115 protein-coding genes, 1 tRNA gene, 1 other RNA gene, 4 pseudogenes, 1 riboswitch and 1 other annotated feature (1 of these 123 running past the window's edge) are annotated in these 115,343 nt (G+C 36.6%); of the genes and pseudogenes, 88 read left to right on the top strand and 33 right to left on the bottom strand.

The genetic code is table 11. The annotated features are described in order from the left end of the window. The 9 genes from secA to MHH59_RS25825 form a co-directional block, all read left to right on the top strand. Positions 1-1,552: the 3' portion of a preprotein translocase subunit SecA gene (secA, locus tag MHH59_RS25865; RefSeq protein WP_193652141.1), read on the top strand. Its footprint begins 956 nt before the window's first position; only the last 1,552 of its 2,508 coding nucleotides appear in the window; its start codon lies beyond the left edge, outside the window; it ends in the stop codon at positions 1,550-1,552. Between the two features lie 144 nt (positions 1,553-1,696). Next, positions 1,697-2,795, top strand: a protein-coding gene (gene prfB, locus MHH59_RS25860; protein WP_100248371.1) for a peptide chain release factor 2 whose coding sequence is annotated in 2 segments (ribosomal slippage) — positions 1,697-1,768 and positions 1,770-2,795 — 1,098 coding nt in all. Because the reading frame shifts where the segments join, the coding sequence is not laid out codon by codon here. A gap of 456 nt (positions 2,796-3,251) precedes the next feature. Beyond that, a complete protein-coding gene (cccB, locus tag MHH59_RS25855) occupies positions 3,252-3,575 on the top strand; it encodes a cytochrome c551 (protein WP_002016129.1) in 324 nt (107 codons plus the stop codon). 323 nt (positions 3,576-3,898) lie between these two features. Continuing rightward, positions 3,899-4,585: a cell division ATP-binding protein FtsE gene (gene ftsE / locus MHH59_RS25850; protein ID WP_003192357.1), complete on the top strand. Its 687-nt coding sequence runs from the start codon at positions 3,899-3,901 to the stop codon at positions 4,583-4,585. Then, positions 4,575-5,468, top strand: coding sequence for a permease-like cell division protein FtsX (gene ftsX, locus MHH59_RS25845; protein ID WP_002089596.1), 894 nt, complete (start codon positions 4,575-4,577; stop codon positions 5,466-5,468). Before ftsE ends, ftsX begins: the two co-directional genes overlap by 11 nt. A gap of 118 nt (positions 5,469-5,586) precedes the next feature. Then, positions 5,587-7,023 (top strand): S41 family peptidase, encoded by a 1,437-nt coding sequence (locus MHH59_RS25840; protein ID WP_012261984.1) that lies wholly within the window; start codon positions 5,587-5,589, stop codon positions 7,021-7,023. A 95-nt stretch (positions 7,024-7,118) separates the two neighbouring features. After that, positions 7,119-8,303: a PDZ domain-containing protein gene (locus tag MHH59_RS25835; protein ID WP_016121049.1), complete on the top strand. Its 1,185-nt coding sequence runs from the start codon at positions 7,119-7,121 to the stop codon at positions 8,301-8,303. Positions 8,304-8,429: 126 nt separating this feature from the next. After that, positions 8,430-10,145, top strand: a complete 1,716-nt coding sequence (locus MHH59_RS25830) for an ABC transporter ATP-binding protein (RefSeq protein ID WP_340852706.1) — start codon at positions 8,430-8,432, stop codon at positions 10,143-10,145. 65 nt (positions 10,146-10,210) lie between these two features. Continuing rightward, complete coding sequence (locus MHH59_RS25825) at positions 10,211-10,522, top strand: YbjQ family protein (protein WP_002112849.1); 312 nt, start codon at positions 10,211-10,213, stop codon at positions 10,520-10,522. Between the two features lie 281 nt (positions 10,523-10,803). On the opposite strand, the gene abc-f is transcribed toward MHH59_RS25825, so the two are convergent. From abc-f to MHH59_RS25805, 4 genes are all read right to left on the bottom strand, one after another. Continuing rightward, positions 10,804-12,438 carry a ribosomal protection-like ABC-F family protein gene (gene abc-f, locus MHH59_RS25820; protein WP_340852702.1) on the bottom strand — a complete coding sequence of 545 codons (1,635 nt, stop codon included), beginning with the start codon at positions 12,436-12,438 and terminating at the stop codon, positions 10,804-10,806. Positions 12,439-12,702: 264 nt separating this feature from the next. Beyond that, positions 12,703-13,248, bottom strand: a complete 546-nt coding sequence (locus tag MHH59_RS25815; RefSeq protein WP_002016115.1) for a flavodoxin family protein — start codon at positions 13,246-13,248, stop codon at positions 12,703-12,705. Between the two features lie 4 nt (positions 13,249-13,252). Beyond that, a complete protein-coding gene (locus MHH59_RS25810) occupies positions 13,253-13,621 on the bottom strand; it encodes a MerR family transcriptional regulator (protein ID WP_002016114.1) in 369 nt (122 codons plus the stop codon). Positions 13,622-13,672: 51 nt separating this feature from the next. Further along, positions 13,673-14,566 carry a LysR family transcriptional regulator gene (locus tag MHH59_RS25805; RefSeq protein ID WP_002129909.1) on the bottom strand — a complete coding sequence of 298 codons (894 nt, stop codon included), beginning with the start codon at positions 14,564-14,566 and terminating at the stop codon, positions 13,673-13,675. 152 nt (positions 14,567-14,718) lie between these two features. Between MHH59_RS25805 and MHH59_RS25800 the strand changes: the two genes are divergently transcribed. From MHH59_RS25800 to MHH59_RS25685, 24 genes and pseudogenes are all read left to right on the top strand, one after another. Further along, positions 14,719-15,741: a YeiH family protein gene (locus tag MHH59_RS25800; protein WP_002167391.1), complete on the top strand. Its 1,023-nt coding sequence runs from the start codon at positions 14,719-14,721 to the stop codon at positions 15,739-15,741. A 124-nt stretch (positions 15,742-15,865) separates the two neighbouring features. Continuing rightward, positions 15,866-16,063, top strand: coding sequence for a helix-turn-helix transcriptional regulator (locus MHH59_RS25795; protein ID WP_002016109.1), 198 nt, complete (start codon positions 15,866-15,868; stop codon positions 16,061-16,063). An 11-nt stretch (positions 16,064-16,074) separates the two neighbouring features. After that, positions 16,075-16,465, top strand: a pseudogene (locus MHH59_RS25790) (hypothetical protein). A 17-nt stretch (positions 16,466-16,482) separates the two neighbouring features. Further along, entirely contained in the window at positions 16,483-16,704 is a 222-nt protein-coding gene (locus MHH59_RS25785) for a hypothetical protein (protein WP_002089582.1), read from the top strand. After that, positions 16,701-17,094 (top strand): annotated as a pseudogene (locus tag MHH59_RS25780) (ATPase). Before MHH59_RS25785 ends, MHH59_RS25780 begins: the two are co-directional and overlap by 4 nt. Positions 17,095-17,110: 16 nt before the next feature. Continuing rightward, positions 17,111-17,338 carry a hypothetical protein gene (locus MHH59_RS25775; protein ID WP_002034710.1) on the top strand — a complete coding sequence of 76 codons (228 nt, stop codon included), beginning with the start codon at positions 17,111-17,113 and terminating at the stop codon, positions 17,336-17,338. A 100-nt stretch (positions 17,339-17,438) separates the two neighbouring features. Further along, the gene (locus MHH59_RS25770) at positions 17,439-18,200 is read left to right on the top strand and encodes a MerR family transcriptional regulator (protein ID WP_002129901.1); all 762 of its coding nucleotides are present in this window, start codon (positions 17,439-17,441) and stop codon (positions 18,198-18,200) included. Beyond that, on the top strand, positions 18,197-18,817 hold the full coding sequence (locus tag MHH59_RS25765) for a hypothetical protein (RefSeq protein ID WP_078213833.1): 621 nt from the start codon (positions 18,197-18,199) through the stop codon (positions 18,815-18,817). The genes MHH59_RS25770 and MHH59_RS25765 overlap by 4 nt, the downstream gene beginning before the upstream one ends. A 47-nt stretch (positions 18,818-18,864) precedes the next feature. Beyond that, a pseudogene (locus MHH59_RS25760) lies at positions 18,865-19,297 on the top strand (DUF4362 domain-containing protein). A 151-nt stretch (positions 19,298-19,448) separates the two neighbouring features. Continuing rightward, a complete protein-coding gene (gene uvrB / locus MHH59_RS25755; protein WP_002016097.1) occupies positions 19,449-21,425 on the top strand; it encodes an excinuclease ABC subunit B in 1,977 nt (658 codons plus the stop codon). 5 nt (positions 21,426-21,430) lie between these two features. Beyond that, positions 21,431-24,301 (top strand): excinuclease ABC subunit UvrA, encoded by a 2,871-nt coding sequence (uvrA, locus tag MHH59_RS25750; RefSeq protein ID WP_147739986.1) that lies wholly within the window; start codon positions 21,431-21,433, stop codon positions 24,299-24,301. 186 nt (positions 24,302-24,487) lie between these two features. Next, positions 24,488-24,868, top strand: coding sequence for a phage holin family protein (locus MHH59_RS25745; protein ID WP_002089574.1), 381 nt, complete (start codon positions 24,488-24,490; stop codon positions 24,866-24,868). A gap of 156 nt (positions 24,869-25,024) precedes the next feature. Continuing rightward, the gene (gene hprK / locus MHH59_RS25740; RefSeq protein ID WP_002198873.1) at positions 25,025-25,954 is read left to right on the top strand and encodes an HPr(Ser) kinase/phosphatase; all 930 of its coding nucleotides are present in this window, start codon (positions 25,025-25,027) and stop codon (positions 25,952-25,954) included. Between the two features lie 24 nt (positions 25,955-25,978). Next, complete coding sequence (lgt, locus tag MHH59_RS25735; RefSeq protein ID WP_002034719.1) at positions 25,979-26,791, top strand: prolipoprotein diacylglyceryl transferase; 813 nt, start codon at positions 25,979-25,981, stop codon at positions 26,789-26,791. Positions 26,792-26,857: 66 nt separating this feature from the next. After that, entirely contained in the window at positions 26,858-27,505 is a 648-nt protein-coding gene (gene ppaX, locus MHH59_RS25730) for a pyrophosphatase PpaX (RefSeq protein WP_002089567.1), read from the top strand. A 54-nt stretch (positions 27,506-27,559) separates the two neighbouring features. Continuing rightward, the gene (locus MHH59_RS25725) at positions 27,560-28,066 is read left to right on the top strand and encodes an acyltransferase (protein WP_002129892.1); all 507 of its coding nucleotides are present in this window, start codon (positions 27,560-27,562) and stop codon (positions 28,064-28,066) included. A gap of 145 nt (positions 28,067-28,211) precedes the next feature. Beyond that, on the top strand, positions 28,212-29,723 hold the full coding sequence (locus MHH59_RS25720) for a tetratricopeptide repeat protein (protein WP_002129890.1): 1,512 nt from the start codon (positions 28,212-28,214) through the stop codon (positions 29,721-29,723). A gap of 84 nt (positions 29,724-29,807) precedes the next feature. Beyond that, a complete protein-coding gene (gene trxB, locus MHH59_RS25715; RefSeq protein WP_002089563.1) occupies positions 29,808-30,764 on the top strand; it encodes a thioredoxin-disulfide reductase in 957 nt (318 codons plus the stop codon). 161 nt (positions 30,765-30,925) lie between these two features. After that, positions 30,926-31,732, top strand: coding sequence for a DUF368 domain-containing protein (locus MHH59_RS25710; RefSeq protein WP_002016085.1), 807 nt, complete (start codon positions 30,926-30,928; stop codon positions 31,730-31,732). Between the two features lie 215 nt (positions 31,733-31,947). After that, on the top strand, positions 31,948-32,406 hold the full coding sequence (locus tag MHH59_RS25705; RefSeq protein ID WP_001190080.1) for an NUDIX hydrolase: 459 nt from the start codon (positions 31,948-31,950) through the stop codon (positions 32,404-32,406). Between the two features lie 20 nt (positions 32,407-32,426). Next, positions 32,427-33,308, top strand: coding sequence for an RNase adapter RapZ (gene rapZ, locus MHH59_RS25700; RefSeq protein ID WP_002016084.1), 882 nt, complete (start codon positions 32,427-32,429; stop codon positions 33,306-33,308). A gap of 3 nt (positions 33,309-33,311) precedes the next feature. Next, entirely contained in the window at positions 33,312-34,265 is a 954-nt protein-coding gene (locus MHH59_RS25695) for a gluconeogenesis factor YvcK family protein (RefSeq protein ID WP_002016083.1), read from the top strand. A gap of 88 nt (positions 34,266-34,353) precedes the next feature. Then, positions 34,354-35,304, top strand: a complete 951-nt coding sequence (gene whiA, locus MHH59_RS25690) for a DNA-binding protein WhiA (protein WP_002016082.1) — start codon at positions 34,354-34,356, stop codon at positions 35,302-35,304. A 23-nt stretch (positions 35,305-35,327) separates the two neighbouring features. After that, positions 35,328-35,576, top strand: coding sequence for an HPr family phosphocarrier protein (locus MHH59_RS25685; RefSeq protein WP_002016081.1), 249 nt, complete (start codon positions 35,328-35,330; stop codon positions 35,574-35,576). A 269-nt stretch (positions 35,577-35,845) separates the two neighbouring features. Here MHH59_RS25685 and clpP read toward each other — a convergent pair whose 3' ends face one another. From clpP to MHH59_RS25645, 8 genes are all read right to left on the bottom strand, one after another. Continuing rightward, positions 35,846-36,427, bottom strand: coding sequence for an ATP-dependent Clp endopeptidase proteolytic subunit ClpP (gene clpP, locus MHH59_RS25680; RefSeq protein ID WP_001049163.1), 582 nt, complete (start codon positions 36,425-36,427; stop codon positions 35,846-35,848). A gap of 240 nt (positions 36,428-36,667) precedes the next feature. Beyond that, positions 36,668-37,537 (bottom strand): DUF421 domain-containing protein, encoded by an 870-nt coding sequence (locus tag MHH59_RS25675; protein ID WP_002016080.1) that lies wholly within the window; start codon positions 37,535-37,537, stop codon positions 36,668-36,670. Between the two features lie 20 nt (positions 37,538-37,557). Beyond that, positions 37,558-37,764, bottom strand: coding sequence for a DUF1657 domain-containing protein (locus MHH59_RS25670; RefSeq protein ID WP_002167398.1), 207 nt, complete (start codon positions 37,762-37,764; stop codon positions 37,558-37,560). A gap of 9 nt (positions 37,765-37,773) precedes the next feature. Next, positions 37,774-38,124, bottom strand: coding sequence for a stage V sporulation protein AE (gene spoVAE / locus MHH59_RS25665; protein ID WP_000575919.1), 351 nt, complete (start codon positions 38,122-38,124; stop codon positions 37,774-37,776). Then, complete coding sequence (spoVAD, locus tag MHH59_RS25660) at positions 38,121-39,137, bottom strand: stage V sporulation protein AD (protein ID WP_000938981.1); 1,017 nt, start codon at positions 39,135-39,137, stop codon at positions 38,121-38,123. The genes spoVAE and spoVAD overlap by 4 nt, the downstream gene beginning before the upstream one ends. Further along, on the bottom strand, positions 39,138-39,614 hold the full coding sequence (gene spoVAC / locus MHH59_RS25655) for a stage V sporulation protein AC (protein ID WP_002129887.1): 477 nt from the start codon (positions 39,612-39,614) through the stop codon (positions 39,138-39,140). Between the two features lie 28 nt (positions 39,615-39,642). Then, positions 39,643-40,131 carry a YhcN/YlaJ family sporulation lipoprotein gene (locus MHH59_RS25650; protein WP_002167400.1) on the bottom strand — a complete coding sequence of 163 codons (489 nt, stop codon included), beginning with the start codon at positions 40,129-40,131 and terminating at the stop codon, positions 39,643-39,645. A gap of 106 nt (positions 40,132-40,237) precedes the next feature. Further along, a complete protein-coding gene (locus MHH59_RS25645) occupies positions 40,238-40,444 on the bottom strand; it encodes a DUF1657 domain-containing protein (protein WP_000216167.1) in 207 nt (68 codons plus the stop codon). A gap of 910 nt (positions 40,445-41,354) precedes the next feature. Here MHH59_RS25645 and MHH59_RS25640 point away from each other — a divergent pair. From MHH59_RS25640 to eno, 11 genes are all read left to right on the top strand, one after another. Further along, positions 41,355-41,555: a hypothetical protein gene (locus tag MHH59_RS25640; protein WP_002129884.1), complete on the top strand. Its 201-nt coding sequence runs from the start codon at positions 41,355-41,357 to the stop codon at positions 41,553-41,555. Between the two features lie 356 nt (positions 41,556-41,911). Then, positions 41,912-41,987 (top strand) — tRNA-Arg (locus tag MHH59_RS25635). Between the two features lie 400 nt (positions 41,988-42,387). Continuing rightward, the gene (locus MHH59_RS25630; RefSeq protein WP_201057044.1) at positions 42,388-42,654 is read left to right on the top strand and encodes a hypothetical protein; all 267 of its coding nucleotides are present in this window, start codon (positions 42,388-42,390) and stop codon (positions 42,652-42,654) included. Between the two features lie 510 nt (positions 42,655-43,164). Next, the gene (gene rpoN, locus MHH59_RS25625) at positions 43,165-44,472 is read left to right on the top strand and encodes an RNA polymerase factor sigma-54 (RefSeq protein ID WP_002129881.1); all 1,308 of its coding nucleotides are present in this window, start codon (positions 43,165-43,167) and stop codon (positions 44,470-44,472) included. A 9-nt stretch (positions 44,473-44,481) separates the two neighbouring features. Beyond that, the gene (locus MHH59_RS25620; protein ID WP_002089547.1) at positions 44,482-44,727 is read left to right on the top strand and encodes a glutaredoxin family protein; all 246 of its coding nucleotides are present in this window, start codon (positions 44,482-44,484) and stop codon (positions 44,725-44,727) included. Between the two features lie 135 nt (positions 44,728-44,862). Beyond that, a complete protein-coding gene (gene cggR / locus MHH59_RS25615) occupies positions 44,863-45,891 on the top strand; it encodes a gapA transcriptional regulator CggR (RefSeq protein WP_002089545.1) in 1,029 nt (342 codons plus the stop codon). A 26-nt stretch (positions 45,892-45,917) separates the two neighbouring features. Continuing rightward, the gene (gene gap / locus MHH59_RS25610; protein WP_002016071.1) at positions 45,918-46,922 is read left to right on the top strand and encodes a type I glyceraldehyde-3-phosphate dehydrogenase; all 1,005 of its coding nucleotides are present in this window, start codon (positions 45,918-45,920) and stop codon (positions 46,920-46,922) included. A 139-nt stretch (positions 46,923-47,061) separates the two neighbouring features. Then, positions 47,062-48,246, top strand: a complete 1,185-nt coding sequence (locus MHH59_RS25605; RefSeq protein ID WP_002016070.1) for a phosphoglycerate kinase — start codon at positions 47,062-47,064, stop codon at positions 48,244-48,246. A gap of 32 nt (positions 48,247-48,278) precedes the next feature. Then, complete coding sequence (gene tpiA / locus MHH59_RS25600) at positions 48,279-49,034, top strand: triose-phosphate isomerase (protein ID WP_002016069.1); 756 nt, start codon at positions 48,279-48,281, stop codon at positions 49,032-49,034. Beyond that, positions 49,031-50,560, top strand: a complete 1,530-nt coding sequence (gene gpmI / locus MHH59_RS25595) for a 2,3-bisphosphoglycerate-independent phosphoglycerate mutase (protein WP_002129880.1) — start codon at positions 49,031-49,033, stop codon at positions 50,558-50,560. The genes tpiA and gpmI overlap by 4 nt, the downstream gene beginning before the upstream one ends. A gap of 30 nt (positions 50,561-50,590) precedes the next feature. Further along, complete coding sequence (gene eno, locus MHH59_RS25590; RefSeq protein WP_002034740.1) at positions 50,591-51,886, top strand: phosphopyruvate hydratase; 1,296 nt, start codon at positions 50,591-50,593, stop codon at positions 51,884-51,886. A 50-nt stretch (positions 51,887-51,936) separates the two neighbouring features. Here eno and MHH59_RS25585 read toward each other — a convergent pair whose 3' ends face one another. Then, on the bottom strand, positions 51,937-52,887 hold the full coding sequence (locus tag MHH59_RS25585; RefSeq protein ID WP_002129879.1) for a nucleoside hydrolase: 951 nt from the start codon (positions 52,885-52,887) through the stop codon (positions 51,937-51,939). 286 nt (positions 52,888-53,173) lie between these two features. Between MHH59_RS25585 and MHH59_RS25580 the strand changes: the two genes are divergently transcribed. From MHH59_RS25580 to alo, 14 genes are all read left to right on the top strand, one after another. Next, positions 53,174-53,551 (top strand): CidA/LrgA family holin-like protein, encoded by a 378-nt coding sequence (locus tag MHH59_RS25580; protein WP_170935229.1) that lies wholly within the window; start codon positions 53,174-53,176, stop codon positions 53,549-53,551. Continuing rightward, positions 53,548-54,240 (top strand): LrgB family protein, encoded by a 693-nt coding sequence (locus tag MHH59_RS25575; RefSeq protein WP_002129877.1) that lies wholly within the window; start codon positions 53,548-53,550, stop codon positions 54,238-54,240. Before MHH59_RS25580 ends, MHH59_RS25575 begins: the two co-directional genes overlap by 4 nt. A gap of 94 nt (positions 54,241-54,334) precedes the next feature. Beyond that, positions 54,335-54,568, top strand: a complete 234-nt coding sequence (gene secG / locus MHH59_RS25570) for a preprotein translocase subunit SecG (protein ID WP_002016062.1) — start codon at positions 54,335-54,337, stop codon at positions 54,566-54,568. A 161-nt stretch (positions 54,569-54,729) separates the two neighbouring features. Continuing rightward, positions 54,730-55,470: an alpha/beta hydrolase gene (locus MHH59_RS25565; RefSeq protein ID WP_162836430.1), complete on the top strand. Its 741-nt coding sequence runs from the start codon at positions 54,730-54,732 to the stop codon at positions 55,468-55,470. 222 nt (positions 55,471-55,692) lie between these two features. Then, a complete protein-coding gene (rnr, locus tag MHH59_RS25560; RefSeq protein ID WP_370458377.1) occupies positions 55,693-58,113 on the top strand; it encodes a ribonuclease R in 2,421 nt (806 codons plus the stop codon). Positions 58,114-58,205: 92 nt separating this feature from the next. Beyond that, a complete protein-coding gene (gene smpB / locus MHH59_RS25555) occupies positions 58,206-58,673 on the top strand; it encodes an SsrA-binding protein (RefSeq protein ID WP_002034685.1) in 468 nt (155 codons plus the stop codon). Positions 58,674-58,798: 125 nt separating this feature from the next. Beyond that, positions 58,799-59,153: a transfer-messenger RNA gene (gene ssrA, locus MHH59_RS25550) on the top strand. A gap of 457 nt (positions 59,154-59,610) precedes the next feature. Then, positions 59,611-60,111 (top strand): GNAT family N-acetyltransferase, encoded by a 501-nt coding sequence (locus MHH59_RS25545; protein ID WP_201057041.1) that lies wholly within the window; start codon positions 59,611-59,613, stop codon positions 60,109-60,111. A gap of 879 nt (positions 60,112-60,990) precedes the next feature. Then, on the top strand, positions 60,991-61,668 hold the full coding sequence (locus MHH59_RS25540; protein ID WP_003192297.1) for a response regulator transcription factor: 678 nt from the start codon (positions 60,991-60,993) through the stop codon (positions 61,666-61,668). 384 nt (positions 61,669-62,052) lie between these two features. Then, positions 62,053-63,066 (top strand): siderophore ABC transporter substrate-binding protein, encoded by a 1,014-nt coding sequence (locus MHH59_RS25535; protein WP_002139176.1) that lies wholly within the window; start codon positions 62,053-62,055, stop codon positions 63,064-63,066. 19 nt (positions 63,067-63,085) lie between these two features. Continuing rightward, on the top strand, positions 63,086-64,102 hold the full coding sequence (locus MHH59_RS25530) for an ABC transporter permease (RefSeq protein ID WP_201057040.1): 1,017 nt from the start codon (positions 63,086-63,088) through the stop codon (positions 64,100-64,102). Continuing rightward, positions 64,099-65,163: an iron chelate uptake ABC transporter family permease subunit gene (locus MHH59_RS25525; protein WP_002089519.1), complete on the top strand. Its 1,065-nt coding sequence runs from the start codon at positions 64,099-64,101 to the stop codon at positions 65,161-65,163. Before MHH59_RS25530 ends, MHH59_RS25525 begins: the two co-directional genes overlap by 4 nt. Next, positions 65,160-65,912, top strand: a complete 753-nt coding sequence (locus tag MHH59_RS25520; RefSeq protein ID WP_002139178.1) for an iron ABC transporter ATP-binding protein — start codon at positions 65,160-65,162, stop codon at positions 65,910-65,912. Before MHH59_RS25525 ends, MHH59_RS25520 begins: the two co-directional genes overlap by 4 nt. A 578-nt stretch (positions 65,913-66,490) precedes the next feature. Continuing rightward, a complete protein-coding gene (alo, locus tag MHH59_RS25515; protein WP_206771721.1) occupies positions 66,491-68,020 on the top strand; it encodes a thiol-activated cytolysin family protein in 1,530 nt (509 codons plus the stop codon). A 51-nt stretch (positions 68,021-68,071) separates the two neighbouring features. Here the strand turns inward: alo and MHH59_RS25510 are convergent, their stop codons facing one another. From MHH59_RS25510 to MHH59_RS25500, 3 genes are all read right to left on the bottom strand, one after another. Then, a complete protein-coding gene (locus tag MHH59_RS25510) occupies positions 68,072-69,352 on the bottom strand; it encodes a purine/pyrimidine permease (RefSeq protein WP_201057039.1) in 1,281 nt (426 codons plus the stop codon). A 127-nt stretch (positions 69,353-69,479) separates the two neighbouring features. Continuing rightward, a complete protein-coding gene (gene cynS, locus MHH59_RS25505) occupies positions 69,480-69,929 on the bottom strand; it encodes a cyanase (RefSeq protein WP_001081567.1) in 450 nt (149 codons plus the stop codon). Between the two features lie 31 nt (positions 69,930-69,960). After that, entirely contained in the window at positions 69,961-70,542 is a 582-nt protein-coding gene (locus MHH59_RS25500; RefSeq protein ID WP_002129867.1) for a beta-class carbonic anhydrase, read from the bottom strand. Between the two features lie 167 nt (positions 70,543-70,709). Here MHH59_RS25500 and MHH59_RS25495 point away from each other — a divergent pair, with 167 nt between their 5' ends. Beyond that, entirely contained in the window at positions 70,710-71,141 is a 432-nt protein-coding gene (locus MHH59_RS25495) for an Lrp/AsnC family transcriptional regulator (RefSeq protein ID WP_201057038.1), read from the top strand. 269 nt (positions 71,142-71,410) lie between these two features. Here MHH59_RS25495 and MHH59_RS25490 read toward each other — a convergent pair whose 3' ends face one another. After that, positions 71,411-72,376 carry a DUF4822 domain-containing protein gene (locus MHH59_RS25490; protein ID WP_201057037.1) on the bottom strand — a complete coding sequence of 322 codons (966 nt, stop codon included), beginning with the start codon at positions 72,374-72,376 and terminating at the stop codon, positions 71,411-71,413. A gap of 429 nt (positions 72,377-72,805) precedes the next feature. Here MHH59_RS25490 and MHH59_RS25485 point away from each other — a divergent pair, with 429 nt between their 5' ends. Further along, positions 72,806-73,240 carry an Lrp/AsnC family transcriptional regulator gene (locus tag MHH59_RS25485; protein WP_201057036.1) on the top strand — a complete coding sequence of 145 codons (435 nt, stop codon included), beginning with the start codon at positions 72,806-72,808 and terminating at the stop codon, positions 73,238-73,240. Between the two features lie 40 nt (positions 73,241-73,280). Here MHH59_RS25485 and MHH59_RS25480 read toward each other — a convergent pair whose 3' ends face one another. The 3 genes and pseudogenes from MHH59_RS25480 to MHH59_RS25470 form a co-directional block, all read right to left on the bottom strand. Continuing rightward, complete coding sequence (locus MHH59_RS25480; RefSeq protein ID WP_078177985.1) at positions 73,281-73,838, bottom strand: cysteine hydrolase family protein; 558 nt, start codon at positions 73,836-73,838, stop codon at positions 73,281-73,283. Positions 73,839-74,120: 282 nt separating this feature from the next. Then, positions 74,121-74,360 (bottom strand): DUF896 domain-containing protein, encoded by a 240-nt coding sequence (locus MHH59_RS25475; RefSeq protein WP_033729536.1) that lies wholly within the window; start codon positions 74,358-74,360, stop codon positions 74,121-74,123. A gap of 134 nt (positions 74,361-74,494) precedes the next feature. Beyond that, positions 74,495-75,142, bottom strand: a pseudogene (locus tag MHH59_RS25470) (nitroreductase family protein). 164 nt (positions 75,143-75,306) lie between these two features. On the opposite strand from MHH59_RS25470, the gene MHH59_RS25465 reads away from it, so the two are divergent. The 6 genes from MHH59_RS25465 to MHH59_RS25440 all read left to right on the top strand — a co-directional run bounded on the left by MHH59_RS25465 (position 75,307) and on the right by MHH59_RS25440 (position 80,392). After that, positions 75,307-75,663: a winged helix-turn-helix transcriptional regulator gene (locus MHH59_RS25465; RefSeq protein WP_016121030.1), complete on the top strand. Its 357-nt coding sequence runs from the start codon at positions 75,307-75,309 to the stop codon at positions 75,661-75,663. 71 nt (positions 75,664-75,734) lie between these two features. Continuing rightward, positions 75,735-76,139, top strand: coding sequence for a phosphate-starvation-inducible protein PsiE (gene psiE, locus MHH59_RS25460; protein WP_002129862.1), 405 nt, complete (start codon positions 75,735-75,737; stop codon positions 76,137-76,139). Positions 76,140-76,276: 137 nt separating this feature from the next. Continuing rightward, positions 76,277-76,792: a spermidine N1-acetyltransferase gene (speG, locus tag MHH59_RS25455; RefSeq protein WP_016096564.1), complete on the top strand. Its 516-nt coding sequence runs from the start codon at positions 76,277-76,279 to the stop codon at positions 76,790-76,792. A 437-nt stretch (positions 76,793-77,229) separates the two neighbouring features. Further along, positions 77,230-78,792 (top strand): ABC-F family ATP-binding cassette domain-containing protein, encoded by a 1,563-nt coding sequence (locus tag MHH59_RS25450; RefSeq protein WP_201057035.1) that lies wholly within the window; start codon positions 77,230-77,232, stop codon positions 78,790-78,792. Then, entirely contained in the window at positions 78,785-79,978 is a 1,194-nt protein-coding gene (locus MHH59_RS25445; protein ID WP_078177989.1) for an MFS transporter, read from the top strand. The genes MHH59_RS25450 and MHH59_RS25445 overlap by 8 nt, the downstream gene beginning before the upstream one ends. A gap of 198 nt (positions 79,979-80,176) precedes the next feature. Then, positions 80,177-80,392 carry a DUF3955 domain-containing protein gene (locus tag MHH59_RS25440; RefSeq protein ID WP_078175877.1) on the top strand — a complete coding sequence of 72 codons (216 nt, stop codon included), beginning with the start codon at positions 80,177-80,179 and terminating at the stop codon, positions 80,390-80,392. Positions 80,393-80,426: 34 nt separating this feature from the next. Here the strand turns inward: MHH59_RS25440 and MHH59_RS25435 are convergent, their stop codons facing one another. Continuing rightward, on the bottom strand, positions 80,427-80,705 hold the full coding sequence (locus MHH59_RS25435; protein WP_002144954.1) for a hypothetical protein: 279 nt from the start codon (positions 80,703-80,705) through the stop codon (positions 80,427-80,429). Positions 80,706-80,870: 165 nt separating this feature from the next. Between MHH59_RS25435 and MHH59_RS25430 the strand changes: the two genes are divergently transcribed. Next, on the top strand, positions 80,871-81,110 hold the full coding sequence (locus MHH59_RS25430) for a DUF3947 family protein (protein WP_078175878.1): 240 nt from the start codon (positions 80,871-80,873) through the stop codon (positions 81,108-81,110). A gap of 32 nt (positions 81,111-81,142) precedes the next feature. Here the strand turns inward: MHH59_RS25430 and crcB (MHH59_RS25425) are convergent, their stop codons facing one another. Continuing rightward, positions 81,143-81,499 carry a fluoride efflux transporter CrcB gene (crcB, locus tag MHH59_RS25425; protein ID WP_002144957.1) on the bottom strand — a complete coding sequence of 119 codons (357 nt, stop codon included), beginning with the start codon at positions 81,497-81,499 and terminating at the stop codon, positions 81,143-81,145. Further along, positions 81,496-81,900: a fluoride efflux transporter CrcB gene (crcB, locus tag MHH59_RS25420; protein ID WP_078175879.1), complete on the bottom strand. Its 405-nt coding sequence runs from the start codon at positions 81,898-81,900 to the stop codon at positions 81,496-81,498. Before crcB (MHH59_RS25420) ends, crcB (MHH59_RS25425) begins: the two co-directional genes overlap by 4 nt. Positions 81,901-81,953: 53 nt before the next feature. Continuing rightward, positions 81,954-82,013, bottom strand: a riboswitch (Fluoride riboswitch). Between the two features lie 298 nt (positions 82,014-82,311). On the opposite strand from crcB (MHH59_RS25420), the gene MHH59_RS25415 reads away from it, so the two are divergent. From MHH59_RS25415 to tyrS, 5 genes are all read left to right on the top strand, one after another. Further along, positions 82,312-83,370 (top strand): endonuclease/exonuclease/phosphatase family protein, encoded by a 1,059-nt coding sequence (locus MHH59_RS25415; RefSeq protein WP_201057033.1) that lies wholly within the window; start codon positions 82,312-82,314, stop codon positions 83,368-83,370. Between the two features lie 34 nt (positions 83,371-83,404). Beyond that, positions 83,405-84,907, top strand: a complete 1,503-nt coding sequence (locus MHH59_RS25410) for a DUF4077 domain-containing protein (protein ID WP_340852668.1) — start codon at positions 83,405-83,407, stop codon at positions 84,905-84,907. Between the two features lie 211 nt (positions 84,908-85,118). Further along, positions 85,119-85,514, top strand: coding sequence for an SET domain-containing protein (locus MHH59_RS25405; RefSeq protein WP_000573650.1), 396 nt, complete (start codon positions 85,119-85,121; stop codon positions 85,512-85,514). A gap of 387 nt (positions 85,515-85,901) precedes the next feature. Further along, entirely contained in the window at positions 85,902-86,819 is a 918-nt protein-coding gene (gene murB, locus MHH59_RS25400) for a UDP-N-acetylmuramate dehydrogenase (RefSeq protein WP_002143700.1), read from the top strand. Between the two features lie 107 nt (positions 86,820-86,926). After that, positions 86,927-87,143, top strand: a binding site (T-box leader). 57 nt (positions 87,144-87,200) lie between these two features. Next, a complete protein-coding gene (gene tyrS, locus MHH59_RS25395; RefSeq protein WP_002129849.1) occupies positions 87,201-88,463 on the top strand; it encodes a tyrosine--tRNA ligase in 1,263 nt (420 codons plus the stop codon). A gap of 264 nt (positions 88,464-88,727) precedes the next feature. Here the strand turns inward: tyrS and MHH59_RS25390 are convergent, their stop codons facing one another. The 3 genes from MHH59_RS25390 to MHH59_RS25380 all read right to left on the bottom strand — a co-directional run bounded on the left by MHH59_RS25390 (position 88,728) and on the right by MHH59_RS25380 (position 91,169). Continuing rightward, a complete protein-coding gene (locus MHH59_RS25390; RefSeq protein ID WP_088044960.1) occupies positions 88,728-89,906 on the bottom strand; it encodes an NAD(P)/FAD-dependent oxidoreductase in 1,179 nt (392 codons plus the stop codon). 44 nt (positions 89,907-89,950) lie between these two features. Continuing rightward, positions 89,951-90,391 (bottom strand): DUF1641 domain-containing protein, encoded by a 441-nt coding sequence (locus MHH59_RS25385; protein ID WP_002016003.1) that lies wholly within the window; start codon positions 90,389-90,391, stop codon positions 89,951-89,953. Between the two features lie 430 nt (positions 90,392-90,821). Continuing rightward, positions 90,822-91,169, bottom strand: a complete 348-nt coding sequence (locus tag MHH59_RS25380; RefSeq protein ID WP_000760478.1) for a winged helix-turn-helix transcriptional regulator — start codon at positions 91,167-91,169, stop codon at positions 90,822-90,824. 394 nt (positions 91,170-91,563) lie between these two features. Here MHH59_RS25380 and MHH59_RS25375 point away from each other — a divergent pair, with 394 nt between their 5' ends. From MHH59_RS25375 to MHH59_RS25365, 3 genes are all read left to right on the top strand, one after another. Then, positions 91,564-92,727 (top strand): MFS transporter, encoded by a 1,164-nt coding sequence (locus MHH59_RS25375; RefSeq protein WP_161939635.1) that lies wholly within the window; start codon positions 91,564-91,566, stop codon positions 92,725-92,727. Between the two features lie 16 nt (positions 92,728-92,743). Continuing rightward, positions 92,744-93,583 carry an aldo/keto reductase gene (locus tag MHH59_RS25370; RefSeq protein ID WP_445290621.1) on the top strand — a complete coding sequence of 280 codons (840 nt, stop codon included), beginning with the start codon at positions 92,744-92,746 and terminating at the stop codon, positions 93,581-93,583. Positions 93,584-93,706: 123 nt separating this feature from the next. Next, positions 93,707-94,645 carry a thioester domain-containing protein gene (locus MHH59_RS25365; RefSeq protein WP_002184692.1) on the top strand — a complete coding sequence of 313 codons (939 nt, stop codon included), beginning with the start codon at positions 93,707-93,709 and terminating at the stop codon, positions 94,643-94,645. A 42-nt stretch (positions 94,646-94,687) separates the two neighbouring features. Here the strand turns inward: MHH59_RS25365 and MHH59_RS25360 are convergent, their stop codons facing one another. Continuing rightward, a complete protein-coding gene (locus tag MHH59_RS25360; protein WP_002129841.1) occupies positions 94,688-95,326 on the bottom strand; it encodes an NAD(P)-dependent oxidoreductase in 639 nt (212 codons plus the stop codon). Positions 95,327-95,626: 300 nt separating this feature from the next. Between MHH59_RS25360 and MHH59_RS25355 the strand changes: the two genes are divergently transcribed. From MHH59_RS25355 to MHH59_RS25340, 4 genes are all read left to right on the top strand, one after another. Beyond that, a complete protein-coding gene (locus MHH59_RS25355; protein ID WP_002167417.1) occupies positions 95,627-97,057 on the top strand; it encodes an alanine/glycine:cation symporter family protein in 1,431 nt (476 codons plus the stop codon). Between the two features lie 333 nt (positions 97,058-97,390). Beyond that, the gene (locus tag MHH59_RS25350) at positions 97,391-98,833 is read left to right on the top strand and encodes an alanine/glycine:cation symporter family protein (protein ID WP_016093527.1); all 1,443 of its coding nucleotides are present in this window, start codon (positions 97,391-97,393) and stop codon (positions 98,831-98,833) included. 299 nt (positions 98,834-99,132) lie between these two features. After that, positions 99,133-100,314 (top strand): NupC/NupG family nucleoside CNT transporter, encoded by a 1,182-nt coding sequence (locus tag MHH59_RS25345; RefSeq protein WP_002184694.1) that lies wholly within the window; start codon positions 99,133-99,135, stop codon positions 100,312-100,314. 502 nt (positions 100,315-100,816) lie between these two features. Continuing rightward, positions 100,817-101,998, top strand: a complete 1,182-nt coding sequence (locus MHH59_RS25340) for a NupC/NupG family nucleoside CNT transporter (protein WP_016121019.1) — start codon at positions 100,817-100,819, stop codon at positions 101,996-101,998. A gap of 43 nt (positions 101,999-102,041) precedes the next feature. On the opposite strand, the gene MHH59_RS25335 is transcribed toward MHH59_RS25340, so the two are convergent. The 3 genes from MHH59_RS25335 to MHH59_RS25325 all read right to left on the bottom strand — a co-directional run bounded on the left by MHH59_RS25335 (position 102,042) and on the right by MHH59_RS25325 (position 104,246). Continuing rightward, positions 102,042-103,214, bottom strand: a complete 1,173-nt coding sequence (locus tag MHH59_RS25335) for a DUF418 domain-containing protein (protein ID WP_147739977.1) — start codon at positions 103,212-103,214, stop codon at positions 102,042-102,044. 148 nt (positions 103,215-103,362) lie between these two features. Then, a complete protein-coding gene (locus MHH59_RS25330; RefSeq protein WP_002015996.1) occupies positions 103,363-103,869 on the bottom strand; it encodes a ferritin in 507 nt (168 codons plus the stop codon). Between the two features lie 53 nt (positions 103,870-103,922). Beyond that, entirely contained in the window at positions 103,923-104,246 is a 324-nt protein-coding gene (locus tag MHH59_RS25325; RefSeq protein WP_002089472.1) for a MazG nucleotide pyrophosphohydrolase domain-containing protein, read from the bottom strand. A gap of 73 nt (positions 104,247-104,319) precedes the next feature. Here MHH59_RS25325 and MHH59_RS25320 point away from each other — a divergent pair, with 73 nt between their 5' ends. Both MHH59_RS25320 and MHH59_RS25315 read left to right on the top strand, forming a co-directional pair. Next, positions 104,320-104,898 (top strand): LOG family protein, encoded by a 579-nt coding sequence (locus MHH59_RS25320; RefSeq protein WP_033707925.1) that lies wholly within the window; start codon positions 104,320-104,322, stop codon positions 104,896-104,898. Between the two features lie 367 nt (positions 104,899-105,265). Beyond that, positions 105,266-105,769, top strand: coding sequence for a DinB family protein (locus MHH59_RS25315; protein WP_000533787.1), 504 nt, complete (start codon positions 105,266-105,268; stop codon positions 105,767-105,769). Positions 105,770-105,874: 105 nt separating this feature from the next. Here the strand turns inward: MHH59_RS25315 and MHH59_RS25310 are convergent, their stop codons facing one another. The 3 genes from MHH59_RS25310 to MHH59_RS25300 all read right to left on the bottom strand — a co-directional run bounded on the left by MHH59_RS25310 (position 105,875) and on the right by MHH59_RS25300 (position 108,842). Next, positions 105,875-106,072, bottom strand: a complete 198-nt coding sequence (locus MHH59_RS25310) for a hypothetical protein (RefSeq protein ID WP_000656312.1) — start codon at positions 106,070-106,072, stop codon at positions 105,875-105,877. A 656-nt stretch (positions 106,073-106,728) separates the two neighbouring features. After that, positions 106,729-107,169, bottom strand: coding sequence for a Dps family protein (locus tag MHH59_RS25305; RefSeq protein WP_002034654.1), 441 nt, complete (start codon positions 107,167-107,169; stop codon positions 106,729-106,731). 239 nt (positions 107,170-107,408) lie between these two features. Then, positions 107,409-108,842, bottom strand: a complete 1,434-nt coding sequence (locus tag MHH59_RS25300) for an alanine/glycine:cation symporter family protein (protein WP_002129834.1) — start codon at positions 108,840-108,842, stop codon at positions 107,409-107,411. Positions 108,843-109,251: 409 nt separating this feature from the next. On the opposite strand from MHH59_RS25300, the gene MHH59_RS25295 reads away from it, so the two are divergent. The 7 genes from MHH59_RS25295 (at position 109,252) to MHH59_RS25265 (ending at position 115,327) form a co-directional block, all read left to right on the top strand. After that, positions 109,252-109,749: a cation:proton antiporter regulatory subunit gene (locus tag MHH59_RS25295; RefSeq protein WP_001026068.1), complete on the top strand. Its 498-nt coding sequence runs from the start codon at positions 109,252-109,254 to the stop codon at positions 109,747-109,749. After that, the gene (locus tag MHH59_RS25290) at positions 109,750-110,949 is read left to right on the top strand and encodes a cation:proton antiporter (RefSeq protein ID WP_002129832.1); all 1,200 of its coding nucleotides are present in this window, start codon (positions 109,750-109,752) and stop codon (positions 110,947-110,949) included. It abuts the gene before it with no gap. 81 nt (positions 110,950-111,030) lie between these two features. Further along, a complete protein-coding gene (locus MHH59_RS25285; RefSeq protein ID WP_000900199.1) occupies positions 111,031-111,624 on the top strand; it encodes a DedA family protein in 594 nt (197 codons plus the stop codon). 136 nt (positions 111,625-111,760) lie between these two features. Further along, entirely contained in the window at positions 111,761-112,195 is a 435-nt protein-coding gene (locus tag MHH59_RS25280) for a DUF3920 family protein (protein WP_002129830.1), read from the top strand. A 113-nt stretch (positions 112,196-112,308) separates the two neighbouring features. Then, positions 112,309-112,719: a MarR family winged helix-turn-helix transcriptional regulator gene (locus tag MHH59_RS25275; RefSeq protein WP_002129828.1), complete on the top strand. Its 411-nt coding sequence runs from the start codon at positions 112,309-112,311 to the stop codon at positions 112,717-112,719. A 50-nt stretch (positions 112,720-112,769) separates the two neighbouring features. Further along, positions 112,770-113,468: a pirin family protein gene (locus MHH59_RS25270; RefSeq protein WP_033730855.1), complete on the top strand. Its 699-nt coding sequence runs from the start codon at positions 112,770-112,772 to the stop codon at positions 113,466-113,468. Between the two features lie 209 nt (positions 113,469-113,677). Beyond that, positions 113,678-115,327: a M4 family metallopeptidase gene (locus tag MHH59_RS25265; RefSeq protein WP_002143675.1), complete on the top strand. Its 1,650-nt coding sequence runs from the start codon at positions 113,678-113,680 to the stop codon at positions 115,325-115,327. Positions 115,328-115,343: the final 16 nt, after the last annotated feature.

Genomic DNA, 115,343 nt, shown 5'->3' with positions numbered 1-115,343 from the left:
CACTGGTCGTCTTATGAAAGGTCGTCGTTATAGCGAAGGTTTACATCAAGCTATTGAAGCAAAAGAAGGCGTAGAAATTCAAAATGAAAGTATGACGCTTGCAACAATTACGTTCCAAAACTACTTCCGTATGTACGGAAAATTATCTGGTATGACTGGTACAGCGAAAACGGAAGAAGAAGAATTCCGTAGTATTTACAATATGAATGTTATCGTAATTCCAACGAATAAAGATATTATTCGTGATGATCGTGCTGATTTAATCTTCAAATCAATGGAAGGTAAATTCAATGCAGTTGTTGAGGATATTGTAAATCGTCATAAGCAAGGGCAACCTATTCTTGTTGGTACAGTTGCAATTGAAACGTCAGAACTTATTTCAAAAATGTTAACACGTAAAGGTGTACGTCATAATATCTTAAATGCAAAAAACCATGCGCGTGAAGCAGATATCATTGCAGAAGCTGGTATGAAAGGCGCTGTAACAATTGCGACGAATATGGCTGGTCGTGGTACGGATATTAAGTTAGGCGAGGATATTAGAAACGTCGGTCTAGCAGTTATCGGTACAGAGCGTCACGAAAGCCGTCGTATTGATAATCAGTTACGTGGTCGTTCTGGTCGTCAAGGGGACCCTGGTGTAACACAGTTCTACTTATCAATGGAAGATGAACTAATGCGCCGCTTCGGTTCTGACAATATGAAAGCGATGATGGATCGTCTTGGTATGGATGATTCACAGCCAATCGAAAGTAAAATGGTTTCTCGTGCTGTAGAATCTGCACAAAAACGTGTGGAAGGAAATAACTATGATGCACGTAAGCAGCTATTGCAATACGACGATGTACTTCGTCAACAACGTGAAGTAATTTATAAACAGCGTCAAGAAGTAATGGATTCAGAGAACTTACGCAGTATTATTGAAGGTATGATGAAATCTACGATAGAACGTGCTGTTGCACTTCATACGCAAGAAGAAATCGAAGAAGATTGGAGCATTAAAGGTCTTGTCGATTACTTAAATACAAACCTTCTTGAAGAAGGAGATGTAAAAGAAGAAGAGTTACGTCGCCTTGCTCCAGAAGAAATGAGCGAATCAATTATCGCGAAATTATTAGAGCGTTATAACGAAAGAGAGAAGCTTCTACCTGAAGAGCAGACGCGTGAATTCGAAAAGGTTGTTGTATTCCGTGTTGTAGATACGAAATGGACAGATCATATCGATGCAATGGATCACCTTCGTGAAGGTATTCATTTACGTGCTTACGGACAAATCGATCCACTTCGTGAATACCAAATGGAAGGGTTCGCAATGTTCGAGTCGATGATCGCTTCTATTGAAGAGGAAATCTCTCGTTACATTATGAAAGCTGAAATTGAGCAAAACTTAGAGCGTCAAGAAGTTGTTCAAGGTGAAGCTGTTCATCCATCAAGCGATGGCGAAGACGCGAAGAAAAAACCGGTTGTAAAAGGTGACCAAATGGGACGCAACGATTTATGTAAATGTGGTAGTGGCAAGAAATATAAAAACTGTTGTGGCATTGGGCAGTAATAAGAAACTGTAGTTTTAGACTGCTTTGCAAATTTTTACATCAAAAATGTATAATGAAAAGGATTAAACTCTCTCCGTAATAAGCGGAGAGAGTTTCCCTTGTTTTCATATGAAAGTAACAGCAATTACATAGAGGTGAAGGAAATGGAATTAGTAGAAATTAGGCAAGAATTAGAAAAAATGGCTAAGAGATTAGCGGCTTTTAGGGGGTCTCTTTGACCTTCCTACTAAGGAAAAACAAATTGCAGAATTAGAAGAAACGATGATGGGCGCAGGATTTTGGGATGACCAACAAGGCGCACAAGCTGTAATTAATGAAGCGAATGCGCTGAAAGATATGGTTGGAAGGTTCCGTCAGTTAGATGAGACGTTCGAAAACTTAGAAATGACGCATGACTTACTTAAAGAAGAGTATGATGAAGATTTACATGAGGAACTAGAATCTGAAGTGAAAACTTTAATTCAAGAAATGAATGAGTACGAGCTGCAGTTACTATTAAGCGATCCTTATGATAAAAATAACGCTATTTTAGAATTACACCCAGGTGCAGGTGGAACAGAGTCACAAGACTGGGGTTCTATGTTATTACGTATGTACACGCGCTGGGCTGAAAAACGTAGGTTTAAAGTAGAAACGGTTGACTACTTACCGGGCGATGAAGCTGGTATTAAGAGTGTTACATTATTAATTAAAGGTCATAACGCTTACGGTTACTTGAAAGCGGAGAAAGGTGTACATCGTCTTGTACGTATTTCACCGTTCGATTCTTCAGGTCGTCGTCATACATCGTTCGTATCTTGTGAAGTTGTACCTGAATTCAATGATGAAGTTGAAATTGAAGTGCGTACAGAAGATTTGAAAATAGATACGTATCGTGCAAGTGGTGCAGGTGGACAGCACGTTAATACGACAGATTCAGCAGTTCGTATAACTCATCTACCGACAAACACGGTTGTAACATGTCAGTCAGAGCGTTCTCAAATTAAAAACCGTGAGCATGCGATGAAAATGCTAAAAGCGAAATTATATCAAAAGAAATTAGAAGAACAACAAGCACAATTAGATGAGATTCGCGGAGAGCAAAAAGAAATTGGATGGGGCAGCCAAATCCGTTCTTACGTATTCCACCCGTATTCTCTTGTGAAAGACCATCGTACAAATACAGAAGTTGGTAACGTACAAGCAGTTATGGATGGAGAAATTAATCCGTTTATTGATGCGTATTTACGTTCTCGTATTTAATAAGAGAAAAAGCCAACAGAATTGTTGGCACATGCTGAGGTCCAAGAGGATATAAAGAGGCTTATCTTATTTATATTGATGAAATAAAGAGGAAGAGAAGTTGGAAACGACAACTTCTCTTTTTGATGAGATTATATGTAGAATACAATGCCGTATATTGTTTTGTAAAAGGTAGAGAATAGTAAAACAAAGTGGTAATAGAGTAGGACTTTATATAGAATTTCTCAGTTTTGATTGGAGAAAAAGGCTCTTTATAGAACTTTCTAAGGTGTTCACAGAATTGAAACAATTTATGAAAGCTTATTTTATTAGGCTTCTCACTATATTTGTGAAAAATATGAAATACACCTTAGTTTTTCTATATAAAGATAATGCTTATAATGAATATTGAATGTGTTATGAAAACTATTGCCTAGTTATGAATGAAAAGAATATCAACAATGGGGAGCGATAGAAGTGAAAAAGAAATTGTTGGCTATTACGCTGGGGACGTCAGTCGTTTTTGCTTTAGGAGCATGTGGAAATAAAGAAGAGAGTAAACCATCAAAACAATCTGCAAGCACAGATAGCGCAGAGCAAATTTACCAAAAAAGTTGTATAGGTTGTCACGCTAAAGATTTATCAGGAGCAACTGGACCAGATTTACGAAAAGTAGGACAGAAATATGACGCAGCAGAGATTGAAAAGATTATTGAAAAAGGCCGCGGTTCAATGTCACCAGGAATTATTCAAGGTGAAGATGCAAAAAAAGTAGCTGAATGGTTAGCGGAGCATAAATAAGAAACGTAATTAATAAACGAGCTGATTGTATAACTTGACCGAAAAGTGCTTCGAGTTAAGTAATTACATGAGCTCGTTTACCTTTTATTGGGATGTAACATAACTGTAACAAAATTGTATCCGAATTGGAAACCGATTGATGTTACAATGGGGTTTGTAGAATTTTGATGAAATATATTACATAGAGTAGCATTGCTAATAAAAAGTATGTATGGAAGCTACCTTCAACAAGAATGGTCGAATGAAAATAAAGGTTTTTCTTTTATTTTCAAATGTACAGAAAAGTATTTCTAAAAAAATCATTAAGTATTGGGTGATAAATAATGATAAAAATGACGAATGTTTATAAGGAGTACCCAAATGGTATGAAAGCCATTGCTGGTCTCACAGTTAACATTAAACAAGGTGAATTCGTATACGTAGTTGGACCGAGTGGAGCCGGAAAATCTACATTTATTAAAATGATGTATCGTGAAGAGAAGCCATCTACAGGATCAATTAATGTAAATGGACTTGTAATTGAAACATTAGCAGAAAGAGATGTTCCATATTTCCGTCGTCAATTAGGCGTGATTTTCCAAGATTTTAAATTGCTACCTAAATTAACGGTATATGAGAATGTTGCGTTTGCTTTAGAAGTAATTGAAGAAGAGAAGGAAGCGATTCGTGAGCGCGTTACAGAAGTGTTAGGTCTTGTTGGTCTTGAAGAGCGTGCCGATGCACTTCCAAATGAGCTTTCGGGCGGAGAGCAACAACGTGTGGCGATTGCAAGAGCGATTGTAAATAAGCCAAAGGTTGTAATTGCCGATGAGCCAACAGGTAACTTAGATATTGAAACAGCTCTTGATATTATGAAGATTTTTAAACGTATTAATGAGCGTGGTACAACGATTGTTATGGCGACACATAACGCAGATATCGTAAATACAATTCGTCATCGTGTAATTGCAATTGAAGGCGGAAAAATTGTTCGAGACGAGATTGAGGGAGGATACGGATATGAAGGCTAAAACCCTTAGTCGACATTTGCGAGAAGGTGTGAAAAATCTATCCCGTAACGGATGGATGACATTTGCTTCTGTAAGTGCAGTAACAGTTACATTATTACTTGTAGGTGTCTTTTTGACAGCGATTATGAATATGAACCATTTTGCGACGAAAGTAGAGCAAGATGTAGAAATTCGTGTGCATGTTGATCCAGCAGCAAAAGAAGCTGATCAAAAGAAATTAGAAGAAGATATGAGTAAAATTGCGAAAGTAGATTCTATTAAATATTCTTCTAAAGAAGAAGAGTTGAAACGTTTAATTAAAAGCTTAGGCGATAGTGGAAAAACGTTCGAGTTATTTGAGCAAGATAACCCACTGAAAAACGTATTTGTTGTAAAGGCGAAAGAACCAACAGATACGGCAACAATTGCGAAAAAGATTGAGAAAATGCAGTTTGTAAGTAATGTTCAATACGGTAAAGGTCAAGTTGAAAAATTATTTGATACTGTAAAAACTGGTCGTAACATCGGGATTGCGTTAATTGCGGGTCTTCTATTCACAGCGATGTTCTTAATCTCTAACACAATTAAAATTACAATTTATGCTCGTAGTACTGAGATTGAAATTATGAAACTTGTTGGTGCAACAAACTGGTTTATTCGTTGGCCGTTCTTGTTAGAGGGATTATTCCTAGGAGTATTAGGATCAATTATTCCAATTGGCCTAATTTTAGTTATGTATAATTCGTTGCAAGGTGTGTTTAATGAAAAACTTGGCGGAACAATTTTCGAGCTTCTACCATACAACCCATTCGTATTCCAATTAGCTGGTTTATTAATGTTAATCGGTGCATTAATCGGTATGTGGGGAAGTGTAATGTCAATTCGTCGCTTCTTAAAAGTATAAAAAGTTGCAAACATAATTCGTACAAGCTTATCATATAGTAGAAATAGGTAAAGGCATCACACATCGTGTGATGCCTTTTGCTACACCACCTGTGTGTTCTGGAAAGGGGAATTCCGCATTGAAACGTAGAGTTGCAATTATTGGAATGGTTGTTGCATTTTTAATTGGTGCTGGCGGGATGTTTGGTGGTATGTACTGGTTTGGGATAAACCCAGCGTATGTAACGCAAACAGTATCGAATGGTAATGCTGGCACAGCGCAAGGGAATTTGGTAAAGATTAATGAGGCGTATGCACTAATTGATTCACGTTATGTGGAAGACGTGAAAGACGACAAATTAGTCGAAGGTGCGATACAGGGAATGTTGTCTACGCTGAAGGACCCTTATTCCACGTATATGGATAAAGAAACGGCAAAACAGTTTAGTCAGTCATTGGATCCTGAACTTGAAGGGATTGGAGCTGAAGTGAACAAGACGGACGGTAAGCTTATTATCGTATCGCCAATTAAAGGTTCACCAGCAGAAAAGATAGGAATTAAACCGAATGACCAAATTTTATCTGTAGATGGAAATAGTGTGAAAGATTTATCACGTGAAGAAGCAGTATTAAAAATTCGTGGTAAAAAAGGAACGACTGTTGCAATTGAAATTAAGCGCGCAGGAGTGGCTGATCCGATAGAATTTAAAATTAAGCGTGAAAAGATTCCGATTTTCACTGTATTTAGTTCCGTAAAGCAAGATAGCGGAAAAGATATCGGTTATATGCAAATTACTTCTTTCGCTGAAAATACTGCGAAAGAATTTAAGGATCAGTTAAAAGAGCTAGAGAAGAAAAACATAAAGGGCTTAGTTATTGACGTGCGTGGTAATCCTGGCGGTTATTTAAATAGTGTAGAAGATATACTAGGAGACATCATGACAGATAAAAAGCCAATGCTACAAGTAGAACAGCGAAATGGTGAGAAGAAGAAATTCTCTACGGAACTGAAAGAGAGAAAGTCATATCCAATTTCAGTATTAATTGATAACGGAAGTGCTTCTGCTTCAGAGATTTTAGCTGGTGCGCTAAAAGAAGGAGAAGGATACGATTTAATTGGTGAAAAAACGTTTGGTAAAGGTACTGTTCAACAGGCTGTTCCATTTAAAGATGGCAGCAACATTAAATTAACAATGTTTAAATGGTTAACACCAGATGGCAATTGGATTCATAAAAAAGGAATCGCGCCAACTGTAGAAGTGAAGCAACCAGATTATTATCATGCGACACCAATTCAAATTGAAAAGACACTTTCATACAATTCAAATGATGTACAAGTAAAACACGCGCAAGAAATGCTTAAGAGCTTAGGATATGTACCAGGACGTGAAGATGGATACTTTAGCAAAGAGACAGAATCAGCACTAAAAGCATTCCAAAATGCGAATGAGATGGAAGCAACAGGACAACTTGATAAAAAGACAGCTGAAGCGATTCAAACTAAAATCATTGAAAAAATCCGTTCTGGAGAAAATGATTTACAATTACAGACGGCATTGAAATTAATAGCGAAATAAGAAAGAATACAGGCACTTTGATGCCTGTATTTTTTTATGTGTTAAATATGATAAGATAAAAAGAAAGAATGATATAAATGGTGGTGAATGAATTCGTGGAGGCATGGCTTTTTGAAATACTACGAGCAGTTGGACGTTTTTTCTTACACCCTGCTGTCTATGTATTTTTAATTAGTAGTATCTTCGTTGGATACTTACGTATATTACGAGAACGAAAAGATTTTTCTTTTAAAGTATATGATATTTGGTTTGAACTACGAACAACTCTATTTGCAGGTATTGGGTACGGATTAATCGTATCTATTATTACGATTGGGCTTGGGCTTGTTGTTTCAAAAGCGAGTTTATGGGCAATTTTACTTTGGACGTTATTATTCGGATTAACTGCTATGTATCGATATTTATCTGTAGCTTATACTTTCGGAATCGCGATTGCACTCGTGTTGTTATCGTCTAAGATGCCAGTTTCCTTCTTACAGCTTGGAGAAGGTGAAGAGGGTACGATTGTATCCCTTGCTATTTTACTAGGCGTTATGCTCGTTGTAGAGGGTTTATTAATCTCTAAAAATGCAGTTCGTTATTCTACGCCGAAAATTAACAAAGGTAAGCGTGGGCTACGAATTGGACTACATGAATCCAATCGTTTATGGCTTGTACCAGTATTTATTCTTATACCAGGAGACGCGGTGACAGGATTTATTTCTTGGTGGCCTGTCGTTTCAATAGGTTCGACTACATACTCTTTATTCCTCGTTCCATTTTTAATTGGATTTATGAGAAAGGTTAGAAGTTATGAGCCGACGGAAGCTTTATTATTTACAGGAAGACGTGTCTATGGTTTAGCGGGGCTCGTACTCGTTTTAGGTATCGCAAGTTACTGGTGGCACGTATTCGCAATTATCGCGATGGGAGTCGCAATGCTTGGGCGCTTTACAATCTCGATGCAAGAGAAAATTGCAGACGAGAAAAGACCAGCATACTTTGCCGCACGTAATGATGGACTTGTTGTGTTAGATACAATTCCTAATACAATTGGGGCAGAGATGAATTTAAAGCCTGGAGAAGTTATTACGAAAGTAAATGGAATCATTCCAAGAAGTACCGAAGAGTTTTATGACGCGCTTCAAACGAAGACGACAGGAGCGTTTTGTAAATTAGAAGTAGTAGATACAAATGGTGAGCTTCGTCTTGCTCAAACGGCATTATACGCCGGGGGACATCATGAATTAGGTGTTGTATTTGTTCAGCAAGAGCACGAGTGGGATTCGGAAGCTATATGAAACTAAAAAAACCTTCATCAAATATAGATGAAGGTTTTTTTAGTTTCATAGACGGATAACTTGAATAATTATTTGATAATGGTTATCATTTAGAGAGTCTTTTAATTTGGAAAAGGGAGGAAAGATATGCTACGTAAATTTTTTTCTTACTATAAACCGTACAAAGGTTTATTCGTACTCGATTTTTCCTGTGCAGTTATCGCAGGTTTACTCGAACTTGGTTTCCCGCTTATCGTAAATCAATTTATTGATAAGTTATTACCAGGACAAAACTGGACGCTTATTTTATGGGCTTGTTTCGGTTTGTTCGTAGTTTATGTGTTAAATGCAGGTTTGCAATATGTCGTTACATATTGGGGACATATGCTTGGGGTTAACATTGAAACAGATATGAGGCAGAAATTGTTTGATCACATTCAAAAGCTATCATTCAGATTTTTTGATAATAATAAAACAGGTCATTTAATTTCACGTCTTACAAACGATTTAATGGAAATTGGGGAAATTGCTCACCATGGACCAGAAGATTTATTCATTGCCATTATGACTTTAGTTGGAGCATTTTCATTTATGATGATGATTAACTGGAAGTTAGCACTTCTAACATTCTTCGTAATCCCGTTCTTATTATGGTTGGCACTTTACTTCAATAAAAAAATGACAGGTACGTTTAGACGTTTATTCTCAGACGTTGCTGATTTCAATGCATGTATCGAGAACAATGTAGGTGGTATCCGCGTTGTACAAGCATTCGGAAATGAAAAGTTTGAGAAAGAGCAATTTGCTGTAAATAATGCTCGTTTCCGTACAACAAAATTAATGGCGTATAAAATTATGGCGTTAAATTCATCGATTAGTTATATGCTGATGCGTCTTGTAACACTCTTTGTATTAATATGTGGTACATGGTTTGTTCTGCAAGGTGAATTAACGTACGGTGGATTTATTGGATTCGTTTTATTAACGAATATTTTCTTCCGCCCAATTGAAAAAATTAATGCGGTTATTGAAAGTTATCCGAAAGGAATCGCTGGTTTTAAAAGATATGTAGAACTTCTGGAAACAGATCCGGATATTGTAGATTCTAAAGATGCAATAGAAGTTAAACATGTACACGGCGATATTCAATACAATAACATCACGTTCGGATATGAAAATAAAGAGCCGATTTTAAACGATATTAGTTTGAAAATACATGCAGGTGAAACAGTTGCTTTCGTTGGACCATCAGGGGCAGGGAAAACAACACTATGTAGTTTATTACCTCGTTTTTATGAACAAGCATCTGGATCAATTCAAATTGATGGCATTGACACCAAAGAGATGACGTTATCTTCACTTCGTAAGCAAATCGGAATTGTACAGCAAGATGTTTTCTTATTCTCAGGAACAATTCGTGAAAATATCGCTTACGGAAACTTAAAAGCTTCAGAATCTGAAATTTGGCAGGCGGTAAAACGTGCTCAGCTAGAGGACTTAATTTACTCGCAACCAGACGGTTTAGATACAGTTATTGGTGAGCGTGGTGTGAAACTTTCAGGAGGACAAAAGCAGCGCTTAGCAATTGCCCGTATGTTCTTGAAGAACCCGCCAATTTTAATTTTAGATGAAGCAACTTCTGCGCTAGATACAGAGACAGAACTTGCTATCCAAAAATCACTTGCAGAACTATCTGTTGGCCGTACAACATTAGTTATCGCTCACAGGCTTGCAACTATTAAAAATGCAGATCGCATCGTCGTTGTAAATAAAGACGGTATTGCAGAACAAGGTTCACATGAGGAACTAATTAAACGAGGCGAGGGTTACAGCCGATTGTATGAGGCGCAGTTTAGTTCGTAAATATAATTTCTGCTGAATTAGTGCACCATAAGTAAGTGGAAATCTTATACGGGAGGCTATCAATCATGATTGTAACAACAACTTCTACAATTCAAGGAAAAGAGATTATTGATTATATCGATATCGTCAATGGCGAAGCAATTATGGGGGCGAATATCGTGCGTGACCTTTTCGCTTCTGTCCGCGACGTTGTCGGTGGTCGCGCAGGCGCTTACGAAAGTAAATTAAAAGAAGCGCGCGACATTGCAATGGAAGAGATGAAAACTCTCGCAAGACAAAAAAATGCGAACGCCATTGTTGGTATCGACGTGGACTACGAAGTAGTTCGCGAAGGAATGCTAATGGTTGCGGTGAGTGGGACTGCTGTCCGTATATAAAGTGAAACTTTAATCAGTGGGGGGTTCATCCCCCACTGATTATTAGTTGAACCAATCGGGCGTTTACGGGCAGTTGATCTCCCACCTAATTTCTTTGCTCAAGCCGAATTTTGAGGTGGGAGTCTTACTGCCCGTTAATGCGGGATAAAGTGAAAAGCCGTGCTGGTGCACGGCTTTTTGTTGTTATTGTGTCTAACATGATAGGTAGGGTGATATTCTATGTCGAAGCCTCGATATTTCTTGGGAAATGTGGAAGGTCCCGTCGATATATGGGGAAGACATTAGAGCGCTTCTTTACACTGCCGAATTCGAACTAATAATTTTTCGTATTCTTGTTCGAGAAATGTGATGTCATCATGCTGATTTGGGATAGAAATCCGGCTGATGATTTCTGTTAATTTTGTTTGTAATCGTAATAATTCTTGTTCAGTAACGTTTACAGAAGCTTGGGTGGTTCTTTTTGTGTATTGCTCGTAATTGCCGTGGAATATTCTTGGTTCGCTCTCATCTACTTGTAGAATATGGTTTGCAACAGAACGAATAAAGGCACGGTCATGGCTAATGAAAAGTATTGTACCAGGATACTCCTGTAACATGCTTTCTAATTCTTCTTGCGTTGCCAAGTCTAAATAGTTTGTCGGTTCGTCGAGCAGAAGCATATTATAGTTTCCTAAAAATACTTTTGCGAGTGCAACCTTCATGCGTTCTCCACCACTTAAGATGTGCACAGGTTTATGAACATCTTCACGGCGGAATAGGAGCCGTGCAAGTATTGTTCGAACGAACGATTCTGTATAGTTTGTTTCTTCTAGAACGTTTTCTAAAATTGTTTTATCTGTTTTTAAAATAGATAATGTTTGTTCAAAGTATCCAATTTTACAACTTTTCGAAAGCTGAATGCCACGCTCGTTCGCGAGAAGCATTTTGAACAAAGTTGTTTTTCCGCTTCCGTTTGCCCCTAAAATAGCAAGCTTTGCCCCAGGGACAATTGTTCCATTCATATTTTTAAATAATGTGCGATCCCCTATTTTCTTCGTTGTTTTATTAAACTGAACAACTGCTTTACTATGAATTGGTGTGTGGTATTGTACGTCAAACTGAGCTTGAGAATAGTCCTTCGGTTTTTCTTTCTGTTCCAACTTTTCAAGGCGTGTTTCTAGTGCTTGCGCTACTTTGCTAACATTTTCTTGCCCATGAGCCCCGCTGCACTTATAAAGTTTAGATTCAGATGAACTGAACCGTGTTGGGATTTTTGTCATGCTAGAAGCACGTTGCTTTCTTTGTGAAATTGACTGTTCTAACCGATTTTTTTCTTGTATATATTGATCATATTCTGCCTGCTTTTGTATTCGCTCACGTTCTTTTTGCTTTCGATAGTTTGAATAATTACCTTTATATTCTTGAATAGTACCGTCTTCAACTTCGATGATTTTTGTACATATGGCATCTAAAAGATCACGATCATGCGATATTAAAACAAGTGCACCTTTATAAGATAAAAGTGCCTTTTCTAATTGCTCTGTACCGAACATATCTAAGTGACTTGTTGGCTCATCAGCAAATAGAATGCCTGCATTTTGTTCGAGGGCATGGGCGATCTTTAGGCGCATTCGTTCACCGCCGCTCATTGAATTTGCGACGTTTGAAATATTCCATTTGCCCTTAGCGAGGGAAGAAGCGGTTTCTGGTATCCCCTCGCTAAGCTGTGGAATGATGGCGATAGAACTATGATGAGTTACTGTGCCTTTGTCAGCTTCTATTTCTTTACTTAATATTTGTAATAACGTAGATTTTCCAGCTCCGTTGACTCCGACAATTCCTATACGATCGTTTGCTTGAATTTCTAGTGATGGTAACGTAAATATGGTGCGATCACCAAAGCTCTTTTCGATATTACGTGCGATTAAAATAGTCATAAAAAAACCTCCCTAGTTTCACTAGAGAGGATAAATGTCGCCCTTCAATGTAAAAATCGTACATAAATAAACGATTTTTTACATGATCGTATCGAAAGAAAGTATCGACAAATGGACAGACTAATCCTCTGCTAGTTTTCATCATTTTTGTTCACTATTTGTGATGGATGAAATAAATAAGAGAATTAGAACTTCATTGGTCAAAGTACCTTCCTTTCATAATATTACTTTTATTGTATGCGCATACAAATGGATTTGTCAAACTTATTTCTGTGTGCTATTTTTGAATTTATTATTATACAATTGTGCTTTTGCCAGTGCCTCAGCATCGTTCTTGATTTCATCTAGTCCATTCGCATCCCCAATAATATACCCTTCAAATGATGAACCAACAAAATCAAAGATATATTGAAACTGGGCGATAAGCGGCAATGCTTTCAGTTTTGGACTGTCTCCGCCAACGATGACAACGTACATTTTTTTGCCTTTCATTTTTTCTTTGAAATGAAGAGATTTATTACGCAAGCTTTGTGACCAGCGATCAACGAAGTTCTTCATGTGGCCGCTCATTCCGTACCAGTATAGCGGTGTAGCGAAGATAATCGTGTCGTGCTCTAGCATGCGTTTGGTTAACTGCTCGTAGTCATCATTTACAGGTTGAAATCCTTCTACATCATGGCGCTGATCTATGATTGGGTGGACGATATGATCACGCAAGTAAATTTGTTCTGTTTCAATCCCATCAATCACCATATGTGTTAAAGCTTCCGTATTTCCGTTTTGTCTTGAACTGCCATGTATAACAAACATGTAATCATCCCTTTTCTTTTGCTTGTTTTAGGAGTGAAACGTGTTTTTGTAAATTCGTTTGAATGTTGGAAAGTAATGTGATTTGCTTCGTTACCTCATCAAGTTTGTCTTCGTAAAGTGCAAGGATACTACTACACGGATTTTCGTAAAGATGTGGCTCGATTTCAAGGCAACGTAGCATTCGTTCTGTTTCTTCTAAATTTAAGCCGATTTGCAAGTACATTTGAATCAGCTCTACTTTTTCGATTGCACTTTCATCAAAATCACGGTAGCCATTTGCTAGGCGTTTCGAAGGGAGTAATCCCTTTTCTTCATAATGTCTTAGTGCCCTTTCGCTAACCCCAGTTTCTTTTGATAACTCTCCAATTCGCAATGTGTTTCACTCCTTTTACATGTATTGTAAACCTTCACACTAATGTGAAGGTCAACTCTGTTTTTTCGCAAAAGAATCTACGTGTTTTAAAAAGACTTGAATAGCTTTAGACGGGATAAAATATTTGCCGCGCACGATGGAGAATGGACGGATTAGCTCTTCGTTCGGAACAGGGATGTGGAATAGTTCTTTTGCTAATAGTTCTTTTCGAACAGTCCAATCTGAAAGGATGGCGATGCCAAGACCGGCTGCAACGGCTTCCTTCACGCTTTGAATACTGCTAAATGTAAAGAAGCGCTTCATTTTTAAATGATGTTGGTGTATAAAGCGATCGCTATAGGCACGTGTGCCAGAGCCGCTCTCCCTTAATACCCAGACTTGATCTTGCAATGTATTTTCGTTAATCCCCTTGATATGGAGCAATGGGTGGTTTGGCGGGACGACGAGTTTCATTTCATCTTGCATAAAAGTTTCAACATCTACGTCAGCGTATACGACTTGGCCTTCCACTAAGCCGATATCAATTTGATTAGAGCGGAGGCTTTGCAAAACTTCTTCCGTATTGGAGATAAATGTATGAACTTCGACGTGTGCATTTTCATTGGCAAAGCGCGCAAGTATTTTTGGAAGTAAGTATTCGCCAATTGTAAAGCTAGCGCCGATGCGAAGTGTCCCTGTTACGACGTTATGCAGCGCATTAATTTCCTGTTTTGCATCTTCATAAAGTGAGAGCATCTGCTTTGCGTGTATGTATAATATGTTTCCAGCTTCCGTAACTTGGACGTGCTTTGGGGAGCGCTGAATAAGTGTAGTCCCAAGTTCATTTTCCAGGTTGCGAATGTGCATACTAACGCCAGGTTGTGAAAGGTTTAATAGTTCCGCAGCACGCGAAAAATGTTTTTGTTCAACGACAGTAACAAAGATCTTTAAAATGTCGACGTTCATTTGTTAGGCCCCTTTATTTTTGCTTTTATTTTATCATAAGTATTTCTGATGATAGGTATTCAATATTGATATTAAACTTATTATTAAAACTCTCTTATAATGTAACTAGAAAGAACATGCATGTTCCAATACGATTATTGGGGTGGTACAAAGTGGAACAAACACTTGTTATACAAAAGAAGAAGGGCTTTGGATTTTCGCAAGGTATTGGGATTACGTTATTAATCGCCATTGCCGCGAAATATTTAGCAGAGCTTCCATTTTTAAATATTATGGGACAATTAGTAATCGCTATTCTAATCGGGATGGTTTGGCGCGCCGCAATCGGGATTCCTCAAGAAGCGATAGCGGGAACGAACTTTGCGAGTAAGAAGTTGCTACGCTTTGGGATCATCTTACTCGGAATGAGGTTAAATCTTGTAGATATTGCGAAGGCGGGGCCGAAAGTATTGGTCATCGCAGCGGTTGTTATTACATTTACAATTTTCGTTGTATATGGACTAACGAAAGTATTTAAAGTAGAACAGAAACTTGGAATTTTAACAGCATGTGGGACGGCAATTTGCGGAGCTGCAGCGGTCGTGGCAATTGCACCGCAAGTGAAAGCGAAAGATGAAGAAACAGCAGTCGGGGCAGCGATTATTGCAATTTTAGGTACAATATTTACACTTATTTATACGCTATTATACCCAGTGCTTGGCTTCTCACCCTACGGTTACGGGGTGTTCTCAGGGGCGACGCTGCACGAAATCGCTCACGTTATCGCGGCTGCGGCGCCAGGCGGTAGCACGGCTGTAGACATCGCGGTTATTGTGAAGTTAACGCGCGTAGCGATGCTTGTGCCAGTAGCGATTTTAATTGGATTATGGTTTGGTAAGAGCGAGGACAGCAAGGAAAAAAGATCGTGGCGCGACCTTCCGATTCCTTGGTTCATCTTCGGATTTTTAGCAATGAGTGCGGTGCATTCGATTGGGATTATCCCAGAAGTTGTTGCCGGATATATTGTAGTAATTGCGTACATGCTTATTGCAATGGCAATGGCAGGGCTCGGTTTAAATGTAGAGTTTAAAACGTTCCGCAAATTAGGAAGCAGAGCATTTGTGGCAGGGTTGATTGGCTCGGTTTGTTTATCTGTTCTTGGGTACGTTCTTGTGTATGCGTTAGGATTTATGTAGCAAAAAAAGAGGCATCTTATAGATGTCTCTTTTTTTTACCTTTTTTTGTAAAGATATCTTTACTTGGATTTGGAAAATATTTATAATTAAAGTAAAGATATCTTTACTTTCGAAGGTGGAGCCTATGGGTGTGAAAAATAAAATTAAAGAATTGCGAAAACAACATCATATAACGCAAATTGAAATGGCAAAGGCGATGCAAGTGACCCGCCAGACAATCGTGGCGATTGAGAACCACCACTATAACCCAAGTCTAGAGTTATCCCTAAAAATCGCCAAATATTTTGGAATGAAGGTAGAGGAAATATTTACGCTGGAGTAAGGGGAGAGAAAATGAACGATACTAAAAAATTGTATATCGCTACGGTCTTAGGATTATGTGGAGGGGGACGTTTTAGTTCGGATTATGGACCCATCCATACCGATGTTATCGCTTATAGTTAGTAACATTTTAGCAATTGTATTTCTGATATTGTATACGAATTACAAAAAGCGGAAGTACAAAAAAGAAGGACTTCCAGATATAGATGAGCGGGTAAATGAAAATATAAAAAAGTATGTAAATGCCTCATTTATATTCGCATTTCTTTTGCTTATTGTTTATATTGTTGCAAGCAAAGCGATAGGGCGAATTACTATACCGACTCCAGAAATATTCATTGTATGTAGTTTCTTATTTGCTGGTAGTCTCATCATAGGAGTAATGGCGGGAAAACGAGCATAACGATAGGAGGAATGAAAATGCAAGATGAGTTTGAGAGATTTCAGTCGGATAAAGCGTTTAAATATTTAGGGTTGTTTTTAACAATGAGTTTAGCGGTATGGAGTTTGTATAATTTAATTGTTTATGGAAATGCGGGCATGCCGTTTGTTTTATTTGTATTAGGACAGTTTGTTTATTTCTTTGTGAACTATTGGCCGAAATGGAAATATAGAAATCAAAAAGAGGCTGATCATGTATGAGTAAGCAAGATATTATACGGTTCATAGGAAGTTTGTTTTTAGCGGGTCTTGTTTTAAATGTGAGTTTAATGATTTTAAGTATTTCGTGGGGAACGATCTTCATATCGAATGTAGCACTAGTCATTTTATATGGCATTTCGGAATATAGAGAACAGAAGCGTTTGAAAGAAGAGAGAGTACCGTCAATTGATGAGCGAGTTGTGAACAATATGAAGTCATATTTTACGATTTGTATTACAAGCTGCGTTTTTTTTGTTCATTATGTATCTTTGTGTAAATAAGTATTTAGATAGGCAAGTAGTACATGTAAATGAGTTATTATATATTGCTATTTTTGGTTTATTAATAAGTATGGCATCGACGAGTGTGTTAGCAACAAGGAATAGATAGAAAAAGGGGAACTGGGATGGGATTACCGGTATTATGTGTCGCTACGGCTATTTTTGCTTTGTTTTGGGGAATACAAAACTTCTCTCGTAATCCAGTGCCAAGTGTATGTATTATGATTGGTGCTGTAGGTTTATCATACTATTTATTAATTTTAGCGCATTATCATAAAACAGCAACAAGTGTTGTTGTAGGGGCAATTATTTTATTTTGTGGTCGTGCTATACAAAAGGGGTTATTTCCATAAAAGCTGTTTATACAAAAGGTATAAACAGCTTTTTGTATTTTTTTTACAAACTACTTGAAAGTTACGTTACGTCATCTTTTATAATGAAGGAGAAGAGGTGATGGAGTTGATTTCAATTCAAGAACTAACGAGGGAAACAGGGGTTACAGTAAGGACGTTACGTTATTATGATCAAATTGATTTATTAAAGCCGAGTGGGAAAACTGATGGAGGACATCGGTTATATAGCGAGAGAGATGTTGTTCGTTTGCAGCAAATTTTATTTTTAAAAGAAATGGGTTTTTCATTAAAAGAGATTACGAATATGTTAATAACGGATGAGCTCAATTTAAAAGTATCGCTTGAAAAGCAACTTAGATTTGTACAGGAAGAACAGAAAAAATTTAATCGAATGGAACGTATTTTACAGGCAGTTGTTTATTCAGTAGATGTGGAGGGAGAACTGGATTGGAAAGTTATGTTTGAACTCATTCAGCTTTCGAAACAGTCTCCGCGAATACGTGAGATGTTTCAAAATGAAGTTTTTTCTAAGGGAGAACAAAAGTTGCTTCATAATTTGCCGAACATGAGTGAAGAAGATCCGAATGTTTTAGAATGGGTAAATTTATTAAAGCAACTACGTAACTTTATGAAAGACGGTAAGGAAGCATCATGTGATGAAGTACAAGGCGCAACAAAGAAATTAATGCAGAAGTGTTTAGAGATGGCAAATGGTGATGAAGCATTTTTAGATAAACTGTGGGAAGTAAGAAAGTCAAAAGAAGATTCACAGAAAATGAGTATGTATCCAATTGAGGAAGAGCTTCTAGTATATATGGATGAGGCTTTTCGTATATATGATGAAAGGGAGAGGGATAAATGAGTATACTCGCAGAATATCGTTGGTATTTTTTAATTGGGGCAGAGATTGTATTTTGGTTATCAGCTATTGGATTCTTTTTACTAAGGTATGGATTTCGCTTGAAAAAGGCGAGCTTTATTATGGGGATTGTGCTACTCATAAATGAAGTGTTTATTTTAACTTTAGGGGTATTGGACTATTATCAAACAGGGAAGTTCTCTAATTTTCAAATCATTACGGTAATCATTTTATTATATGCAGTTTTTTATGGGAAAAAGGATTTGAAAAAATTAGACATATATGCACAAAAATTAGTTGCGAAGTGGCGGAATGAACCGGCGCCTATTATCGAAGAACCACTTGAAGTAACAGGGATGGCGCATGCGAAGCAGGAAATAAAAAATTGGATTTTACATCTTATTTTGTTTATTGCGGTTCATATATTCTTTTTCTTCATGTATGGGCTTATTCCAATAGAACAGTGGGGGAATTGGTTAGAGTCAGGAATTGTTTTAAATAAAACAGCAAGCCGTGTAAGCCAAGTATGGGCTATTATTCTTTTAGTGGATACTGCGATTTCATTTTCATATATTATTTTTCCGAAGAAGGAGAAAGGAAACAAGAAGCTACTTTCATAGAGGAAAGTAGCTTTTTTCTAGTATACCAATAGTTTGTATAGGAGAGGATAACAATAGGGAAAAGAACAGGTTTTATATGCTTATTTCTCTTTAGTTTAGTAGCATGTTCACAACCTAACAGTGCAATTGATAAGAAGAATGATGTCGTTGCAAAGGGGGGTAGAAATTTCTAATCTAGATAAATTCGAGAAGTTCATTTGGAATGTGGAACAAGGGAAAGTTGATAAAATAAGAATTGTACAGTATACACATGAAGGTGATCCTGTTTTTCAAACGTTAGAGCATAGTAAGAAAGATATACTTTATGTGTTAGATAATAGACAAGATCAATTTGCTGGTGACCATAAAGGGTTACATAAAGATAGTTGTAAAAGGATTGTTAAAGAGCAACGTGGATCAGAAACGGCATATAGGTTAATAGATTGTACGAATGAAAATGGGCGCAATGGATATGACTTATTATATGTACTTGAAAAATAGAGTTAGTAGAGGAAGGAAGTATTTATTCCTTCCTTTTTCTATATATAACTTGTCGAAAACTTTACCGAATATCTGTTCGTTTTTTTAGGTTTTTTATGGGCATTCGTGGTAAAATAATAATACAGATTTTTATGAGGAGGTCGGTTTTTAGTTGGAACATCCATTTGAAATTATCTCAGAGTACTCCCCGCAAGGTGATCAGCCGGGAGCGATAGAGAAGCTTGTAGAGGGAATTAATAGTGGAAAGAAAAAGCAAGTGTTGCTTGGAGCGACAGGAACGGGTAAGACATTTACGATTTCAAATGTCATTAAAGAAGTGCAGAAACCAACACTTGTAATGGCTCATAATAAAACGTTAGCAGGACAGTTATATAGTGAGCTGAAAGATTTCTTTCCTAACAATTCTGTGGAGTATTTTGTTAGTTATTACGATTATTATCAGCCGGAAGCGTACGTACCACATACGGATACGTTTATTGAAAAAGATGCGCAAATTAACGATGAAATTGATAAATTACGCCACTCGGCAACGTCTTCTTTATTTGAAAGAGATGATGTTATTATCGTTGCGAGTGTTTCGTGCATATACGGTTTAGGTTCTCCGGAAGAATACCGCGAGTTAGTTGTTTCGCTTCGAGTTGGTATGGAAAAGGACCGCAATCAATTGCTTCGTGAACTTGTTGATGTACAGTATGGACGTAATGATATTGATTTTAAGCGTGGTACATTCCGTGTGCGCGGAGATGTAGTTGAAATCTTCCCCGCATCACTTGATGAGCATTGTATTCGAATTGAATTTTTTGGGGATGAAATAGATCGTATTCGAGAAGTAAATGCATTAACGGGTGAAGTATTAGCAGAACGTGATCATGTAGCAATCTTCCCGGCATCTCACTTCGTTACACGTGAAGAAAAGCTGAAGGTCGCTATTGAAAATATTGAAAAAGAATTAGAAGAGCGTTTAAAAGAATTAAATGATAACGGTAAGTTGTTAGAGGCGCAGCGCATAGAACAGCGAACGCGTTATGATTTAGAAATGATGCGCGAGATGGGCTTTTGTTCAGGGATTGAAAACTATTCCCGTCATTTAACACTTCGTCCAGCAGGCTCAACGCCGTATACGCTTTTAGATTATTTTCCAGAGGATTTCTTAATCGTTATGGATGAGTCGCACGTATCGGTTCCGCAAGTAAGAGCGATGTATAACGGGGACCAAGCACGTAAGCAAGTGCTTGTTGATCATGGATTCCGTCTGCCATCAGCTTTAGATAATAGACCGCTCACGTTTGATGAGTTTGAAGAGAAAACGAATCAAGTTATTTACGTTTCGGCAACGCCAGGACCGTACGAGTTAGAGCAGTCACCGAAAGCAATAGAACAAATTATTCGTCCAACAGGGCTTTTAGATCCACCAATTGATATACGACCAATTGAAGGACAAATAGATGATTTATTAGGAGAAATCCATGACCGGATTGCGAAAAATGAACGTGTATTAATTACGACTTTAACGAAGAAAATGTCAGAGGATTTAACGGACTATTTAAAAGATGTAGGAATTAAAGTGAATTATCTTCACTCTGAAATTAAAACATTAGAGCGTATTGAAATTATCCGTGATCTTCGCCTTGGTAAGTTTGATGTACTTGTCGGTATTAACTTATTACGAGAAGGATTAGATATTCCAGAAGTATCACTTGTAGCTATTTTAGATGCTGATAAGGAAGGGTTCCTACGTTCAGAGCGTTCATTAATTCAAACAATTGGTCGTGCGGCGCGTAATGCAAACGGCCGCGTTATTATGTACGCAGATCGCATAACGAGATCGATGGGAATTGCAATTGAAGAAACACAGCGTCGTCGTAGTATACAAGAAGCTTACAATGAAAAGCATGGTATTACGCCGAAAACGATTCAAAAAGGAGTACGTGACGTTATTCGTGCGACAACAGCAGCTGAGGATACGGAAATATATGAAGCAACACCAGCTAAGAAGATGACGAAAAAAGAACGTGAAAATACAATTGCGAAGATGGAAGCAGAGATGAAAGAAGCAGCAAAGGCATTAGATTTCGAGCGTGCAGCTGAATTAAGAGATTTACTATTAGAATTAAAAGCGGAAGGGTGAAAAGAGTGAGTAAAGATTTTATTGTTGTAAAAGGTGCTAGAGCGCATAATTTAAAAAATATTGACGTAACCATTCCGAGAAATCAGCTTGTTGTTGTGACGGGATTGTCTGGTTCGGGGAAATCATCGTTAGCATTCGATACGATTTATGCAGAAGGGCAGCGTAGATACGTGGAATCTTTATCTGCGTATGCGCGCCAGTTTTTAGGGCAAATGGATAAGCCGGATGTTGATATGATTGAAGGTTTATCTCCAGCGATTTCAATTGATCAAAAAACGACGAGTCGTAATCCTCGTTCAACGGTTGGAACGGTAACGGAGATTTATGATTATTTACGTTTATTATTTGCACGAATTGGTACGCCGATTTGTCCGAATCATGGAATTGAAATTACATCACAAACAGTGGAACAGATGGTAGACCGTGTTCTTGAATATCCTGAACGTACGAAGTTGCAAGTGCTAGCGCCTATCGTGTCAGGGCGTAAAGGTGCGCATGCGAAAGTATTAGAAGATATTAAGAAGCAAGGTTATGTTCGTGTGCGCGTTGATGGAGAGATGCTGGATGTATCGGAAGAGATTACTTTAGAAAAAAATAAGAAGCATTCAATTGAAGTTGTTATTGACCGTATTGTTGTGAAAGAAGGAATTGCAAGCCGACTTGCAGATTCACTAGAAAGTGCTTTAAAGCTTGGCGGGGGCCGAGTTTTAATCGATGTAATGGGAGAGGAAGAACTTCTATTTAGTGAACATCATGCTTGTCCACATTGTGGTTTTTCAATCGGAGAATTAGAGCCGCGTATGTTCTCGTTTAATAGTCCGTTCGGCGCGTGTCCTTCTTGTGATGGACTTGGATCGAAGTTAGAGGTAGATTTAGAACTTGTTATTCCGAACTGGGATGTATCATTAAATGAACATGCGATTGCTCCTTGGGAACCGACAAGTTCACAATATTACCCGCAATTATTAAAATCCGTGTGTAATCATTACGGCATCGATATGGATATGCCGGTGAAAGATATACCGAAGGATTTATTTGATAAAGTGTTGTACGGAAGCAGGGAAGAGAAGCTTTATTTCCGCTATGTGAATGAATTTGGTCAAGTAAAGGAAAATGAGATTTTATTTGAAGGTGTTATTCCGAATATTGAGCGTCGTTATCGTGAGACGAGTTCTGATTATATTCGTGAGCAAATGGAGAAATATATGGCAGAGCAAGCTTGTCCGAAGTGTAAAGGTGGACGCTTAAAGCCTGAGAGTTTAGCTGTTTTCGTTGGTGATAAAACGATTGCCGATGTAACGAAATATTCTGTTCAAGAAGTACAGGAGTTCTTCTCAACTGTTGAGTTAACGGAGAAACAACAAAAAATTGCTCATTTAATTTTAAGAGAAATTCAGGAACGTGTCGGGTTCTTAGTGAACGTCGGTTTAGATTATTTAACGTTAAGTCGTGCCGCAGGAACTTTATCAGGTGGTGAGGCGCAGCGTATTCGTTTAGCGACACAAATTGGTTCTCGCCTTACTGGCGTACTTTACATTCTTGATGAGCCTTCTATCGGTTTGCATCAGCGTGATAATGATCGTCTTATTCGTACATTGCAGGAAATGCGTGATTTAGGAAATACGTTAATTGTTGTTGAGCATGATGAAGATACAATGATGGCTGCTGATTATTTACTTGATATCGGACCTGGTGCAGGTATTCATGGTGGTCAAGTTGTATCAGCAGGTACACCAGCTGAAGTTATGCAAGACGAGAATTCATTAACTGGGAAATATTTAAGCGGTAAAGAGTTTATTCCGGTACCACTTGAAAGACGTAAAGGTGACGGACGTAAAGTGGAGATTGTCGGTGCGAAAGAAAATAACTTAAAGAATGCGAAAATGTCATTCCCCCTAGGAACATTTGTAGCAGTAACAGGCGTATCTGGCTCTGGAAAAAGTACGATAATTAATGAAGTACTATACAAATCATTAGCTCAAAAGCTATATAAAGCGAAAGCAAAGCCAGGGGCTCATAAAGAAATTAAAGGTCTTGAGCAGTTAGATAAAGTTATTGATATTGATCAATCACCAATCGGGCGTACACCACGTTCAAATCCGGCGACATACACTGGCGTATTTGATGATATTCGTGATGTATTTGCGCACACGAATGAAGCGAAAGTACGTGGTTATCAAAAAGGACGTTTCAGCTTTAACGTAAAAGGCGGCCGTTGTGAAGCGTGCCGCGGTGATGGAATTATTAAAATCGAAATGCATTTCTTACCAGACGTGTATGTTCCATGTGAAGTTTGTCACGGTAAACGTTACAACCGTGAAACGTTAGAAGTGAAATATAAAGATAAGAATATTTCTGAAGTGTTAGGGATGACAATTGAAGATGGGGTAGAGTTCTTTGCTAATATCCCGAAAATTAAGCGTAAACTTCAAACGCTTGTAGATGTAGGGCTTGGTTATATGAAATTAGGACAACCAGCTACGACGTTATCAGGTGGTGAGGCGCAGCGTGTGAAATTAGCTTCTGAATTACATCGTCGTTCTACAGGGCGTACGTTATACATTTTAGATGAGCCAACGACTGGCTTACATGCACATGATATTGCACGCCTTCTAGAAGTGTTGCAACGTCTTGTTGAGAGTGGTGAGACGGTACTTGTAATTGAGCATAATTTAGATGTTATTAAAACAGCTGATTATATTATTGACCTTGGACCAGAAGGCGGAGACAAAGGCGGACAAATTGTTGCTTCGGGAACGCCAGAGCAAGTGGTGAAAGAAGAGCGCTCTTATACAGGTAAGTATTTAAAAGAGATTTTAGATCGTGATAAAGCAAGAATGAAAGAGAAAATAAAAGAAGTAGAGTTATCACAATAAGTTGTTAATAAAAACCGAGTGGGAATTGCACTCGGTTTTTATTTCACTAAGGGAAACTGGTAAGAATGTTAGTAGGTATACAAGTATAAAGAATAGAATAAATTGGTATAAGTGTTTGCATGTTACTTGCGTTTATTATCTATTAGCGTATGATGAAATATATATATTAAAAGGATGTGTAAGGAAATGAGATGGATTGTATCACTTCTTGTAAATAGCGTTGTGTTAATCGCTGTATCCGGACTTTTAAAAGGGGTTGCACCAGACGCATTTTACATAGCAAATATACAAACTGCAATTATTGCGAGTATTATATTGGCGATTTTAAACGTATTTGTAAAGCCGCTTTTAATTTTAATTACGCTACCGATTACTCTTGTAACTTTCGGTTTCTTCTTAATTGTTATTAATGCGATTACGTTAAAGATGACGGATTCGTTATTAGGGGACGCCTTTAATATATCTGGATTTGGTGTAGCGATTGTTGCGGCAATTTGTATTTCTATTTTTAATATGATAATTGAAAAAGTAATTGTTGAACCATTACATGAAAAAAAGAGGAAATGACAAAAAGAAAAACATTTCATGACTCATATGAAATGTTTTTTTCTATTTATTAGAAACCGAGTTTCTTGTTTCCAGAAAAAAATGGTACAATATCCGATAGAATGGAATTTTACATCAAATGAGACTGAACCCGCAGCGGAGTGGAGGTTTATACATATGCCGAAAGTAAGGACAAAAGATTTAATTGAACAATTTCAATTGGAGTTAGTAAGTGGTGAAGAAGGGATTCATCGTCCGATTGATACGAGTGATTTATCGCGACCTGGAATTGAAATGGCAGGATTTTTTACATATTATCCAGCTGATCGCGTGCAGCTTCTTGGGAAAACGGAGCTTACGTTCTTTGATACGTTAACGACAGAGCAAAAGCAAGAGAGAATGAAAGCGCTTTGTACTGAGGAGACGCCTTGTATTATTGTAACTCGTAATCAAGATGTACCGGATGAGTTATTACAAGCATCACGTGAATCAGGCGTGCCTTTATTACGTTCTGCTCAAACGACGACGAGATTATCAAGTCGTTTAACAAACTATTTAGAAGGTAAGTTAGCGCCAACAACAGCTGTTCATGGTGTGCTAGTAGATATTTATGGTGTTGGTGTTTTAATTACAGGTCAAAGTGGTGTCGGGAAAAGTGAGACAGCGCTTGAACTTGTAAAGCGTGGTCACCGCCTTGTTGCGGATGATAGCGTAGAAATTCGTCAAGAAGATGAAGATACATTAGTAGGGAGCTCACCTGATTTAATTGAGCACTTATTAGAAATTCGTGGTCTAGGTATCATTAACGTAATGACGTTATTCGGTGCAGGGGCAGTACGAAATTATAAACGTATTACACTTGTTATTAATCTTGAAATTTGGGATCAAAAGAAAAATTATGATCGCTTAGGTCTTGATGAAGAGAAGATGAAGATTATTGATACAGAACTTACGAAGATTACACTTCCAGTTCGTCCTGGTCGAAACTTGGCTGTTATTATTGAAGTAGCAGCGATGAACTTCAGATTAAAACGTATGGGAGTCAATGCGGCACAACAGTTCTCTGAACGATTAATGAGTGCGATTGAGTTAGGAAGTCAAGAGTAGACTCTGGAGAGGGAGGTCATATATATGCTGTTAGGTTCTGTACCACAGCTTGACCGTATAGCAGTCCAACTTGGGCCGTTCCCTGTTTATTGGTATGGGGTTATTATCGGTACAGGTGTGCTATTAGGTCTTTGGCTAGCAACTCGCGAGGGAGAAAGGCTTGGTATTCACAAAGATACATTTATCGACCTTGTATTAATCGCAGTACCAATTGCCATTCTTTTTGCGAGAATGTATTATGTCATTTTTGAATGGGAATATTATTCGCAAAATCCGAGTCAAATTATTAATATTCGTCAAGGTGGTTTGGCGATTCATGGTGGTTTAATCGGGGCTGTTATTACAGGAATCCTTTTTGCGAAACGACGCGGGCTTTCATTCTGGAAGTTAGCGGATATTGCTGCGCCGAGTATTTTACTAGGACAAGCAATTGGCCGATGGGGAAACTTTATGAACCAAGAGGCGCATGGTGATGAAGTAACGAGACAGTTTTTAGAAGGTCTTCATTTACCAGATTTCATTATTAATCAAATGTACATTGATGGTGTGTATTATCACCCAACGTTTTTATATGAATCATTATGGAACTTTGCAGGTGTTATTTTACTACTCGCGTTACGAAAAGTGAATTTACGCCGTGGTGAATTATTCTTCACATATTTAATTTGGTATTCAGTGGGACGCTTCTTCGTAGAAGGTTTGCGTACAGATAGTTTAATGTTAGGACCACTTCGTATTGCACAAGTAATGTCTATTGGAATTGTTGTTATTTCTATCATTTTCATTATTGTGAGACGAAAAATGGGGCAAGCTGATAAAAGATATTTAGAAAATTAGAGAAAAGTAGCATCTTATAGAAGATGCTGCTTCTTTCATATTCAGGTAATGAAAGGATTAAGGACGATGAAAATAAATACAGTGTTATTTGATTTAGATGGAACGTTAATTAATACAAATGAACTTATTATCTCTTCTTTTTTACATACGTTAAATCACTATTATTCTAATCAGTATAAGCGTGAAGATGTATTGCCATTTATCGGTCCATCTTTGCATGATACTTTTAGTAAAATTGATGCAAGTAAGGTTGAAGAGATGATTACATGTTATCGTCAATTTAATCATGAGCATCATGATGAATTAGTGGAAGAGTATGAAACTGTATATGAAACGGTTCAAGAATTGAAGAAGCAAGGTTATAAGATCGGCATCGTTACAACGAAAGCGAGACAGACGGTTGAAATGGGATTAAAGCTTTCGAAACTTGATCAGTTTTTTGATGTTGTCGTGACGATTGATGATGTGGAACATGTGAAACCACATCCAGAACCACTTCAAAAAGCATTGAAATTATTAGATGCAAAGCCAGAAGAAACATTGATGGTTGGTGATAATCATCATGATATCGTCGGTGGACAAAATGCAGGTACGAAAACAGTAGCGGTTTCATGGACATTGAAAGGTAGAGCGTATTTAGAAGCGTATAAACCAGATTATGTGCTAGATAAAATGAGTGATTTACTACCGATTTTGTCCCGCATTAACGGGTAGTAAGATTCCTGCCGGTTAAAGTGTCACTTTTATATAAGTAGAGGAGAGAGTTCAGTGCGACGGACAACGCGCTATCCTGTTTCAGGAGAAAATTCATTGTGGAATGTGTATAAAACAGTTTCTTTTTGGAAGGTAATGAAAAATTTTATTATCATCCAAATCGCACGTTACACGCCATTTTTATCCGTAAAGAATTGGTTATATCGCACGTTTTTACGGATGGAAGTAGGAAAGAAAACGTCGTTTGCACTTATGGTAATGCCAGATATTATGTTTCCAGAAAAGATTACTGTGGGAGAAAATTCAATTATCGGCTATAATACAACGCTTTTAGCGCATGAATATTTAATTCGTGAGTATCGACTTGGAGAAATCGTCATAGGGAATGAAGTTATGATTGGAGCGAATACGACAATTTTACCAGGTGTGACAATTGGAGATGGAGCTATCGTTTCTGCAGGCACACTTGTCCATAAAGATGTACCAGGCGGCGCTTTCGTAGGCGGAAATCCGATGCGTATTATTTATACGAAAGAGGAAATGGCCACTAGAGAAGGTTGATGTTAAAAATGTAACATTTCCCTTCTCTTTTTATGAATAAAAAGGAAATAATTGATTATAATATACTGTTTTGTTTTTTACGGAATCGTTTATACTTATAGATAGAAGAATGTGTGAACGAAGAAAACAAAAAACTGGAGGATATATGGGGAAAAATCAAAGAATATATAAGGAGAACGGACAAGTTATCTCTTTTAATCAGTTAGCGGACTTCTTTTATAAAAAAGGGATGAGGGCTTATAAAGGGCAAAAATTGCAAGATGCAATTAAATATTTTCGAAGAGCAGCACAAAGCGAGAAGGAGCCGTTTATTTTATGCCAACTAGCAATAGCATTATCTGAATCTGGTGAATATCAAGAGTCGAATCAGATATTTCTAAAGCTTGTTAGATCCAATCCTGAACTTGAGCAATGCTATTATTTTATTTCAAATAATTATGCATATATGGGCTTGTTTCAACAGGCGAAGAAGTATGCAGAGCGATATTTAGAAGTTGCGGAAGAGAAGGAATTTGTAGAAGATACATTAGAATTGCTTGAGATTATGGAAGAAGATGCAATGGGTGCGGAAGAGATTGAGGATGAAGATGAGCTAATTGTTATGCAAGAAGAAGCGAACCGCTACATTCGTAACGGACAATTAGAAGAGGCGATTGCTACACTAGAAGTTGTTACGAAAGAATATCCAGAATTTTGGTCAGGACATAATAATTTAGCGATTGCACATTTTCAATCAGGTAATGTAGATCAAGCGCTTAAGTTAACAGAAATGATTTTAGAGAAAAATCCTGGTAATATGCATGCGCTTTGTAATACGCTTATTTTTCTATATTCAATTGGAGAGCATAAGCAAGTAGAGTCATTAGCGGGGCAGTTAGTATCGGTATATCCAATTTCATTTGAGCATCGTTTGAAACTTGGAACAACGCTTGCAACAATTGGTCATTTTGAACCTGCATATAAATGGTTCAAAGTATTAAAGCGTCAAGGGTACGAAGGAGACGTCAGTTTTTATTACTGGTTTGCATACTCTGCGTATATGGTGAAGGAACAGCAAGTAGCTGAAAAAATGTGGCAACATGTTGTAGAATTGCATCCTGATAAAAAAGGAAAAGAACCGTGGAATGCACTGAATTTAGCAGATGAAGGACAAAATCTTTTATTTGAAGAGTTACGAAAATCATTTCAGCAAAGTACGACGCTAGAAGAGAAAATGCTAGCTTTATATTTAATGAATGAATTGTCAACACCAGAGAAGGTTGGATTCTTCTTTGATGTAACGCAAGCGAAAAATGGTGTTCCAATCGTATCGCAACTTGCAAAATATTTCTTTTTACTTAATAGTCATAAAAGCATCCCAGCTGATTTACAGCAATTTGAACAGTGCGTACGAATCGCGGATGCATTATACAATTATACGAAAAAAGATGATGAATTAATCGAAGAGTGTTTAAATTTTTGGTTTTGCACGTTCATACGTTTATATACATCTGGAGCGACTTTTACAAATGTGTACGGTTGGTCAGCGGCAATTGAATACATTGTGCGCGGCGAACAAAGAAATAAGATGACACAGGCAGAGCTTGGTGATGTATATAATGTATCTGTAGCGACTGTACGAAAGTATGTGCAGGCTGTTAAGCGCACGCACACGTAGGGTAGGCAAATCATTGGGAAAAAAATGATGCTAACAGTATAATGAGGGTAACTTAATGTGTATGAATGAATGGGAGTGAATAGTGTGTCAGAAGAAAAAATTTATGATGTCATTATTATTGGTGCAGGACCAGCTGGTATGACAGCTGCGGTATATACATCTCGTGCGAATTTAAGCACACTGATGCTTGAGCGTGGTATTCCAGGTGGACAAATGGCAAATACAGAAGATGTAGAGAACTATCCAGGTTATGAGTCTATTTTAGGACCAGACTTATCAAATAAAATGTTTGAGCATGCGAAGAAATTTGGTGCTGAATATGCATACGGTGATGTAAAAGCAATCATCGATGGTAAAGAGTACAAAACAATTATTGCTGGTAAAAAAGAATATAAAGCACGTGCAATTATCGTTGCAAGCGGTGCAGAGTATAAAAAAATTGGTGTGCCAGGTGAAACAGAACTTGGCGGCCGCGGTGTATCATATTGTGCAGTATGTGATGGTGCATTCTTTAAAGGGAAAGAACTTGTTGTTATTGGCGGCGGAGATTCTGCTGTTGAAGAGGGTGTGTTCTTAACACGCTTCGCATCAAAAGTAACGATCGTTCACCGTCGTGACACTCTTCGTGCACAGAAAATTTTACAAGATCGTGCTTTCCAAAATGAGAAAGTAGATTTCATTTGGAATCACACTATAAAAGAAATTAACGATGCAAATGGTAAAGTAGGAAGCGTAACACTTGTAGATGTAAACAGCGGAGAAGAACAAGAAGTTAAAACTGACGGCGTTTTCATATACATCGGTATGTTACCATTATCAAAACCGTTTGTTGAGCTAGGTATTACAAATGAAAATGGTTATGTTGAAACGAACGAGCGTATGGAAACGAAAGTTCCTGGTATTTTCGCAGCTGGTGATGTTCGTGAAAAAATGCTTCGTCAAATTGTAACGGCAACAGGCGATGGTAGTATTGCAGCGCAGAGTGCACAGCATTATATAGAAGAGTTAGTAGAGGAACTAAAGACTGTAACAGAAAAATAAGGTTATTTTTCCTTTTGAGAAGAAAGCTACCGATAGGTGGCTTTCTTTTTTTTGTGAAAATGTCAAAGTTTTGTCAAAAACAATTAGGATTATAAGATTTCTTATTGATATACTGGACTTTACGGAAAAAATCACTATAAGAAATGAGGAATTTATTCAGTATGGAATGGCGTAATATATATCGTGGATTTTGTATGGGCGTTAGTGATTTAATTCCTGGTGTGAGCGGCGGAACAATCGCTGTTGTGTTAGGGATTTATGAACAATTGCTCGCAGCAATTAGCGGATTCTTTAGTCGTGAATGGAAAAAACATTTAGCGTTTTTAATCCCACTTGCAGCTGGTGTAGCGGCGGCTTTTCTAACGTTAAGTCACGTTATTAAATATTTATTAGCAAATCATTATGAACCGACTCAATTTTTCTTTCTCGGTTTAATTATTAGTATATTACCGATGTTAATGAGAGAAGCTGATGCAAAGGCAACATTTAAAGGTAGTCATATTGCCTTATTAATAATTGCAGCAATTCTTGTTGCAATAACAGCATTCTTTAAACCAGATAAGGCAGCTGATCCGATTACGACGTTAACAATTTTAAATGCAATTGGTTTATTTTTCGCAGGATGGATGGCTAGTATGGCTATGCTTCTTCCTGGAATTAGTGGATCGTTTATTTTATTAATTATTGGTGTGTATCCAACAGCAATTAACGCTTTAACTACACTCAATTTACCGTTAATCGTGGTTATCGGTGCCGGCGTGATGGCCGGATTTGTTGTAAGTAGTAAAGGAATTAGTTATTTGTTAGATCGTTATAAAAGTATGACATTTGCGGCAATTATTGGGCTCGTTATCGGGTCGATTGTCATTGTGTTCCCTGGCATTCCGACTGGTGGCATTTCAATTGTAAGTTCAATTATTACTTTTATTTTAGGATTTGCGGTTGTTACTTATTTCGGTAAGAAATAAGTGTTTTAATCCCCTTAACGATAAAAATCGTTAAGGGGATTTTTATGTGCTATTCATGGGAAGTAAGGTATTTTGATTGCTTGTTATAGAAAGAATTTTTACAATTGCTTAGCGAAAGGGGACTGGCACCTTCGTTGTAGCAAACTGTTTTTGATAGTATAATGAAATGAGTATGCAGTGAGAAATTTTGCTGCAAGTAGCTGAGGTGAAGAAACATGCAAAGAGTGACAAACTGTGTGTTAATTAGAGATAATGAAGTACTCTTACTCCAAAAACCTCGCCGGAATTGGTGGGTTGCACCGGGCGGGAAAATGGAGCGTGGTGAGACAGTAAGAGATTCCGTTGTTCGCGAGTATCGTGAAGAAACAGGTATTTATTTAAAGAATCCAGCATTAAAAGGGGTCTTCACTTTTGTCATCCAAGAAGGTGATAAAGTTGTTTCTGAATGGATGATGTTCTCCTTTTTAGCAACAGATTTTGCAGGAGAAAACAAATTAGAGAGCGAAGAAGGCATCATTGGTTGGCATACATTTGATAAAATTGATGATTTAGCAATGGCACCAGGAGATTATCACATTATTGATTATTTAATTAAAGGGAATGGTATAATCTACGGTACATTTGTATATACCCCAGATTTTGAGTTGCTTTCATATCGATTAGATCCGAGTTAAACCTGCAAGGAGAGGATACGATGACAGAGAATAATGATATAAAAATGGTAATTATTACAGGGATGTCTGGAGCTGGAAAGACGGTAGCGTTACAAAGTTTCGAAGATTTAGGATATTTTTGTGTAGATAATTTACCACCGATGTTATTGCCGAAGTTTATTGAACTTATGGCAGATTCAAAAGGTAAAATGAATAAAGTGGCACTCGGTATTGATTTACGTGGCCGAGAGTTTTTTGAATATTTATGGGGAGCGCTTGATGATTTATCAGAACGTACATGGATTATTCCTCATATTTTATTTTTAGATGCGAAAGATAGCACACTTGTAACTCGTTATAAAGAAACGAGACGTTCGCATCCACTTGCGCCAACTGGCTTGCCGTTAAAGGGAATTGAAGCTGAGCGTGGTTTATTAACTGATATGAAGGCAAGAGCGAATATTGTGCTTGATACATCTGATTTGAAACCGAAAGAATTACGAGAAAAAATTGTTCACTTATTCTCAACAGAAACTGAGCAAGCATTTCGTGTAAATGTTATGTCATTTGGATTTAAGTACGGAATTCCAATTGATGCTGATTTAGTATTTGATGTTCGTTTTTTACCAAATCCATATTATATTCCACATATGAAGCCATTAACAGGACTGGATGAAGAAGTTTCGTCGTATGTGTTGAAATTTAATGAAACACATAAGTTTTTAGAGAAATTGACGGATCTTATCACTTTCATGCTGCCTCATTATAAAAGAGAAGGTAAGAGTCAACTTGTAATTGCGATTGGATGTACAGGTGGGCAACATCGTTCTGTTACGCTTACAGAGTACCTTGGGAAACATTTGAAACCAGAGTATAGCGTTCATGTATCTCATCGTGATGTGGAGAAGAGAAAGGGCCATTAAGGGATGAAAAAAGAGAGAAAACCTAAAATTGTTATCATGGGAGGTGGAACTGGACTTTCTGTTTTATTAAGGGGATTAAAACAATATCCTGTTGATATTACAGCAGTTGTAACAGTAGCCGACGATGGAGGCAGTTCAGGTAGACTACGTGATGAGCTAGAAATTCCACCTCCAGGTGATATTCGTAACGTACTTGTTGCGTTATCGGATGTAGAACCATTAGTGGAGGCTTTATTTCAGCACCGTTTTACAACTGGAGACGGACTGAAAGGGCATGCGTTAGGAAATTTACTATTGGCAGGTATGACTTCGATTACAGGAGACTTTTACCACGCGATTACGGAAACGAGTAAAGTATTAAATGTCAGAGGACGTGTATTACCAGCAGCGAATCAAAGTGCGGTACTTCATGCAGAATTAGAAGATGGAGAAATTGTAACAGGTGAATCAAAGATTCCTCATTTCGGGAAGAAGATTAATCGTGTCTTTTTAACTCCAGAAGATGTAGAACCGTTATGTGAAACGTTGACGGAAATTAAACGAGCTGATTTGCTTGTTTTCGGTCCAGGAAGTCTGTACACAAGTATATTACCGAATTTAGTTGTTAACAAAATTGGAGACGCTGTTCTTGCTGCAAAAGCGAAGAAGGTATATGTATGTAATGTTATGACGCAAGCGGGCGAAACGAAGGGTTATACTGCATTTGATCATGTGCAGGCGTTACATGATCATTTAGGTAAACCATTTATCGACACTGCGATTGTAAATAATCGTGATATTCCTCGTGAATTACGTAAGTTATATGAGGAAGAGATGTCGGAACCAGTTGCACTGGATACAAATCGTTTTGCTGAACATAATATCGAAATTATTCAAGATAGATTAGCGAAATATGATGATCGTGTTGTAAGACATGATACATTAAAGTTAGCTTCTATTTTATATTCATTGTTATAAATGTGCGTTGCCTCATTTGAGGTAACGCTCCTCATTCATATAGGACAAGATTTTTGTTCCAAAGTAATAGTATAAGGAGGTGTTGACTGTGTCATTTGCATCAGAAACAAAGAAAGAGTTGACCAACCTTGAAATGAAGGAATGCTGCGAGAAATCAGAATTATCGGCGTTGCTTCGAATGAACGGATCGCTTTCTTTTTCAAACCGTCGCCTATCTATCGATATTCAAACGGAAAATGCAGCAATTGCAAGAAGGATTTATACGCTTTTGAAAAAAGGATATGATGTGACGGTAGAATTACTTGTTCGTAAAAAAATGCGATTGAAGAAAAATAATGTATATATCGTGCGGCTTGTTGAGAAGTCTCGCGAAATATTAGCAGATCTTCACATTGTTCGAGATGACTTTTCGTTTATTCGAAATATATCACAGGAATTAATCGAGAAGAAATGTTGTAAACGATCGTATTTACGCGGTGCATTTTTAGCAGGTGGTTCAGTAAATAACCCAGAAACATCATCTTATCATTTAGAGATCTTTTCGTTATATAAGGAACATAATGATTCTATATGTGAACTGATGAACGGATTTGATTTAAATAGTAAGACGTTGGAAAGAAGAAAAGGGTACATTACGTATTTGAAAGAAGCTGAAAAAATTACAGAGTTTTTAAATATTATAGGTGCTCATAATGCACTTTTAAGATTTGAAGATATTCGAATTGTTCGCGATATGCGTAATTCAGTAAATCGTTTAGTTAACTGCGAAACAGCTAATTTAAATAAAACAATTGGTGCAGCGCTAAGGCAAATTGAGAACATCCGCTATATTGATGAGACGGTTGGGCTTGATATTTTGCCAGATAAATTAAGAGAAATTGCACAGTTACGAAGAGATTATCAAGATGTAACATTGAAAGAGTTAGGTGAGATGGTATCCGGGGGGAAAATTAGTAAATCGGGTATTAATCATCGTTTGCGTAAAATCGATGAAATTGCAGAGAAATTACGCGCGGGGGAAACAGTAGCAAAAAAATAAAAGGTTAAAGGGGAAATGGAGCTGTGGTTCAAAAACTGGTTAAAGTGGCATTAAAAAACGGCTTACAAGCACGTCCGGCTGCGTTGTTTGTACAAGAGGCAAATCGCTTTCATGCGGATATCTTCATCGAGAAAGATGGAAAGACAGTGAATGCAAAGAGCATAATGGGGATTATGAGCTTAGCAATCGGAACTGGTAGCATGATTACAATCACAACAGAAGGTTCAGATGCAGAAGAGGCTTTGGAAGCATTAACTGCATATGTACAATAAAGGGTTATCGCGAATGTGCGATAGCTTTTTTTATTTTTCTGTTTGTGGGGTGCGTGGTTGGTGTGGTAACGAATGGTCGGTGGGTATATAGCTGGTTCGCACTTGTCGGTAAGTCGATAAGTTGTGTCGAAACGCCGATATAATTTGAGTTGTGTTCGATATAATTGAAAAATCACCGATATATTGGATTAGATACTAGGTTGGGTATGTGATACCCTTGTACATAATAAAAAAAGCGCCCTGTAATAGGGCGCTTCCGCTTTTAAGTATTAACGATTTGTAAAGATCTTATCGATTAAGCCGTATTCTAGAGCTCTTTCTGCTGTCATGAAGTTGTCGCGGTCTGTGTCGCGTTGTAGAACTTCAAGTGGTTGACCTGTGCGGTCAGCAAGAATTTGGTTTAATTTTTCACGTAAGAATAGGATACGTTTTGCAGCGATTTCGATTTCAGTCGCTTGACCTTGTGCTCCGCCAAGTGGTTGGTGAATCATAACTTCACTGTTTGGAAGTGCGTAACGTTTTCCTTTTTCACCTGCTGCAAGTAAGAATGCACCCATAGATGCAGCCATACCGATACAGATTGTTGATACTTGTGGTTTAATAAACTGCATTGTATCGTAAATTGCCATACCAGCTGTGATAGAACCACCAGGGCTGTTGATGTAAATGTGAATATCTTTTTCTGGATCTTGAGATTCCAAGAATAAAAGCTGGGAAACGATTGAGTTTGCTACATTGTCATCAATTGCGCTACCAAGCATAATGATGCGATCCTTTAATAGTCGAGAGTAAATATCGTAAGCGCGTTCTCCACGATTTGTTTGTTCAATTACTGTAGGAATTAAATTCATCTGTTATTTCCTCCTTTAAAAGCTTTCTTAGTCTTATAATACAATTATGGTCAATGAAGGTCAAACGAAACCACTTTAAATCAAAAAATATGTAGTTGTATCATGATTTATTCGCTATGTTTTTAAAATTCCCTGCTTATGTATCTTCAACATCATAACCGAATTACATAAATTTAAACGTGATTAATGGTGTGGAAAAGGCAAAAGAACGCCTTTTGTATAGAAGCGTTCTTTCATTTTTTATTCTTTTAACAGATAGGTTACTTTATTTAAGATTTTCTCGATTTGTTTTGCGTTTTTACTATACATATCACTCGCTGATTTTGATTTCGTTTCTAAAGAGAATAATTCAAGATCAGCATTGCATTTCTTTAAGGATGCTAATAATAAAGGCTTGTTTTGAGGAGAAGGCATTTGGAGTTTATCATTATAGATGTCGATAGTAAGTTGTCCGTATGAATCAACTTGACCAAGAAAGACATTTTCAATGACAACACCGAGTTTTTCTAGCTCAGAATGTAACCAAGCGCGATTATGTCCGCTAGCAGAAAGAGGTTCATCTAGTACATTTCCATCCATAATAACAGTTTGCGGTTCTTTTTCGTTTGGCACTTTTAGGCTGATATCTTTTGCTGTAAGTGGTTGGCGATCTTTCTTTAATAATACATTTAATTCACCGCTCGGTTCTAGTACAGCAAATTCAACATCAGCTACGCTGAACGCATTTTTTCCTCTGAGAAGCTCAAGTAATTCATCACTTGTATACTTTTCTTTCTTTAAATTATCTTCAAGTATTTTGCCGTCTTTTATTAATACGGTAGATTTTCCTTCAAAAAAATCTCGAGCTGTTTTGTTCTTTAAAGAGAGGATTCCAGTGAAAAAAGGTACCACAGCGAAAATGAGTATCGCAAAGACGCCGTGGAAAAATTTTGAATCAAGCCCTGTAGATACTTGGGCAGCGATGTCACCGATTGTCATTCCGGCTATGTATTCAAAAAAGGAGAGCTGAGAGATTTGTCTTTTTCCTAACCATTTCGTAATAGCGAATAAAATAATTAATATGAATACAGAGCGAAGAATGACAAGTGTCCATTCCGGCAGGTGAGACATAGTCATTTCCTCCAGTCTACTTAAAACCCTTTATATTGAGGTTCTTCACGTTCTAATACTGAAACCCTATTCTGTAAATCAGCGATGATGCTGTCCATTTCTAACATACATTCATGAAATACACGTTTTGATTCCGCGTCCTGTGAATTTAGTGAAAGGGAGCTTAAACTTGCTTGAGCGCCCCTTACACTGGCAAGGCAGGTTTTAACGCTAGCGATAACTGTCATACGAACACCTTATCCTTTCGGTTTGAATAGCAATGCTCCAATGAAGCCGAAAATAATGGCAGCTGATACACCAGCACTCGTTACTTTAAACATGCCGGTAATAACGCCGACGATGCCATGTTTGGCTGCTTCCTCCATCGCGCCATGAACGAGGGCATTACCGAAACTTGTAATAGGTACAGTTGCCCCAGCGCCTGCAAAGTCGATTAATGGTTCATACAGATTGAATCCATCTAATATAGCTCCAGCAACAACGAGTGTTGCCATCGTATGAGCGGGGGTTAGTTTGCCGACATCAAACATAAGCTGTCCGATTACGCATATGAGTCCACCAATGACGAAAGCCCAGAAAAAAATCATTGCGTTGCACCTCCAAATTCAATCGAAACAGCGTGAGCGATACACGGAATCGTTTCTTCTTGTTGGAATGTAAGTGGAGATAGTAAAGCGCCTGTCGCAACGACAAGTATTTTTTTGAATTCTCCTCTTTTCATTCGGTTTAATAAATGTCCGTATACGACTGTTGCTGAACAGCCTGGACCACTTCCACCAGCTATGACAGGTTGACCTTCTCTATAAATGATGATTCCGCAATCTTGAAATTGCTCGCTCTTTACCTTTGTTCCGTGTTTATGTAGTAGGTCGTAAGCGATTTCGCGACCGACATGTCCAAGGTCACCTGTTACGATTAAGTCGTAATAAGAGGCATCAATTTGTCGTTCGCGTAAATGAGCTTCAATCGTATCGACAGCAGCTGGGGCCATCGCACCACCCATATTAAAAGGATCTGTTAGTCCCATATCAATAACTCGTCCAATGGTGGCCGATGTTACTTGTGGACCATATCCAGTGTCGCTTAAAATAGCCGCGCCTGCACCGGTCACTGTCCACTGAGCCGTAGGAGGTTTTTGACCACCATATTCAGTTGGATAGCGGAATTGTTTTTCTACCGCAGCGTTATGGCTTGATGCCCCAGTTAATAAATACTTTGCGCCTTTTGCATTTACGATACTTGCGCCGAGTGCTAAGCCTTCCATAGAGGTAGAACAGGCGCCGAATAAACCGAGATAAGGTGTTCCGAGTGTGCGACATGCAAAGCTCGTTGGAGTTATTTGGTTTATTAAATCCCCTGCGAGTACGAATTGAATATCGTCTTTACGGAGCTTTGCCTTTTCGGTAGCGCGGCTACAAGCTTCTTCAAATAAAATTTTATGCGCCTTTTCGTAAGAATCTTGTCCGAGCCATAAATCTTCATGCAGGGTATCGAAGTCTTCAGGAATTTTTCCATTTGCCTCAAATGGGCCACCGACTACACCTGTTGAGATGATAACTGGTTTGTTTTCGAATACCCATGTTCGGTGTCCTTGTAACATTTACAGCCCTCCCCATTGAAAGAGAATCGTTTTAATAAGAGCGATGACAAAAGCTGAAAATACGCCAAATAAGATGACCGATCCTGCTAGTTTAAACATGTTACCACCAACGCCGAGAACGAACCCTTCTGTACGGTGTTCAATACATGCGGCAATAACAGAGTTACCAAATCCAGTAACGGGAACTGCGGTACCAGCACCAGCAAATTGTCCGAGGCGATCGTAGACGCCAAATCCCGTCAGTAGCATGGAGATAAAAATAAGAGTTGCAACGGTAGGGTTCCCGGCAGATCTTTCAGTGAAATCAAAGTACGTAATATAAAAGGTGGAAATCAGTTGGCCTATTAGACAAATTAATCCCCCGACGAAAAAAGCTTTCATACAATTTTTTAAAACGGGGCGCTTCGGTTCGCGCTGTTGTTCGAATTTTTTATATTCTTGTTGCACAGGTGTTAAATTTTTATCTTTACTAGACATTTGAATCCTTCCTTCTCTTTTAGAAAGCTTAAATATTAGATCCCATTTCTGATTGAATGAGTTTTAACTGTTCTTTAATGTCATCCTTACTCACTTTCTTTTTCTTAATTTTGTTTTCAAGTTCTTCTATGAGCATAAAAATCTTTTTGTCTGTACTTACACGAATATCGAAAGTAGGGTTTTCATCACTTAGCTTCTTTTTTAATTTACTTCGTAAAGGTTTTAAACCAAATCTTTCGTGATGTTCAGGTTTAACGGCTATGTAAAGATCTAAATTTGTATTAACTGCGGTAGCTTCTATAATTCCCTCCATAGCAAGAGCTTTTTTCTTAGCGTCTTGCGATATAGATTGATTAAAGGATTCTGTACTCATTTTTGTTAATTTAGGGCCCTTTTTCTCATCTGCCCGCTTAGCTTCTTCTTTCTTTACTTTTTTATCTAACGGGCTATTATCACATCCGGTAAGTGAACCGAATAGGAGCATAAATAACGCGGTTATGATTCCAAGTTTTCGCATTATAATCATTCCATTTCTATTGCATTATGTAATTTGAGAAAAAAGGATGATTGCATATCACCCTTTTTCTCAAATTGTGTACCATTAGATACAATGGCACCTTTGGTTATTGCTGTGTGTATTGTGGTTCTTCTTGCTGGACTTCTTCAACACGCGGGTTTAAAGAATCGATAATTGTTTGTGTTTGCTGCGCAGCTGTTTGGAAAAGTTGCTTTGCTTGTTGGTTATCCGTATCAAGAGCGAATCCCTCTAAGCTAGCTTGTGCACTTTTTAATCCAGAAACAGTTTGCTTTAGTTTTGTAATTACAGTCATTGAATGAAGCCCCCTTTGGAATATCAATTCAAAGATTATAATTTGTGAGTTGGGGTGAATTTATGATTGGAAAATTTAGGTTTTTGAAGTTAAAGCTTTGATTCAAGCGTCAATGGATTCTGTGTTATAGTGGTGCTTTATAAGATGGAAGAGGATAATATGTAATTCATGATGTAGGTATGTTACCTGTTGAAGATTAAAAAGTAACTGAAAATTACACGAGGTTAAATTTCTAATTATTCACAAAAAACATATCAATAAAATATATATTTCTATTCTTGTAGTTATTTTTAATTTAAAATAAAATTTTCTTGTATAGTAAAAAAAAGGATGTGTTCAGTTTTAAAAAAATAATATCTTCATTATCTTATTCGTTCAATCGAAGTCATTCACGAAAGAAGAACGTTATTAAATCAACGTTTCTTTTAATGCATAAAACATTTACGAATTGTTTTGTTCATCGAAAGTCTTGCGAATTCTTTTAAATCAACGTTTAGAAGAGAAAGTCGAAAGTAACAAAAGTCATTTATGTTGTATTCGTCATTCATCAAAATGAATACGCTATTCACCACAAGCCAACCCAAACGAAAATTTTCCGAACCCTCCAAGCCACCCCGCTGAGCCGTCGCAGGAGTCCCTTAGAGATAGTATTTGTGATTTTTGAATCAGGGGGTTGATCTCTCGCGAAGTCCTGACGCAGCCCAGCGAATTGTCTTTTACCCAATCCTCGCCGAGTTTCTATTATCAAAGAAAATAACGTTTCTAATGCGATTGGGCAGCCGTTATCGGAACTTACCCCCGACAGTGTGTTAAAATTAATCGAAGCGGAAAACGAGGATCTCCAATTGACTGAACGTGTGATCGGTTGGACAGTTTAAGAGGGTTGTATAAAAAGGGAGATGGCGCAAAGATGGTGAGATCAAAAGAGAATGATTTAACGGAGAAATTGGCAGAAGGTCACCGAGAATATGGTGACGGCAACTTTACAGTACAGAACATCGGTGATGAAACTAACCCGAATTGGACTGTCGTAAAAAATGTGAGGAAGGGATCGGCAGGCATTCGTGAAGGGGAAGATATATTTAGCCTGCGATCAAAATATATAAAATAGTGCGGAGATGGGCGGGCATCACTTCGCCTGTCTTTTTTTTATAGACTATATGCGAAAAGTGCGATGCCGAGAGATGCAATTCTAGACGATTAGATTTAATATGATGAAGTATGAGCCTATATGCGTTCTATTTCGATTTAAGTAGATTAAGGGGGAACGAAAGAAGGAAAACTGCGCGCTAAAGCTAGTGTAGAAGAGGTTTTTATGCTTGCGTATTAGGTTAGCGTCAGGATATAATATCCATATGTAAAGAAGCGAACGTCTACGTGTTGGTGTTCGTATCCTACGTTTAACTTTCGGTAAGAACAAGTCGGAAGAAGACGGAGGCAAACCGTTGATATTATCGTAATAATCATGCGCCCATAGCTCAGTCGGATAGAGCGGTGGTTTCCGGTACCACGTCTGCCGGGGGTTCGAATCCCTCTGGGCGCGTTATGTATTGTTGTTGTGATGTGTTCTATTTAAAAGTATTGAGTAAATAGCACATAATAGCGTGAAGAACGTGTTGAAAATTAATAGTAAATCTAAAGAAACCCCTTGTATGTGATTAGAAATAATCGTGTATAGGGGGTTTTTCGTTATGAAAAGAATTAAAGAGTGAAATGCAATTCAAATCAGAACAGATTTTAGTACTAAAAGAAATTGTAACGAGATATATTGCACAAGCGTATTGTTAAGTTGCTGAACGAAGATATGAAACGTAAGATAGTAGTGATTCACAAAGCAATAGGGACAGGCTAGCCGTCTTTGCCAGTAAGCTGAAGTTTAATAAAAGTGATCATCTTTCGTTGGCATTATCGGACTTTCTTGACCGTTATGAAGGAGAAGAAGAATGAAAAAAGGTTCTCGCAAGCTATTTGAAATAAAATCGTTTCTTACATGTATTGAAGAAGAGGAGTGCGGAGAAAAGGTCTATTATGTAACGATGGAACATCATAACAGTAGTGTGACTCGTCACAAGATAACGAAAGATGATGCATTCGAAATGTTAGTTGCGTATGCAAAAGGAATACCTGAAATCATGGAGGGCTTCATGGAAGATGAAAATTTCAATGAAGTTTATAAGATAACGGCATCGCTAGGTATTTATTACAGTTAAGTAAAAAGTACATGTCATAAATGTTGTTCACTTGTAAGAATAGACCCTGGAAAAATAACTCAGAGGTAATCCAAGTCACAATTCGAAAATTACACAAAGCAGATAAACAAGAAAGTATCTTTATAGCAAATCGCAACGCTGTGAATTTGGTGCGTGTGGTACTCGTAGAGGATACGAACGGAATTAATCTATCAAATGAAAATGCGACAATGGTGAAGAAACGTGTAATATTCGATATGTACTCGCCATTGTAAAAAAGGTCTGAACTTACAAGTATAAGTTCAGACCTTTTTTTATTATCACTTGTTATATCTGATAATAAGATTTACTATTAGTATGTGGTAATAACTTTTATGCGTTATTATTTTCTTTCAATATTATTCAAATTTAGGTTGTAAGATGTAAATCTCATTAATACATATAAATTAATAATATTTTGGAATGGGTGTCTGCGATAGGATTCTCCTTTTACCAAACTTATTGTACAATAGAAACAAGGGGGAGATTAGTTTGAAGGCAAGTCTTTTACAAGAACAAAGCTTACGTTTGGCAATGACACAAGAGTTAAGGCAAGCGATTACAATGCTCCAGTATAATGTACAAGAATTATCGGAGTTTTTGTATGAGCAATCGTTAGAGAATCCCCTTATTGAGTTAGGTGGTTTTGAGAGGGAGAAGAAAAAGAGCTCTAACACAAGTAAAAGTACCCGCAAACAAGTCGAGAATCAAATGGAAATCTACAGTGTGGATTCTACAACGATTCAGCAACATTTATTAAATCAACTACAGTATTATAAAATAGATGAAGAAGAGCGAAAAGCAGCTTCTTTCATTATTATGAACATGGATGGAAATGGTTATTTACAAGAAACAAATGAAGAGTTATCAGAGCTTCTTTCTGCGCCAATTGATGTAGTGGACTGTTCCGTGGAGCTTGTTCAATCGTTAGAGCCAGCAGGGGTAGGTGCGCGTAATATTCAGGAATGTCTATCAATCCAATTGAAGCGCTTACAAAGAAGAAATGGGTTAGCGGAAGAAATTATAGATGATCATTTTAATTATTTCGTTAAGAAAGATTGGCGAAAGCTCGTTCAAGTGTTGAAGTGTACCAACGAGGAATTACAGGATGCGGTGAACTGTATTACATCATTGCAGCCGAAACCAGGTCTTGCATTTTCTTCTGATAAACCACTTTATATTGTGCCTGATATGGCGGTAAAAAAAGATGGCGATCATCTCGTTTTACAGATGAATGAGAGAAATATGCCAAGAATTGAAATTCACTCTGAGTATAGTGCGTTACTAAATAATAGTGAAAGTGAAGTGGCTTCTTACGTATCGGAGAAGTATCAGCATGTGCAATGGATTATGCGCAGTTTGAAACAGAGAAAACAAACACTCTTACAAGTGATGAATATTATTATGGAAAAACAGCATGATTTCTTCTGGGGAGGTCCAGAGTATTTAAAACCACTTGCATTAAAAGAGGTGGCGGAAGAGTTAGGTGTGCATGAGTCTACAATTAGTCGTGCAACGCGTAATAAATATGTGCAAACGCCGTACGGTTTATTTGAGATGAAATCATTCTTTAGTAATTCTATTTCTACGACGGAAGATGAGGCGGTTTCTACAAAGCGTGTGAAACAATTCATTCAAACGCTTGTTGGAGCAGAAAATAAGAAAAAGCCACTTTCGGATCAAAAGATTTCAAAATTATTAGAAGAAGAGCATGAAATCGTTATTTCTCGAAGAACGGTTGCGAAGTATAGAGAACAAATGCATATTCCTGCTTCGTCTCTAAGAAAAACAATTGGATAGGTGAAGAAGATGAAGGTTGTACTATATACAAAAAAAGATTGTGGTCTTTGCGTGAAGGCGAAACAAGTTTTAAAAGAAGTACAATATGAATATTCTTTTCAAATTGAGGAAATAGATATATATGAAGATAATGACCTTTTAGAGAAATACCATCTAATGATTCCTGTTGTAGAAATAGGCGGAAGACAAGTAGAATATGGTAACATTCACAAAGGTGTCATAATAAACTATATAAACAATGCAGTTAAGAGTTGAATAAGTTTCTGTCTCCTGTTACAATAATACACGTAGCAGGGATTATTTTTTTAACCTAAGTGGGACACAAAATGTCACTACGGGACATAAAATGACCACGAAGGGAAATGAACCGATGTAGTGAGGAGAAAAGATATGCGCTCATGGATTCAGAACACAAAAAAATTATTACCTGATCTGCTACCTGTTATGCAAACGAGAATGCAAGTGCTTCAGTACATTAGGCTTATGCAGCCGATTGGAAGAAGAAACTTATCTGCAAGTCTCGGTATGACAGAACGAGTATTGCGAAGTGAAGTTCAAGTTTTGAAAGAACAAAACTTAGTTCACGTCGCTTCTTCTGGAATGACTTTGACAGAAGAAGGAACAGCTTTAGTTCTTGCTTTGGAAGACTTTATGAAAGAAATTTCCGGGTTAAAGGTTTTAGAAAAACAACTTAAGGAAACATTAGACTTGGATGAAGTTTTCGTTGTCCCTGGTGATAGTGATGAATCACCTTGGGTCAAACTGGAGATGGGCCGTGCTTGTGTGACTTGTATAAAAGACCGTCTGACAGTGAATAATATCGTTGCTGTGGCTGGAGGAACTACGCTAGCTGCTGCTGCGGACATGATGCAACTTGATTGCAAAGATTTACATATGCTATTTGTCCCAGCACGTGGTGGAATTGGAGAAGGTGTCGAGTTAGAAGCCAATACCATTTGCGCCAAAATGGCACAAAATACGATGAGTAATTATCGCTTATTGTATGTTCCAGATCACGTTAGTAGCGAAGCATATGCGTCTATTGTAACCGAGCCCTCCGTGAAAGAAGTTCTTGAGTTGATTCGATCTTCCAATATCGTCATTCATGGAATTGGTGATGCGTTAACAATGGCACGTCGCAGAAATACTTCAGAAGCAGATTGGTTAAAGATTCAGGCAAGCGAAGCAGTTGGCGAAGCTTTCGGTTACTACTTTAATGAACAAGGAAATGTTGTTCATAAAGTAAGAACAGTTGGTATGCAACTTGAAGATTTACAACATGTATCTCACGTTGTCGCAGTCGCTGGAGGTTCTTCAAAAGCAAAAGCAATACAGGCTGTAATAAAGCAAGGGCACACTTCAATTCTAATTACAGATGAAGGTGCAGCAAAACAATTAACAAAGGGTATTACCCTTTAATATAATCCCCCAAGGAGGAAATTTAAATGACTAAAATTGGTATTAATGGATTTGGACGTATCGGACGTAACGTATTCCGCGCAGCTCTTAACAACTCTGAGGTAGAAGTAGTAGCAATCAACGACTTAACAGATGCTAAAACATTAGCTCACCTTTTAAAATATGATACAGTTCACGGAACTTTAAATGCAGAAGTATCTGCTAACGAAAACAGCATCGTTGTTAACGGTAAAGAAATTAAAGTTATCGCTGAGCGTGACCCAGCTCAATTACCATGGAGCGACTACGGAGTAGAAGTAGTAGTAGAATCTACTGGCCGTTTCACTAAAAAATCAGACGCTGAGAAACACTTAGGTGGATCAGTTAAGAAAGTTATCATCTCAGCTCCAGCTTCTGACGAAGATATCACTGTAGTTATGGGTGTTAACCATGAACAATACGATGCAGCTAACCACAACGTAGTATCTAATGCTTCTTGTACTACAAACTGTCTAGCTCCATTCGCTAAAGTATTAAACGAAAAATTCGGCGTAAAACGCGGAATGATGACAACAATTCACTCTTACACTAACGACCAACAAATCTTAGACTTACCACACAAAGATTTACGTCGTGCTCGTGCAGCAGCTGAAAACATGATCCCAACATCTACTGGTGCTGCTAAAGCTGTAGCATTAGTATTACCAGAACTTAAAGGTAAATTAAACGGCGGCGCTGTACGTGTTCCAACTGCTAACGTTTCTCTTGTTGACTTAGTTGTTGAACTTGACAAAGAAGTAACAGTTGAAGATGTAAACGCAGCATTCAAAGCAGCTTCTGAAGGCGAATTAAAAGGTATCCTTGGATACAGCGAAGAGCCATTAGTATCTATCGACTATAACGGATGTACAGCTTCTTCTACAATCGATGCATTATCTACAATGGTAATGGAAGGTAACATGGTTAAAGTACTTTCTTGGTACGATAACGAAACTGGTTACTCTAACCGCGTAGTAGACCTAGCTGCATACATGACTTCTAAAGGTCTTTAATTCTTAAGTATATAAGCAATCAATGACAAAACGAGGGAGAGGGTTTGTTCCCTCTCTCTCTTCTTTCGTTTTAGAAGCAAATGTGTTAAGCTTTTGAATGGGTTTTGTCAATCCTAACTAGTAGTCGGAGGGAAATCCAATGAACAAAAAATCAATTCGTGACGTAGATTTAAAAGGTAAGCGTGTATTTTGCCGCGTTGATTTCAACGTACCTATGAAAGAAGGCAAAATTACAGATGAAACTCGTATCCGTGCAGCTCTTCCTACAATTCAATATTTAATAGAGCAAGGTGCGAAAGTAATTTTAGCAAGTCATTTAGGCCGTCCAAAAGGTCAAGCAGTAGAAGAATTACGTCTTACTCCAGTAGCAGCACGTTTAGGCGAGCTTCTTGGTAAAGATGTTAAAAAAGCGGACGAAGCATTCGGACCAGTTGCACAAGAAATGGTTGCAGCAATGAACGAAGGCGACGTATTAGTTCTTGAAAACGTACGTTTCTATGCGGGCGAAGAAAAGAACGATGCAGAACTTGCGAAAGAATTTGCAGCTCTTGCTGATATCTTCGTAAACGATGCATTCGGTGCAGCTCACCGTGCTCACGCTTCTACAGCAGGAATCGCAGACTACCTACCAGCAGTATCTGGTTTATTAATGGAAAAAGAGTTAGATGTATTAGGTAAAGCACTTTCTAACCCAGAACGTCCATTCACAGCTATCATCGGTGGTGCGAAAGTAAAAGATAAAATCGGTGTAATTCGTCATCTATTAGACAAAGTAGATAACTTAATCATCGGTGGCGGACTTGCTTACACATTCGTTAAAGCATTAGGTCATGAAATTGGTCTATCTCTATGTGAAAACGACAAAATTGAACTAGCTAAAGAATTTATGCAACTTGCAAAAGAAAAAGGCGTAAACTTCTATATGCCAGTTGATGTTGTAATCACAGAGGAATTCTCTGAAACTGCAACAACTCAAATCGTTGGTATCGACTCTATCCCTTCTACATGGGAAGGCGTGGACATCGGTCCTAAAACACGTGAAATTTATGCAGATGTAATTAAAAACTCTAAGCTTGTTGTATGGAATGGACCAATGGGTGTATTCGAAATGACTCCATTCGCAGAAGGTACAAAAGCAGTAGGGCAAGCATTAGCAGATGCAGAAGATACATACTCTGTTATCGGCGGTGGTGACTCTGCAGCAGCTGTTGAAAAATTCGGTATGGCTGATAAAATGAGCCACATTTCTACTGGCGGCGGTGCGTCATTAGAATTCATGGAAGGTAAAGAACTTCCAGGTGTAGTTTGTCTTAACGACAAATAAGTAGCAGCCAAAGAAAAAGGACGGTGCAAAGCATGCGTAAACCAATTATCGCAGGTAACTGGAAAATGAATAAAACTCTATCTGAAGCAGTTAGCTTCGTAGAGGAAGTTAAAGGTCAAATCCCAGCAGCTTCAGCTGTTGATGCAGTAGTTTGTTCGCCAGCTCTATTCTTAGAGCGCTTAGTAGCAAAGGCTGAAGGAACTGACTTACAAGTAGGTGCACAAAACATGCACTTCGAAAAAAATGGTGCATTCACTGGCGAAATTAGCCCAGTAGCACTTAGCGACTTAAAAGTAGGCTACGTAGTACTTGGCCACTCTGAGCGTCGTGAAATGTTTGCTGAAACAGACGAGTCAGTAAATAAAAAGACTCTTGCAGCATTTGAACATGGTTTAACACCAATCGTTTGTTGTGGTGAGACTTTAGAAGAGCGCGAAAGCGGAAAAACATTTGATCTAGTAGCAGGTCAAGTAACAAAAGCACTTGCAGGTTTAACAGAAGAGCAAGTTAAAGTAACTGTTATCGCTTATGAGCCAATCTGGGCTATCGGTACAGGTAAATCTTCTTCTTCTGCAGATGCAAATGAAGTATGTGCGCACATCCGTAAAGTTGTTGCAGAAGCTGTTTCTCCAGAAGCTGCAGAAGCTGTTCGTATTCAATACGGCGGTAGCGTAAAACCAGAAAACATTAAAGAGTATATGGCACAATCTGACATCGACGGCGCTTTAGTTGGCGGTGCTAGCTTAGAGCCTGCTTCGTTCTTAGGTCTTCTGGGGGCGGTAAAATGAGAAAGCCAACAGCTTTAATCATTCTTGATGGTTTCGGACTACGTGAAGAAACTTACGGGAATGCTGTAGCACAAGCTAAGAAACCTAATTTTGATGGTTACTGGAACAAATTCCCTCACACAACGCTTACAGCTTCTGGTGAGGAAGTAGGTCTTCCAGCAGGTCAAATGGGTAACTCAGAGGTTGGTCACTTAAATATCGGTGCTGGCCGCATCGTATATCAAAGCTTAACACGCGTAAACGTTGCAATTCGTGAAGGTGAGTTCGATCAGAACGAAACTTTCCAAAATGCAATTAAAAGCGTGAAAGAAAAAGGTACTGCTCTTCATTTATTCGGTTTACTTTCTGATGGTGGTGTGCACAGTCACATGAACCATATGTTTGCTCTTCTTCGCTTAGCAGCAAAAGAAGGCGTGGAGAAAGTATATATCCATGCATTCTTAGATGGCCGCGATGTTGGACCACAAACAGCAAAAGGTTATATCGATGCAACAAATGAAGTAATTAAAGAAACAGGAGTAGGACAATTTGCGACTATCTCTGGTCGTTATTACTCCATGGACCGTGACAAGCGCTGGGATCGCGTAGAAAAATGTTACCGTGCTATGGTGAATGGTGAAGGCCCTACTTATAAATCAGCAGAAGAGTGTGTAGAAGACTCTTATGCAAATGGTATTCATGATGAATTCGTATTGCCGTCTGTAATTGTTAACGAAGATGACACGCCAGTTGCAACAATCAATAATGATGATGCAGTTATCTTCTATAACTTCCGTCCAGACCGTGCAATTCAAATTGCTCGTGTATTTACAAACGAAGACTTCCGTGAGTTCGATCGTGGTGAAAAAGTACCTCACATTCCTGAGTTCGTTTGTATGACACATTTCAGTGAAACTGTAGATGGTTACGTGGCATTCAAGCCAATGAACCTTGATAACACATTAGGTGAAGTTGTTGCGCAAGCGGGATTAAAGCAACTTCGCATCGCGGAAACTGAAAAGTATCCGCACGTTACATTCTTCTTTAGCGGTGGTCGTGAGGCTGAATTCCCAGGAGAAGAGCGTATTTTAATTAACTCACCGAAGGTTGCAACGTATGACTTGAAACCTGAAATGAGCATTTATGAAGTAACGGACGCTTTAGTAAATGACATTGAAAATGATAAACATGATGTTATCATTCTTAACTTTGCAAACTGTGATATGGTTGGCCATTCTGGGATGATGGAACCAACAATTAAAGCAGTAGAAGCAACTGACGAATGTTTAGGAAAAGTTGTAGAAGCGATTCTTGCAAAAGATGGTGTAGCACTTATTACTGCTGACCATGGTAATGCCGATCAGGAGTTAACTGCTGAAGGTGGACCAATGACAGCTCATACAACTAACCCGGTTCCTTTCATCGTTACAAAAAATGATGTAGAGCTTCGTGAAGGTGGTATTTTAGGAGATATCGCCCCAACAATGCTTACACTTTTAAATGTGGAACAACCGAAAGAAATGACAGGTAAAACAATTATTAAATAATTTGCTTATATAAAAAGGAGAGAATTTATTATGTCAACAATTATTGATGTTTATGCTCGCGAAGTCCTTGACTCTCGTGGTAACCCAACTGTAGAAGTAGAAGTTTACACAGAAAGCGGCGCATTCGGACGCGCTATCGTACCAAGTGGTGCATCTACTGGTGAGCACGAAGCAGTAGAATTACGTGACGGTGACAAATCTCGTTACCTTGGTAAAGGTGTTCTTAACGCAGTAAACAACGTTAACGAAGCAATCGCTCCAGAAATCGTTGGTTTCGACGTAACTGACCAAGCTGGTATCGACCGTGCTATGATCGAATTAGATGGCACTCCAAACAAAGGTAAACTAGGTGCTAACGCTATCCTTGGTGTATCTATGGCAGTAGCTCACGCAGCAGCTGACTTCGTAGGTCTTCCATTATACCGTTACCTTGGTGGATTCAATGCAAAACAATTACCAACTCCAATGATGAACATCATCAACGGTGGTTCTCACGCTGATAACAACGTTGACTTCCAAGAGTTCATGATCTTACCAGTTGGTGCTCCAACATTCAAAGAATCAATCCGTATGGGTGCTGAAGTATTCCATGCACTTAAAGCTGTATTACATGACAAAGGTCTTAACACTGCAGTAGGTGACGAAGGTGGATTCGCTCCAAACCTTGGTTCTAACCGTGAAGCATTAGAAGTAATCATCGAAGCTATCGAAAAAGCTGGTTACAAAGCTGGCGAGAACGTATTCTTAGGAATGGACGTTGCTTCTTCTGAGTTCTACAACAAAGAAACTGGTAAATATGACCTTGCAGGCGAAGGCCGTACTGGCTTAACTTCTGCAGAAATGGTTGATTTCTACGAAGAGCTTTGCAAAGACTTCCCAATCATCTCTATTGAAGATGGTTTAGACGAAAACGACTGGGATGGTCACAAATTATTAACTGAGCGTATCGGTGATAAAGTACAATTAGTTGGTGACGATTTATTCGTAACTAACACTCAAAAACTTGCTGAAGGTATCGAAAAAGGTATCTCTAACTCAATCTTAATTAAAGTTAACCAAATCGGTACTTTAACTGAGACTTTCGAAGCAATCGAAATGGCTAAACGTGCTGGTTACACAGCAGTTGTATCTCACCGTTCTGGTGAAACTGAAGATGCTACAATCGCTGACATCGCAGTTGCAACTAACGCTGGCCAAATCAAAACTGGTTCTATGAGCCGTACTGACCGTATTGCTAAGTACAACCAATTATTACGTATCGAAGACGAGCTAGGCGAAATCGCTGTTTACGCTGGTTTACAATCTTTCTACAATATCAAACGATAATTGTAGAAAATAACGACAGACCGTGAGAAATCACGGTCTGTTTTTTTTTGCTAAAATTGTTCGTCTGTCATAAGTGACATGAAGTATTTAAAGAAGAGATTATAATCAAAATCGATAGCAATTTGCTGCGAGGGCCGATTGGTGAATGGGTTTGATCCTACTAAAGAGCGGAAATCACCGATGCTTGCTCCTTGAGCGTAAGACTCGGTCATGACGGTAATTGGTGATTTGTAGTAGGTAAACATAGAATTATCAAGTAAAGCTAATATCGGTATCGTGTCATGAAAAGGGCAGCCTTTTAATCGTGGTAAAATTTTTTCGTAATATCCATAGTAGTAATGATCGAATAGAGGTTTGACGAGAGAAGCCTTTCCTTTCGCCTCAATATATTCAGCCATATCAGGTGTAACGATGGAATACTGAGTTACATTTAACGGGTATATGTACATGTTGGATGCAGATTGTAATACAATGTTAGCCGCGATTGGATCGCCATAAAAATTCGCTTCTGATACGGGAGTTACATTACCTGGGTGCAGAAAGGAACCACCCATTACATAATAAGATTTAATTTGCTGCATTAAGTTTTTACATAAAATAAATAAAGCAGCTAGGGAAGTGAGTCGCCCTAAACTTACAATGATTAGTTCGTCTTTATACTGCTCGATAAGAGGGATAACTTCAAAAAAATTCTCCATTTCTCCGTTTTGTAACTTTTCATTTGGGATGATTGGCCCTAACCCTTCTTTACCGTGAATATTAGTAAAAAAAGCGGGTGGACCTCCATTGAGAGGACGGTCTGAACCACCAAATATTTTCATATCTCTATTTCTTGATTTTTGTTTAAGAAAATGAGCATTTTGTACGGCCATTTCTTTTGGAACATTGCCGTAATCAGCGACAATCCCAACAATTTCAATTTCATCGATAAAGAATGCGAGGAGGAGGGCTATCGCATCGTCGATTCCAGGATCACAAAAAATGAGAATTTTTTTAGACATACGTTCACCACCTATCTTTATATATATATGTGTGCTAGAGAGAAGGCAGAATAAAAATGGAGTGAAGGATTTTGTTTTATTAAAATAATAACCATCAAAATTCAGAAAATATAAACTTTATATATTAGGTCAAGGTTTTTGACGTAAATTACATTAGGAAACGCAGTCATATCAAGGGTGTAAGCGTATAATATAGTGGGTTTTCGTTGTCGATTTGATAAATTGCAGGTTTTTACAATTTATACTATGATAAGGATATTAACAGAAGATCGTATAAACATGAGGGATGATGAACATGAAACTTACAAAGATTCTTGTCCAAATTGCTGCTCTTTATGTATTTTATATCGTTGGAAATTGGGTGCAAGAAATGTTGAATCTTCCGATTCCAGGAAGTTTGATTGGGATGTTCCTCCTACTTGTTTTGCTTAGCCTAAAAGTACTTCCAGTGAAATGGTTTGATTTAGGAGCAGAAACACTCGTTGCTATTATGCCGTTTTTATTAATTCCGCCAACGCTTGGCTTAATGAATTACGGTGCTTTTTTTATGAGTAAAGGAATTTCCCTTTTCATTACAGTTGTAGCGAGTACGTTTTTAATTATTATTGTCGCAGGACATACAGGACAATATCTTGCGAATAGAAAGGAAAAAGAGACACAATGAGCCAAATATTAATCGGAATCGGTTGGGTTCTTTTTACGGTGCTATTATATCAATTATCTAAAAAAATCTACAAATTATTTCCAACACCATTTACCATTCCAATGCTTGTTGCAACAGGATTAATGGCTTTCTTATTTATAATGCTTGATATACCATATCAAAATTATATGGAAAGTGGTGGTGGCTGGATTGCGAAGCTATTAGGACCAGGTGTTGTAGCATTTGCAATCCCGCTTTATAAACAACGTCATGTTCTGCAAAAATATGTTGTACCAATTGCTGGTGGTGTATTAGTAGGTACAACAGTTGCTATTGCAAGTGATTTTGCTATCGCCACACTTATGGGAACAGATAAAAGCTTGATTTTATCTTCTTTACCAAAATCAGTGACAATGCCAGTTGCGATGAGTGTATCTGAACAAGTTGGTGGTGTCCCGTCCTTAACAGCGGCATTCGTCGTTATCGCAGGGATTACTGGAACGATTTCAGGACCAATTTTATTAAAATGGAGCCGTGTTACAAACTCAGTTGGTAAAGGGATTGGCTTTGGATGTGCGTCTCATATTATGGGTGTTATGAGAGCGATGAAAAATAATGAGCATGAAGGTGTTATTGGATCGGTAACAATGACATTAACAGCAATTTTGACATGTTTGCTTGGACCGTTATTCGCAATGATGTTCATGTAATAGAAGAAAAGCGAGAGCGATTCTATAGCTCTCGCTTTTCTATAGGATTTATGCTACATTTAAAATAACTGAATCTTTGTAGGAGGTACGCCAAGTGCATACGTTATTATCAGTTTTACTTATTATTGTATCGATTTTAATGATTGTTATGGTACTTATGCAGTCAAGTAATAGCTCAGGCCTTTCAGGCGCTATTTCAGGTGGTGCAGAGCAATTGTTTGGTAAGCAAAAAGCACGTGGAATTGAAGCGGTATTAAACCGTGTTACAGTTGTCTTAGCTGTACTATTCTTCGTACTAACAATTGGTGTTACGTACTTAAATTTATAAAATTAAAAGAAGAAGCGTTAGCGGATTATGCTAATGGTTCTTCTTTTTTTGATTTGTTATTCAAAAAAAGTTTCTAATTAGATTATAGAATTATAAATATGGTACACTAAGAATAGAAAGAATACGACTAGATTACAGAAGAGAAAGAGGAGAAGTACATGATGAAATTAGCATCTCCGAAACCATTTACATTTGAAGGTGGAGACCGCGCTGTTTTATTATTACATGGATTCACAGGGAACTCAGCTGACGTACGCATGCTAGGGCGTTTCTTAGAGAAGAAAGGCTATACTTGTCATGCGCCAATTTACAAAGGACACGGTGTACCACCAGAAGAGCTTGTTCATACAGGCCCTGAAGACTGGTGGAAAGATGTAATGAATGCCTACCAGCATTTAAAAGATCAAGGTTACGAGAAAATAGCTGCGGTTGGATTATCATTAGGCGGAGTATTCTCATTAAAACTTGCTTATACATTACCGATTTTAGGTGTTGTACCAATGTGTGCACCGATGTACATTAAAAGTGAAGAAATTATGTACCAAGGTATATTGGCATATGCCCGCGAATATAAAAAGCGTGAGCAAAAATCACCAGAACGAATTGAGCAGGAAATGTTTGAATTTAAACAGACACCAATGAATACATTAAAAGCATTACAGGAGTTGATTCGTGACGTACGCAATAATGTTGATATGATTTATGCTCCAACATTCGTTGTACAAGCACGTCATGATGAGATGATTAATACAGATAGTGCTAACATTATTTATAACGGTGTAGAATCTACGTTAAAAGACATTAAATGGTATGAAGACTCTACGCATGTCATTACACTTGATAAAGAACGTGATGTGCTACATGAGGATGTATATAACTTCTTGGAGCAACTAGATTGGTAAGGTCTAGTTGCCTCTTTTTTTCATAAGGGAATTTTTATCCCGCTATTTGTGGGCTAATAATCAGTGGGGACGGACAAAAAACCACTGGTTAAAGTTACACTTTATGAAAGCTGTAAAAAATCATTGGGAGATGATTAAAGTTTCACTTTATACATCCCCCATCTTTCGGATACACTAAATAATATAAGGGTTTAAAGGAGGTATTTCTGCTTGGAAGAAATCATGCAAGAACATATTGATAAGTTGTTATTATTTATGAGGGAAGAAGCGTATAAACCGTTAACGATACAAGAATTAGAATCGGCATTTGGAATCGAAGGCTCTGAGGGCTTTAAAGATTTCGTAAAGGCACTTGTAATGATGGAAGAGAAGGGGCTTGTTATCCGCACACGTAGTAACCGCTACGGTCTTCCAGAAAAAATGAATTTAGTACGCGGTAAATTAATTGGGCACGCACGTGGTTTTGCGTTCGTTGTTCCAGAAGAGAAGAAAACAGGAGATGATGATCTTTTCATCCCGCCGACAGAATTAAATGGTGCACTTCATGGTGATACAGTATTAGCACGTGTTAGCGCACAATCAAGTGGATCACGCCAAGAAGGCGCGATTGTTCGTATTTTAGAGCGTGGAACGAAGGAACTAGTTGGTACATATACAGAGTCAAAGAACTTTGGATTTGTTATACCTGATAATAAACGCTGGACAAGTGACATTTTTATCTTGAAAAGTGCATCTATGGGCGCTGTAGAAGGTCATAAAGTAGTTGTGAAAATTACGGGCTACCCAGAGAACCGTTTAAGCGCAGAAGGTGAAGTTATTCAAATTCTAGGTCATAAAAATGACCCAGGAGTAGATATTTTATCTGTCATTCATAAACATCATTTACCTTTAGCATTCCCTGAAGAAGTGATGGAGCATGCAAACAGTGTACCAGAAACGATTTCAGAAGAAGATATAAAAGATCGTCGTGATTTACGTGATCAAATGATTGTTACAATTGATGGTGCGGATGCGAAAGACTTAGATGACGCTGTTACAGTAACGAAGCTTGAGAACGGTAACTATAAGCTTGGCGTTCATATTGCGGATGTAAGTCATTACGTTCAAGAAGGTTCTCCAATTGATGTTGAAGCAGCAGAGAGAGCAACGAGTGTATATCTTGTAGACCGTGTAATTCCGATGATTCCGCATCGTTTATCAAACGGTATTTGTTCATTAAATCCGAAAGTAGACCGTCTGACACTATCTTGTGAAATGGAAATCAACAATCTAGGTGATGTTGTAAAACACGAGATTTTCCAAAGTGTAATTAAAACGACAGAGCGTATGACGTATGCTGACGTAAGAAGCATTTTAGAAGATGAAGACGAAGCACTAATTGAACGTTACGAGCCGCTAGTACCAATGTTTAAAGAAATGGGGCAGTTAGCACAAATTTTACGTGAAAAACGTATGCGCCGTGGTGCGATTGACTTTGACTTTAAAGAAGCGAAAGTACTAGTAGATGAAGAAGGAAAACCGACTGATGTTGTAATGCGTGATCGTTCTGTATCAGAGAAGTTAATTGAAGAGTTTATGCTTGTTGCGAACGAAACAGTAGCGGAGCATTTCCACTGGATGAACGTACCGTTTATGTACCGTGTCCATGAAGATCCGAAAGAAGATAAGCTTGAGCGTTTCTTCGAGTTTGTAACAAACTTCGGATATGCAGTAAAGGGACGTGCGAATGAAATACACCCTCGTGCATTGCAGCAAATTCTTGAAATGGTTCAAGGTCAGCCGGAAGAAATAGTCATTTCAACAGTTATGCTTCGTTCTATGAAGCAAGCACGTTACGATTCGAACAGCTTAGGACATTTTGGTTTATCAACTGAGTTCTACACGCATTTCACATCGCCAATTCGTCGTTACCCAGATACGATTGTTCATAGATTGATTCGTGAATACATCATTAATGGTAAAGTAGACAACGAAACGCAAGCGAAATGGCGTGAAAATTTACCTGAGATTGCAGAGCACTCTTCTAATATGGAACGCCGTGCTGTTGAAGCAGAGCGTGAAACAGACGAAATGAAAAAAGCAGAGTATATGGTCGATAAGATCGGTGAAGAGTATGACGGTATGATTAGCTCTGTAACAAACTTCGGCTTATTCGTAGAGCTTCCAAATACAATTGAAGGTCTTGTACACGTTAGCTATTTAACAGATGATTACTACCGTTATGACGAAAAACATTTTGCGATGATCGGAGAACGTACAGGTAACGTATTCCGCATCGGTGACGAAATTACAATTCGTGTTATTAACGTAAATAAAGACGAGCGTGCAATCGACTTTGAAATCGTTGGCATGAAAGGCACACCTCGTCGTAAGTTCAAAGATCGTCCAGTTGTGATTGAACAGCCAAGAACAGGCAGAAAGAAACGCGGTGGACGTAGCGAACGTAGTAATGAGCGCGGTGGTGAACGCGGCACAGGAAGAAAGTTTGATCGTGGTGGACAAGGAAAAGGAAAAGCGTCTGCATCTGCATCCACATCCGCTAGTCAGCCAGGGAAAAAAGATGGTAATAGTAATGGTAAGAAGAAAAAAGGATTCTTTGAAAATGTACCAGGATTCAAGAAGAAAAAGAAAAAGCGCAAGTAAGAAAAGAGTGGCTTCGCCTTACATTCTGAGCGAGCCACTTTCGCTTTTTGTTTACATTTGTTACAATAGTAAAAATAGAGGAGGGACGTTATATGCCAAAAGGTACAGGTAAGGTTATTGCGCAAAATAAAAAGGCATTTCATGATTATTTCATCGAAGAAACATACGAAGTAGGGCTTGTCCTTCAAGGAACGGAAATTAAGTCGATTCGCGCTGGACGCGTGAACTTGAAAGATGCGTTTGCACGTATACATAACGGTGAAGTATGGGTTCATAATATGCATATTAATACATATGAACAAGGGAATCGTTTCAATCACGATCCGCTACGTACAAGGAAGTTACTTCTTCATAAAAAAGAAATTGATAAGCTAGCAGGTTACGCAAAAGAAACAGGATATGCATTAGTTCCAGTTAGAATCTATTTGAAAAATGGATTTGCGAAAATGGCACTTGGTTTAGCAAAAGGTAAGAAGCAATATGATAAGCGTCACGATTTAAAAGAGAAAGAAGCTAAACGTGAAATTGCACGCGTGTTCCGTGATCGTCAAAAGATGTAATACAGATATTTACATTTGTAAAACGGCGCGCGTATGATATAATAACTTATGTAAGATTGTTGCACATTGAAAAACAGCTCTTAGTAGCTATCACGATATTTCTTCGTATGCTCCATTTTTATCATGGGGACGTTACGGATTCGACAGGGATAGTTCGAGCTTAGGTTGCGAGTCGAGGGGATCGGCCTCGTTAAAACGTCAAAGCCTATAATTGGCAAACAAAACAATCTTTCTTTAGCTGCTTAATTGCACTAAAGGTTCCTCCCTCCATCGTCCATGTGGTAGGGTAAGGGACTCAAACTAAGTGGACTACGCCGGAGTTCGCCGTCTGAGGGCGAAGGAAGAGAACAATCAGACTAGCAACTTGGAAGCCTGTCGATAGGCCGAAGAGTTCGCGAAATGCTAATATATCGACTACACTCGTAGAAGCTTAAGTGCCGATATTTTTGGACGTGGGTTCGACTCCCACCGTCTCCACCAATACATATTTGGTGGTTTTTTTATTTTGTATGTGATATGAACCATAAGTTTGCCGTTCCGGCAAGCTTATGGTTCTTTTTGTTTGCGGCAAACTTATGCTTCCAGGATTTGAAGAATATTTTTAATGTCGCTTTTAAATAAAGTCACGATGTTTATAAAAAAGACGCGATGTTTTCTCCCTTTGGATCTGTTTATCTAAAGGGGTGTTTTTATAGTGAAAAGAAGATTTGAACTGAAAGACGGATTAAGGAACTGTTGAGTAGCAATAAAGTTACTCAACTAAAGGGCCATTTTGTGGAATAACACTTAATAAGAAAATTAGATATTTCTGTTAAAGAATATAGAGAATATTATGAAGAAACGTACTTAAGCTAAGTGGCAGGTTAGTTGAAGAAGGAATTTCTCTAAACTTGGAAGAATTTATATTCAAAAATATGTTAAGGAGCTTGTGAATTATATGGAATCCATTAGCAAAAGCGAAGTGAAGCTACGAGATATCACAGAGGAAGATCTTCCTATCTTTTTCGAACAACAACTAGATTCAACGGCGAACTATATGGCTGCCTTTACAGCTAAAGATCCCACTGATAAGGACGCATTTTTTGACCATTGGAAAAAAATTATCGCTGACGAGACTATCACAATTAAGACTATATTATTCAATGGCATTGTCACTGGACACGTCTCGAACTTTGAACAGTTCTGCGAACCCGAAGTAAGCTACTGGATTGGGAAGGAATACTGGGGTCATGGTATTGCAACTAAAGCGTTGTCAGAGTTTCTGGAGTATATTAAGGTACGCCCGCTCTATGCTCGTGCCGCTAAAGATAACCTCGCCTCCATTAGGGTATTGGAAAAATGCAGGTTTAAAATCATCTCTGAAGATAAGGGTTTTTCCAACGCAAGAGGCAAGGATGTTGAAGAATTTATTTTGAAGCTCGCATCTTATGATAGGTAATTTAATACCGTAATACTATTGGAGCGGTTCTTGACTAAGAAACCTTCTGTTGTTTAACCAACGGGTGCTTTTCTTCAATAAGGTTTGAATAATGATCTTTAGTAATCGGACGCGATTGTTGAGCAAACATAGATAGAAAAATGATTAAACTTTTTATAAAAAATTATTCACTAGCAACAAATAACCCAAGCATTTTGATCAAACTTTTTTCAAAATGTTTGGGTTTCTTCTGTTGAAAAATCAATTTTTGTAGCATGCTTTTAATCAAACTTTATTACAAACCAACAGTATTCACGGCAAGCTTATGGGTTAATAATTAATCCACGGCAAAGATATGCTTCCTTTAGCGGCAACTTTATGGGTAAAGTCACAAAAAGAACCATAACTTTGCCAGGTTGGCGAGGTTATGGTTCTAAAATTAGAATGTATTTAATTCTTCGGTTCTTTCAATTCCATTCTCAATGCATCTTGTGTGTGTTATCCCCTAACGATCACAATTTTATCTAAAATAAGCAATAACAAAATCACTTCTACACAAGTATTTATAAGTAGAAAAATAGAAAGAATACCGTTTTTTCATTTTGTGGTTTTATAAAATGCTTAAGTTGAGGACGGTACCCTTGAAACAGAAACTGAGGGAATAGTTATTGATAATAAGCAGCTAGATAATATAGTTGCTCTTAATGATTAAATAATATGTATTTAAATCTTCATATATTTTGTGTTTTTATCCATATCTATTGTAAGATTATATAGAGTTCTCCTAATAAGCTGTTATAATGGCTTTTTTTAGGGATTTAATATTTATAAATCTTAAATTATTTTTTGGAGATAACTTTTTATCCAACTAAGTTATATTGAAGTAGAGGTGAACCATCGGTGAAGCAGGTGTTAGTAATTAAGAATGAACGGTCTTTTGCAAAGAAAATAGTAAGCGGTCTAACGCAAGAGGGCTATTTCATTTTAAAACTTCACAATGAAAACCAAGGTTTAAATATAGTATATGAACAAGATTGGGATATTATCATATTGGATTGGGATTCATTAAGTATATCGGGACCAGAAATTTGCAGACAAATACGACTTGTTAAAACGACACCGATAATTATTGTGACCGACAATATTTCTAGCAAGGATTGTATAGCAGGGCTACAAGCAGGAGCAGATGATTATATTAGAAAACCATTTGTGAAAGAAGAATTAGTAGCGAGGGTTCAAGCTATTTTAAGGAGAAGTGACTGTATCCAGCAAAATGAGACAAATTTTTTTCAGTTTAAAGATCTCTTTGTTGATGCATCTAGCAATATTGTGAAAAAAGGTGGTAAAAATCTCACGCTTACTAAGCGCGAGTACGATTTACTTGTATTTTTAATCAAGAATAAAAACACAATATTGAGCCGTGAAATGCTTTTGAACCAGGTTTGGGGATATAACGTAGTAGTCAATCCCAATGTAGTGGATTTATATATTGGGTATGTAAGAAAAAAATTAAAGTGCGAGAAGAGAGATAGATATATTCAAACGATACATGGCAGGGGCTATTCAATGGTTGAATGATAAAAATAAGATAATAAAATAGTTTCTGTGAAATATTAAAAGACGGAAACTATAAAAAGAAGATTGCTATCAGATAGTGGAATATGAAAAAATTAGCTATTAATGGGCCCTTTTTTGCAGTAGAAATCATGGTTTATAAGGTGCTAATCTATCAGTTAGTACGTGTGGGGGATGGATCTGGTGGAGACTGTATCTAATTTGTTTTTAATTTTGTTAACTCACACCATTCACAAGATTTTCACAGAATTAATGACTATACTTATTTACAGGATGTTCAAATGAAAATGATTATCAATAGCAATTTAGATGCATAAAAGTTACTATCTAATTTAATCTATGGACTTTATCATTTTCGAACTAAATTACATAATAAGGAGTATACGTATGAAAAAAACTATGCTTTTAAAATTAGTAAGTATTCTAGCAATTTTCACTTTAATGTTAGTAGCTTGCTCAGATTCAAGTAAGGAAACTTCGAAAGCTAATAAAGGTGATAGTAGTGATAAGCCAAAAACGGTTGAAATCACTGATGCACATGGAACTGTTAAAGTCCCTGTAAATCCAAAAAATGTAGTTGCTTTAGATAATAGAACTTTTGAAACTTTAGCTGATTGGGGAATTAAATTAGCGGCTGCTCCAAAGGATGTAATGCCTGCAGATTCAGCATATGTAAAGGATAGTAAAGTTCAAAATATTGGAAATCACCGCGAACCAAATCTTGAAATTATTGCAGCGGCAAACCCTGAACTTGTAATCGTTGGTCAAAGATTTGCTGGCCATTACGAAGAAATCAAAAAATTAGTGCCAAATGCGGCTGTTATTGATCTTAATGTTGATGTTTCTGAGAAAGCTACTAAGCCTGGAGAAAACTTAGTAAAAGGACTTAAAGATTCTACAATTTCTCTAGGGAAAATCTTTGATAAAGATAAAGAAGCTAAAAAATTAGTAGCTGATTTTGATAAATCTATTGAAAATGTAAAATCTGCTTATAATGGAAAAGATAAAGTTATGAGTGTTATCGTTACTGGTGGGAATATTGGTTTTGCTGCTCCTCACTCTGGTCGCGTTTGGGGACCAATGTATGAGATTTTCGGTTGGACTCCAGCACTAGAAGTGTCTAATTCTACTGCAGGTCATAAAGGTGATGACGTTTCTGTTGAAGCTATTGCACAAACAAATCCTGATTGGCTTTTCGTATTAGATCGTGATGCTGCAACATCTGATGCTGCTACTTCAGCTCCTGCTCAAGATGTTATTTCTAAATCACCTGCTCTTCAAAACACAACTGCTGTTTCTAAAAAACAAATTGTTTATGCACCAGCAGATACTTACACAAATGAATCAATTGAGACTTATATAGAGTTATTTGGAAATATCGCAAAAACTTTAGCTAAGTAGTGTAAAGGAGTACGAAACAGTGTCAAAAAATATGATTTCTAGGGTTGAGAATATTTCTCAACCCCAGTTTTATAATCACAATAAAATATGGACAAAATCTTTTATAATAGCGATTATAGTTGTTATAATTTTAGGGATTATATCACTGTTTACTGGAGTTTATGATATACGTGGACAAGAGGACGGAATGGAGATGTTTTTCATAACTCGTGTTCCGAGAACAGTTGCATTAATGCTTACTGGAGCTGCAATGGCGATGGCAGGGCTCGTAATGCAACTAATTACACAGAATCGTTTTGTTGAACCTACTACAACGGGGACTATTGAATGGTCAGGCTTAGGCCTGCTTTTTGTATATTTATTATTTCCTGCCCCGACGTTAGTTCAAAGAATGACTGGTGCAATCATTTTTTCTTTTATAGGAACTATGATTTTCTTTCTATTTTTAAGAAGAGTTAAACTCCGTTCGTCTTTAATTGTCCCGATTATTGGATTGATGCTTGGAGCAGTTATTTCTGCAGTGTCTACTTTTTTGGGACTCCTTTTTCAAATGACGCAAAGTATTGAAACTTGGTTCGTAGGTTCATTTGCTACCGTTCAGGTGGGAAGATATGAATATTTATGGCTGATTGTTATCGTTACTTTGCTTATTTTTATGTATGCTAATAGATTGACTTTAGCTGGACTAGGAGAAGATGTCGCAACAAGCCTTGGAGTTAATTACAATAGAATTGTTCTTTTTGGGACTGGCCTTATCTCTGTTGCAGTTGGAATTGTTGCAGCTGTTATTGGAAATTTACCTTTCTTGGGATTAATTGTTCCAAACATTGTTTCAATGTTTAGGGGAGATGATCTTAGGAGTAATTTACCTTGGGTATGTGTAATCGGAATGGGGACAATAACTGCCTGTGACATCATTTCTCGAACAATTATAAAGCCTTTTGAAGTACCTGTTTCTTTAATACTTGCAACAGTGGGAGCAGTCGTATTTATTACTATTTTATTGAGAAAAAGAAAACCAAGGAGGCTGCGATGATCACATTAGACTATAGAAATAAAGAAAATGTCGAAATCGATTCTAGCCTTCATAATGAAAGTAGATCAGCTAGCGCTTTTCGTTCTAAGAAGGAAGCAAGACGTTATTGGATTGTACTGATAACATTGATCGCTTTAGGTCTCCTTTCTTCATATGGACTTTTAGTTTATAACAATCCAGTTCCGATAGATTCACCTTCTTTTATCCCAGTTGTTAAGAGAAGGATAATAGCCATTGTTGCGATGATTATTGCTGCAGTTTGCCATAGCTTGTCGACAGTTGCTTTCCAATCTATTACGAACAATAAGATTATTACTCCTTCGCTTTTAGGTTTCGAATCACTTTATTCAGCAATTCATACGAGTACAATATTCTTCTTTGGTGCTAGTGCATTAATAAACTTTAATGGAATTGGATCGTTTGTATTCCAAGTTGTTGTTATGGTCTTCATGAGTTTGATACTTTATGGATGGTTACTTTCCGGTAAATACGGGAATTTACAACTTATGCTTTTAGTTGGAATTATTATTGGTACCGGACTAAATTCTGTGTCAACTTTTATGAGAAAGCTACTTGCGCCTTCAGAGTTTGATATTTTACAAGCGAAATTATTTGGTTCTGTTAATCACGCAGATCCTGCATATTTTCCTATTGTAATTCCTATGATCATAATTGTAGCAGTATTAATTTTTGCTCATTCTAAGAATTTGAATGTTTTGTCACTAGGAAAGGATGTTGCTACTTCTTTTGGAGTTAAATATCAACCTAGTGTAATTTATACGCTTGTATTAGTTGCTATTTTGATGTCCATTTCAACAGCTCTAATTGGGCCGCTTACTTTCTACGGCTTTTTAGTAGCAACTTTGAGTTATCAGGCGGCGTCAACTTATGATCATAGATATATTTTTCCAATGGCTTTTGCAATAGGATTTTTGATAATGACGAGTGCATACTTTTTAATGTATCATGTATTCCATGCTCAAGGTGTAGTTTCAGTTATTATTGAATTATTTGGTGGAATAATATTCTTAACTATAGTTTTAAGGAAGAGGGCTTTATGATAAAAATTGATAATGTTAAAAAGTTCTATACTGATAAGGTGAAAATAGGACCTTTGGATATTGAAATACCAAAAGCGGGCTTTACTTCTTTAATTGGACCAAATGGCGCTGGAAAGTCAACGACACTATTGATGATTGGAAGACTTTTAGATATGGATGAAGGCCAAATTCAGGTAGCAAATATGGATGTTTCTGAATCCAAATCAAAAGACTTAGCAAAAGTTTTGACTATATTGCGACAAGAGAATCATTTTGTAACTAGGCTTACTGTTAGACAATTAGTTGGATTTGGGCGCTTTCCTTATTCAAAGGGAAGATTAACTAAAGAGGATGAAGCTATTATTTCTAAATATATCGATTTTCTAGATTTAACTAATTTAGAGAATAGATATTTAGATGAGCTTTCTGGTGGTCAAAGACAAAGGGCATATGTAGCGATGGTATTGTGCCAAGAGACTGAATATGTACTTTTGGACGAGCCTCTGAACAACCTTGATGTTGCTCGTTCTGTTCAAATGATGGAGCATTTGAGACGTGCAGCTAATGAATTTGGAAGAACAATTTTGACTGTTATGCATGACATAAATTTTGCAGCCAAATATTCGGATAAAATTTGTGCTATGAAGGATGGACAAATTGCTGCTTTTGGAACAGTAGAAGAGGTTATGGACCCGGAAATTTTAACAGATATTTTTGAAACGAAAATTGAAATTATCAATGGTCCTTATGGGCCAATCGCTGTTTATTAGTTACAAAATGTGAAAAATGAGTATGTCAAAAAAATACTGTAGCTTGTGTAAATCATGCCAGCTACTCTAGTTGAAGTTGCTGTCTGTATTTTATAGGCAGCAGCTTTTTTTAATGCGGTTGCCCATGATAACTCTTAATATTTCTGGCTGCTCGTAACAGTCCTGCATGTATTTCATTACTTCCGGTCCTGCGATGCTTCCAACAATAAACTTGTAAATTACTCATGAAATGCAAAGGAACGCTTCGCATTTTCAAGTATTTACCAAACGAAAAATTTATCTCTGTATAACTTTTTATAAGAATTCAGCTTGTTTTTTTTGTATGTAATATTGCATATAAGAGTGTATTGATAAAAGTGTAAGGGGTCACTATAATGAGGGCATAAAGATAAATCACATTTTCGTAGCAATAAAAAAGGAGGAAATAATATGGAAATCGCAATGGCAGTTTTGAAATTTGTAGGTGGCGTAATCCCGTTAATTCAAGAACTTTTGAAAGCATTTATGTAGGTTTATTAGTTAGCTATCATTTATCAATCATTATCATATCTTACTAAAAAAAGAACGGGGTTGTTTTTCTGAATATTAAGAAAAACACTAAAAGAAGAAAGTTCCTTGCGTGTTTATTAGTTAGTCTATGCACTATTAATTATTCATCTATTTCCTTCGCAGAAACACAAGCAGGTAATACAACTGATGTAACCAAAAATGCTAGTGGCATTGATACTGGTATAGCAAATCTTAAATATAATAATCAAGGGGTTTTAGCTGTAAATGGTGATAAAGTAGAGAGTTTTGTTCCGAAAGAGAGTATCAATTCAAATGGTAAATTTGTAGTAGTGGAACGCGAGAAAAAATCACTTACAACTTCACCAGTCGATATTTCGATTATTGATTCTGTGGCGAATCGTACGTATCCAGGAGCGGTACAACTTGCAAATAAAGCTTTTGCAGATAATCAACCTAGTTTATTAGTGGCTAAGAGAAAACCTTTGAATATTAGTATAGACTTACCTGGCATGAGAAAAGAAAATACAATAACTGTCCAAAATCCGACATATGGTAATGTGGCTGGAGCAGTAGATGATTTAGTATCTACTTGGAATGAAAAGTATTCTAAAACACATACGTTACCTGCAAGAATGCAGTATACAGAATCTATGGTTTATAGTAAATCACAAATCGCAAGTGCCCTTAACGTTAACGCTAAATATCTTGATAACAGTCTAAACATTGATTTTAATGCGGTTGCAAATGGAGAGAAAAAAGTGATGGTAGCGGCATATAAGCAAATATTTTATACCGTAAGTGCTGAACTACCTAACAATCCATCCGATCTTTTTGATAATAGTGTTACTTTTGGTGAGTTAACTCGTAAAGGTGTAAGTAATTCGGCTCCACCTGTTATGGTCTCAAATGTAGCTTATGGTAGAACTGTTTATGTAAAATTAGAAACAACATCTAAGAGCAAAGATGTACAAGCTGCTTTTAAAGCCTTACTTAAGAATAACAGCGTCGAAACGAATGGACAGTACAAAGATATTTTTGAAGAAAGTACTTTTACTGCTGTAGTATTAGGCGGAGATGCGAAAGAGCATAACAAGGTTGTTACTAAAGATTTCAATGAAATCCGAAATATCATTAAAGATAATGCTGAATTAAGTCTTAAAAATCCAGCATACCCAATTTCATATACAAGTACTTTTTTAAAAGATAATGCAACTGCTGCTGTTCATAACAATACAGATTATATCGAGACGACAACTACAGAATATTCAAGTGCTAAAATGACACTGGATCATTACGGTGCTTACGTTGCGCAATTTGATGTATCTTGGGATGAATTCACATTTGATCAAAATGGTAAAGAAGTACTAACACATAAAACATGGGATGGTAGCGGCAAAGACAAAACGGCTCATTACTCTACAGTTATCCCTCTTCCACCAAATTCAAAAAATATAAAAATCGTAGCAAGAGAATGTACTGGTCTTGCATGGGAATGGTGGAGAACAATTATTAATGAACAAAATGTTCCATTAACAAATGAAATAAAAGTTTCAATTGGAGGAACAACATTATACCCAACTGCTAGTATTAGTCATTAGGTATAAAAAGGCGCCCTGTAAGCAGGGCGCTTTTTTACTTAGTCACAAATTTTACTCTTTCCAAAACTGTTCCAATAGAATGATAAGCATGGTACCCACAAGTAATCCATTACTTAAAACATATTGTAAGGAAGAAGGAATTCCGCTAAATGCACTTTCTGGAAGAAACATTATTCCCAAACTGATTAATAATGAAATTCCTAATATTGTTAATCGGCGTTGATTTAATTCTTCACGTAAAATGGATTGAAATGAAATGCCTATTACTTGGACAAATGTTGCTAAAAGTGCGGCATTAGCAATAGGACCTGGTAGCAAGGATATAAAGTTTACAATTGAAGGAATAAAAGAAATTCCTGCTAATATAAGACTTGCTATAAGGAACGACTTCATTTTTCTTTGTCCTGTTAGTTGAATAAATCCTGCTGATGCAGGTAATGGTACAATTCCAATTGTAGAAAACAACGACGAGATAATATGCGATATACCTCCGGCCCACACGCCGCGGTTCAGTATTTGCTTTTCATTTTCTTTAGATAACGGAGCCACTTGTTTTACAGCCGAAATAGCAGCGATTGTATTTGCAACTAAAAGAAATGTAAATAAAGTTGCAGTTAGAGCCATTCCAATATCTAATCTAGGCATGCCCCAAGCGAATATCTCTGGTAACTTAACTAACGGTGTGTGTGAAGGTATATGAGATGATTTTCCTAATACAGCATACAAAAGCCAACCACATGAAATGCCAAGTAACACAGCGTAACTTTTCATCCATCCTTTCCCTTTAATTGATAAGAAAGTAATAAGGGCAAAAACAAAGAGCGCAATAGTAGCCGTTGTATAATCAGGATGAGTTACAGCTCCTTGTAATCCCATCATTCCTTTTAGTAACACACCACTAAGCTGAAGAGATAATATTAAAAGAAAAGTGCCTGTAACCAAGGGTGTAAATAAACGTAGAATTCGATGAACAAGCCCTGTTATACCAAGGAGGAAGAGTAATATACCTGCAATAATTAATCCACCTTCTAAAAGTTGTAATACATCCTTTGCACTTTGTCCCTGATGCATAGCGACTTGTCCCAATATGACAAATATACTTACCCATGAACCGGCTGGCCCATCCGCTATGGGATAGCGATGCCCAAACCATGCTTGTATAAATGAACTTACTCCTACAACTAAAAAAGTTCGTTGCATTAATGTTGAGATATCTTCTATTGATAAATGGAATATGCCACCAATAATGATAGGCAATGCAATTGCATTTGCTAATAAAAACACAAACCACTGTAGAATACTAAAGCTCGTATCGACGTATTTTTTATTCATATTATTCTCCCTTGTATAAAAAGAATCTCATAGTAAAAATCCATCCTTTCTATACAGCTAGATTAAAAAGGATGGATTTTATAAATCTATAAAATCACTTTAATTATATAGATAGATTTTTAATTAATTACCATGTACGGAACGGTAAGAATTTCCCGTTAAGTGTAATCACGATACGAGGGTCGCCACCTTTTGGATCTTCTTGTGTGTCCACACCTAGATTGAAGTTAATTGCACTCATTACACCTTCGCCAGCTTTTTCTAGGATTAATTCTCTAAGAGTCGGTGCGTATTGTAACATCATTTCATATAATCGATATAAGATTGGGTCAGTAGGAGGCATTTGCATTACTTGACCTCGAAGTGGAACTACTGTTAATGCCTGAACTACTTCTTCATCTAATTCTAATAGTTTACCAATTTTTTCTGCTTCCGGACGTGTCATTGTAGCTTGTCCTAATAACGCTGTTACAACCCAAGTCTCAGAGTTTTCACTTACTTTTGAAATTTCTTCCCATGTTAAACCTTTTGCAATTTTTGCTTCCATAATTTTTTGCGTAGCTTCTTGTCTATTCATATCTAATAACTTCCCTTCATTTAAGTAATAATTAATTTTTCATACCATTTAATGCTTTATATCCATCAACTATTAAATCTAATTTACCTGTGTGAGGATCAATAACTAAACCATGTACAGGAACATCTTTTGGAATAAGTGGATGATTTCTTACTAAATCAACATTAGCTTGAGTTGAACCGTTGACATCATCGAATCCAAATAACCATTTTTCAAGGTCAACACCAGCATATTCAATCGCTGATAAAATTTCTGGTGAAGCTACTCCACGATCTAATATTTTTTGAAGTGTTCCTTTTGGATTAGTTTGGCTCGCACCACATCTTTGGTGTCCGATAAGGAAGATTTCATCTGCATTTAGATCATATACTGATGCGACAACACTTTGCATAACACTATCGAAAGCAGAAGCAATTTTACCACCTGCATTTCTGATAACTTTTGCATCACCATCGTGTATATCTAAAGCTTTTGGAAGTAGCTCAATTAAACGAGCGTCCATGCAAGAAACAACAACCATACGTTTTTTAGGCAGTTTTGTCGCTTCACGAGGAGCGTATTCTTTATTTTCTACAAATTGTTCATTGAACGATAAAATCTCTTGTAATAACATATTTGTAACCTCCTTTAAATCTAGATGTATTTTTTTGTTGCGTCCTCTGTGTTATAAATAAATATAACTGATAAACAATGTGATGTAAGAGGATAAACTAAGTATAGTGAATTGTATCGACAAGCAGAATAAGTTGGCGAAACACTTTCTGGCTTTCTACTTTCACGATGAAAGGATTGGTTTATATCATTGATCAAACAGATTTTGAGATACTGAAATTATTAGGAGAAAACTCAAGAATACAATGGAAAGAACTTGGTCAAAAAATACATATGACAGGGCAGGCTGTAGGAAATCGAATTCGAAGATTAGAGGATTTAGGGATTATTGAACAATATACAATCACAATAAACCGAATCAAATTAGGACAAGTAGTGACTGCATTTGTTACTTTATTCGTAACAACAGCTAATCATCAAGAGTTTATGAATTTCTTTCAAAAAGAAGAAGGGATTTCTGAAGTAGACCGTATAAGTGGTGAGGGATGTTATTTATTAAAAACACATTTTGCTTCTAATGAAGAATTGGATAACTTTCTGGGGCGACTATTAAAGTATGGGAATTATCGTGTTAACTTATCAATAGGAAAGTTAAAATAAGATTTCTTTTTTTGAGGTTATAGTAACATTATTTGCTAAACCTTATTTGTATAGAGATAATAAAATTTTTATCTTAAATAGTCGGAGCCTTACTACAATTTATGTGTAGTAAGGCTTTTTAAAGCTGTTAAAAAAATGAGAGATATTATATTCAACAATCGTGCTGAATTGTTGAGGGGGATATAAGACAATTTTTTTCAAGGGAATCATAAATGATTTTTCTTTAAAAAAATCCTGCAGCTCAGTACAGGATTTGTAATCAAACGTTTTTAAAAGCTAAATTGTGGTTTTATATCACCTTTATAAGGCTCATGTTCAACGAATATAGTTATGTCTTTACCCGCTTGGTCTTTACCAGTTCTTTTATACGTAAATTTCTTATTATTCAGTTCAGTAAGTTCAAGAGCCGCACCATATTTATTATTTCCAATTGAAACATGAGCTCTTATTTTATTTTCATGTACAACATCGAAGTAGCCATAATCACCGCTGCTTTGACCTGTTTCGCTATTGAAGAACTCGTATTTATTAGACTTGTCATCAAATTTTGCTAGACTTATAAAATTCGAATTAAACTGCGTTACATCATTACCGGCTTCATCTAATACCTTTGTTCCATGCCAAAGGGTTCCGCCTAAAATTTTATCTCCATCCACGTTTTTAACGATATCACCTGTAGTAGAGTTTAGCTGCTTATCCGGATCCGTGAAAGAAAGCTCTTTTTCTTTATATGGAACATGTTCAACGAAAACTTCTACATCTTTACCGTTAGCATCTTTCCCCATTCTTTTATAGGTAAATACATTTTTATTTAGCTTTGTCATGTCAACAACAGCTTGATACTTCATTGATTCTGAAATTAATATTCTTTTCTTCCCATCATTTGTGACAAAGAAAGTTCCTTTATCGCCACGGCTTGCACCAGTCTTAGCATCAAAAAATTCATATCTTCCTGACTTCGCATCATATTTTGCAAGACCAATGAAGTTTGCATTTTCTTTCGTTAAGTCATTTTTATCTTTGTCATACACTCTTGTACCTTGCCAATTTGTCTCGCTAAGAATATTAGCCATTTTTTGCCCTTTAGTTAACTTATTTTCCTTTTTAGTATCTTTCGCAGCTTGTTCTTGTTTTTGTTTACTATGATTTTCTTCAGCTTTCGTGCCAGCGCAACCTGTTAATGCTAATGTGAATCCTAGCAGTATGGATGATAGTACTTTTGTTTTTTTATTCATTTTTATCGTCTCCTTATTGTATGATTTTAGTTAGTACGGTTTGCGATTATAGTAGCAGTTCGTCCTTTTAAATTTTTGTTATATGAAAAGATTCAGGTGGGAGCAACGAACTTAGTTACTACGTTTATCATGTTAATCCCCGAGTATAAACTCCCTCTAAATAAATCATTAAAAAAAGATAAACTAATTCCTAAAAAATTTTCATATTTATAAAAAACAATCGCTAGCTTACTGGATGGCCCTTTCGAACGCTTATCAATTTTTTTCTGATACCTACGAGTAATCGAAAAATACATAGTAAAGGAAGAAGGAAAGCTGTTAACAGTAATGTAATTCTTAATAGAGTTAATCGAGTGTATTATAAAAGTTTTTAAGATGAATTGTAGGGGAAATGATGATCTTATAGAAGGTGATTCCTATAGGAAGGGGATGTCCATGTTTGATTCAACAGATTTTAAAATTATAAAGTTACTACAAGAAAACGCTAGAATGAACTGGAAGAAAATTGGAGAGATAGTACATTTGACTGGCCAGGCTGTTGGGAAACGAATTAATAAATTAGAAGAGGCGGGTGTCGTTCAAAAATATACGATAGATATCGACAGGGATAAGTTAGAAGGGTCTATTATGACGTTTGTTACACTATTTCTGCATGCACCACATTATCATAATCAAATTCAAACTTTTTTTGAAAAAACGGACTTAATTACTGAAATGTATCGTATAAGTGGCGATGGGTGTTATATCATGATTCTTCACACATCTTCGCACCAGCAATTAGAAGAGACTCTTGCAGATGTTTTACATTATGGTGATTATCGTATAAATACTGTCATTAAGACAATCGAAAAAAAGAAAGAATAAGAGATTTATTCTTTCTTTTTTTATATGGAACTGTAATTCTTTATTTGCTCTTGTTTATAAAACAGTTTGCCGACATGATTTTCGCATAAATATCACCAAACTCTAACGAACTCATGAACGATTGATGAGCGTGTACTGCGGGGATCAGATTTCCTTGAAATTCTAAATCTCTTGTTGTACAAGCATCTTCAATTACAACACATTGAAATCCTAAATCACTGGCAGCACGTACTGTTGCATCAATACATACATGAGTCATCATACCGCAAATGACTAGTTGATCTATTTTTTCTTTCTTTAATGTTTCAAATAAATTGGTTCTTAAAAAACTGTTAGGGTGATGTTTTTGTATGACTCTTTCGTTAACAATTGGCTGTACATCATCATGAATTTGAACACCTACTGTTTCAGGTAAGAAGAAAGTAGCTCCTTCATTGTTCGCAATATGTTGTACGTGAATAACTGTTTTATGTTTTTCACGAAATACTTTCAAGACTTCTTTCGCTTTTTGTGCGGCTTTTTCAGGTTGATGTAATTCCATATTACCGCCTTCAAAGTAATCATTTTGTATGTCGACTAATAGTAACGCTTCGTTCATCATTAATCCCCCCACAATTATTTATACAGCAAGTTATTTGTACTGTACCGTTATTATATAAATTGCAACTATATGGAAGTAATAATGTCATGAAAAGATTTTGACGTATATGGTTTCATTGTGAAAAAGCTAAAGGATGCAAAGAAAAGATGGGGACAATTTGTTTGTGGTTTTTTGATTTAGAAACAGAAAGTGGATGGGGAAGTAGATATTAACTTAATGATGCATCTAAGCAAACGTACTATTAGATGAATCATTAAGTAACAAAGGAGCTGGGTATTTTCATGCGTTGTTATCTGTGTTTAGTGATAGCTTTTGTTGCTCTTTTAATTTTTCAGGAGTCACGTCATTTCCTAAAGGATCTAATATTTTTAATCCTGTAACAGTGGTGTTGATTTGACCGCGAATAATTTGAAGATACTCCTCGCGTAATTCTGTGCGCTCATTTAATTCTGTTTTTGTTAAACTTTCTTCTTTTTGTTTTTTAGCTAATTCATTAATTCGATTTAAAACTTCAAGCATTGTTTTCTCCGCCTTTCTTTTTTGTATTATTCGATTAGATTGTAGTTTTGCATTATGATTATGGTTGCTACCATCATAGTTTCGTTAATAGTGTTTATCGTACTTTTATTCCTAAAGTACGATAAACACTGTGATTAAAACTCGCCATTCCAAGACGTTACTTCATCTACAGTTAATCGTACTGTTGGGAATCCTGGCTCTTTTGCTTTGCCTAATGCAATCATTAAGACATCAGTTAAGTTTTCTGGAATGTTAAATGCTTTGCGGAATTCTTCAACGTTATAGCCAAGCATTGGGACTGTATCGTATCCTCTCGCTTTTGCAGCAAGCATACATTGCATAGCTAGCAAACCACCGTCAAGCATTTGCCATTCTCTTTTTCCTTGTTCGCTTACAGGTGCATAAAACTCACGAATACTGTTGTTCAGTCTGTTTTTAATTTCTTCTGTCATGAATCCAGCAGCTACTGCACGTTCATTCACTTTATTGATATGTTCGAATTCATGGGCATTATTTTCGCTTTAAATTACGATCATAGCGGATGCTTCTAGCACTTGTGGTTGATTTAAAGCAACTGGATGAAGTTTCTCTTTTAAGTCTTGATCTGTAATTACCATGAAACGCCATGGGTTTAAGTTGGAACTACTTGGTGCTAGCATTGCTTCTTCTAAAAGTTCTTTAATTTCTTCATCAGAGATTGTAACTGAAGGATCATAAGAGCGAACGGAACGGCGCTCACGAATCACATCATAAAAATTTGCAGTACGATTTTCTTTTTTCATTTTAAAATACCTCCACTAATTTAATGCTCTGTTATAAGTTGCTTACATGCATCATTATGGTATAGTACAGATATTATGAAAAGTACGCACTTTTCCGTGATATAGACACCATCTCGTGACATAGGCACGAGAAAGTGCCTATCAAAATACAGAAGGAATTTAATATGAAAAAAGAGTATAACAATAGAATTGAAGTCGTTTTGGATGTGATCGGAGGTAAGTGGAAATCCCACATTTTATATCATTTAACAAGCGGACCGACAAGAACGGGTGAGTTAAAACGATTGGTAACTGGTATTACACAAAAAATGCTTACTGAGCAATTGAAAGAGCTTGAAAAAGATGGGCTTGTGTCTAGAAAAGTATATAATCAAGTACCACCGAAAGTTGAGTATTCTCTTACAGAACAGGGAGAATCATTAAAAAAGGGTTTGAAGGTGCTTTGCGATTGGGGAAGCGATTATATTAAGCATAAATATCCGAATGGTGAAGTAATCGTGAAAGAGGACGATCATATATGATTTAACATTTCTGTAAGTATAATTTTGCTATAATGAATAAGTACTTACACGAAGGGGAGCTAAAAGAGAAAATGAAGTCATTTAATATCGATCATTATATAGCTAGCGTTTTACAGTGGATATTAAATATAGCATTAATCATATTATCCATTGTTTTATCGATTTTTTTAATTAACGAAACAATTACTTTTATTCAATACATATTTTCAGCGAAGAAGTATACATCTTATAAATTAGTTGAGAGTATCATCGTCTATTTCCTATACTTCGAGTTCATCGCATTAATTATTAAGTATTTTAAGTCGAATTATCATTTTCCGTTACGTTATTTTATTTATATCGGAATTACGGCGTTAATTCGTTTAATTATTGTGTCTCATGAGGAACCAATGGAGACGTTATTATATGCGGGATCCATTCTTGTTTTAGTTATTGCTTTATACATATCGAATATGAGAGATTTGAGAAAAGAGTAGTGCAGACATAAGTTTGCACTACTTTTTGCACCTTGACCTTCAAGTTACTTGAAGGTTTACAATGTAATTAGGGCGTTTGAAATCGAAAAAAATTGAGAAATTAAGTGAAGAGGTTATTTTACTTGGAGGTTATAGAAATGAGTCAGGAATTGAAATTACGTCCTTTAGAACGGGAAGACTTAAAGTTTGTACACGAACTTAATAATAACGCGCATATTATGTCGTATTGGTTTGAAGAGCCTTATGAAGCATTTGTGGAGCTGCAGGATTTATACGATAAACATATACATGATCAAAGTGAACGCCGTTTTATCCTGGAGAAAGATAATGAGATGGTTGGATTAGTCGAATTAGTAGAAATCGATTATATTCATCGAAGAACTGAATTCCAAATTATTATTGATCCGAATTATCAAGGACATGGTTATGCAGCGGAAGCGACGCGTTTAGCGATGGATTACGCTTTTTCTGTATTAAATATGCATAAACTTTATTTAGTTGTTGATAAAGAGAATGAAAAGGCTGTACATGTTTATAAAAAGGTTGGATTTATCGTGGAGGGTGAGTTACAAGACGAGTTTTTCGTTGATGGTAACTATCATAATGCGATAAGAATGTGTATGTTCCAGAAGCAATATTTTGAAAATAAGTAGTTGAATTATTTGGAAGTAATCTTGACGCTTCATAAAACCGTATGCTAAAATCCCTTTTAAGTATTAAGGAAGGTGCAGAACATGCTTTATATAAAATTTGTAAAACTCATTAGAAAACTTTGCTCCGCACAAATGTATACGGTGAAGCGTTGTACGGAGCTTAATCAAGGGGTATAAATCCCCGATATTCATCGGCTGAATAACTTTTCTAAAAAAGTATAGTTTATCTATGCTTATTTGGTTTTGGTTTTTAGCTGATGTATAAAATAGATTAAGGGGCCATAGACAATGCTTTGTCTATGGCCCTTTGTGTATATTATTCCGATGAGTTTTTACAATAAATTGGAGTAGTATAGGAAAAAACCACGAAGCAGAGGGCTAGTGTCGAATGACGCTATCTCTCTGCTTTTTTTAATTTCAGGAAAAGAGGAATACGAATGAGTTTACTTAAAGTTGAAAGTTTATCACATAGTTTTATAGATAAAGCCTTATATGAAAATGCTTCTTTTGATTTGCATAAAGGAGAACATATGGGGATTGTTGGACAGAATGGTGCGGGGAAAAGTACGTTAATGAAAATATTGATTGAAGAAATAATTCCTGATAAGGGAGACATAAAGTGGCAGCCTAATATTCAAATTGGGCATCTTGATCAATATGCAGAAATTGATGGAATTTATACCATTTCACAATATTTAAAGAGAGCTTTTTATGATTTGTTTGAAATGGAAGATAGAATGAACAAATTGTATGAAGAAAGTGCTATGACAGGTGATCCTGACAAATTGTTAAAAGCGGCCGCATATCAAGAACAACTTGAGGCTCGTGATTTTTATTCGGTAGATAGCACAATTAATAAAATTGCAGCTGGCTTAGGTATTGATGCTATTGGCATGAATCGTATAATCGCTGAACTAAGCGGGGGACAACGTGCAAAAGTAATTTTAGCGAAGCTTTTATTAGAAGAGCCTAATATTTTATTACTAGATGAACCGACGAACTTCCTTGATAAAGAGCATGTGGAGTGGCTTGCTAATTATTTAATGAATTTTGAAGGGGCTTTTATTGTAGTGTCACATGATTTTGATTTTCTGGAAAAAGTGACTTCTTGCATCTGTGATGTAGAGTTTGGAACGGTGAAGAAGTATTACGGAAAATACTCAGATTTTGTAAGACAAAAGGAGCATTTGCGAAAAGATTATATTCGCCAATATCATGCACAACAAAAGAAAATTGAAAAAACGGAAGAGTATATTCGTAGAAATATTGCTGGAGTGAATTCCAAAATAGCGCAAGGACGTAGAAAGCAGTTGCAACGTATGGAAAGAATTGCGCCACCAAGTTTTACTTATAAACCGTCTATTCATTTTCGGGAACTTCCTATTTCAGTTCAAACAGTTCTTGAGGTAAATAACCTTGAAGTTGGTTATGACTTTGCTCTCTTACCAAAATTGAATTTCTCAGTAATGGGTGGGCAAAAACTTGTTATTACAGGGTTCAATGGAGTAGGGAAATCTACTTTATTAAAAACAATCGTTGGCACTATTGCTAGTATTTCTGGAGAATTTCACTTCTCAGAGCAAATAAAGATTGGATATTATGAACAAGATTTAAATTGGAGCAATGATTCTTTAACGCCGCTTCAAATTATTTCAGAACAGTTTCCTAAACTGAATATGAAGGAAATACGTCATCATTTAGCTGCGTGTTGTGTGAAGGATACTCATGTTTCGCAAGAAATTCATACGTTAAGTGGTGGTGAACAATCGAAGGTGAAACTGTGCGGATTATTATTATCACCGTGTAATTTTTTAATCTTAGATGAGCCGACGAATCATTTAGATGCAGAAGCGAAGGAATCTTTGCAAAAGGCATTAATTCAGTTTAAGGGTAGCATCATACTCGTATCTCACGAAGCACGTCTGTATCATGATTGGGCAGATAGTATTTTCAACATAGAGAGCGGTTTAATTGAGGAGAGTAAAAAAGATGATAAATGATAATGATTGGAAAGTGAAAATAATAATGTTTTTGACCGCTCAAACGATTTCGTTGTTCGGTTCATCTCTCGTACAGTATGCGATCATATGGTATATCACCCTTACAACATCATCAGGAGTGATGTTGACCATTTCAACTGTTTGCGGTTTTCTACCACAAATTGCGATATCTTTATTTGCTGGTGTGTGGATTGATCGTTATGACCGTAAAAAGATGATTATGTTATCGGATGGGATTATAGCGATTGCTACGCTAGTTTTGGCAATTTTATTTTTAACAGGATATAAAAGTATTTGGATGTTTTTTATAGTATTACTCATTCGCTCAGCTGGTACAGGGGTACAAACACCGGCTGTGAATGCGTTAATCCCACAAATTGTTCCGAAAGATTATCTTATGAAAGTAAATGGGATAAATAGCAGTATTACATCTATAATTATGTTTCTTTCTCCAGCAGTAAGTGCTGCAATTCTTTCTATTGCCAGCATTGAAACGACATTTTTTATTGATGTTATTACGGCTATAATCGGAATTAGTATTATGTTTATCATTCAATTTGAAGGACATGTGAATGTAGAGAGTAAGCAAAAATCTAATCTACAAGGTATAAAAGAAGGATTTGTTTATTTAAAAGAAAATGTATTTATTAAAAGGCTACTCGTTTTATTAATCATTATCATGATTTTAATAAGTCCAGCTGCCTTTTTAACACCTTTAATGGTAACTAGTTCCTTCGGAGCAGAAATGTGGAGACTTACTGCTAGTGAGATGACCTTTAGTGCTGGTGCAGCAGCTGGTGGCGTACTGATTGCAGCGTGGGGTGGCTTTCGTAACCGCATGCAGACAACTGCACTAGCTTGTGCATTGTATGGACTGCTTATGGTTGGACTCGGGAGTGCACCAATATTTATTATGTATTTAACATTTAATTTTTTAATTGGTATAACAATGCCCTGCTTTAATACACCAGTTAACGTGCTATTGCAGGAGAAAGTAGAGCCTTCTATGCACGGGCGGATGTTTAGCCTTGTACAAATTGCAAATTCATGTGCTTTGCCTTTGGGGATGATTATATTTGGTCCTTTGGCTGATGCGTTTAGTGTAGAAATTTTGTTAATTTATGCGGGGATATTCGTACTATTGTGCGCAATTTATGTTGTATTAAGTAGGAGATTTGAAGTGTAAATATTTATGATTTAAAAGGTTTGTGAGGCAATTTAAGATGCTTCGTAGACCTTTTTCACTTCACACAAGTCAACAATTATTTATCGTTAAACAATAAATAATTGTTGACTTGTAATGTGGTTGAATTTATTATGATGGTAGTAAGAATAGTGAAAAGGAATACAGAAAATTAATTATGAAATTGAAGGGGAATATATTATGAAAAACAAATATTTATTAGCGGCTAGTCCGATGTTTTTAGGAGTGTTATGTATAATTATGTTTAATATAATTGGTTCGGAAGTGAAGCCGGATGGAACTTTAGTGGAACCATTTTTCTTAATTCCATTAGCCTATTTATTTGTTTTTACTGGAATTATTGCGATTTTGTTCATGGCTATTTTCTCGATGCTTCAAAAAAAGAAAGCATGCTAAAGTGAAAAGACCGTATATTTACGGTCTTTTCGCTTTAGTATGGAGTAGGAAGCGGGGATCCTGGTGGTCTCCACCAAGATTCAACGGTTTTCCAAGCGGTGTTATAATCGTAACCTCTTCCAAGTAAGTAGCCGATAGCGACAGCTTCGGTTAATGCGTGTTGATAGCCGAGATGAGCAGCTTCACGTAATCCGTGAGAAACAGCAGGACCAATTATAGCGATTGTTTGGTGTTTTAGTGGATTTTGGGGATGCCAATGTTGATCTCGATAATAGTTATCTTGAGTAAAAGGCTGTTGTTCGTAGAAACTCATATTCTCACTCCTTTTCATATATTTGTGGGCATTTATATACTCTATGAAGGTGTTTGATGTATGGGTTGGGCTAAAAACATGTTTTATGTAAATTTAAAACACTTGCATTGTATGTGAACATAACATATAAAAGGAATTCATTCTGTATAAAAAGTGAGCTGAATAATGATGAACCATCATTTTTACACTGGAAGACAAGTAGGTCCGGCTATTACACTGGCCGGGGCACAGGGGACAATTCAGGCAGTGCATCAGGCTATTCAGATGCAACAACAAGCGCAGGTAGAGCAAATGATGCAGAGTCAGCATATACCGTATACACAGCCTCCGATGCAAATCGTACATTATAATGTGTATCCAGCTGGTTTATTTTCAATTCCGTATGGTGCAACATACTTTTTATGAAAGAAAGCGACTGATAAGAGTCGCTTTCTTTTTTATATTCCGCCTAACTTCATCCCAAGGAATGCGAATGTGATACCGATTATATAAGTAGTGCTTAAATATAGAAGTAGTACGCGATAGTTTTTACGGTTGAAAAGCTGAATGGATTCTAATTTAAACGTTGAGAATGTAGTAAAGGCACCCATGAATCCAGTACCTAATAATAGTTGCCAACTTGTAGTTATCCCTTTGCCAATTATATATCCGAGTAAAAATGCTCCCGTTATATTAATGAGAAATGTAGCAATGGGAAATGAAGTGTTGTTTCTTTCTTTAAACCAATTGCTAATCGCAAATCGTGTGATGGCACCGAAGAATCCGCCGACTGCTACTAATAAAGTGTTAATCATGATTTTTCACCTTCCCCAAGGCGTTTTTGTAGTGAAAGATCACCAAGTTTATAGCCAAGTCCAGACATAATTAGACCACCTAGCATGCTGCATAATACATACAAAAAGGCGATACCTAGCTCAGAATGATTGATTAGTTTTACAGTTTCGACGCTAAATGTTGAAAACGTCGTAAATGAACCGATAAAGCCGGTTCCAATCCCTGTGATAACTTCGGAAGGTAAGATGTTTAACCGAGCGATATAGGTGGTCAACCAAGCTAGTAAGAAACAGCCAATTAAGTTAATCATTAATGTAGCGAATGGTAATGAATGATGCCAAAACATATCGATAGTAAGGCCTAAATAATAACGAGAAAGGGCTCCTGATATACCAGCTATGCCAACAATAATATATATCAATTTCTTCACCTCTCTAATAGTTTATTCAAAAAAATAGACTCCTACCAGTGTACATACTGGTAGGAGTCATTAGCTAATTCGCGGTTATGGCGAACTCCATCGCCTATAAGTTCTATGTATAGTTTACTAAATATTATTTTGGATTGCCAATAAATATGTTAATGAGAAGTGTTGAAAGGAGGATCTGTATATTCTTTGAATCTGCAATTTCTTCACAAGCTCACCTTCTTAAATGTTTATGATTGAATTTTAAGATGATTATATTAAGAGATGTAATAATTATTTATTAACTAAATATAATGATATAAAGTTTTTCTTGTGATAAAATATTTTGTATGTCTTTAATGTGTTTTTAGTTTACTGAAAATAAAGAAAAATTAGTTGATATTTTACAAAAAGGAGTCATTTATTTTGAAGAAATTTTTAAAGATAGTATTAATATTTATTTTAATAGTGGCCTGTATTCTAGGTGGATTTTTAGCGTATATGACACTTACAAAAGAACAGCCGGCTGATGTTATAAGCTTGAAGGTGGAAAACAATAGGGAGCGCGTAATTGCGCTTGGAAATGAATTTAAAGTTACAACATTTAATATTGGATATGCTGGACTAGATAAGGATCAAGACTTCTTTATGGATGGGGGAAAAGGGTCTGGTTCAAGTAGTAAAGAACAAACGGAAACTAACTTAAAGAATATGCTTTCGTTTTTACAAAATGAGAATAGTGATTTTGCGCTATTACAAGAAGTAGATATAAAATCAATGCGATCATTTGATGTAAATGGGCATGAATTTTTGAAAAAAGGACTGCCTGATTATACTTCTTCGTTCGGAAAGAACTATGATACAAAATGGGTTCCTGTACCAATCACAAGTCCAATGGGATATGCTGAAGCTGGATTAAGTACATTTTCTAAATATACGGTTCAAACAGCGAAGAGATTTCAGCTTCCTGGAATGGAGCCGTGGCCAAAGCGTTTATTTGATTTAGACCGAGCGATTGTTGAACATAAAATTCCTGTTAATAATGGGAAATTTGTTAGACTCGTAAATTTACATTTGTCTGCTTATGATGAAGGCGGAAAAATTAGAAAGCAGCAAGTGGAGTATTTAAAAGAATATATGAACAAGCATTATAAAAATGGTGATTATGTAATAATGGGCGGAGACTGGAATCAATTAATTTCTAACGCTCAGTTAAGTGATCCGAAGTTCGTGAAAGAGCGTCCTGAGTGGTTAGTAGAGTTACCAAAGGACTTTACTGATGGTGGCTTTAAGTGGGCTGTAGATCCGTCTGTTATGACTGTGAGAGATGATGTGAAGAAATATGTGGAAGGTGAAAATTTCGTCACGATTATTGATGGCTTTATCGTTTCACCGAATGTTGAAATTGTAAATGTACAAGGGAAAGATTTGAAGTTTGAAAATAGCGATCATAACCCAGTGAGTGCGGTATTCAAGCTGAAGTAATCGATACGTATGAGTAGAAGGTGGGGCTTCATATATGGAGTGGTTAAAGAGAACTTGTTTTTCTAACCTTGAGAAAGAATCACAGAAAAATCATTTATTGCTATTTATCACGATGTGTAGTTTCTTCCTTGGGATAATCGCGATTGGGTATTACGGATATATTTTTACAGAGAGAGCAATAGCATTTTGGATGTGTGGTATTTCTATCGTAGTATTTGGAACGCTGCTTACTTTTATAGAAAGTATGGAAGCAATGTATAAATACATCATGACATGTATGCTACTTATTATGTCTTTCATTATGGTACAAGCATTTAATGAAAGCCCAGCTGTATTTCAAATGGTCTATTTTACATTAGCGGTTTCACTTATTTATTTGAGTGAACGTCTTATTTTAATTCTTGGCGGGTTAGCAGTTGTTGTTACATTTATACTTTGTAGTTATTGGCCAAATCAATTTTTTGCGTATACAGCGTCATCTGAAGCTGCAAATTTCGCAAGCTTGTTAGCGATTGTAACGATTGCAATGTGGGGTGTAACGAAGATTGGTTCTAATCTGTTGGCTCGTTTAAGTGATGAGAAGCAAGCGGTGATGAAGAAAGCTCAGGAGTTAGAAGAAACGCAAAGGCTTATTGAGAGAACAGTTGTGAAACTAGATAGTAATTTCAATCATTTAAGACAAAATATGAATACATCGATGGAGTCAATGAGTGAAATTAACTTTGCTTTTGAAGAAGTAGCAGTGGGAACCCAATCGCAATCAGAGATGATGTCTCGTTCAGTAGAAGTATTGAATGATATGGAGGGAAATATTGAACAAATCATCTCTCAAGTAAGAAATGCTTCGATTCGTGTTGATGAAAGTTTAGAAATTTCAAAGGGTAGTGTAAGTACTTTAAGAAATTTTGAAGCTAACATGAGAAGTTTAAATGATGTTGTTTCACAATCAGGAACTATATTTAGAGAATTGATGACACAATCGAAACAAATTAATGAAATTGTAGATGTAATCACGAATATTTCAAGTCAGACGAGTTTGTTAGCTTTAAATGCAAATATTGAGGCTGCAAGGGCAGGCGAGCATGGAAAAGGTTTTGCTATTGTAGCGAATGAAGTATTAAAGCTTGCTGAAGAATCGAATCGTTCTGCGGGGAGAATTCAAGGGATTTTGAAGGAGTTTAGTAATCAAGCAAGTAAAGTAGAAGTGCAGGTAGAGAAGTCAGAAAGAGTACAAGAAGAATGTAACGAAATGTTAGCAAGTGTTTTGACGAATGTAACGGATTTAGGGAAGTTTATTGATGCGATTAATGATGTAATGAGGGAGATTGTTGGTCATCAAGAAAGTTTCCAAGCTAAAACGACGAATATCGTAAAGGACGTTACACATGCTTCTAACGTAATTCAACAAACTTCTGCAGCTACGGAAGAAGTGTTAGCGAGTGTTGAAGAAGAAAAGCATCGAAATGATACATCGGTGAAGACGTTACATACTGTTAGCGAGCAAGTGAAGTTGCTAGAAGATATTTTAGAAAAGTAATATCTCTTAAAAAGGGTACACCATGTGTGCTCTTTTTTCATTTAAATGAATACTTGATAGTAATTTAATTGCTTTTCTGCGCGTTTTCTGCCAAGCTTAAGGAGATAAACTGAGACTTTAATTAGTGGGGCTATACGCTACTGATTATTAGTTGAACCCCGCAAATAGCGGAATAAAATACTTCAAAGAAAGAATTATATAGGTGACGCATATGATCGAAGTTAAGACTTCTGAACTTAGTGATGGAGAATTTAATAGAGGGGTATTTGCAACTCGTGATATTAAAAAGGGTGAGTTGATTCACTCAGCACCAGTTATCTCTTATCCGAATGAACAGCATGAACACATTGAGAAAACGTTACTTGCTGACTACGCATTTGAGTATGGGGTAAATCATACGGCATTCCTGTTAGGATACGGCATGTTATTTAATCATGCATATAATCCGAATGCAACGTATGATATTGTCTTCGAGAATCATACGTTTAACTTCTTTGCTTACAAAGATATAAAAGCGGGAGAAGAGATTCTAATCAATTATAATGGTGAAGTTGATGACGATGAGCTATTATGGTTTGATAAGGAAAAAGAAGAGAATGAAAAATAAGTTAAAAAGTATAGAAAGGGCACATTCTGTGGGATGTGCTCTTTTTTTATTGATGAAAATAAAGTAAAGATTACAAAAAAATACCACTTTTCTTTCGTATGGTATAGTAAGATATTGAAGGGTATTACTTTGAAAAGCCTATATATTTTACAAATTGTTGTCTATATGGTTACATGTCAAGTTTAGTAGCCCATTTGGGTTGCTTTATTATGCGATATATATTTTAATATGAGTGGAACCTCTTATAATTTAAGAGGTTTATAGGTGTGCTTTATGTACACTGTATTCACCACGTTAGCTGTTGTTTTGTAATGCATTTTTATGTGGGGATATTATGGACCCGTATATAGCGGGATAAAAAGATTATAGAAATAGAGGAATCGTAAAATGGATATGCACGAGGTTTATAAATATTTAAGTACAGTATTGCCTGAAGGTCATGTGAAGCAAGATGAAATGTTAAAGAATCATACGCATATTAAAGTGGGCGGGAAAGCGGATGTGTTCGTTTCTCCTACGAATTATGATGAAATTCAAGAAGTTATAAAGTATGCGAATCAATACAATATTCCAGTTACGTTTTTAGGAAACGGCTCTAATGTTATTATTAAAGACGGTGGTCTGCGCGGGATTACAGTAAGTTTAATTCATATTACAAATGTTACTGTAACAGGGACAGCGATTGTTGCGGGGTGTGGTGCAGCAATTATTGATGTGTCACGAATTGCATTAGATCACTGTTTAACAGGACTTGAGTTTGCTTGTGGTATACCAGGTTCAGTTGGCGGAGCGTTATATATGAATGCTGGTGCATATGGCGGTGAGGTTGCATATGTGCTAACAGAAGCTGTCGTAATGACAGGTGATGGAGAGCTACGTACTTTAACGAAAGATGCATTTGAATTTGGATATCGTAAGAGTGTATTTGCGAACAATCATTACATTATTCTTGAAGCGAGGTTTGAACTTGAAGAAGGTGTGCGTGAAGAGATTAAGGAAAAGATGGATGATTTAACGTATAAGCGTGAATCAAAACAACCTTTAGAGTATCCTTCATGTGGCAGTGTATTTAAGCGTCCACCAAATAATTTTGCGGGTAAGCTTATTCAAGAATCAGGACTGCAAGGTAAGCGAATTGGCGGAGTTGAAGTTTCTTTAAAACACGCTGGATTTATGGTGAATGTTGATAACGGAACTGCACAAGATTATATCGATTTAATTCATTTCGTACAAACAACTGTTGAAGAAAAATTCGGTGTGAAATTAGAGAGAGAAGTAAGGATTATTGGAGAAGATCTACAGTAATCTTTGAATAAAAAACGTATAAAAGTATGAATTATTTCGAAATAACATTTGGTTATTGTTGACAATTTGATTTGGATTCAATATAATGGCTAATAATTTAACAAATAAAATATACGTTGAAAGAGCCCAGTAGCAGTTTGTCACTGTTATCAAAGAGAGCTAGGGATTGCTGGAACCTAGCACAAACAAACTTGTGAATTACACTCTGGAGTATCTTAGGTAACGCTAAGCGGACTAGCAATCGATATTATTGCTAAGAGTGGTATGAATAGCTATGCTATTTATGCAAACTGGGTGGTAACACGGTGAATAATCGTCCCTATGTCTATTGTAGACATAGGGGCTTTTTTGTTTTCAAAAAAATAAAGGGGATGACAAAAGATGAATATTATTGATGAATTAGAATGGCGCGGTGCTGTGAATCAGCAGACAGATGAAGAAGGTTTACGTAAGTTAGTAGAAGAGAAAAAGATTTCACTATACTGCGGAGTTGATCCGACTGGTGATAGTATGCATATCGGACATTTGATTCCGTTTATGATGATGAAGAGATTCCAATTAGCTGGTCATCATCCGGTTATTTTAATTGGCGGGGCAACAGGAACAATTGGTGATCCAAGTGGACGTCAATCAGAGCGTCAACTGCAAACTTTAGAAGTGGTGCAGCATAATGTAGATGCGTTAACAGCGCAAATGAAAAAGCTATTTGACTTTGGCGGGAATAGCGAAGTGAAGATGGTAAATAACTATGACTGGACACATAAAATAAACATTATCGAGTTTTTACGTGATTACGGAAAAAACTTTAGCATAAATAGCATGTTAGCGAAAGATATTGTCGCAAGTCGTTTAGATACAGGGATTTCTTTCACAGAATTCACGTACCAAATCTTGCAAGCGATGGATTTTCATCATTTATACACAAAAGAAGATGTTCAATTGCAAATTGGTGGTAGTGATCAATGGGGAAATATTACGAGTGGTTTAGATTTAATTCGTAAGTTAGAAGGTCATGAAGCGAAAGTATTCGGATTAACGATTCCATTATTATTAAAATCAGATGGTACGAAGTTTGGTAAATCAGCAGGTGGTGCTATTTGGCTTGATCCGGAAAAGACAACACCGTTTGAATTTTACCAGTTCTGGGTGAATACAGATGACCGTGATGTAATTAAATACTTGAAATACTTTACGTTCTTAACGAAAGAGCGAATTGATGAATTAGCAGCGAAGGTAGAAACAGAGCCTCATAAACGTGAAGCACAAAAAGTATTAGCGGAAGAAATGACGAAATTCGTTCATGGAGAAGAAGCATTTTTACAGGCGGTGAAAATTACAGCAGCGTTATTTAGCGGAGATATTAAGTCGTTAACAGCTGATGAAATTGAACAAGGCTTTAAAGAGATGCCGACATTCCAATCTTCAAAAGAGACGAAAAATATCGTAGAGTGGCTAGTTGATTTAGGAATTGAACCTTCTAGACGTCAAGCGCGTGAAGATATTAATAATGGGGCTATATCTATGAATGGTGAAAAAGTAACGGATGTGGGTACAGATGTTACTGTAGAAAATTCATTTGATGGACGATTCATCATTATTCGTAAAGGGAAGAAGAACTACAGCTTAGTGGAATTAGGAGAATAGTTCTTGTGAAAGAGCGGAAGTAGGGAAGATATCTACTTCCGCTCTTTTCATATACACAATTTCGACATAAAAAAGTCAGTATATTTTGATAATTAAAGAGGTTATATTATTCTTTTGTCGAATAAATAAGTTAGAGAAAATTACGGATAAAGTGAAACTTTAATCAGTGGGGGGTTTTGTACATCCCCACTGATTATCAGCCCGCAAATAGCGGGATAAAAATAGCCCGAACCATGCAGGGCATGATTCGGGCTTATATTCAGATTAGTATGCTAAGCTGAATAGACCTTTAATGTGTGATAAGTAACGAACGTTACTTGCTTCTTTCATTAATGATGCTGGTAAACCTTTAAGCGGAGTATTGCTTGCTCCGATTGTAGCAACAGCATCTTTACGTCCTAGACTAGCAAGTGTTCCAGAGTTGATAGGTGCGAACTCTTCGAATGCTTTGCCTTCTAGTGCTGCGTATAAGTTGTATCCAATTAACTCACCCATTTGCCAAGCGATTTGTGCAGTTGGTGGGTATGGACGACCGTCTGGAGAGAAGACAACAGCGCTGTCTCCAGCAACGAATACGTCTTTGTGAGAAGTAGATTGTAGATGTGCATCAACAGTTGCACGACCGCGGTTTACTTCAAGACCTGATTCACCAATTAATGGATTACCTTGTACGCCGCCTGTCCAAACGAATGTGTTAGCAACGATTTTTTGACCGTCTTTTAAGTCGATTTCATTACCAGCAACGTTTGTTACAGGAAGACCTGTTAAGAATGTAACACCGCGTGCTTCTAAGCTAGCAGTTGCACGTTCGATTAAGTGGTCTGGTAATACTGGAAGGATTTTTGGACCTGCTTCAACAAGAAGAAGTTTAACTTCTTTTGGATTTACGCCGTGGCTTTTTGCAAGTTTAGGCATAATGTCAGCAAGCTCACCAACTAGCTCAACGCCAGTTAATCCGCCACCACCGATTACGATTGTAGCATCAGCTTCGTTTTTCGTTTTAGCGTATTCACGAATACGGTTTTCAACGTGTTTGTAGATTTTGTTTGCATCAGCAGCAGATTTTAATACCATGCTGTTTTCTTCTAGTCCTGGAATACCGAAGTAAGCAGTTTTACTTCCTAAAGCAACTACAAGTGCATCGTAAGATAGCGTAGTGCCACCAGCTAGTTTGATTTCTTTGCTATCAACTGAGAATGACTCAACTGTTGCAATTTTAAGATCGATGTCTTTACCTTTGAAAAGCTTTGTAAGTGGCATTGCAATTGCTTGCTCAGCAACGTTACCAGCTGCAAGGCGGTGTAGTTCAGTGATGATTTGGTGCGTTGGGTATTGGTTAATCACTGTAACTTGTGCTTCTGATTTGCTGTAATATTTACGTACGTTTAAAGCGGCAAGAAGACCGCCATAACCAGCGCCTAAGATGACAATTTGTTTTGACATAGTATGATATCCCCCGTCTTTACTAATTGTTGTTATAAGTTAAATTATTTATTGTTACGTTCTGCACTAATTTGAAGGTATGCGTTCACAAAGCGGAACATTTTTTGTGCTTGTGGGTCTTTTAGTAATTTTAATAGACCGAACAGGCCGATAACTTCGTTGCTTTCATCAGCACGATCTTTCGCTTCGATAGCAGTTGCAGCCATGCTTTTCACTGTATCCTTTACAGGTTCTACAAGCTCTGTGATTGCACTAACAGTGTCGCTTTTTAATACTTCATCAGTAGCAACAGTTTGAGCGAAGTCATAAGACTTAGTTAAAATGTTAACAAGCTCAGTTAATTTTGGAAGCTGTTCTACTAGTGTTGTTAATGATTCTTGTACCTCAGGTTTTAACAACTGATCAAGTACATCAAGTTGTCCTTGGCTAGCAGAAATTTGTACAGTTTCTTGTTCTGGCTTTGTTTGAGTCATAGTTTCTGGCATCTCCAATTCTCCTTTACGATAGCAATACTCTTATTTTTGATAGATAAGATAGTAAACACTTGCGAAACTTTATACAAAGTTTCACAAAGCACAATAAAATGCCTTTAAATTTATGACAGCAAGTAAGCTGAAATCATAAATCCAAAACCATAATGTCCTACCTATTATTTATGAACTGTCCGATACATGGCTTGTCCGCATAATGGAAAGTTCCCTTATCGGAAAGTGTATATAATATATATCCTATATTATATACTATATACACGTATGTTAACATAAAAATGATTCCTAATTATTTGATATTGATTCTGTAACCTAGTACTGACAAGGCATGAAAGCGCATAAATTATTTTATCTATCTTAAAAATGTACATATATATAAAGAAAAAAAGGAGGAAATGGACAAATTTATGTTCATTTTTTCCTTTTTTTATTGTTCACCTTCTGTAATTAGCATTGATGTGTTACCGCTTTTTTCAAGGTGGCATTCGCCCCAAGTACAAAGAGAATCAAGAATGGATTCTAAAGACCAACCGTAGTCTGTAAGAGAATATTCTACTTTCGGTGGTACTTGATTGTATACCTTTCTTTGAATAACTCCGTCTTCTTCTAATTCGCGTAATTGCTGTGTTAACATCTTTTGTGTAATACCAGGCATGAGACGTTTTAATTCACTCGTTCTCTTTGTACCTTTCGTTAAGTGGCAAAGAATAACGACTTTCCATTTTCCGCCGATAACCTCTAAAGTCGCTTCAACGGGAATATTATATTTCTTCATATAAAAATCTCCTTTGATGAATGTAGATTTCAGTTCTCCAACAAAAGAAGCCAAATAATTTAAATGTTACTAAAAAGTACCTATAGCACTTTAAAGTACGTACTTTTTATTATGTTGAATATGTTCCATAATAGCATACGTAAGAGGGAAATGAGTAGTACGGTACTAAAAAGTGCCTATGTTACTTTTTGGTACCTATCGTACTTTAAAGTGCGTTCTTCAAAAAAAGAGTGAAGCCATTCATAATAGCATATATCAGCAGTAACATTATTTTTGTAGAAGATAAAAAGGCCTTTTTATCACACTATTATGATTGGATTTCTCGCATTAAGGAGGAGTTCAATTGAATTCATATACAGTATCTTCTTCAGCGGTACAGACGAATCGAAGAAGTATGTTTGCTTTATTAGCGCTAGCAATTAGTGCATTTGGAATTGGTACAACCGAATTTATTAGTGTCGGTTTATTACCATCTATTTCAGAGGATTTACATGTTTCTGTTACAACAGCGGGTTTAACCGTTTCTTTATATGCATTAGGGGTAGCGTTTGGTGCCCCAGTATTAACGTCATTAACAGCTAGTATGTCGCGAAAGACATTATTAATGTGGATTATGATTATTTTCATTATTGGTAATGGAATTGCGGCAGTGGCAACAAGTTTTACTGTGTTGCTTATGGCGAGGGTTGTATCTGCGTTTGCACACGGCGTTTTTATGTCGATAGGATCCACAATTGCGGCTGCGCTTGTACCAGAGAATAAACGTGCAAGTGCAATTGCATTTATGTTTACTGGTTTAACTGTTGCGACGATTACAGGTGTACCAATTGGAACGTTTATTGGTCAACAATTTGGCTGGAGAGCATCTTTTATGGTGATTGTGGTCATTGGAATTGTTGCCTTAGTCGCAAACAGCATGTTAATTCCGTCTAACTTAAAAAAGGGTACACGAGTATCATTTCGTGATCAATTCAAACTTATCACGAACGGAAGACTCTTACTTGTTTTCGTCATTACTGCATTAGGATATGGAGGAACATTCGTAACATTTACGTATTTATCTCCGCTATTACAAGAAGTAACAGGATTTAAATCGAGTACCGTTACAATCATTTTGTTAGTGTACGGGATTGCAATTGCGATTGGGAATATGGTCGGCGGAAAATTATCGAATCATAATCCAATTCGTGCACTATTTTACATGTTCTTTATTCAAGCAATTGTATTATTCGTACTAACATTTACAGCGCCGTTTCAAGTGGCGGGGCTTATCACAATTATTTTTATGGGGCTATTCGCGTTTATGAATGTTCCAGGACTACAAGTGTATGTCGTTATATTGGCTGAGCGTTTCGTGCCGAGTGCCGTTGATATCGCATCAGCAATGAATATTGCAGCATTTAACGCAGGAATTGCTCTTGGGGCTTATTTGGGCGGTATTGTAACGAACTCGTTAGGATTAATTCATACAGCTTGGGTAGGCGGCATTATGGTAGTAGGCGCTGTTATTTTAACAGCTTGGAGTATGAACTTAGAAAAAAGAGATCAAGCAAAATAAAGGAGAGAAAAATATAATGAAAAATTTACAAAGTGAAACAACATTGCATAACGGTGTGGAAATGCCTTGGTTCGGTTTAGGTGTATTTAAAGTAGAAGATGGACCGGAACTTGTAGAGGCTGTGAAAGTAGCCATTAAAGAAGGATACCGTAGCATTGATACAGCTGCGATTTATGGAAATGAAAAAGCAGTTGGAGAAGGCATTCGCGCTGGTATAAAAGAAGCAGGAATTTCTCGAGAAGATTTATTCATTACTTCAAAAGTGTGGAACGCAGATCAAGGATATGAAACGACACTTGCTGCATACGAAGAGAGCTTAAAAAAATTAGAACTAGATTATTTAGATTTATATCTTGTCCATTGGCCTGTTGAAGGGGAATATAAAGATTCGTGGAGAGCGTTAGAAACACTTTATAAAGAAGAACGCGTGCGTGCAATTGGCGTAAGTAACTTCCAAATCCATCATCTGAAAGACGTACTGGAAGGTGCGGAAATTAAGCCGATGATTAACCAAGTAGAGTATCACCCGCGTTTAACGCAGAAAGAACTACAAGCTTTCTGTAAAGAACAAGGAATCCAAATGGAAGCATGGTCACCACTTATGCAAGGGCAATTATTAGATAATGAAACTTTACAAGAAGTTGCTGATAAGTACGGTAAAACAACAGCGCAAATCATTTTACGTTGGGATCTTCAAAATGAAGTTGTAACGATTCCGAAATCAACGAAAGAACAGCGTATTATTGCGAATGCTAATATATTCGACTTCGAATTAACAAAAGAAGATATGGAAAAGATTGATGCTTTAAATCAGAACCACCGCGTTGGTCCAGATCCTGATAACTTTGATTTCTAATAGAGGTAAGTTCAAAGGGTGCAAAAAAGTTTGCACTCTTTTTTGTTTTGTCTATGCATAAAAAACTTTTCTAACTAAATAATACATAGTAGTAAATTTGTTATTTTATAAGGGGTTGTAGACATGAATATAAAACGATCGTTCAAGCTAATGGCCGCTTTTTTGAGTGTTTTATTTGTATTTGCGAACTTATTATTCCCACTTCAAAAGGCATCCGCAGAGGTTATGGATCACACGAAGTATCAAATGGATTGGAGTTATAGTAAGTCAAAGAAAAAACCAATTCGAACAGAGCTTATTAAAACAGCAGATGGCAAAATTGCTTTTTGCTTAAATGTGGATTTGAAATCTCCGAGCGGCCAAGATTTACCTGAAATGGGTAAAGTAGATATTAACGTATACCGTGTACTATTAAACGGGTATCCGCAGAAGAGCCCACAAGAATTAGGTGTTTCCGATTGGAGAGAGGCACATTACGCAACGCAGCTTGCGGTGTGGAATGCGTTAAAACAAATTGATATTAACGATTTAGATTTCCGTAATAAAAATGTAGAAAAAGTAACGAAAGATATAGTTGCAAAAGCAAGCGCTAGTGAGGAACTACAAGAAATTACGATGAGTGTAGTACCATCAGAAGAACAAGAGGCAGTATTAAAAAATGAGTTTTTTGAAACAGGTTTATACACAGTGCAAACAAATGCAAAAAGTGGAACGTATAAAGTGCAAGCAACAGGTGCACCAGAAGGCGCGAAGTTCGTAAATGAAAAAGGCGAGGGAAAAACAGAATTTAATGTAGGAGAAAAGTTCCGCATTTTAATTCCGAAACAAACACCATCGGGTGGATTTAGCTTTAAAGTATCAGGGAATTTAACGAAACTACAAGGAATTGCACATAAAGGAACACCGACAATTCAAAATGCAGTTGTATTATTAGAGCGTAGTGAAGAGAAAACAAGTCCAGAGTTGGCGGTAAGTTGGAAAAAAGCAAATGGTCATGATAATAAACCAAATAAACCCTATACACCAAATGAACCACATAAACCGAATCAATATAACAGATGATGAAAAAAAGCTCGTAAACATTATGTTTACGAGCTTTTTCTATTACTCAGCTTCAGAAACAACTGTGAAGCGTTCGTTTACATGTTTTGGATTTTCGATTTCATCAAGTGCTGCTACCGCAAAGTCTTCGTAACTTACGTAGCTATCACCTTTCGCATTAACAAGAAGGTTGTCTTTGCCAGCTGTATAAGAGCCAGTGCGTTTTCCTAATGCGAATAGTGCAGAAGGGCTAATGAATGTCCAAGTAATATCATTTGTTTGATTTAGGATTTCTAAGTTTTTACCTTGGTTTTGAGCTGTTGCAAGATATTCATTTGGGAATCCTGGTGTATCAAATACACGTGTTGTTTTCTCTTCGTCTACAAATAAGCTACCAGCGCCGCCAACAACAAGTAATTTTGTATTAGGTGCACCTTTCATAGCTTCGATAAGTACGTTTCCTGCATCTACGTGAAGGTGTTCTTGTCCGGCTGGAGCACCGAATGCATTTACAACTACATCGAATGCTTGTAGGTCGTTAGATGTAAGAGTGAATACATCTTTCTCTAAAATCTTTACATTTTCTTCTGTAATTTTTGCAGCGCTTCTTACGATTGCAGTTACTTCATGTCCGCGATCTAATGCTTCTTTTAAAATACGACTTCCTGCTTTACCAGTTGCTCCGATGATTCCGATTTTCATAATAAATCCCTCCAAAGTGTTTTGTTAAAGTGTATATCTGAAAGTAAATGAATTTGTTGTAATAAGGTTTGTTACAACTTGATGTAATCATTATAGTTACAGGTTGGTGTTTTTGTCAATGGGGTAGTTTGTAGATTTACTTTTTGTTTTAGTATGCACAGTTAGAGGGAGGAGAGTCATAAAGATATTGTTACTTCGTGTCTGGCTAATATTTGGAAAATGCAAATTGTCGAAAAATGTTGATTTTTAAATGTTTTTTAAATATAATTCGTTTTATGGAGAAAAGGAGGGGTTAATTGTATGGATATTTTAGAGCAATTTGTTTCATCAACGAATACAATTCTTTGGTCATATATTCTTATTGCAATGTTAATTGGTTTAGGTCTTTATTTTTCTATTAAATTGAAATTCGTACAAATTACTCATTTAGGGGAAATGGTTCGATTAATGAGTGATGGATTAACTGGAAAGACACGTAAAAAGGGAAGTGTATCGTCATTCCAAGCATTTTGTATGAGTTCAGCAGCTCGTATTGGTATCGGGAACTTAGCTGGTGTAGCGCTAGCTATTTCTATGGGAGGACCTGGAGCTGTATTTTGGATGTGGGTTATTGCGATTATTGGGGCGTCTTCAAGTTTCGTAGAAAGTACGCTTGCGCAAATTTATAAAATAAAAGATGGCAGTGGCTTCCGTGGTGGTCCTGCTTATTATATGGAAAAAGGTTTAAATAAACGTTGGATGGGAATTTGGTTCTCTATCCTTATTACAATTAGTTACGGTTTAATTTTCAACTCAGTACAAGCAAATACAGTGACATTAGCATTTAAAAATGCATTTGGTATTGAGCGTTATGTTGTAGGGATTGTGCTTGCGGTATTGGTTGCGGTTATTATTTTTGGTGGTGTGAAAAGTATTGCGCGTATGTCAGAAATGATTGTTCCGCCGATGGCGATTATTTATATTGCAGTAGCTGTGTTCGTTGTTATTAAAAATTATTATTTAATACCGGATATGTTTACAGAAATCTTTAAAGGTGCATTCGGTTTAGATTCAGCTGTAGGTGGCGGTATTGGTGCTGCAATGAAGTTTGGTATTCAGCGCGGATTATTTGCGAATGAAGCAGGTATGGGTAGTGCGCCAAACGCGGCTGCAACAGCTGATGTAACGCATCCAGCTAAACAAGGATTTATTCAAACAATTGGAGTATTAGTGGATACATTCTTAGTATGTACATCAACAGCGTTTATCGTACTATGTTCTGGTGCGTATAAGGCAACAAATTTAGAAGGTATTGAATTAACGCAAGTCGCGCTAAGTTCACAAATCGGTTCGTGGGCAAGTAGCTTCTTAGCGATTATCATTTTCTTATTTGCTTTCAGCTCATTACTAGGAAACTATTATTATGGTGAAACGAATATTGAATTTATTAAACGAAGTAAAACTTGGTTAACGATTTATCGTATTGCGGTTGTAGGAATGGTACTATTCGGCTCTGTTGCGACGCTTCAAGTTGTATGGAATATGGCAGACTTATTTATGGGTCTAATGGTAATCACAAACTTAATTGCGATTACACTTCTTGGCCGATTTGCGTATGCTGCGTTGGCGGACTATGTGAAACAAAAGAAACAAGGAAAAGATCCGGTATTCAGTGCAGATTCTATTCCTGGTTTAACGAACACAGAGTGTTGGGATAAGCCGGCGGTAACAGATAAAGAAAAAGCGGTATAATAAAAAGGCGAGCATCGAGATAAATTCGATGCTCGCCTTTTTTGTTGTAGTAAATGATAAAAAGGGTGAGAGGTAATTATTAATATAATTTTTGTTTGTTCATTCCTCTCGTTATTTGGAGGGAACGTACTGTCTTAAAAGTATGACTGGTCGAATAGGATGAGTGATTGAGTATTGGATAAATGCACGTACTAGTTATATTTTCACGTAAAAAAACATGTATGTTAGGAATCTTCACGTATCCATGTAATGAAACCTAACATAAATTTCTTGATTACTAAAAGTTTTTAGAATATAATTTTCTTATTGTTAGGAAGAGGGGGCAATGCAATTATGGATTTTTTAACTAATGTAATTGGGGATATAAATAATGTCCTTTGGTCATATATCATTATTGCGATGTTAATTGGATTAGGACTTTACTTTTCGTTTCGTGTGAAATTTGTCCAAATTCGTTACTTCGGTGAAATGATTCGCTTACTTGGGGATGGAGCGAGTTCAAAAACAAGAAAAGCGCAAAAAGAAAAAAGTGGTGTATCGTCATTCCAAGCATTTTGTATGAGTACAGCATCTCGTGTAGGAACTGGTAACTTAGCTGGTGTGGCAATTGCGATTTCAGCAGGAGGACCAGGAGCTGTATTTTGGATGTGGTTAATCGCGGTAATTGGAGGAGCTTCTGCATTTGTAGAGAGCACATTAGCGCAAATTTATAAAGTGAAAGATGGGAACGCATTCCGCGGTGGTCCAGCGTATTATATGGAAAAGGGTTTAAAGAAACGCTGGCTAGGAGTTGTCTTCTCTGTTCTAATAACAGTTAGTTTCGGATTAATTTTCAACGCCGTGCAGTCAAACACAGTAGCCGCGGCTTTTGATGGAGCATTTAACACAGATGGTAAGTTTGTAGGTCTGTTTATGGCTGGTTTACTTGCAATCATTATCTTCGGCGGAGTAAAACGTATTGCACGTGCGGTTGAAATGATTGTTCCAGTAATGGCAATTATATATGTAGCAGTGGCATTATTCGTTGTTGTAACAAACATTACGGCAATTCCATATGTATTTAAAGAAATTTTCTTACATGCTTTCGGAATTAAAGAAGTAGTGGGCGGGGGATTAGGAGCTGCGATTTTACTAGGGGTAAAACGTGGATTATTCTCAAATGAAGCAGGTATGGGTAGTGCGCCAAACGCAGCTGCGACTGCAAACGTAACGCACCCAGTTAAACAAGGTTTCATTCAAACTTTAGGGGTATTTACAGATACATTATTAATTTGTAGTTGTACAGCATTTATCATTTTATTATCAGATGTGCCTGGAGCGGCTGATTTAAACGGAATTCAATTAACGCAACAAGCATTAAGTCAACATATCGGACCGTGGGCTTCTATATTTGTAGCAGTTGCAATCTTCTTGTTTGCATTTAGTTCATTAGTAGGTAACTACTACTATGGTGAAACAAATATTGAGTTTTTAAATGGAAGTAAAGTTTTACTAAATGTTTATCGAATCGCGGTACTTGGTATGGTTATGTTAGGTTCTGTAGCAACAATTCAAATTGTTTGGGACTTAGCAGATTTATTCATGGGTATCATGGCTATTATTAACTTAGTGGCGATTGTATTCCTTTCTAAGTATGCTTTCGCGGCATTATCAGATTACGTAAAACAAAAGAAACAAGGAAAAGATCCAGTCTTTTATGCGGAGTCTATTCCAGGTTTAAACAATACAGAGTGCTGGGATAAGCCAGCAGTAGCAGATAAAGAAAAAGCTGTATAATAAAAAGGAACGAGCATCAGAGAAATTTGATGCTCGTTTTTTTTATGGTGATAAACTAAAGGAAGAGGGAAAATACGAACATTAATGAGTGTTTTATAATAAAATGTATTTTTTTAAGAAAAGTGCGGATGTGAGTTATAATTTGTGTTAGAATGGAAAATGGCTTTGAGACAAGAGATTTTATGGTTTTTCATATCCGATTGAAGATTTTGGAGGAGAAATGGAAAGTTCGGATTATTCCTTGTTTTGAGTAGTCAGACGTTCAACGTTAATGAAGAGTTAAATGGAGGATTTTATTAATGAAGTTTGTTATGTTTCTTGTAGGACTACTAGTTGTATTCGTACTCGGCTTTCTTATAAGTTCTGATCGTAAGAAAATCAAGTATAAACCAATCGCAATTATGCTTGTTATTCAGCTAGCGTTAACGTATTTCTTATTAAATACGCCAATTGGTTATATTTTAGTAAAAGGAATTTCAGATGGATTTGGAGCACTTCTTGGATATGCGGAATCTGGAATCGTTTTCGTGTTTGGTGGTCTTGTTAATAAAGGAGAGGTTTCATTCTTCTTAACAGCTTTATTACCAATCGTATTCTTTGCAGTGTTAATCGGAATTCTGCAACACTTTAAAATTTTACCGATATTTATTCGTGCTATTGGTACTCTGCTAAGTAAAGTAAATGGTTTAGGAAAATTAGAATCATATAATGCAGTAGCGGCCGCAATTGTTGGGCAGGCAGAAGTATTTATTACAGTAAAAGATCAATTAAGTAAAATCCCAAAACATCGTTTATATACATTATGTGCATCTTCCATGTCGACAGTATCGATGTCAATCGTTGGTTCTTATATGAAAATGATTGAGCCAAAATATGTAGTAACAGCACTTGTATTAAATTTATTTAGTGGTTTCATTATTATTCATCTTATTAACCCGTATGATATTACGGAAGAAGAAGATACATTGCAGTTAGAAAATAAGAAAAAGCAGTCATTCTTTGAAATGTTAAGCGAATATATTATGCTCGGTTTCACGATTGCGATTACAGTAGCAGCGATGTTACTTGGTTTCGTAGCATTAATTACAGCAATCAATAGCTTGTTTGATTCAGTGTTCGGTATTACATTCCAAGCTATTTTAGGATATATCTTCTCACCATTAGCATTCGTAATGGGTATCCCGCAATCAGAGATGGTAACAGCGGGACAAATTATGGCAACAAAATTAGTATCGAACGAATTTGTTGCGATGCTTGATCTGGGGAAAGTAGCTGGTGAGTTATCAGCTCGTACAGTCGGTATTCTTTCTGTATTCCTTGTATCATTTGCGAACTTCTCATCTATCGGAATTATCGCAGGTGCAACGAAAGGAATCGATGAAAACCAATCAAACGTTGTTTCATCATTCGGATTACGACTTGTATACGGTGCGACATTAGTAAGTCTTTTATCGGCGATTATCGTTGGTGTTATGTTATAAAGTGAAACTTTAATCAGTGGGGGGCTTTATCCCCCGCTGATTATTAGCCTTCACCAATCGGGCTTTTACGGGCAGTTAATCACCCACCTAACTTCTTTGTTTTCGCTGAATTTTGAGGTGGGGGTCTTACTGCCCGTTAAAGCGGGGTAAAAAAGATGGTCCTAGCTCATAGCTAGGGCTATTTTTTTATGGTAAATTTACATGAAAAAACCAATTATTTAGGAATATATTAACATATAAAAATATTTTAAAATTTATATTGCATTTCAATTAGTTAACGCTTACAATTTGATTTGTAGGTGGTATCAATTTCAGACTTTCAAGTATGGTAGGAGAGAAGAGGCTACCTTTTATAAATTGCAATTTATGTAAACGCTTACTGATTTTAGATAACAGTTGAATAATATTTAGGGGTTTTAAATTTTTTTAACATCAATGGTCAGACGTCATTCGTTATACGTTATACGACCAATAACTCGTGGGAGAAGTGGAGGATTCACATATGAAACTAGTAATGTTTCTAGTAGGTTTACTTGTAGTATTTGTACTAGGTTTCCTTATAAGTTCAGATCGTAAGAAAATTAAATATAAGCCAATTGCAGTTATGCTTGTAATTCAATTGGTACTTGCGTATTTCTTACTAAATACAAAGGTCGGATTTGTATTAGTAAAAGGGATTGCAGATGGATTTGGCGCTATTTTAAAATTTGCGGAAGCAGGGGTTAATTTCGTATTTGGTGGTCTAGCAAATGACGGACAAGCACCATTCTTCTTAACAGTATTATTACCAATTATTTTCTTAGCAGTATTAATCGGGATCTTACAACATATTAAAGTTTTACCGATTATCATTCGTGCAGTCGGTTTCGTATTAAGTAAAATTAACGGTTTAGGAAAACTAGAATCATATAATGCGGTAGCAGCTGCAATTGTTGGTCAAGGTGAAGTATTTATTACAGTAAAAGATCAACTAAGCAAATTACCGAAAAATCGTTTATACACACTTTGTGCATCATCAATGTCAACAGTATCAATGTCAATCGTTGGTTCTTATATGAAAATGATTGATCCGAAATATGTAGTAACAGCACTTGTACTAAACTTATTTAGTGGATTCATTATCGTTCATATCATTAATCCATATGACGTAAACGAAGAAGACGATATTTTAGAATTACAAGAAGATAAGAAACAAACATTCTTTGAAATGTTAGGCGAATATATTATGCTAGGTTTCTCTATCGCTGTAACAGTAGCGGCAATGTTAATTGGTTTCGTGGCATTAATTACAGCAATTAACGGTGTGTTCGATTCTATTTTCGGAATCACATTCCAAAGCATTTTAGGATATATCTTCTCACCATTAGCATTTGTAATGGGTATTCCAACATCAGAGATGCTAACAGCAGGACAAATTATGGCAACGAAATTAGTAACGAACGAATTTGTTGCGATGCTTGATCTAGGAAAAGTAGCTGGTGAGTTATCAGCCCGTACAGTAGGTATTTTATCAATCTTCCTTGTATCATTTGCGAACTTCTCATCTATCGGGATTATCGCAGGTGCAACGAAGAGTATCGATGGCAAACAAGCAAATGTTGTATCATCATTCGGACTAAAACTTGTATATGGTGCAACGTTAGTAAGTATATTATCAGCGATTATCGTTGGGGTTATGCTTTAATAAATTAAGAAAAGCAATGAGCGTAGGCTCATTGCTTTTTTGTTTAACTTGCTTTATCCAAGCCTTTTTTAAATCGTGGTCTCTCTAAATAAGTTCCCAGTCTCCACACATATTCTACAGGCCCCATTCGGTATTTCTGTAGCCAATAGGTACTAACGAATAATTGAATCGTATAAATTCCAATGGTTAAAAGAATACCGAAGAAATAGCCGATTTTACCGTATAAGCCAAACCCATATGCGTAAAAAATGGTTGTTGCAATAATAGATTGTGCTAAGTAATTACTAACTGACATTTTTCCCATGTTCGCCATGTATGTTAGTAAGCGCGATGCTTTTTTGTAATGGAACAATAAAATAATTGTACACCCGTAAAGGAAGGTCATGGTTACGGGTGTAAAGCCATCTTGTAACATAATTAAAATCGGATGCTTTACGAACATGGTTAAAATTTTGATTGTAAAAGAAAAAATACCAGTAATAAGCCAGATTTTTTTGACAGCAGGTATATGTTTATCAATCTCAAATAGCCATCCCTTTTTTCCTACGTACATGCCGAGTAAGAAGAGTGGAGACATAAAAATTAATGCGAAAATTGACAGGATAACTAATCCGAAGATACCGTTAATTCCCATGTAATCAAAAGGATTTTCAGTTAATCTAAAGTTGATATGATCCATATAGCTTCCAGTTTCATGAACTTTATGCTCTTTTTCAATATAAGGTGCGACATCATTGAATGTGTTTGATGTTGGTTCAGATTGATAAGATGCGAACATAATGAGTGCTAATAAAATGGATGCCCAAATGAGTAACGTTTTTGGTTTTCGATTGATGAACATCATTAAGAAAATCCCGACAATCCCGTAGGCAAATAAAATATCTCCCTCCCAAACAAAAGTGCCGTGAATGTAGCCTAGTAGTAAAAGAATGCTAATACGCCTTATATATGTAGGGAAAAACTTTTTTCCTTTTGCGATAATACTTTTTTGTAACAAAATAATGCTAAGCCCAAATAAAAAAGAGAATAGGGAAATAAAATTCTGTGTGCCGAAAAATTGAATAAACCAATTAGCACTTTCATCGAGTTTTCCGAAAATATAAGTGGGTTTTTCATTAGTGAATAACCCGAATTGAATTAATGTTATATTAACAAGTAAAATGCCAAATAAAGCGAAACCACGAATGGCGTCAACAAATTCTACACGTTGGTTCATTTTTTCTCTCCTCGTATATTGTTTTATATTGAAAATAATACCATTTATTTACTGTTGTTATGTCAAATACAAGGAAATTTAAGGTGATTTTAAGCTAGAGAGAAAATAAAAAAATCACCTTAATCCATTCATTAAGGTGATTGAAATATTATTCAGCTGGAGGCGTAAATGTACGTTTTTCTAGTTCAGCATCTAGCATAAATAGTGCGTTTGAATCGCTTGTAATACGTTTTAATTTTTGGATGATGCTATCAAATGAAGCTTCTTCTTCTACTTGCTCGTCAACGAACCATTTTAAGAAGGTAATTGTTGCGTGTTCACGCTCATCCCAAGCGATATCAGATAAGTGATAAATGCGCTTCGTTACTTCACGCTCGTGCTCAAGTGCTACTTCAAAAGCATTCAATACAGACTCATATTCGTTATTAGGATGATCAAATCCAGTAATAATAGCGCGCTCGCCGCGGTCATTAATGTAGTTGTAAAGCTTCATTGCGTGGAAACGCTCTTCTTCAGCTTGTACAAGGAAAAAGTTAGCGAATCCATCATAGCTTTCCGCTGTACAGTAAGCAGCCATTGCCATATAAGCGTGGGCAGAGTAAAATTCAAAATTCATTTGTTCATTTAGTGCGTCGTGCAATTTTTTAGATAACATAAAATCCCCCTTATTATTTTGACAAGAACATTATATCACAATTGATAATCTTCTCATTTAGATGTTTCGAATCTTTTTGAAAGCTTTGTGACGTGTGTTTCCATAATGTCTTGTAAATCCAAATCATATTTTTGTGAAAGAACAATAAGATTAGAAAGTACATCACCAAGTTCTTCTTTTAGTTCTTGTTTTAGCTCTTCTTGTGTTTTTGTTTGTTCATCAGGGCGATCACGACCGATTTCAATTGCGCGAACAACGCGTGAAACTTCCCCAACTTCCTCAGTTAAGAAATTTAAGCGAATAAAGGAGTTGTACTGTGACCAGCTTCGTTTCTCGTAAAATTCCTCCACCCATCTTTGAAATGCGACGATATCCATTTCTTCCTCATCCCTTCAATATGTTGTACAATATTCATTGTATCATAACAATATATAGTTTCGGGGTGTAGGAATGAGAAAGATTTGTGTGTTTGCAGGTTCAAATTTAGGGGGAAGACCAGAATTTAAGGAGCAGGCAATAGAGTTAGGGAAAATGTTTGTTGAGAACGATTATGAGCTTGTATACGGCGGTTCATGCGTTGGATTAATGGGAGAAGTAGCGAATGAAGTTCTTCGTTTAGGTGGACGTGTAACAGGTGTTATGCCGCGTGGTTTATTCCGTGGTGAAATCGTTCATACAGGATTAACAGAATTAATTGAAGTAGAAACGATGCACGAACGTAAAGCAAAAATGGCAGAGCTTGCGGATGCTTTCATTGCATTACCAGGTGGATACGGAACGTTTGAGGAATTATTTGAAGTTGTATGTTGGTCACAAATTGGTATACATGATAAGCCAGTTGGTTTATTAAACATTAAAGACTTCTACGGACCAATTCTGCAAATGGTTGATCGCGCAGCTGAAGAAGGCTTTATGAACCCGTCGAATAAAGAGTTGATTGTTTCAGCTGAGACGGCAGCTAAATTAATTCATGAAATACAAAATTACGAGCGTCCTGTTTTGGGAACTAAGTGGAAGCAGTTATCATAGTACATTTTTATAGTGGATTTTGGAAACACATGTCTTTTTATCGCAAAAAGACATGTGTTTTTAATTTGGTTAAATATATTGATAGTGAGATGTGAAATCGTTCCAAGAGGGGAAGTAGATGGAGGTATGTTTTGCTGATTTAAAAAAGAACATCTGAATAAAAGGTGAGTAAGAAATTATTGAGTGATATAGAATTGTTCCGTTAAAGGGTCAGATTGTGGAAGATGGCGAATGTTTTTTATGAAGTTAATAGAGGTTTTTCTAATCGGAATCAGAATAAATTTTATAAATCTAATCCTTTGGGAATTTTTAAGCAGCTATGTATCATAATCTAATCAGTAAAATGAAAATTGGAGGAGAAATGAGCATGGGGCGTTCGGTATTAAAAATGTATAACTACCACTTATGGGCAAATGAAGTTATTTTAAATCGCTTAAAAGAACTACCGCAAGACATTTTCCATAAGGAAGTTAAGAGTGGTTTTTCTTCGGTGGCAAAAGTAATGTCTCACATATACCTCACAGATTTAGCCTGGCTTGAGATTATTTCTGGTAAAAGTATGAGTGATGCAATGGTACACACAGACCAATTGAAAGAACAGCTAGAAACAAAAAATATTGAGGAAATGGAAACTAGTTTTTATGAATTATCTAAACGATATAAAGAACTTTTAAGTAGTCAACAAGATTATGAAAAAGTGTTTGAGGTTGATAATCCGTATGCTGGGCTCCTGGATACGACGGTTTCTGAAACAATACTACACGTCGTCACCCACGGAGCATATCACCGTGGGAATATAGCCACAATGTTGCGGCAAATGGGGCATACCTCTGTTATGCAAGATTTTGGACTATTTCTATATTCAAAATGAATTCTTTTTATTTACCATAGAATATGGATTGTATGATGTTTTTGAGGACTGCTTTTATTAGTGGTTTAAGCTTAATTATGTATTAGAGAAAAAAGGCATTCCATATTATTTCGGAATGCCTTTATCATTTTGATTACTTTGTTTTTTATACAGGTACCAGCCACCCCAACCGCCACCAATAGCTACAACAACGAGGAAAGCATAGTCTTTAACCTCGACACGTATGTTGAAAATATTAGCTATAAGTAAGAGAATCCCAACTGTTATTAACGCAAAAAATGCTCTAATTAAGTAGTCTTTCAACTGAACCACTCCCGTCATTTAAGTAGTAAATGATGAACTTGGACAAGCTTTTTGGATCTAATTACTAAAGGGTGTTTCCTATATTTTAACATAAAAGAGATTGTAATATATTGATAAAAGTAGTGGAGGGGAGTGCTAGTATTGTCGTGATTTGTTGGTAAAGCGATATTCTTTGTCGAAACGTTGATATATCGTGAGTTGCGATCGATATAATTTTATGTATTATCAAGTGCGACCAATCAATAGAAAAAAGCGACTCTGAACGAGCCGCTTCTGCTTTAAGTGTTATCTAGCCCCAGCGGCTAGAATCTCCGGTCATTTCGCTCTCTCGCTCGAAGCAAAAAGCGCTTCAAGGTCGAGAGCTCCAATGTCCTGCGATTCTGAACGAGCCGCTTCCGCTTTAAGTGGTATCTAGCTCCAGCGGCTAGAATCTCCGGTCATTTCGCTCTCTCGCTCGAAGCAAAAAGCGCTTCAAGGTCGAGAGCTCCAATGTCCTGCGATTCTGAGCGAGCCGCTTCCGCTTTAAGTGGTATCCAGCTCCGGTGGCTAGCTCTTCGTGTCTAAGAACCTTCCACATAAGAAGGCAAAAAGCGCCTTCTATGTGAAAGAACCTTAGCCAGTCAGAGCTGAACGAGCCACCGGAGCTTTTAAATATATTATTGATTCAAGAATGCACGTAGCATCCAAGCGTGTTTTTCTAGTTCTGTGTAGATGCCTAGCAATAGGTCAGATGTCATTTCGTCGTCAGATTCTTGAGCGATTACCATGCCTTTTTTTAGTTCAGTTAGCATCATTTCGTAGTCTTTCATGATTGCTTCGACCATCCCTTCTGCAGTTTCTCCGTAAGCTGCTTCTTGAATAGAAGATAGTTCTAAGTATTCTTTCATTGTTGCTACTGGTTTGCCGCCAATTGCTAAAATACGTTCTGCGATTTCATCGATGTGAGTAGCTGATTCTGTGTAAAGCTCTTCAAATTTTTCATGTAGTGTGAAGAATTGAGGTCCTTTTACGTACCAATGGAAGTTGTGTAGTTTTGTAAATAAAACGCTCCAGTTTGCTACTTGTTTGTTTAATGCTTCGATTACTTGTGTATTCATTATGATCAATCTCCTCTTGAGTTATTATTTTATATGAATTACTAATTTATAATTATTATAATCTGGTAATTTGTATAAATCAACCCTTTTGCTGGAATTAATTTGAACAAATTATGAACTGTTGTAAATAAAAAATCCCTATTACTATGAAGTAATAGGGATTTTTTATTATATAGCTCCAGCGGCTAGAATATTCGGTGGCTTCGCTTTTTCCTACGAGTCTCTTCCGCTTTTAGTTGTTATCCAACTTGTTTCTTCTCTTCTAAATCTTGCCCATCCCAACACTCTGTATTTTTTAAGCCAGGGATAGAACTTGCAATGAAAACAGGATCTTTTCCTTGTTTCTTTTGTTTTATATAGTCTACTAATGCCGCATAGGCGAACTTGCTAAGGAATGAGATGGCAATTAAGTTTGTAAATACCATTAGTCCCATAAAGAAATCAGCTAAACTCCAAACCGTTTGAAGGGCAGCGATAGATCCGAAGAACACCATTCCGACAACTGCAACACGATAAATCAGTAACCATGTTTTGCTTTCTTTAATGAATGCGATATTTGTTTCACCATAATAGTAGTTTCCTAGTAAAGAACTGAAAGCGAATAGGAAAATAATAATCGCTAAGAAAGTGCTTGCCCACGGTCCAATTTGTGAACTTAATGCTTGTTGTGTTAATTCAATACCTTCTAAATTCGATCCTTTGTAAAGTCCAGAACATAATACGATAAACGCTGTTGATGTACATACTAAGAATGTATCTACGAAAACACCTAATGCTTGAACAAGTCCTTGTTTTACAGGGTGAGATACATCTGATGTTGCTGCTGCATTAGGAGAGCTACCCATACCTGCTTCTGTCGCGAATAAACCGCGCTGAATTCCGAATTTGATTGCTGCTCCAATACCACCAGCGATAGCTTGGTCTAAACCAAATGCGCTGTTAAATATTTCTGTAAAAATGCTTGGTAACATAGTGAAGTTGTTAATTACGACAAAAACAGCTACGCCGATATAAATGATTGCCATTGGAGGAACAATCATTTCTGTAATACGTGAAATGCTCTTGATACCACCAAAAATAATAACTGCAACTAATAAAGCTAATAGAGCTCCTACGATCGTTCGCTCTAGTCCAAAAGCATTTTCAAATGCTATTGTTACCGTGTTTGCTTGTACAGAATTGAAAATTAATCCGTACGCAACTGTAATAAGAAGTGAAAACCAAACACCCATCCAGCGTTTGTTTAACCCTTTTTCCATGTAATACGCTGGTCCACCACGGAATCTGCTTCCATCTTTTACTTTATAAATTTGCGCGAGCGTACATTCTACGAAACTAGTAGCTGCTCCAAGGATAGCGATAAACCACATCCAAAATATTGCGCCAGGTCCACCCATTGAAATGGCTAATGCTACACCAGCTAAGTTTCCGATACCGATACGTGCCGCTGCACTTAAGCAAAATGCTTGGAATGGAGAGATACTATCTTTCTTTTTTTCTTTTCGATTAAATCCTTTACTAATTAAACTGACCATCTCACGGAAATGAGTAATTTGGACAAATTTTAATTTGAAAGAGAAATAAAGACCGAAGCCGATTAACATTGCAATAAGAATATATGACCATAAAATATTATTCGTTACCTCAAGGAATCTGCTAAAGATATCAACCATATAATACACTTCCTTTTTTTCATAATAAGAAAATTATATGCAAAAAATATACCAGAATCAATTTTTCTAAAAAATCATGTTACTTAAACGTACTTTGTGTTATGATTATGTTACATCGTAATATTTTTAGAATTATTTACATTTTAAAAAACTAAATTTAAAGCGAAAAAGAGGGGATAATTTGAAAGAAGAATCTTTATTGAAAGTAAGTCTTAAGAGTTTGAAAATAAGAAGTAATTTATTTTTTATCATTACATCTTTAAGTATCTTTTTAGGAGCCACTTATTATTACAATAAAAGATTTCCAAGTCATAGGTATCCTGAATGGTTAGAATTTCTAAAATTGATTGGATGAACAAAAGACAGAAAAACAGAAAATTAAAATAAAGAAGTTATGGAGGAGCTAAATATGAATATTAGAGAAAGTGAACTTCCGGGTATTGGTTATAAATTTCAAATCGTTACGAAAGGTAACGAAAAGATGGTAATCGTCATTCATGATGATGGGCGTAGAGAAATGTATCATTTTGATTCAGATCATGAAGAAAGCATCTCAAGTATTTCATTACGTGACTCAGAGGCGAGACAAATTGCAGCAATATTAGGTGGAATGGTATACAAACCTAGAGCATTAGAAAATGTTGAGATGGTCTTTGAAGGTTTAGCAATTGAGTGGTTTAAAGTGGAGAATGCAGCTCCGGCAATCGGAAAAACAATTGGCGACCTTGAAATAAGAAAAACATATAGCGTAACGATAATTGCAGTTATGAAAAAGAATATGAAAAAGCTATTTAATCCAGGTCCAGACACGGTGATTGAAGAAGGAGATATGCTTGTAGTTTCTGGTGAGAGAGAAGAAATTAAAAAGATTATTAATGAATTACTTTCGAATAGGGGGACTGACTAGATGGATACTTTAATTTTTGAAGTTGGTACAGCTTTAGTTTTAGTAGCAATTGCGGCGGTAATCGCTGGAAAGTTTAAATTCTCAGTAATTCCTTTTCTAATTGTTCTTGGCATGTTAGTAGGGCCGCACGCGCCGACAATAGGTGTTATCGATCTCAAATTTATTGAAAGTGCAAGTGTGATATCCTTCCTTGGAAGGATTGGTGTTCTGTTCCTTCTTTTCTATCTGGGATTAGAGTTTTCGATGAAAAAACTAATTAAATCTGGACGTTCTATCGCGATTGGCGGAACAATCTATATTTTGATTAACTTTTCACTAGGATTATTATACGGATTTATAATGGGATTCCCGTTACTCGAAATCTTAATTATTGCGGGTATTATTACGATTTCTTCTAGTGCTATCGTTGCAAAGGTATTAGTTGATTTAAGAAGGACTGGTAATAATGAAACCGAATTAATTTTAGGAATTATTATGTTTGAAGATATATTCCTTGCTGTATATTTATCAGTAGTTTCTGGCTTAGTTCTTGGGGATCACGCTTCCTTCTTAGGTGCCCTTACTTCAATTGGAATTGCTTTAGGATATATGCTTCTATTCTTTATTGTGGCTAGAAAAGCAACGCCGTTATTAAATAGATTGCTCAATATTAGTTCAGATGAAATTTTTATTATTGTAGTATTTGCTTCGTTGTTCTTTATTGCAGGTTTTTCAGAAACAATTCACGTTGCAGAAGCAATCGGGGCACTTCTTTTAGGGTTAGTTTTCTCTGAGACAGAGCATAGTGATCGAATTGAACATCTTGTTGTTCCATTTAGAGACTTCTTCGGAGCTATCTTCTTCTTCAGTTTCGGATTAAGTATCGATCCGTTTTCATTGGGCGGAGCAATATGGTTAACGTTAGGTGCTGTACTTCTGACGATAATCGGAAACTTTGTAGCAGGGATGATTGCAGGAAGACAAGCTGGATTATCTCATAAAGCATCAACAAATATTGGATTAACAATCGTTTCAAGGGGAGAATTCTCAATCATTATGGCTAATATCGGTATCGCGGGTGGGTTAATGTCGGTATTGAAACCATTCTCAGCACTATACGTGCTTATACTATCGATCTTAGGTCCACTTCTGACGAAAGAGTCAAAGAATGTATATAAATTTTTAAATAAAATCTTTAAGTGGGATACGAAGACTAGATAAATTTTGAAAAAATAAAAGTACAAGATATTTACTGCTTGTACTTTTATTTTTTGCAATGAAAACAGTAAAGAGAGGTAAATGATGTTAGGAGAGTTGATTCATTCAGTTTTAGTTTTTCTAGAAGGACTTGGTTATTGGGGAATTATGCTGGGATTAATGATAGAGGTTATCCCAAGTGAAATCGTATTATCTTATGCAGGTTATTTAGTATCAACAGGAAGCATTACATTTTGGGGGGCTGTCGCGTTCGGTACAATTGGTGGTGTAATCGCACAACTATTCATTTATTGGATCGGTCGATACGGAGGAAGACCTGTTCTTGAGCGATATGGAAAATATATTTTGATTCAGAAGAAACATATTGATTATGCTGAAGCGTGGTTTAATCGTTATGGAACTGGTGTTATTTTTACAGCGCGTTTTATTCCTGTTGTGCGTCATGCTATTTCGATACCAGCGGGTATTGCGAAAATGTCACATGCTAAGTTTATTACGCTAACTACACTAGCTGTTATTCCATGGTCAATTGTATTTGTATATTTAGGTTTTAAATTAGGAACAGAGTGGGAAAGTATTAATAAAGTAGCTGGGCCATATGTGAAATACTTTGCACTTGCTGCTATTGTTTGTGCAATTGGTTATTTTATATTAAAAAAAATGATGAAAAAAAAGTGATTACGGAAAAAGAATCTATGCTGACATAGATTCTTTTTTATTGTCATTTTTTAAAGGATGAAAGTGTATGTTTAATATTTACCATATTGTGGCATATATATAGGAAAAGGGAGTTTAGGAAGGGGATTATTGAGAAATGGAACTCCAGTTTCAAAATGTATATCAACAAGTTGAGAATTGGTATGTGTTGGATTCGGAGCTTCCTTGGGATGTCAAAAAGTTAAGAAATGATTTGTTTTCTCTTATTGAAGTAAGTGCAACGCCAGTTATTTTTTGTGATACGTGTGATGCGAATCATGTACTTTTATCATTAGGAGAAGAAGAAGAGGAGTTTTTATTCCCAGTAGGTGGTTTTTATCATAAAGAAAAACAATTAATTTTCGTTTGTATGTGGGAAGAATATGAGCAAGTGCTCAAAACGCTATTGCATGAATTCAGGCATGCGATGCAGCATAAGGACGATGTACTATATGTTGGAAATGAACTATACGAAGAAAGATGGATTGAGAAAGATGCGAGGCGTTTCGCGGAGAGGAAGCTAGATGAATATAAAAATAGAAATTTAATCTGAAGCATAGTGGAGAAAAATCACTGTGCTTTTATTTATTGCTAATTAAAAATAAGTAGTTGACCTTTAATAAGTTTAGTTCTAAACTAATAGTATCAAATGAGCGAGGTGATGGAATGAAAGCAGGGGAAAGACTTGGAGTACTATTATGGTTTCGTTTATCACGCTTTTATAATAGAAGTATTCGTGAGACGAATCAGCATTTGAAAAAGTGGAATGTATCTGCCGCTCAGTTTGATGTATTAGTTCAAATTGGAGGAAACGATCGTTTAACGCAGCAAGAACTTGGAAATAAGTTGTTTGTTACGAAAGGAAATGTTACTCAACTTTTAAATAAGATGGAGCAACTAGATTGGATTCAGCGTGAACAAGAAGGTACTACGAAATATATTTCATTAACAGAAAAGGGAAAGGTTCTATATGAAGAAATAGTCCCGCCGCAAGAAACATTTCAAGCAGAGCAATTTGATAAGTTAAATAGAGAAGAACAAAAACAATTATTAGAATTACTGAAGAAGTTGCAGTGATAAAATTAAAAATAATTATCTCGATTTCGAGATAATATGAGGTGAAGGATATGTTTAGAAAAGTTGATCATAAAAATATGGGAAGAGCAAATCACGGTTGGTTAAATACACATTTTCATTTTTCCTTTGCAAATTATTATAATCCAAACAACATGAATTTTGGAGCAGTACGTGTTATGAATGATGATTTAATAGCGCCACAAACTGGTTTTGATATGCATCCGCACCGTGATATGGAGATTATCTCTTACGTTATAGATGGTGAATTAACACATGAAGATAGTATGGGGAACCGCGGGACAATTGAGCGTGGGCATGTTCAATATATGAGTGCAGGTACTGGTGTATTTCACAGTGAGCATAACTTAGGAAGTGAAACATTACGTTTATTGCAAATTTGGATTTTACCAGACCGCGACGGTCATAAACCGAACTATGGTGAGTTTAAATTTGATTGGAGTAAACGTGAAAATGAGTGGTTCCATATGGTATCTCCTTCTGATGGAGATGCACCAATTCATATTCACCAAGATGCAAATTTATATTCTTTATCATTAGAAGCTGGTAAAGAAATTCATTTCCCTGTTAAAGAAGGACGTCAATTGTACATTGTACAAATTGAAGGTAGCAGCGTTGTAAACGGTGAAACACTTGTAATGCGTGATGCAGCGGAGGCTGTAGAAGAATATATTCGCATTCAAGCGAAAGAGAAGTCTCACTATTTAGCAATTGAAATGAAAATGCAATAAAGTGAGGCTTTAATCAGTGGTGGCTTTCCAGCATATAAATAGCGGAATGAAAAGTTATAGGAAAGAGGACATCGTTTTTCGATGTCCTCTTTTTGGTGAGTTTAATTATCAGAAAAAACTTTCTCAATTTTTGAGAGCAGGTATTAGAGAGATTATTCAGAATATTTATAAAGGTGTTAAAAACTTTTAGGGAAATGGGGAGTGTTAGATTGAAAAAGCAAGTAATTTCATCAGCATTAGCATTAACTGTTATCGCAAGTGGGTTTGGGGCATTTGGAGCAACTACGACGAAAGCAGAAGAGCAAAAAATCCAGTATCACCAAGAGTTTAAAACACCAGCTTACATAGGTGAAGAATGGAAAGCGCCGGAAGGACTAGATAAAAAAGAGACGGTCTTTCAATATTTAGAGAGTAAAAAAGATATGTTTAAACTAGCAGGAAATATTGACAAACATTTCAATATCGTTGGTGAAGAAAAAGATGCTGAGTCTGGTACAACACATGTGAAGTTAGTTGAGAAGCATAATAACATTCCTGTGTATGGTTCAGATCAAACAGTTACGCTTGATAAAGAGAACAATGTAAAAGCATTTTTCGGACAAGTTATTCCGAGTTTAGATGATAAAAATATTCCTACATCTGCAAGTATTAGTGCGGAACAAGCAGAAACGATTGCAAAAGCTAATATTGAGAAAGAAATTGGTAAAGTAAAGAATTATGATGGTGTGAAAAAAGATTTATATGTGTATGAAAAAGATGGTCAATACTATCTTGCATATCTTGTAAAAGCGTCGGTTTCGAAACCAGCTCCAGGATATTGGCATTACTTTGTTGATGCAACAAATGGAAATGTTATTGAGAAATATAATGCTGTAGATAACATTACTGGATTTGGTTACGGAGTATTAGGTGCTAGACAATCATTTGAAATTGCTCAAGATACGAAAACAGGAGCGTTCAACTTATTTGATGGTACACGAGGACAAGGTGTCCATACATTTGATGCAGAGAATATGAACGAAGACTGGTTTAATTTATTCTCACAAATTCTTGGATATACAGGAGAAGAAATTGCAAGTAAATCTAAGTTCTTCGAAGATAAAGCGGCAGTTGATGCGCATGTGAATGCAGGAAAAGTATATGATTATTATAAAAAGACATTTAACCGTAACTCCTTCGATGATAAAGGTGCAAAACTTATTTCTGCTGTTCACGTAGGTGAATCTTGGAATAACGCAGCGTGGAACGGTGTGCAAATGATGTATGGTGATGGAGATGGTAAGACATTTATTCCATTATCAGCAGGGCTAGATGTTATTGGCCACGAATTAACGCATGCTGTAACTGAACATACAGCAAACCTTGTATATAAAAATGAATCAGGAGCGTTAAATGAATCGTTATCTGATATTATGGGCGTCATGGTTGAGAAGAAGAGCTGGGATTTAGGTGCTGATATTTATACACCTGGTAAACCTGGAGATGCACTTCGTTCTCTAAAGGATCCAGCATCTATTCCAAACCCATTAAAACCAGGTGAAGGTTACCCAGATCACTATAATAAACGTTATACTGGAACAGCTGATAATGGCGGCGTTCATATTAACAGTAGTATTAATAATAAGGCGGCGTATTTAGTGTCTGAGGGCGGCACGCATTACAATGTGAAAGTAACTGGAGTGGGCCGCGAAGCGACAGAAAAAATTTACTATCGTGCTCTTACAAAATATTTAACTGCAAACTCTGATTTCAAAATGATGCGTCAAGCTGCACTTCAATCAGCAGAAGATTTATTCGGTAAAAACTCTAAAGAGGTACAAGCTGTAACGAAAGCTTATGACGCTGTAGGAGTAAAATAATAAGAGAAAAAAGACC

The organism is Bacillus sp. FSL E2-0195, assembly GCF_038003645.1.
In the GTDB taxonomy this organism is placed as follows: Bacteria; Bacillota; Bacilli; order Bacillales; family Bacillaceae_G; genus Bacillus_A; species Bacillus_A mycoides.
This window is presented reverse-complemented; position numbering and strand designations above follow the sequence as displayed.

Excerpts from the sequence above, each read along its gene's own strand:
- ftsE (WP_003192357.1), top strand. The coding sequence starts at position 3,899 with ATGATAAAAATGACGAATGTTTATAAGGAGTACCCAAATGGTATGAAA.
- ftsX (WP_002089596.1), top strand. The coding sequence starts at position 4,575 with ATGAAGGCTAAAACCCTTAGTCGACATTTGCGAGAAGGTGTGAAAAAT.
- MHH59_RS25830 (WP_340852706.1), top strand. The coding sequence starts at position 8,430 with ATGCTACGTAAATTTTTTTCTTACTATAAACCGTACAAAGGTTTATTC.
- MHH59_RS25825 (WP_002112849.1), top strand. The coding sequence starts at position 10,211 with ATGATTGTAACAACAACTTCTACAATTCAAGGAAAAGAGATTATTGAT.
- abc-f (WP_340852702.1), bottom strand. The coding sequence starts at position 12,438 with ATGACTATTTTAATCGCACGTAATATCGAAAAGAGCTTTGGTGATCGC.
- MHH59_RS25815 (WP_002016115.1), bottom strand. The coding sequence starts at position 13,248 with ATGTTTGTTATACATGGCAGTTCAAGACAAAACGGAAATACGGAAGCT.
- MHH59_RS25805 (WP_002129909.1), bottom strand. The coding sequence starts at position 14,566 with ATGAACGTCGACATTTTAAAGATCTTTGTTACTGTCGTTGAACAAAAA.
- MHH59_RS25795 (WP_002016109.1), top strand. The coding sequence starts at position 15,866 with ATGGGTGTGAAAAATAAAATTAAAGAATTGCGAAAACAACATCATATA.
- MHH59_RS25785 (WP_002089582.1), top strand. The coding sequence starts at position 16,483 with ATGCAAGATGAGTTTGAGAGATTTCAGTCGGATAAAGCGTTTAAATAT.
- MHH59_RS25775 (WP_002034710.1), top strand. The coding sequence starts at position 17,111 with ATGGGATTACCGGTATTATGTGTCGCTACGGCTATTTTTGCTTTGTTT.
- MHH59_RS25770 (WP_002129901.1), top strand. The coding sequence starts at position 17,439 with ATGGAGTTGATTTCAATTCAAGAACTAACGAGGGAAACAGGGGTTACA.
- MHH59_RS25765 (WP_078213833.1), top strand. The coding sequence starts at position 18,197 with ATGAGTATACTCGCAGAATATCGTTGGTATTTTTTAATTGGGGCAGAG.
- MHH59_RS25745 (WP_002089574.1), top strand. The coding sequence starts at position 24,488 with ATGAGATGGATTGTATCACTTCTTGTAAATAGCGTTGTGTTAATCGCT.
- hprK (WP_002198873.1), top strand. The coding sequence starts at position 25,025 with ATGCCGAAAGTAAGGACAAAAGATTTAATTGAACAATTTCAATTGGAG.
- lgt (WP_002034719.1), top strand. The coding sequence starts at position 25,979 with ATGCTGTTAGGTTCTGTACCACAGCTTGACCGTATAGCAGTCCAACTT.
- ppaX (WP_002089567.1), top strand. The coding sequence starts at position 26,858 with ATGAAAATAAATACAGTGTTATTTGATTTAGATGGAACGTTAATTAAT.
- MHH59_RS25720 (WP_002129890.1), top strand. The coding sequence starts at position 28,212 with ATGGGGAAAAATCAAAGAATATATAAGGAGAACGGACAAGTTATCTCT.
- MHH59_RS25710 (WP_002016085.1), top strand. The coding sequence starts at position 30,926 with ATGGAATGGCGTAATATATATCGTGGATTTTGTATGGGCGTTAGTGAT.
- MHH59_RS25705 (WP_001190080.1), top strand. The coding sequence starts at position 31,948 with ATGCAAAGAGTGACAAACTGTGTGTTAATTAGAGATAATGAAGTACTC.
- rapZ (WP_002016084.1), top strand. The coding sequence starts at position 32,427 with ATGACAGAGAATAATGATATAAAAATGGTAATTATTACAGGGATGTCT.
- MHH59_RS25695 (WP_002016083.1), top strand. The coding sequence starts at position 33,312 with ATGAAAAAAGAGAGAAAACCTAAAATTGTTATCATGGGAGGTGGAACT.
- clpP (WP_001049163.1), bottom strand. The coding sequence starts at position 36,427 with ATGAATTTAATTCCTACAGTAATTGAACAAACAAATCGTGGAGAACGC.
- MHH59_RS25675 (WP_002016080.1), bottom strand. The coding sequence starts at position 37,537 with ATGTCTCACCTGCCGGAATGGACACTTGTCATTCTTCGCTCTGTATTC.
- MHH59_RS25670 (WP_002167398.1), bottom strand. The coding sequence starts at position 37,764 with ATGACAGTTATCGCTAGCGTTAAAACCTGCCTTGCCAGTGTAAGGGGC.
- spoVAE (WP_000575919.1), bottom strand. The coding sequence starts at position 38,124 with ATGATTTTTTTCTGGGCTTTCGTCATTGGTGGACTCATATGCGTAATC.
- spoVAD (WP_000938981.1), bottom strand. The coding sequence starts at position 39,137 with ATGTTACAAGGACACCGAACATGGGTATTCGAAAACAAACCAGTTATC.
- spoVAC (WP_002129887.1), bottom strand. The coding sequence starts at position 39,614 with ATGTCTAGTAAAGATAAAAATTTAACACCTGTGCAACAAGAATATAAA.
- MHH59_RS25650 (WP_002167400.1), bottom strand. The coding sequence starts at position 40,131 with ATGCGAAAACTTGGAATCATAACCGCGTTATTTATGCTCCTATTCGGT.
- MHH59_RS25645 (WP_000216167.1), bottom strand. The coding sequence starts at position 40,444 with ATGACTGTAATTACAAAACTAAAGCAAACTGTTTCTGGATTAAAAAGT.
- MHH59_RS25640 (WP_002129884.1), top strand. The coding sequence starts at position 41,355 with ATGGTGAGATCAAAAGAGAATGATTTAACGGAGAAATTGGCAGAAGGT.
- MHH59_RS25630 (WP_201057044.1), top strand. The coding sequence starts at position 42,388 with ATGAAAAAAGGTTCTCGCAAGCTATTTGAAATAAAATCGTTTCTTACA.
- MHH59_RS25620 (WP_002089547.1), top strand. The coding sequence starts at position 44,482 with ATGAAGGTTGTACTATATACAAAAAAAGATTGTGGTCTTTGCGTGAAG.
- cggR (WP_002089545.1), top strand. The coding sequence starts at position 44,863 with ATGCGCTCATGGATTCAGAACACAAAAAAATTATTACCTGATCTGCTA.
- gap (WP_002016071.1), top strand. The coding sequence starts at position 45,918 with ATGACTAAAATTGGTATTAATGGATTTGGACGTATCGGACGTAACGTA.
- MHH59_RS25605 (WP_002016070.1), top strand. The coding sequence starts at position 47,062 with ATGAACAAAAAATCAATTCGTGACGTAGATTTAAAAGGTAAGCGTGTA.
- tpiA (WP_002016069.1), top strand. The coding sequence starts at position 48,279 with ATGCGTAAACCAATTATCGCAGGTAACTGGAAAATGAATAAAACTCTA.
- gpmI (WP_002129880.1), top strand. The coding sequence starts at position 49,031 with ATGAGAAAGCCAACAGCTTTAATCATTCTTGATGGTTTCGGACTACGT.
- eno (WP_002034740.1), top strand. The coding sequence starts at position 50,591 with ATGTCAACAATTATTGATGTTTATGCTCGCGAAGTCCTTGACTCTCGT.
- MHH59_RS25585 (WP_002129879.1), bottom strand. The coding sequence starts at position 52,887 with ATGTCTAAAAAAATTCTCATTTTTTGTGATCCTGGAATCGACGATGCG.
- MHH59_RS25580 (WP_170935229.1), top strand. The coding sequence starts at position 53,174 with ATGATGAACATGAAACTTACAAAGATTCTTGTCCAAATTGCTGCTCTT.
- MHH59_RS25575 (WP_002129877.1), top strand. The coding sequence starts at position 53,548 with ATGAGCCAAATATTAATCGGAATCGGTTGGGTTCTTTTTACGGTGCTA.
- MHH59_RS25565 (WP_162836430.1), top strand. The coding sequence starts at position 54,730 with ATGAAATTAGCATCTCCGAAACCATTTACATTTGAAGGTGGAGACCGC.
- rnr (WP_370458377.1), top strand. The coding sequence starts at position 55,693 with ATGCAAGAACATATTGATAAGTTGTTATTATTTATGAGGGAAGAAGCG.
- smpB (WP_002034685.1), top strand. The coding sequence starts at position 58,206 with ATGCCAAAAGGTACAGGTAAGGTTATTGCGCAAAATAAAAAGGCATTT.
- MHH59_RS25545 (WP_201057041.1), top strand. The coding sequence starts at position 59,611 with ATGGAATCCATTAGCAAAAGCGAAGTGAAGCTACGAGATATCACAGAG.
- MHH59_RS25535 (WP_002139176.1), top strand. The coding sequence starts at position 62,053 with ATGAAAAAAACTATGCTTTTAAAATTAGTAAGTATTCTAGCAATTTTC.
- MHH59_RS25525 (WP_002089519.1), top strand. The coding sequence starts at position 64,099 with ATGATCACATTAGACTATAGAAATAAAGAAAATGTCGAAATCGATTCT.
- MHH59_RS25520 (WP_002139178.1), top strand. The coding sequence starts at position 65,160 with ATGATAAAAATTGATAATGTTAAAAAGTTCTATACTGATAAGGTGAAA.
- MHH59_RS25510 (WP_201057039.1), bottom strand. The coding sequence starts at position 69,352 with ATGAATAAAAAATACGTCGATACGAGCTTTAGTATTCTACAGTGGTTT.
- cynS (WP_001081567.1), bottom strand. The coding sequence starts at position 69,929 with ATGAATAGACAAGAAGCTACGCAAAAAATTATGGAAGCAAAAATTGCA.
- MHH59_RS25500 (WP_002129867.1), bottom strand. The coding sequence starts at position 70,542 with ATGTTATTACAAGAGATTTTATCGTTCAATGAACAATTTGTAGAAAAT.
- MHH59_RS25495 (WP_201057038.1), top strand. The coding sequence starts at position 70,710 with ATGAAAGGATTGGTTTATATCATTGATCAAACAGATTTTGAGATACTG.
- MHH59_RS25490 (WP_201057037.1), bottom strand. The coding sequence starts at position 72,376 with ATGAATAAAAAAACAAAAGTACTATCATCCATACTGCTAGGATTCACA.
- MHH59_RS25485 (WP_201057036.1), top strand. The coding sequence starts at position 72,806 with ATGTCCATGTTTGATTCAACAGATTTTAAAATTATAAAGTTACTACAA.
- MHH59_RS25480 (WP_078177985.1), bottom strand. The coding sequence starts at position 73,838 with ATGAACGAAGCGTTACTATTAGTCGACATACAAAATGATTACTTTGAA.
- MHH59_RS25475 (WP_033729536.1), bottom strand. The coding sequence starts at position 74,360 with ATGCTTGAAGTTTTAAATCGAATTAATGAATTAGCTAAAAAACAAAAA.
- MHH59_RS25465 (WP_016121030.1), top strand. The coding sequence starts at position 75,307 with ATGAAAAAAGAGTATAACAATAGAATTGAAGTCGTTTTGGATGTGATC.
- psiE (WP_002129862.1), top strand. The coding sequence starts at position 75,735 with ATGAAGTCATTTAATATCGATCATTATATAGCTAGCGTTTTACAGTGG.
- speG (WP_016096564.1), top strand. The coding sequence starts at position 76,277 with ATGAGTCAGGAATTGAAATTACGTCCTTTAGAACGGGAAGACTTAAAG.
- MHH59_RS25450 (WP_201057035.1), top strand. The coding sequence starts at position 77,230 with ATGAGTTTACTTAAAGTTGAAAGTTTATCACATAGTTTTATAGATAAA.
- MHH59_RS25440 (WP_078175877.1), top strand. The coding sequence starts at position 80,177 with ATGAAAAACAAATATTTATTAGCGGCTAGTCCGATGTTTTTAGGAGTG.
- MHH59_RS25435 (WP_002144954.1), bottom strand. The coding sequence starts at position 80,705 with ATGAGTTTCTACGAACAACAGCCTTTTACTCAAGATAACTATTATCGA.
- MHH59_RS25430 (WP_078175878.1), top strand. The coding sequence starts at position 80,871 with ATGATGAACCATCATTTTTACACTGGAAGACAAGTAGGTCCGGCTATT.
- crcB (WP_002144957.1), bottom strand. The coding sequence starts at position 81,499 with ATGATTAACACTTTATTAGTAGCAGTCGGCGGATTCTTCGGTGCCATC.
- MHH59_RS25410 (WP_340852668.1), top strand. The coding sequence starts at position 83,405 with ATGGAGTGGTTAAAGAGAACTTGTTTTTCTAACCTTGAGAAAGAATCA.
- MHH59_RS25405 (WP_000573650.1), top strand. The coding sequence starts at position 85,119 with ATGATCGAAGTTAAGACTTCTGAACTTAGTGATGGAGAATTTAATAGA.
- murB (WP_002143700.1), top strand. The coding sequence starts at position 85,902 with ATGGATATGCACGAGGTTTATAAATATTTAAGTACAGTATTGCCTGAA.
- tyrS (WP_002129849.1), top strand. The coding sequence starts at position 87,201 with ATGAATATTATTGATGAATTAGAATGGCGCGGTGCTGTGAATCAGCAG.
- MHH59_RS25390 (WP_088044960.1), bottom strand. The coding sequence starts at position 89,906 with ATGTCAAAACAAATTGTCATCTTAGGCGCTGGTTATGGCGGTCTTCTT.
- MHH59_RS25385 (WP_002016003.1), bottom strand. The coding sequence starts at position 90,391 with ATGCCAGAAACTATGACTCAAACAAAGCCAGAACAAGAAACTGTACAA.
- MHH59_RS25380 (WP_000760478.1), bottom strand. The coding sequence starts at position 91,169 with ATGAAGAAATATAATATTCCCGTTGAAGCGACTTTAGAGGTTATCGGC.
- MHH59_RS25375 (WP_161939635.1), top strand. The coding sequence starts at position 91,564 with ATGTTTGCTTTATTAGCGCTAGCAATTAGTGCATTTGGAATTGGTACA.
- MHH59_RS25370 (WP_445290621.1), top strand. The coding sequence starts at position 92,744 with ATGAAAAATTTACAAAGTGAAACAACATTGCATAACGGTGTGGAAATG.
- MHH59_RS25365 (WP_002184692.1), top strand. The coding sequence starts at position 93,707 with ATGAATATAAAACGATCGTTCAAGCTAATGGCCGCTTTTTTGAGTGTT.
- MHH59_RS25360 (WP_002129841.1), bottom strand. The coding sequence starts at position 95,326 with ATGAAAATCGGAATCATCGGAGCAACTGGTAAAGCAGGAAGTCGTATT.
- MHH59_RS25355 (WP_002167417.1), top strand. The coding sequence starts at position 95,627 with ATGGATATTTTAGAGCAATTTGTTTCATCAACGAATACAATTCTTTGG.
- MHH59_RS25350 (WP_016093527.1), top strand. The coding sequence starts at position 97,391 with ATGGATTTTTTAACTAATGTAATTGGGGATATAAATAATGTCCTTTGG.
- MHH59_RS25345 (WP_002184694.1), top strand. The coding sequence starts at position 99,133 with ATGAAGTTTGTTATGTTTCTTGTAGGACTACTAGTTGTATTCGTACTC.
- MHH59_RS25340 (WP_016121019.1), top strand. The coding sequence starts at position 100,817 with ATGAAACTAGTAATGTTTCTAGTAGGTTTACTTGTAGTATTTGTACTA.
- MHH59_RS25335 (WP_147739977.1), bottom strand. The coding sequence starts at position 103,214 with ATGAACCAACGTGTAGAATTTGTTGACGCCATTCGTGGTTTCGCTTTA.
- MHH59_RS25330 (WP_002015996.1), bottom strand. The coding sequence starts at position 103,869 with ATGTTATCTAAAAAATTGCACGACGCACTAAATGAACAAATGAATTTT.
- MHH59_RS25325 (WP_002089472.1), bottom strand. The coding sequence starts at position 104,246 with ATGGATATCGTCGCATTTCAAAGATGGGTGGAGGAATTTTACGAGAAA.
- MHH59_RS25320 (WP_033707925.1), top strand. The coding sequence starts at position 104,320 with ATGAGAAAGATTTGTGTGTTTGCAGGTTCAAATTTAGGGGGAAGACCA.
- MHH59_RS25315 (WP_000533787.1), top strand. The coding sequence starts at position 105,266 with ATGGGGCGTTCGGTATTAAAAATGTATAACTACCACTTATGGGCAAAT.
- MHH59_RS25305 (WP_002034654.1), bottom strand. The coding sequence starts at position 107,169 with ATGAATACACAAGTAATCGAAGCATTAAACAAACAAGTAGCAAACTGG.
- MHH59_RS25300 (WP_002129834.1), bottom strand. The coding sequence starts at position 108,842 with ATGGTTGATATCTTTAGCAGATTCCTTGAGGTAACGAATAATATTTTA.
- MHH59_RS25295 (WP_001026068.1), top strand. The coding sequence starts at position 109,252 with ATGAATATTAGAGAAAGTGAACTTCCGGGTATTGGTTATAAATTTCAA.
- MHH59_RS25290 (WP_002129832.1), top strand. The coding sequence starts at position 109,750 with ATGGATACTTTAATTTTTGAAGTTGGTACAGCTTTAGTTTTAGTAGCA.
- MHH59_RS25285 (WP_000900199.1), top strand. The coding sequence starts at position 111,031 with ATGTTAGGAGAGTTGATTCATTCAGTTTTAGTTTTTCTAGAAGGACTT.
- MHH59_RS25280 (WP_002129830.1), top strand. The coding sequence starts at position 111,761 with ATGGAACTCCAGTTTCAAAATGTATATCAACAAGTTGAGAATTGGTAT.
- MHH59_RS25275 (WP_002129828.1), top strand. The coding sequence starts at position 112,309 with ATGAAAGCAGGGGAAAGACTTGGAGTACTATTATGGTTTCGTTTATCA.
- MHH59_RS25270 (WP_033730855.1), top strand. The coding sequence starts at position 112,770 with ATGTTTAGAAAAGTTGATCATAAAAATATGGGAAGAGCAAATCACGGT.